Raw genomic sequence first — 113492 nt, forward strand, 5'->3', positions numbered from 1 at the left:
CCCCGCCAGCAGCAGGGAGCCGAACACGAAGGTGGGGCCGCTGCCGATGGCATCGGCCAGCCTGCCGTAGAAGATGCAACCCAGGGTGAGCGCGACTATGGCCAGGGAGTTGGCAGTCAGGGCATCGGCGGGGCTGATGCCATGCACTTTTTGCAGGTAGGTCGGGGTCATCAGGATCACCACGACTATGCCGGCGGAGAGCAGCCAGGTCAGCAGCATGGAGATGACGACGCTGCCCTTGTGCTCACGCAGCACCGTCTTGAGCGGCAGCTCCTCGGCCAGGGCCTTGTTGGCCTGCATCTCGGCGAAGACCGGGGTCTCGTGCAACCAGCGGCGCAGGTACATGGCGACGATGCCGAACACCCCGCCGAGCACGAAGGCCAGACGCCAGCCCCATTCGCTCACCTCGACCGGGCTCATGCCGCGGTTGATGGCGGTGGCCACCAGGGAGCCGAGCAGTATGCCGGCGGTCAACCCTGCCGTGAGGGTGCCGCAGGCGATGCCAATCCGTTTGGCGGGCACGTGCTCGGCCACGAACACCCAGGCACCGGGGACCTCACCACCGATGGCCGCCCCTTGCATGATGCGCAGCAGCAACAGCAACAACGGTGCGGCTATGCCGAGGGCCGCATAGGTGGGCAACAGGCCGATCAGCAGGGTTGGCAGCGCCATCAGGATGATGCTCAGGGTGAACATGCGCTTGCGGCCGATGAGATCGCCGAAGTGGGCCATGATGATGCCGCCGAGGGGGCGGGCCAGGTAGCCGGCGGCGAAGATGCCGAAGGTCTGGAACTGGCGCAGCCACTCGGGAATATCGGCCGGGAAGAACAGCTCGCCTATCACCACGGCGAAGAAGACGAAGATGATGAAGTCGTAGAATTCGAGGGCGCCGCCGAGGGCCGCCAGGCTCAGGGTCTTGTAATCCTGTCGGTTGAGGGGGCGATTATGGTCATGCGTGGTGCGGACTGTAGTCATATCCTTATGTTTCCCATGATTTTTTAGTTATTGTTCCCCATCCTTGTGCGGGGACACGCTCACTCACGAGGGTATGCTTTTGTGTCCCGAGATGTAAATCGCACAATTCGCAACACAGTCTTGCAACACTGAAGCCACAAACGGGCCTGATGGCGACCGGTCGCGGATCCGCGGCAGAGGCGCTGGCTGTGGGGCTCCCTATACAAGAGTTGGATAGATGATGACAAAGACCAAGGTGCTGCTCTCCTGGAGCAGCGGCAAGGACAGTGCCTGGGCACTGCATCGGCTGCGCCAGGACCCGGCCATCGAGGTGGTGGGACTGTTCACCACCCTCAATCAGGCGTTCGAGCGGGTCGCCATGCACGGGGTGCGCAAGCAGTTGCTGGTGCAGCAGGCCGAGTGCGTGGGGCTGCCACTGCTGACCATCGATCTGCCCTGGCCCTGCAGCAACGAGGATTACGGCCGCATCATGACCGGCTTCATTGCCGAGGTGGTGGCCAAGGGTATCCGGCACATGGCGTTCGGAGATCTCTTCCTCGAGGACGTGCGCGCCTATCGGGAGCGCCAGCTCGAGGGTACCGGGATCACGGCGCTGTTCCCGCTCTGGGGCAGCGACACCCGGCTGTTGGCGCGGGAGATGATGGCGGCGGGGCTCAAGGCGCGGATCAGCACCCTCGACCCCAAGAAGCTGGAGATGAGCCTCGGCGGCCATGACTTCGATGAGGCGCTGCTGGCGGCCCTGCCGGAGGGGGTGGACCCTTGCGGCGAGAACGGCGAGTTCCACACCCTGGCCTATGACGGCCCCATGTTTATGCGGCCGTTGGCCATAAAAACAGGGGAAACTGTGGTGAGAGACGGCTTCGTCTTTACTGATCTGCTACCGGTCGACGTCGTGGATGAGATGAGCGACAAGTCCTGAGCCGGCAACACCGCCAGCCCACAGCAAAGAGCCGACCCAAGGGTCGGCTCTTTAGTTGCTGCATGCTTTCCTAGCGGGCGGCGAAGGTGTCACAGCTGGCGGGTTTGCCACTGTCGAAGCCCTTCTTGAACCAGGCGAGGCGCTGGGCCGAGCTGCCGTGGGTGAAGCTGTCCGGCACCACCCGGCCCTGGCCCTGTTGCTGCAGCCGGTCGTCCCCTATGGCCTGGGCGGCGTTGAGGGCCTCCTCCAGATCGCCGTGCTCCAGCACCTGCTCCCGCTCCATGTAGTGGCCCCAGACCCCGGCGAAGCAGTCGGCCTGCAGCTCGAGTTTGACCGACAGCTTGTTCTGGGCGGCCTGGCTCAGCCCCTGTTGCTGCTGGCGCACCTTGGTGGAGATGCCGAGCAGGTTCTGCACGTGGTGGCCCACCTCGTGGGCGACCACGTAGCCCTGGGCGAAGTCGCCGTCGGCCCCGAGCTTGTCGCGCATGTCCTGATAGAAGGAGAGATCGATGTAGACGGAGCGATCTGCCGGGCAGTAGAAGGGGCCCATCACCGACTGACCCTGACCGCAACCGGTGCGGGTGGCGCCGCGATAGAGCACCAGCTTGGGGGGCTGATACTGGCTGCCGCTGGCCTTGAAGATCTCCCCCCAGGCATCCTCGGTGGAGGCGAGCATCACTGAGGTGAATTTGGCCAAGGGATCATTGGCTGGCTGAGACACATTCTGGCGCGGCGCCTGGGTTTGCGGGGCCGGATCGTTGAGCAATGGGCTCAGATCCACGCCGTAGTAACCCGCCACCATCACCACCACTATCAGGATGAGGCGTCCCTTGCCACCGATGGGCAGGCCGCCACCCCCGCTGCCACCGCCTTCCTGGCGCCTGTCTTCCACGTTGTTGCTCTCACGGCGATCTTGCCAGCGCATGTCTGTCTACTCCCGTCATTGGCTGTGGCAGTAATGATAACGGCTGGCCGCCCGCCTTGCCCGATGAGGAGCCTTATTCGGCCCAGGGCATCTCGGGCAGGCTGTCGAGGAATTCGGCGTAGCGGGTCAGGTTGAAGGGGCCCTGCTCGGCTTCCATCGCCATCAACTCGGCGCCGAGGGCGCAGGCGATGTATTGCAGCGCCTCTTCCCGCGGGGTGCCTTTCATCACCAGCCGCATCAGGGTGGCCTTGACCTGCAGGGGGTGGCCGTCGGCGAGCTGGTTATCAACCATCTCCAGCAGGGTCTGTCCGTCGAAAAATTCGGTGGATTCAGTCATGGTCTCTGTCCTGATTGTGTCATTGAAGATGGGAATGGGGTCGCAGTATAGCCGCAACAGGCCCGCGGCTCGCGCCGAAATAGGGCCCGGGTGGGCGAGGATGGCCGGCCTTCGGCGTCATGGCCGGCACTTTTGCCGCCGACTCCGTCACTTCTGCCCGCCAGATCTTGCCAAGGGGCCGCGACGGGGGCAGTCTTGATGCCCTGTTGTTTCTATCAAAAGAGTCCTTGCCATGATCCTCTCCGAGCGCCTCGTCCTGCGCGAATTAACCACGGCTGACGCCCCCTTTATCCTCGAGCTGCTCAACGACGGCGACTTTCATCGCTACATCGGCGATCGCGGCCTGCGCACCCTGAGCGATGCCGAAGACTACATCCAGCAGGGCCCGGCGGTCAGCTATGCCCAGCACGGGCACGGTCTCTATCTGGTGATGCGGCGCGACGATGAGGCCAAGATCGGCATCTGTGGCCTGATCAAGCGCGACACTCTGCCGTGCGAGGACATCGGCTACGCCTTCCTGCCTGCTTATCGCGGCCAGGGTTATGGGGTCGAGGCGGCGCTGGCGGCGCTGCAAGACGGTCGGGAGCGGCTGGGGATAGAGCGAGTGATCGCCATCGTCACGCCGGGCAACGAGCGCTCGGTCGGGCTGCTGGCCAAGCTGGGGCTGAGTCAGGGTCGGTTGGTCAGGCTGGGTGACAGCGAAGAAGAGTGCCTGCTGCTGGAAGATCCAGGCAGGGAAAGCGTGCCGGTCTGAGTCGGCAAACGGCAACAGAGCAAAGGGGCCGCCGTGAGTTGCGGCCTGTTTGTGTCGTGGCTGTCGGTGTGCTGGATCAGTTGAGGTCTTCGATGGAGAACTCGCCAGGGATGCCATCACAGGAGATGGCGAAGCCACCGCTGAAACGGGTACTGAACTGGATCAGGAAGGCATCGGTATCCTGCTCTTGGGGAGGCAGGTTGACGGGTTTGCTACGACGCAGGGGTTTGTGTGTTTGTACGGCTTTCATCATGGTATTTCTCTATATAAATTAAGTGTTTGCTCCTTGTTTTTGCAAATTTCAGGTTAATGGACGTGGTCAGATCCACGCAGGAATACCCAGCCCCTTGGGGGCGTCTGCACTTTTCAAGGAATGCGCCAAGGAACATGCAGATGCATGGTGCTACTTGGAAGTGGGCAGATCGGGTCTGCACCGTGAGAGCCGGGCAACGCAGGCAGACAGCCTGACGGTTCTCAAGGCGAGTAAATCAGAGGGAGGTTATGTGTGTACTGGCAGGATTCATCTAACGTTGAAGCATTGCGAACATAAACAGGGCTGATTAACTAGCCGGGGCGCATTCTCTCCGCAAAATGAATGAAAAGCAAACAGATATTTCGCCGGTGCGTAAAAAAGCCACAGAGTTCGCCAGTGGCCGCTCGGCAAAAGGGCTCCCGTGGGGAGCCCTTTTCATTGGCGATATGCCACACAGGCAGCGGCTTGGTAGCTGCCGCTGGCCTTCCTGGCTGTCGTGATCCATGTGATGTGATGGTCATGCCCATTGTTGGCCGCAGCGGATAGAAAAAGGGCTCCCGTCGGGAGCCCTTTTCATTGGTGATATGCCATTCAGGCGGCGGCTTAGTAGCTGCCGCTGGCCTTCTTGGCCGCCGTGATCATCGGCGTGATGGTCATGCCTTGCACCACGATGGAGAACATCACCACCGAGTAGGTCATCACCAGGATCACCTCCCGCAGATCGACACCGTGCTCCGGCAGCAGCATGACGCCGGAGGGCAGTGCCAGCGCCATGGCCATGGCCAGGCCACCACGCAGGCCACCCCAGGTCAGGATGCGGATGGAGAAGGTGTTGTAGCTGCGGAAGCGGCGGAAGGCCACGTAGGGCAGCGACACGCTGATGAAGCGCGCGGCCAGACAGAGCGGCACCGCGATGAGCAGCAGGATCCAGTCACGCCAAGCGAGATCCAGCAACACCAGCGCCAGACCGATCAGCAGGAACAGCAGGGCGTTGAGGAACTGATCCATCAACTCCCAGAAGTGATCCAGGTGGTGGCGGCTCTGCTCGGAGAAGCCGGAGTGACGAGTCCAGTTGCCGATCATGATGCCGGTGACCACCATGGCCAGGGCGCCGGAGACGCCGATCATGTTGGCGAAGGCGAAGCCGGCGGTCGGGATGCACAGGGTCAGCAACAGCTCCAGGGAGCCGTCGTCGGTGGCGCTGATCATCACGTGGGCGATGAGCCCCAGCACGGCGCCGAACAGGATGCCGCCGAGGGCCTCGTGCAGGAACAGGCCGGCCACGCTGGTGAAGGTGGGTTCCACCCCGCCGAAGGCAACCGCGAACACGGTGGCGAAGATCACCAGGCCGACCCCGTCATTGAACAGGGATTCCCCCTCGATCTGGATGGCGATCTGGGGCGGCGCCTTCATCTTCTTGACGATGGCCAGCACGGCGATGGGGTCTGTGGGGGAGATCAGTGCACCGAACAGCATGCAGTAGACCAGCGGCAGCTCCCAGCCCAGCAGCTTGGCGATGAACCAGAAGCCGTAGCCGATGAGGAAAGTGGAGATCAGGGTCGCCACTATGGAGAGGATGGTGATCTCCCACTTCTGACTGCGCAGGGCCTTCAGATTGATGCCGAGTCCACCGGCAAACAGCAGGAAACCCAGGATCCCCTTCAGCAGGAAGTTCTGGAAGTCGATGCTCTCCATGGTCTCGACGGCCAGTGGCTCCAGATTGAACCAACCCAACTTACCAAACAGCACCAGCAACGCGGAGATCAGCATGGATCCGGCCGTGATGGCGATGGTGGTCTGGATCTTCACCACATACTGGTTGGCAAAGGCGATGAATATCGCCAGGGCTGCCAAGAAGCAGAGTGTGTAGTAGACGCTCATAGTTATTTTTCTCTTTAGTAAACAGCAAGCACGTATCCCCATTGAGGACGGGCATAGGGTACTCTCGGCTCAGGGGGTACTCATTACCTATTTATGGTTATATTTAATCAAGTTTACGGACAGATAGACGGCTAGATTTCCATGCCATTCGTTTGCTGTTAGGATGAGGTTAACTCAGTGGCATGGATGTAAGAGGAACGAGCGGTGTCTAACGAAAAGCTGAATAAGAATCACAGGTTGGAAGCGAGCCTGAAGGAAAGGATCCTGATCATCGACGGCGCCATGGGCACCATGATCCAGGGCTACAGGCTGGGTGAGGCCGATTATCGCGGCGAACGTTTCGCTGACTGGCACACCGACATCAAGGGCAACAACGACCTGCTGGTGCTGACCAAACCGGCGGTGATCCGCGAGATCCACGATCAGTATTGCGCCGCCGGTGCCGACATCCTCGAGACCAACACCTTCAACGCCACCCGTATCGCCATGGCCGATTACGAGATGGAAGAATTCTCCGCCGAGATCAACCGCGAGGCCGCCAGGCTGGCCCGCGCCGTCGCCGACGAGTGGACGGCGAGAGAGCCCCACAAGCCGCGCTTCGTGGCCGGTGTGCTGGGCCCGACCAACCGCACTTGCTCCATCTCGCCGGACGTGAACGATCCCGGCAAGCGCAACGTCACCTATGACCAGCTGGTGGCCGCCTACACCGAATCTACCCATGCCCTGATCGAGGGTGGCGCCGACATCATCCTCATCGAGACCATCTTCGATACCCTCAACGCCAAGGCCGCCGCCTTCGCGGTGGATCTGGTGTTCGAGGAGCTAGGTTATGCCCTGCCAGTGATGATCTCCGGCACCATCACGGACGCCTCCGGTCGTACCCTCTCCGGCCAGACCACGGAAGCCTTCTATCATTCGCTTCGCCACGTCAAACCCATCTCCTTCGGCCTCAACTGCGCGCTTGGCCCGGACGAGCTGCGCCAGTACGTGGAAGAGCTGTCGCGCATCAGCGAGACCCATGTCAGCGCCCATCCCAACGCCGGCCTGCCCAACGCGTTCGGTGAATACGATCTGGACGCGGGGGAGATGGCGGAACACATCCGCGAGTGGGCTTCGAGCGGCTTCCTCAACCTGGTGGGGGGCTGCTGCGGCACCACCCCGACCCACATCCGCGCCATGAGCGATGCTGTGGCGGGCATTCGCCCCCGCGCCTTGCCAACCCTGCCGGTCGCCTGCCGCCTGTCGGGCCTGGAGCCCCTCATCATCACGGCGGAATCCATGTTCGTGAACGTGGGGGAGCGTACCAATGTCACCGGCTCGGCCAAGTTCAAGCGGCTGATCAAGGAGGGGCTCTACGACGAGGCCCTGGACGTCGCCAAGCAGCAGGTGGAGAGCGGCGCCCAGATCATCGACATCAACATGGATGAGGGGATGCTGGACGCCGAGGCGGCCATGGTGCGCTTCCTGAACCTGATCGCCGGCGAGCCGGACATCGCCCGGGTACCGGTGATGATCGACTCCTCCAAGTGGGAGGTGCTCGAAGCCGGCCTCAAGTGCGTGCAGGGCAAGCCGGTGGTCAACTCCATCTCCATGAAGGAGGGGGAGGAGAAATTCATCCAGCAGGCCAAGCTGCTGCGTCGTTACGGCGCCGCCGTCATCGTCATGGCGTTCGACGAGGTGGGCCAGGCGGACACCCGCGCCCGCAAATTCGAGATCTGTCAGCGCGCCTACCGGATCCTGGTGGATCAAGTAGGCTTCCCGCCGGAAGACATCATCTTCGACCCCAACATCTTCGCGGTGGCGACTGGCATCGACGAGCACAACAACTACGCGGTGGACTTCATCGAAGCGGTGAAGGACATCAAGCAGAACCTGCCCCACGCCATGATCTCCGGCGGCGTCTCCAACGTCTCCTTCTCCTTCCGCGGCAACGAGCCGGTGCGCGAAGCCATCCACGCCGTTTTCCTCTACCACGCCATCCAGAACGGCATGGACATGGGCATAGTCAACGCCGGTCAGCTCGCCATCTATGAAGACATACCGGCGGAGCTGAAAGAGAAGGTCGAGGCCGTGGTGCTCAACCTGAACAACGATGCCACCGAGGCGCTGCTGGCCATCGCCGAGAAGTATCGCGGCGCCGGTGCCCAGGCGGAGGATCCGCGGGATCAGGAGTGGCGCAGCTGGCCTGTGGGCAAGCGGCTCGAACACGCCCTGGTCAAGGGGCTCACCGACTTCATCGAGGAGGATACCGAGGAGGCGCGGGCCGGGGCCGAGAAGCCGCTGCACGTCATCGAAGGGCCGCTGATGGATGGCATGAACGTGGTCGGCGACCTGTTCGGCGCGGGCAAGATGTTCCTGCCCCAGGTGGTGAAGTCGGCGCGGGTGATGAAGCGGGCTGTGGCCTATCTGCAGCCCTACATAGAGGCGGAGAAGCAGGGCGGCTACAGCAACGGCAAGATAGTGCTCGCCACCGTGAAGGGGGACGTGCACGACATCGGCAAGAACATCGTCGGCGTGGTGTTGCAGTGCAACAACTACGAGATAGTGGACCTCGGGGTCATGGTCTCCTGCGAGACGATCCTCAAGACCGCCCGCGAGGTGAACGCCGATATCATAGGGCTGTCGGGCCTGATCACCCCCTCTCTGGACGAGATGGTACACGTGGCCAAAGAGATGGAGCGTCAGGGCTTCAAGCTGCCGCTGCTGATCGGCGGCGCTACCACCTCCAAGGCGCACACCGCGGTCAAGATAGAGCAGAACTACTCAGAACCCGTGGTCTATGTGTCGAACGCGTCACGCGCGGTCGGGGTGGCCCAGAGCCTGCTGAGTAGCGAACTCAAGCCCGCCTTCGTGGCCCGCATCGACAAGGAGTACGAAATCGCCCGGGAGCAGCACGCCCGCAAGCAGCCGCGCTCCAAGCCGGTCAGCCTGGCCCACGCCCGAGCGAACAAACATCAGCTGGACTGGGTCGGCTATCAGCCGCCCGCCCCGTGCGAACCCGGCGTGCAAAAGTTCGAAAATATCGCCATCTCAGTGCTGCGCCCCTACATCGACTGGACGCCGTTTTTCCTGAGCTGGGAGCTGGCGGGCAAGTATCCGCGCATCCTGGAAGACGAAATCATCGGCGAGGAGGCGACCAAGCTGTTTGCCGATGCCAACGCCATGCTGGATAAACTCGAGCGAGATCAAAGCGTGCGCTGCGCCGGTATCATAGGCTTGTTCCCCGCCAACGCCGTGGGAGACAGCATCGAGGTCTACACCGACGAATCCCGCACCCAGGTGCGTAAAGTGCTGCATCACCTGCGCCAGCAGAGCGAGAAGCAGGGCTTCCCGAACTACTGCCTGGCGGACTATGTGGCGCCGAAAGAGAGCGGCAAGCCGGACTGGATAGGTGCCTTCGCGGTGACCGGCGGCATCGGCGAGGAGGTCATAGCGCAAGCCTACAAGGCCGAGCACGACGACTACAACGCCATCCTCATCCAGGCGGTGTGCGATCGTCTGGCGGAGGCCTTCGCCGAGTACCTGCACGAGCAGGTGCGTAAAGTGCACTGGGGATACGCCCAGGACGAGGCCCTCTCCAACGAGGAGCTCATTCGCGAGAACTACCGCGGCATACGCCCGGCACCGGGCTATCCCGCCTGCCCCGAGCACACCGAGAAGGGCAGCATCTGGGAGCTGCTGAAGGTCGAGCAGGGCATCGGCATGAAACTTACCGAGTCCTACGCCATGTGGCCGGGGGCGGCGGTATCCGGCTGGTACTTCTCCCACCCCGACAGCAAGTACTTCGCGGTGGCCCAGATCCAGCAGGATCAGGTGGAAGACTACGCCGTGCGCAAGGGCATGACCCTGGTGGAAGCCGAACGCTGGCTGGGGCCTAACCTGCATTGATCGGGTCGACTGCCGTGGCAGAACCTGAATTGAGGTCGTTATGAAGATTGGATTTGTCGGCCTGGGAGCCGTGGTGCAGACGGCCTATCTGCCTGCGCTCATTGCACTGGCAGAAGATGCTGAAATTTGGGGCTTTGACCCGGTGCTGACGCTGCCGGGAGTGACTCAGGCCTCGAGTCTGGAGGCCCTGCTGGCCTTGCCGCTGGACCGGCTGGTCATTGCGACGCCCTCCCTGCTGCACTTGCCGGTGCTGGAGCAGGCGCTGGCGAGCCAGATCCCCCTCATCCTGGTGGAGAAGCCCGTGGTGGCCAGCCTGGCCCAGCACGACCGCTTGCGGGCCCTGTTGGCGGATCCCGCAGTGGCGGGCCGGGTACTGGCGCTGGATCACTGGATGGCGCGCATTGCCGTCCAGCAACTGCTCCGTGGTGAGCTGGATGCGAGCTGGCAGCCCCTGACGGGCGAGGCCCGGGTTCGGCCCGCGACCATTCTGGACGTGGCCGAGGTGGAGGGCTTCCTGCTGGAGCCCTGCGGCATCGATGCAGAGGGTCACCCCTTCGCCCTCAACTTCGCCACCGGCGAGCCGGATCAACGGACCTTCCACCACCCGGACGGGGTCATCCTCGACATCGGCACCCATGTGCTGGCGATGATCCGCGAGCTGCTGGTGGCCCTCGGCGGGGACGACAGCCTGCATCTGGTCGCCGAGGGCGTCTGCGATCGGCTGGGCCAGCCCATTGAACAGGGGGATCTGCGCACCGCCGAGGGACGTGCCTGCCTGCTGGGTGAGGCGGCCGGGGTGCCGCTGACCCTCTGGCTCGACAAGTACGCCGGCCCCGGGGTGGAGAAGAAGGGGCTCAGCCTCCTGCTGAAAGACGGGCGACGGCTGGAGCTGCTGCGCAGCGGCAATCAGGCCTGGCTGCACCATCATGAGAACGGCTTGGTGCAGCGCTGGCAACTGGAGGGGCCCCTCTATCGCCACTGCATCGCCCAGACCCTGCTGGCGCCGACCCCGGTCACAGGGTGGCATGGCGCGACGGCCCGCCGCCTGCGGGAGGTGGGGTTGCTGCTGGAGCTGCAGCAGCAACTGCGAGGGCCTCATTGACTCTGTTTTAGATTGTCTTGCAGAAAGACGAATGGTGAGGGGAAAGGATTAGCGTTGCCAGCAGTCCGTGGCACCTTATACTCTCCAGTCCGATTATCAGGTCTGCCATTTCCATGAATATTGCCATTTTATCCCGTGAGCCCAACAACTACTCCACCCGCCGTCTGGTCGAGGTGGCTCGGGCCCGTGGGCATCAGGTCGAGGTGCTCGACACCCTGCGTTGCTATATGAACATCGCCTCCCACAACCCCTCGATCCACTACGAGGGGCGGGAGCTGGGGAACTATGACGCCGTGATCCCGCGCATCGGCGCCAGCATCACCTTCTACGGCACCGCCGTGCTGCGTCAGTTCGAGATGATGAATACCATGGCGCTGAACAGCTCGGTCGCCATCTCCCGCTCCCGGGACAAGCTGCGCGCCATGCAGTTGCTGTCGCGCCACGGCATAGGCCTGCCCATCACCGGCTATGCCCACAGTACCCACGACGTGCCGGATCTCATCACCATGGTGGGCGGCGCCCCCCTGGTGGTGAAGCTGCTGGAAGGGACCCAGGGGATTGGGGTGGTGTTGTGCGAGACCCAGAAGGCCGCCGAGAGCGTGATCGAAGCCTTCATCCAGACCAACAATAACATCCTGGTGCAGGAGTATATCCGCGAGGCCAACGGTGCCGACATCCGCTGCCTGGTGGTCAACGGCAAGGTGGTGGCGGCCATGCGCCGGCAGGCCCAGCCGGGGGAGTTTCGCTCCAACCTGCATCGCGGCGGCACCGCCGAGGCGATCAAGATAAGCCCGGAAGAGCGGGCGACCGCGGTGCAGGCCGCCAAGATCATGGGGCTGGACGTGGCCGGGGTGGACATACTGCGCAGCGCCCGCGGCCCCCTGGTGCTGGAGGTGAACTCCTCCCCCGGTCTGCAAGGGGTGGAGGCCGCCTCCGGCAAGGATGTGGCGGGCAAGATCATCGATTTTCTGGAACTCAAGGCGAGCCGCAAGCACAAGCCGGCAGAGTGACCTCGGTAATCGGGATGGTTGGAACAGACAAGGCGCCCTCGGGCGCCTTGTTGTTTCTGTTGATTTCGTTGAGAAGTTATCCCCTCACCCTAGCCCTCTTCCAGAGGGAGAGGGGACCTACCGAGTGTTGGCCAGATAGCTGGGTTGGCGGTGACCAGGGGGAAGAAATACGGATGAACTCCATTGCCTGGCTGATGGGCGTGTTTGCTCCCTTCTCCCGCTTTTTTCGAAGGAACGGGATGAGGGGTCTGCTACAAGCCTCAGCCCTTATCGGCGGGTGATGAGTCCTCGCCAATCACAACGCCCTGACCCATCACCAGCCTGGCGCTGAACACCCCTTCTTCCAGCTGGGTCTCAATCTGCCAGTCCAGCTTCTCGCAGATGCGCTGGATGATGGTCAGGCCGCAGCCGTAGCCGAGGATCTGATCCGGCGCCGCCGCCGTGGGGTTGCTGATGGTGAGGGTCTGCGCCGTCAGGCTGATCTCGATATGGCCATCGGCGTAGCTCAAAGCATTCTTGAACAGGTTGCCCAGCGCGATGGCGAGCAGGGAGAGGGGAGCCTGCACCTCGCTCTGCTCGTCCAGATTGAGCCGGATCTCCAGGCTTTCGCGCTGCAACAGGGGGGCGAGGCGGGCCAGCTCCTGGTGGATCAGCGGGGCCACCCGCTGGGGTGGCCGCTCCACGGCCTCTTTGCGGCCCAGCAGCAGGAAGGTCTCGGTGAGCAGCGCCATCTCGTCGCTGGCGGCGCGGATGCGGCCAGCCGCGCGGGCGGCGGGGGCGGGCAAGTCCGTCACCTTGCCGAGCAGGGCCGCCGAGCCCTGGATCACCATGTTGGGGGTGCGCAGCTCGTGGCTCGCGAAGCGGCTGAACTCCTGCTCCCTGGCGAACACGGCGGCGACCTCGTGTTTGCCCGCCAGCAGCGCCAGCTCGATCTCCCGCAGCTCCTGCCAGGGGGCGTCCGGTACGAAATCCGCCTGATCCGGGGTGAGGTGGGTGACCCGCTGGCGCAGCCGCTCGAGGGGGCCGGTGATGTGGCGCACCAGCCAGATGCCGAACCCTATGCAAGCGATCAGCAGGGCCAGCCCGATCAGCCGGGTGGTCAGGTGCAGTTTGTCTTCGTAAGGATCCAGGTAGTCGTCGGCGTCGTCGTTGAACACGAGGTAGAGCAGCCCCTGGCCGGAGGGGTGGGGCCGCACCAGGAAGTGCTTGTCCTCCTTGCCGAGCTGGTGCTCGTAGAAACCGGGGCTGGCGTAGGGCTTGAGCCAGGCGGGTAGCCGACCGGCCTGGGTCCAGTAGCTGGAGAACTGGCGCGGGCTGGGGGCAGGTGCCTCCTGGCCGAGCCGCAGCCAGTCATCGTTGTAGCGGGTGACTTCGGCCTCCAGCCAGTGGCGCAGGCTCAGCTCCTCCATCTTGTCTTCGGCCACCACCATCAGCAGGCTGAGGATGACGAGCAGCAAGAGCCCGGCGCTCCCCAGCGCCAGGATCAGCCGGCGGCGCAGGCTGGGCAGCGTCATTGCCCCCACCTGGTACAAGCCGGCAAGGGGAGCAGGCCAGGATCAGCCGGTGAGGGGTGAGGCAAGCTCAGCGGCATCATGGGGTTACCAGCCGGTAGCCCTGGCCGTGCAGGGTCTCCAGCATGGGGGTCTCGAAGGGCTTGTCGAGGGCGTTGCGCAGGGCATAGATGTGGCTGCGCAGGGCATCGGAGTCGGGCTCCTCATCCCCCCAGACGGTGTCCAGCACCTCCTGGCGCGTCACCAGCTGCGGCGCGCGCTTCACCAGCAGGCTGAGGATCTGGAACGGGATCTTGCCGAGCTTGAGCTCCACCCCGGCGCGCTGGGCACGGCCGCTGGCGGGATCCACCGTCAGCTCGCCGAAACTGAGGACGCCCATGTCGGCACGGGGCCCGCGCAGGGCCAAGGCCTGCAACCTGACCTCCAGCTCCTCCATGGCGAACGGCTTGACCAGGTAGTCGTCACCGCCGGCGCGAAAGCCCGCCAGCTTGTCGTCCAGGCTGTCCCGGGCGGTGAGAAACAGCACCGGTGTCGCTATGCCATCGGCTCGCAACTGCGCCACGGTGCGCAGGCCGTCGAGGCGTGGCATCATCACGTCCATGATGATGACGTCGAAACGCTGCTCCGCCAGCAGTTGCAGGGCTGCCTGGCCATGATAGGCACAGTCCAGCCGGTGTCCCGCCAGCTCCAGGTAGTCCATGATGGTTTCCGCCACCTGGGGATTGTCTTCCACCACCAGTATTTTCATGTTTCGATCTCCTGGTTTCGGCCGGCATTTCACGGCCATTTCACACCGGATGAAGCATCCTGTGTGCCAGTGTAACCCCGAGGATCCCCGATGAAGAAGTCTCTCTGCGCCCTCTGGCTATTGATTTTATTGCCCTTTGGTCTGGCGCAGGCGGCCGAGTTCAAGCTGACCGGCCGTACCAGCTGGCAGCTGGGCCAGTTGATGGTCAACGGCATTCCCTTTGTCATCGATGGACAGACCCGCTTCAAGGATGGTCTGAGTGAGGACGATCTCGGCGGCACCTGGGTCGATCTGGAAGGGGTGGTGCAGGGAGAGCAGCGGCTGATCCGCGAGGTGGAGGCGCTGGAAGAGGAGGGGGAGATGGAGCTGGAGGGGCCGGTGGAGCGGGGGCGGATCTGGGGCTATGTCACCTCGGACGAGAGCCTGGCCCCCTTCGAGGGCCGCTGGCTGGAGCTGGAATGCAAGTTTGACGGCATGCGGCTGAGCCAATGCCGGGGGGATGATTAGGTCAGGGCCACACCCGCCTGGAAAATTGCCCATAGTTAAACCTCGAGTCCCGCGACACTGAGGTCCTCCATCATGACCAAAGCCACCCTTATCCTGCTGCTGCTGCCCCTCGGCGCCCTGGCCGTGGAGTCCGAACTCTGGCTGGTGGAGCTGGAGCACAACGATGGCATCCGCCTGCAGTTTCAGGGGGCAGAGCTGGAACTCGGCACCGCCGATCTGGTCGGCGTGGAACAGGTCGATGAGCTCAGGCCTGGCATGCGGCTCGCCATTCAGAGCCGCTACGGCGTTGCCGAGCAGATCCGGGTGGTCAGCTCGACCCCGACGCTGGCCCAGAGCAGCCAATGGCGGCGGGCGGAAGACAGGCTGCTCGCGGTGGCCGGACAAGCCTTGCTGCTGCAGGAGCTGGGGGTTCTGGTGTTCGATGCCGAGACCCGCTGGCTGAATGGCAGCCTTGCGGATCTGCAACCGGGCCGCAAGCTGGTACTGAGCCGCGATGAGGACGGACGCTTGACCGAGGTGCTGATCCCCAATCCGGAAGAGGATCCCGAATAAATCGCCTGTATATAAAGTAATCCTGTGGCGGATATTTACTCTGGCGGGAATCGCTGCGGGTCACACTCAATAATTAAAAACTTTAACACCACGAAAATTATAAATTAAATAATAAAGCAATGACTCTGATATTTGTTTTGTCATTAATTAATAACCTGCCTATTAATTGTGTTCATGTCATCTATGAATAATTAAAATGTGGATTCGATCGCATTCGTAGCTTTTTGTGACTGATATTGTCCCCCTGGCATGCAGCAAGATAAATAGTATTCGCATGCCTATACTTACAATATTGGGGGAGCTATGGATAAACTAAAAATAACGGGTTTGGCGTTGACCATTTCGACGCTGTTGATGAGCCAGGCCCATGGGGCCGAGCCTGTCTATCCTGATCAGCTGCGTCTCTTCTCGCTCGGGAAAGAGGTGTGTGGGGCCAACTATCGTCCGATTAATCGGGAAGAGGCGCAGAGTGTCCGCAATAATATTGTGGGCATGATGGGTCAATGGCAAATAAGTGGATTGGCCAATAATTGGGTGATCATGGGGTCGGGCTATAACGGTGAAATAAAACCCGGTTCGGCCTCGGATACCTGGTGTTATCCGACCAATCCGGTCACCAGTGAAATACCCGTATTGCCTGCGCTGAATATTCCAGACGGGGATGAAGTGGACGTGCAATGGCGGCTGGTGCATGACAGCGCCAATTTCATCAAGCCGGCCAGCTACCTCGCCCATTATCTCGGCTATGCCTGGGTCGGTGGCGACCACAGCCCCTACGTGGGTGAGGACATGGACGTGACTCAGGACGGCGACAGCTGGCTGATCCGCGGCAATAACGGCGGCGGCTGCGACGGCTATCGCTGCGGCGAGAAGAGCAGCATCCGGGTCAGCAACTTCGCCTACACCCTGGATCCCGAGAGCTTCAGCCACGGCGAGGTGACCCAGTCCGATCGCACCCTGATCAAGACGGTGGTGGGTTGGGCCGTCAACGACAGCGACACGCCCCAGTCCGGCTATGACGTGACCCTGCGCTACGACACGGCTACCAACTGGTCCAAGACCAACACCTATGGCCTGAGCGAGAAGGTCTCCACCAAGAACAAGTTCAAGTGGCCGCTGGTGGGTGAGACCGAACTCTCCATCGAGATCGCTGCGAACCAGTCCTGGTCCTCCCAGAACGGGGGCACCACCACCACCTCGCTCTCCCAGTCGGCGCGCCCGACCGTGCCCGCCCGCTCGAAGATCCCGGTGAAGATCGAGCTCTACAAGGCGAACATCTCCTACCCCTACGAGTTCAAGGCGGATGTGAGCTATGACCTTGCCCTTAACGGTTTCCTGCGCTGGGGCGGCAACGCCTGGCACACCCATCCGGACAACCGGCCGACCTGGAACCACAGCTTCGTCATCGGTCCGTTCAAGGACAAGGCGAGCAGCATCCGCTACCAGTGGGACAAGCGTTACATCCCGGGTGAGGTGAAGTGGTGGGACTGGAACTGGACCATACAGCAGAACGGTGCCGACACCATGAAGAATGCCCTGGCCAGGGTGCTGCGCCCGGTGCGCGCCAGCATCACGGGGGACTTCCATGCCGAGAGCCAGTTCGCCGGCAACATCGAGATAGGTGCGCCCGTGCCCATCGGCGGCGACAGCAAGGTGCGTCGTGCCCGCAGCGTCGATGGCCAGGCAACCGGCCTGCGCCTGGAGATCCCGCTGGATGCCAACGAGCTCTCCGCACTGGGCTTCGACAACGTCCAGATCGAGCTGCAACCCGCTACCGACAAGTGATCTGGTGGCAGTTAAACTGGAATGTAAAATCGGGCTTTTGCCCGGTTTTTATTTGTAGAATATCTCGTTTTTAGTGATTTTCGCTGCCTTTGGCGCGCTTGTCTGGCCGCGTCCTGAGTGTGTTACCGATCCTGGCCGCGACTCTGCCGCCCCGTCCGCTGCGATGAAACGGAGCTGGCGTATTCAAACTTCTTCTTCGCCGGTCAGCACGGCATCATGGCCAGAGCACCCCACTGGTCAGCTGTGTTAATGCCTTGTACTTTCAAATTCCCCACTTATACTGGCGCCATCTTGTCGGAGTGCCGACCGTCGAACGACGCGAGGCTGAGACCGTTAATTCGGGATCCGTGGAACCTGATCAGGCTAGAACCTGCGAAGGGAAACAAGGGTAACCAGAGGGTTGCCGCGCCGGGGGAGGGACAAGCCTCCCCAGCTGCCAGAGGGTCCATCCCGAGGCAAGCCAGGGCGCACAAGAGGGAGTCTGTCCCGTGCATCGCCTTAGCAGGCGGCCGCACAGCCCACCTGAAAGGGGGCTTGGGACAGCAGAGCAGGGAAGACAACATCCCGAGCTCGTTCCCTCTTGCAGCACAACTCGCCCCCTGGTTCATCACTTCTCCTCGAACTCCAGACAAGCAAACACCCATAACTTCAACCAGTTAATGTGAGTTTTGCTATGTCTACCCCAATCCAGTCCGCACCAGAAGTCCAGTCCGTTCCCGACAACGCCAAGGCCGTTCCTGCCGGTCGCCGCGAGCAGCGCGCCAGCGCCCAGCGCTTTATCGACAACCTCAAGGGCATGGCCCATCCCAACTCCCGCCGCATCTTCATTCAGGGCTCCCGCCCGGACATCCGGGTGGGGCTGCGGGAGATCGTCCTGGCCGACACCTTCGTCGGCGGCAGCAAGGAGGAACCGAAGTTCGAGCCCAACGAATCTGTGCCGGTCTACGACACCTCGGGTGCCTATGGCGACGAGAACGCCACCATAGACGTGCGCCTCGGACTGCCGCGACTGCGGGAGGCCTGGGTGCTGGAGCGGGGGGACACAGAGCCGCTGCCGGGCCTGAGCTCCACCTTCACCCAGGAGCGCCTCGCCGACGAGGGGCTGGATCACCTGCGCTTCGAGCAGCTGCCTAAACCGCGCCGCGCCAAATCGGGCAAATGGGTGACCCAGCTGCACTACGCCCGCCAGGGGATAGTCACCCCAGAGATGGAATTTATCGCCATTCGCGAGAACATGGGCCGCGAGCGGGTGCGCTCCGAGCTGCTGCTGCGCCAGCATCCTGGCCAGGGCTTCGGCGCTCGCCTGCCGGAGAACATCACCCCCGAGTTCGTGCGTGCCGAGGTGGCCGCCGGCCGCGCCATCATCCCCAGCAACATCAACCACCCGGAAGCCGAGCCCATGATCATCGGCCGCAATTTCCTGGTGAAGATCAACGCCAATATCGGCAACTCGGCGGTGACCTCCAGCATCGAGGAGGAAGTGGAGAAGCTGGTCTGGTCCACCCGTTGGGGCGCCGACACCGTCATGGATCTCTCCACCGGCCGCTACATCCACGAGACCCGCGAGTGGATCCTGCGCAACAGCCCGGTGCCCATCGGCACTGTGCCCATCTATCAGGCCCTGGAGAAGACCAACGGCATCGCCGAGGATCTCACCTGGGAGCTGTTCCGCGACACCCTGCTGGAGCAGGCCGAGCAGGGGGTGGACTACTTCACCATCCACGCCGGCGTCTTGCTGCGCTACGTGCCCATGACCGCCAAACGCCTCACCGGCATCGTTTCCCGTGGTGGCAGCATCATGGCCAAGTGGTGCCTGTCCCATCACAAGGAAAACTTCCTCTACCAGCATTTTCGCGAGATCTGCGAGATCTGTGCCGCCTACGACGTGGCACTTTCCCTCGGGGATGGCCTGCGCCCGGGCTCCGTCTATGACGCCAACGACGAGGCGCAGTTTGCCGAGCTGCACACCCTGGGTGAGCTCACCAAGATCGCCTGGGAATACGATGTCCAGGTGATGATCGAGGGGCCGGGCCACGTGCCCATGCACATGATCGAGCGCAACATGACCGAGCAGTTGGAGCACTGCCACGAGGCGCCCTTCTACACGCTCGGCCCGCTCACCACAGATATCGCCCCCGGTTACGATCACTTCACCTCCGGTATAGGCGCCGCCATGATCGGCTGGTATGGCTGCGCCATGCTCTGCTACGTCACCCCCAAGGAGCACCTGGGTCTGCCGAACAAGGAGGACGTGAAGCAGGGGCTCATCACCTACAAGATCGCCGCTCACGCCGCCGACTTGGCCAAGGGTCACCCTGGCGCCCAGATCCGCGACAACGCCATGTCCAAGGCGCGCTTCGAGTTCCGCTGGGAGGATCAGTTCAACCTGGCGCTGGATCCCGAGACAGCTCGCGCCTACCACGACGAGACCCTGCCCCAGGAGTCCGGCAAGGTGGCGCACTTCTGCTCCATGTGTGGCCCCAAGTTCTGCTCCATGAAGATCACCCAGGACGTGCGTGACTACGCCGCCAAACTCGATGCCGCCAAGCTGGAAACCATAGAGGTCAAGCTGGTAGGAATGGATGGCCAGCAGGAGCGGGTGCAGGCCGAGGTTGAAACTGGCATGGCCCAGATGTCGGAAGTCTTCAAGGAGAAGGGGGGTGAGCTCTATCATCAGGCCGCCGCTCTGAAGCAGGAGCGGGAAGAGGCATGAGCACCAAACCCATCGTCTGGACCATAGCGGGTTCGGACTCCGGGGGCGGCGCCGGCATCCAGGCCGATCTGCATACGATGCACGCCCTCGGGGTGCACGGCTGCTCGGTGATCTCCGCCATCACGGCCCAGAACTCGGTGGCGGTGAAGATGGTGGATCCCGTGCTGATGCAGAGCTTCTGCGCCCAGATCGACGCCCTCGGCGTCGATCTGCCTCCTGCCGCCATCAAGATAGGCCTGCTGCCGACCCGGCTGCACGTGGAGGTGCTGGCCCGCCGGCTCGATACCCTGAGCGCCCCCTTCGTTGTCTATGACCCGGTTGCCATCGCGAGCACAGGCACCCCCATGGCGGAGCCGAACATGCTGGCGGCGGTGCGTGAGCACCTGCTGCCGCGCCTGTCGCTCATCACCCCCAATGGCCCGGAGCTGGAGGCCTTGACCGGCATTCCGGCGACCAGCCCGGCGCTGGTGCGAGCGGGTGCTGCACGGTTGCGGGAACTCGGCGCCAGGGCGGTGCTGGTGAAGGGCGGCCACCTCGGTTGGAGCGGGGATCACTGCCTCGACTACTACCAGGACGAGAGCCGCGAGTTCTGGCTGGCGGCACCTCGTCTGGCGACCCGTCACGGCCACGGCACCGGCTGCTGTTACGCCAGCGCCATCGCCGCCGTGTGGGCGCTGGACTACCCCATCGAAGACGCCATCACCCTGGCCCGCGCGTATTTGCAGCAAGGGCTGGCGGGCGCCCAGGGGGTGGGGGCTGGCCCTGGCCCCATCGCCCACCTCGGCTGGCCGGGGGATCTCGCCCGGTTCCCCCGCGCCGTGCTGGCGGGATCCGATCTGGATCGCCGCTTCGGCCTTTGTCCTGCCTGCGAGGCTCGCTTGCCGCAAGGCCCCTTCGCCCCGACCGAACATCGCCTCGGCCTCTATCCCGTGGTGGATTCGGTGCAGTGGCTGGAGCGGTTGCTGAAGGAAGGGGTCAAGACAATACAGCTGCGGATAAAAGATCTGCCGGCCGCTGCGGTGGCCCCGGCCATCCGCACGGCGGTAGCGCTTGGCCGCCAGCATCGGGCCCGGCTCTTTATCAACGATTACTGGCAGCAAGCCATCGAGGTTGGCGCCTATGGCGTGCACCTGGGCCAGGAGGACATGGAAACGGCGGATCTCGCCGCCATCCAGGCTGCCGGCCTGCGCCTTGGCATCTCCACCCACGGCTACTTCGAGCTGATGCGGGCGCGGGAACTCGCGCCGTCCTATATCGCGCTCGGCCACATCTTCCCCACCAACACCAAGCAGATGCCGTCCCGCCCCCAGGGGCTGGTGCGCCTGCACCACTACCGCGCCCTGATGGCGGACTGGCCCACGGTCGCCATCGGCGGAATCGGTGAGTCGCGCATAGCCCAGGTGCAGGAGAGCGGGGTCGGCAGCATCGCCCTGGTCTCCGCCATCACGGGGAGCAACGACTGGCAAAGTGCCACGGCCCGCCTGCTGGCCGCCGTGGGGGCCGGGGATCCGGCGCTCTCCGCCATCCCGGCAAAGGAGGTGGAACATGCTCTCTGACGAGGAATACTTGCGCTACGGCAGGCAACTGATGCTGGCCGAGATCGGTGAGGCGGGGCAGGCACGGCTCAAAGAGAAGTCGGTGCTCATTGTCGGCCTCGGCGGCCTCGGCTCGCCGCTCGCGCTCTATCTCGCCGGGGCCGGGGTGGGGACGCTGTGGCTCGCCGACGGCGACGTGGTGGATTCCAGCAACTTGCCGCGCCAGTTTCTCTACACCGGGGAGGATCTGCGCCGCTCCAAGGCCGAGCTGACCCGGGAACGGTTGGCGGCCCACAACCCGCTGGTGGAGCTGATCGCCATCAATCAGAGGCTCGATGCGCAGAGCCTGCCGGCGTTCGTGGCCGAGGTGGATCTGGTTGTCGACTGCTGCGACAACCTCCCGACCCGCCACGCCATCAACGCAGCCTGCGTCGCCTTGGGCAAACCCTGGATCTCCGCTGCCGCCGTCGGCTGGCAGGGGCAGCTGATGGTGCGAAGCGCCCCCGAGCACGCCTGCTACGCCTGCCTCTACTCGGCGGATACCGAAATCAAAGAGAGCTGCCAGAGCGGCGGCGTCACCGGCCCCCTGGTGGGCGTGATGGGCTCCTTGCAGGCGCTGGAGGCCATCAAGCTGCTGCTCGGGCGTGAGAGCCCGGTTGCGGGCACCCTGCGCCGCTTCGATGCCTTGAACCACGAGTGGCAGACTCTGCGCCTGCCAGCGGATCCCGCCTGCCCCGTTTGTAGCAATGGCAACGGCAGCGCCAACAAGGATGACCAATGAATATTCGACTGAACGACAAGGCGCTGGCCCTGACGGCGGAAGAGAGCGTCAGCGTGGCCGCCCTGCTGGCGGCGCAAGCCGTCGCCCCTCAGGGGGTGGCGGTGGCCCTCAACGGCGCCGTGTTGCCCCGCAGCCGCTGGCCCGAGACTCCCCTCAATGACGGGGATGAACTTCATCTCTTCACTGCCATCGCCGGAGGCTAACGCATGAAGTTTGCTCTCTCACTCTTGATTGGTCTGCCTCGCGGCGGATCGCCATCTCTTCTTACCCCTATGGCCGGAGGCTAAGATGCTACGTATTGCCGATCACAATTTCTCATCCCGCCTCTTCACTGGCACCGGCAAGTTCGCCCGCCCGGAATTAATGGCTGCCGCCATCGAGGCGAGCGGCTCCCAACTCGTCACCATGGCCATCAAGCGTCTGGAGCCCGGCAAGCGCCACGACGATATCCTGAGCCCCTTGCTCAAGCTCGGGGTCAAGCTGCTGCCGAACACCTCGGGGGCCAAGACCGCCGCCGAGGCGGTGTTTGCCGCCCATTTGGCCCGTGAGGCGCTGGGAACCAACTGGCTCAAACTCGAGATCCACCCCGATCCCAAATACCTGCTGCCGGATCCCATAGAGACGCTGAAAGCGGCGGAGCAGTTGGTGAAGGAGGGCTTCGTGGTGCTGCCCTACTGCGGCGCCGATCCCGTGCTCTGCAAACGGCTCGAGGAGGTGGGTTGCGCCGCCGTCATGCCGCTCGGCGCCCCCATCGGCTCCAATCAGGGGCTGGTGACCCGGGAGTTCCTCTCCATCATCGTCGAGCAGGCCAGGGTACCCGTGGTGGTGGATGCGGGCATAGGCGCCCCCAGCCACGCGGCGGCGGCGTTTGAGCTCGGCGCCGATGCCGTGCTGGTCAACACGGCGATAGCCGTGAGCGGTGATCCGGTCGCCATGGGCCACGCCTTCGCGCTGGCCAGCGAGGCGGGCCGCAGCGCCTACGAGGCTGGCCTAGGTATTCGCGGCTTCCAGGCCAGCGCGTCGAGCCCCCTCACCGATTTTCTGGAGGCCCTATGAGTCAGAGCATGGGCAGGGGGCAAGACTCGGTGGTCATGGCCTCTTTCACTCCTCTTCCCGAGATGGATGGGATCCGCCCCCCTCTCCCTCTGGGAGAGGGGCCGGGGGTGAGGGCCGCGGCCGAGACAAAGGCAGCGAGCTTTGCCGACCGCTGGCAGGAGCTCGACTGGGACGACGTGGGCATGCAGATCCGCGCCAAGACGACCCGGGATGTGGAGCTGGCGCTGGATAAGCCCCGCCGCAGCCTGCAGGATTTTATGGCGCTGATCTCCCCGGCGGCAGAGGCTTATCTGCCTCAGCTGGCCCAGCTGGCAGAGAGTCTCACCCGCCAGCGCTTCGGCAACACGGTCGGCTTCTATGTGCCGCTCTATCTGTCGAACCTCTGCGCCAATGACTGCAGCTACTGCGGCTTCTCCATGAGCAACCGCCTCAAGCGCAAGACCCTGAATGCAGAGGAGATAGAGCGCGAGTGCCTGGCCATCAAGGCGCGCGGCTTCGACAGCGTGCTGCTGGTGACCGGCGAGCATGAGACCAAGGTCGGCATGGCCTATTTTCGCGAGATGATGCCCATCATCCGCCGCCACTTCAGCACGGTCGGGATGGAGGTGCAGCCCCTGTCCGAGGCCGAATACGCCGAGCTGAAGACCCTGGGGCTGGACGCCGTCATGGTCTATCAGGAGACCTACCACGCTCCCGCCTACGCCCGCCATCACCTGCGCGGCAACAAGCAGGACATCGCGTGGCGTCTCGCCACCCCGGACAGGCTCGGCCGCGCCGGGGTGGACAAGATAGGGCTGGGGGCACTCATCGGTCTCTCATCGGACTGGCGCGCCGACAGCTACTTCGTGGCCGAACATCTGGCCTGGATGGAGCGCCACCATTGGCAGAGCCGCTATTCCCTCTCCTTCCCGCGCCTGCGCCCCTGCACCGGCGGCCTGGAGCCCGAAGTGACCATGACGGACCGACAACTGGTGCAGCTTATCTGCGCCTGGCGCTTGTTCTCGCCGACCCTGGACTTGTCCCTCTCTACCCGGGAATCCCCGGCGTTTCGCAACGGCGCCCTGCGCCTCGGCATCACCCAGATGTCGGCGGAGTCGCGCACCCAGCCCGGCGGCTACGCCGACGGCGGCCAGGAGGAGCTGGAGCAGTTCGCCATCCATGACGACAGGTCTCTCGGTGCGGTGGCCGCCGCCGTCAGGCAGGCGGGGTTGCAGCCGGTATTTAAAGATTGGGAGGCGTTTTTGGGCCGATAGGGGCGGAGTTCGGCCAAACTCCGTGCCTGTGGCGAGCAGGCACGGCTTTGCCGTGCAGGACGTGAGGCCGCCGGCCTCGAAGGGGTTTCGCCTGCCCTTTGGGCCGGGGCGAGTGACTTTGGAAAGACCCAAAGTCACCAAAGGTCTTCTCCCCCGCCAATCCGACCGCTACGCGGTTACCCTCGGGTCAGGGGCAAGGTCGGGCGGACCGCCGCAGACGGCACATCCCTGTGCCGGCTGCGTCTGCGCCATCATCCCTGATGGCGCTCCTGACCTTGCCCCTTCCCCTCGGCGGATTGGAGGGGGATCCAATACCGTGCCCGCCATAACCTCGGGAGAATCGTAGGGTGCAATAAGCGAAGCGCATTGCACCGCCAACAAACTTGCCATGGTAAACGGTGCAATTCACGTTGTTCATTGCACCCCACATTTTGCGCCATTTGAGCCAAATTTATCTCCATGGCTGATGGTGGGTGCGATGGGAATGGCAGATTACAGACGGGCATGGCAACCAGGGGGAACCTGGTTTTTTACGGTAGTTTTGGCCGAGCGTCAGCATAACCATCTGTTGACCGAACGGATCGATTTGCTGAGGCAGGTTGTCAGAGAGGTTCAAGGTCGGCACCCATTTTTGATCCATGGTTGGGTGGTCTTACCCGAGCATCTGTACGCCTTGTTGGAATTGCCGCAAGGGGATACGGATTTTCCCCTGCGCTGGCGACAAATAAAGAGCAAATTCTCACGATCCATCCCCAACACAGAGGGGCGTTCTGAATCACGCTGGAATCGTGGTGAGCGGGGTATTTGGCAACGACGCTATTGGGAACATTTGATCCGTGATCAAGAAGATTTCAATCGTCACCTCGATTACATACACATCAATCCGGTCAAACATGGATTGGTGATGGCCCCAAGGGATTGGCCCTATTCCACTTTCCTGCGCTGGGTTAAACAGGGCAGATATTCCTTGTCATGGGGAGCGAGCGCAGGGTTAGAAAGTGAAGCTATACGCAGCGAGAAATAAAAGGCAGATAGAAACGTAGGGTGCAATAAGCGGAGCGCATTGCACCGCTTTTGGCATCTTGTGGTTGGTAATATTGAGGTGCAATTCACTTCGTTCATTACACCCTACGCCACTATGGTGTTGTCGTCGAAACGGTCACGGATCCGCTTGGCAGGTTGCCACCGACGATGTGTAGTCGGGCACGTCGCCGGTGACGACTTAGCGGGCGGTGATGATGACGCCGATTCCAACATTTTCTGCCCACCTGTTTCTCGGTACTGAAGCGTATGAGCGGATGACTTTAGTAACTCATCGCATCATCTTCCTCAGAAAATAACTGACATGCCCCGGCGGCATATCCGGCAGCTCACCAAAGACGGAATAGCCCTGTTTCTGGTAGAAGGGCAGGGCCTGGAAGCTGGTGGTTTCGAGGTGAAAGTTGGTGATGCCTTTGCTCTGGGCATACTGCTCCATGGTGCCGAGAAGACGGCCGCCCCAGCCATCCTTGCGGATGCTTTCGTCAATCCAGAGCCAGTCGACGTGCAGCCAGCCCCACTTGATGTCGGCGATGATGCCGCCGTGGACCTTGCCCTGTTCATCCTTGATAAAGCTGGCGATTCGTTCGCGCAGATGGGTGCCTGCGTGACCCAGGTTGTAGCCTGAGAGGCCAATTCGCAGCGCTTCGATCTCATCGTCCTGAGGCGGTTGGGGTGTGGTCAATTGCATAGTGCTTCCTGCTTGAGGGTTGTTTCTATCGGGTTGCCGCTTCCAGCGCGGCTATCTCCCCGCCAGCAATCAATTTCACATTCCGGCTGATCTGCTCCGCTGGCCAGTTCCACCAGGCGAGGGCGCCCAGGCGGGCTATGGTGTCGTCGTCGAAGCGGTAGCGGATCACCTTGGCGGGGTTGCCGCCGACGATGGCGTAGTCGGGGACGTCACTGGTGACGACGGAGCGGGCGGCGATGATGGCGCCGTTGCCGACCTTGACGCCGGGCATGATCAGGGCCTCATAGCCTATCCAGACATCGTTGCCGATGAGGGTGTCTCCCTTGTAAGGAAGGGTGCCTGGTGCCGGGGCTGCGCTCTCCCAGCCGTTGCCGAAGATGAAGAAGGGGTAGGTGGAGAGGCCTGAGGTCTGGTGGTTGGCGCCGTTCATGATGAACTTGACCCCGCGGGCGATGGCGCAGAACTTGCCGATGATGAGTTTGTCGCCGATGAAGGGGAAGTGGTAGAGGACGTTGCGCTCAAAGCCGGCGGAGTCTTCCGGGTCATCGTAGTAGCTGTAGTCGCCCACCTCGATATTGGGCCCCTTGATGGTGTTCTTGATAAAGCACACCTGGGGGAAGCCGTTCATGGGATGGGGATTGGCGGGGTCGGGTCCGTGCAAGGTACTCTCCTTTCGAATCTGTTGGCACCTTACCCTAAGGGAATCTGATGACCCTTTGCCACCCTTTTTCGGTTGTTTATCACTGGCTGGATGCCCGTTGGCCAGTCCTTGTCGCCCCCTGTGTGTTGGCGCATCGATCTTGGACGGTTTTTTCTCTAGCATGGGCAGATGCGGGGCGCGGCTCCGTCACACGGAATTTTGGCGGAGAGAAGATATGAAGATGCGTTCCTTGTTGGTGTTGGGTGCCCTGGTGCTGGGCGGTTGTGCGGTCAATCCCTATGGCGGCACTCAGGCGCCGGTCTCCGAGCCCAAGCCGCCGGTGAGCCAGCCGGACAAGCCGGTAACCAAGCCCGAGGCCGAGAAGCCCGCCCCCAAACCCGTGGCACCGACCGGCCTTGCGATCGCCATGGCGGATGCCTTCCTGAAGGCCCCGGAGGTGAAGGCGCTGGCGGGCAGCAATCCTGTGCTGCTGTTGATGCCACCCCAGAACGGCACGGGCGAGCCGTTCAATACCCAGCCCATGGCGGTGGCCATGAGCCAGCGCATTCAGCAGCACGGCGGCTTCAGCTTCGCCGATCCCGGCCAGGTCTCGGCCATCACCAGTCAGCTCGAGTATCAGCAGGGGGGCATGAACCCGGCCTCCCTGGTGCGTCTCGGCCGCCAGACCGGGGCCGGTTACATGCTCTACGGGGATCTCGTCTCCGAGGGGAGTCACTATCGGCTCGCCATGAGCCTGATGGACCTGAAAAGCGGCGAGCTGCTGTGGAACGGGAGCCGCACCGCCAGCCGCTGATCCCATGGTGTTGATCCCCAACAAAGCCATCGAGCCCGCCTCGATGGCTTTGTTGTTTTCAGCCCCGGCCTTCTGATGCCGAGCGGGCGTTTTTGCAGCGCAATATCCTGCCTTTCTCGCCACAGTCCCATCTCACGCCACGTTTTAAGTACATAACGCTATCAAGAAGCGGGTTTATTGATATTAATCACTGCTTGGTGGTGATGGATTGACATAAAGTCGATACCGAACGGAACTGACCCGCCATAAGTCACTGCCTCACCCGCCGTGTCGCTCTCCACCCCTTGTCTCGGCGGAGAGGGAGAGGGCGGCAAGGTGTCGGCAAGCTTTCCCTCTTTCCCTGTCGCTCGCCCTGATATCGGTGGCCTGTCGAACGCAGGCCACCGTCATACGAGCGGCGGGACCGTGTGCGATACTTAACGGGTCGTGTATAACAATCAACAAAGGGTGGTTCGCCCAAGGCTCGGAAGGAACACAGATGGCTCTCTCAGTGGCACAGCTCTACGAAGTGATGACCCAACTGCCGGATCCCGTCTTTATCCTCAGTGAGGATGGCTATTACGTGGAATACATAGGCGGGGTGGAGCAGCAATCCTATCAGGACGGCAACCCGCTGATCGGCAAACAGTTGCTCGACATCCTGCCCGACGACAAGGCGCGCTGGGTGATGGAGCAGGTGGCGCACGCCCTGGCCACCGGCGAGGTACAGGTGGTGGAATACGATCTCTCGCCCGCCGAGGTGGAGGGGATCAACGCCGATGCGGGCCCCCAGGGGATGCAGCGCTTCGAGGGCAAAATAGCGCCGCTGCCATCCCTCTACGACGGCAAGCGGGCGGTGGCCTGGATGACCCGCAACATCACCCGTCAACACGAGTTGCAGCGCAGGCTCAAGCGACTCGGCGAGACGGATCAGCTCACCGGTCTCTACAATCGCCACTTCTTCTTCGAGCACTATCACCACAGGGTGCAGGGCCAGCAGAGTACCGGTCTCATCATGCTGGATCTCGATCACTTCAAGCGGATCAACGATCGTTTCGGTCATCAGACGGGGGATAGGGTGCTGTGCAGCTTCAGCGAATGCGTGGCCGCCCAGCTGAGGGCCGAGGACATGTTCGTGCGCAGCGGGGGCGAGGAGTTTCTGATCCTGCTGCCGGAGATAGACGAGGAGATATTGTGCAAGGTGGCGGAGCGCATCCGCGCCGCCGTGGCCGCCATGGCGCCGGATCCGGCCCCCATCACGGTGAGCCTGGGCACCACCCTGATCCGGCCGGGGGAGGAGGTCAGTGCCGTGCTGGCCCGGGCCGACGAGTGGCTCTATCGCGCCAAGCGGGGCGGGCGCAACCGGGTAGCCCACGACTCGGATCCCTGAGCGGCAAGCGACCATCACGAACAAGGGCGACCCAGTGGTCGCCCTTGTCGTTTCTCCCGACTGCCTTAGCTGAACAGGGTCGAGACGTTCTGGCCCGCCATCAGCAGGCCTATGCCTAGCACGCTGAACCAGACCAGGGTGGCGCTCACCAGGGCGTAGCCACCGGCGACGAAGAGGCCGTCCCGCTGCAGCATGCCGATGGCCAGCAGCAGTATGGCCCAGGCGGGCATGGCATTGGTGAAGGGGATGGCGCCAAGCGGCAGCATCAGCAACAGGGCCGCCAGCATGATCAGCAGGCCGTTGCAGCGATTGATGAGGGTGCTGCCGGTCAACGGCAACAGGCGCGGGCGGATGAAGCGATCGATGCGGGCCAGCAGATCGGCGCCCTTGTGCAGGGTGGGCTTGAGCTGGTCGGCGGCGAAGCGGCGCTCCATCAGGATGGTGGGCAGCCAGGGCACCCGGTTGAGGGTGATGCCGACCCCGATAAACAGGATCAGCAGGCCGAACGGGGTGCTGACGCCGGGAATGGAGACCGGCAGCAGGAAGGGCACGGTGAGCAGCACGCAAAACAGCAGCATGCCCTGTTCACCCACCAGGCTGAGCATGTCCCGCAGGCTGATGTGGCTCTCCTCGATGGCATGAGCGGTGGCCCGCAGGGTGTCGGAAAGCTTGTTCTGTGGGTCGTTGAGTTGCGCGGCAACCATTCCTGAAATCCTCATGCTGTTGACGCCACCTCTGTGGCGCCGCCAGCTTACGGGGTCGAGGTTAATCCCAGATGAATGGCGCCCCGGTGGGAGCGGACAACGCCGAAACAGAGCCTGCCTTAATGGGCCGATACAGCCCCTATTTAGGATCGGATGCAGAAGGCTCTGATATGCTTTTGGCACGAGCAATGCACACACATAAGCAGATCAGGGAGAAGGCCGTGATGCGAGCGGGAATGATGGTGATGGGGTTGTTGTTGCCACTGGGCCAGGGCTGGGCGGCTCAACCCGATGAGCTGGGCTGGCAGCTGACACCTTTCGCGGGCTACAGCTCGTCGATCGACTTCGAGGCGATGGACGATCCCGTCCCCACGCCGGTGGCGACCGACATCGACTCGTTGCAGGGGGAGGGCTCGGGCAGCTGGGGCTTCTTCATCAGCAAGGAGGTGGATGACCCTGGCATGATAGAGCTGCTCTACAGCCACCAGTCGACCCGGATATCACCGGATCAGCCGGACAAGTTGACGGTGGACACCCTGCACTTCGCCGGTGCTTTGACCCTCTCCGACAACGTCATGGCGCCCTACATAGGGGCCGGGATCGGCGTGACGCGTTTCGATGCCTACGACAGCGAGGTGGCGCCTTCCATGTCCCTGGCGCTCGGGGTGCAGCCGCGCCTGACCAAGCAGCTGGCACTGCGCGCCGAGGTGCGCGGCTATGGCTCCCTGGTCAACGACGACAGCCAGTTCCTCTGCAACCCCGAGATCTGCGCCTTCCGGGTGCGGGGGGAGCTCATCACCCAGTGGCAGGCCAATATCGGGCTGACGCTGCGATTTTGAGCCCTAGCCCAAGAGCGGACAAGTTAACCCTCAGGCGGACCAGCGCATCACCCACTCGGTGCAGCCGGTGTGGGGATCCTGCTGCTCGCCCTCAATCTGGAAGCCCTGAGAGAGGTAGAAGTCGCAGCTGGCCCGGTTCTGTTGGTACACCTGCAGCCTAAGCGTTGGTCGCTGTTGCTTGGCGTGGGAGAGTAAGGCCTTGCCATGGCCGCGCCCCTGCTGCCCTGGCATGACGAAGATGGCGGCCAGGTTCTCTTCATACAGGGAGTAAAAGCCCAGCACGGCGCCATCCTGGCAGAGTACATGGTTGTCGGCGGCGGGCAGATAGATCTCCCGCATCGCGTCCAGGTTGGCGCGCCAGTACATAGGATCGATGAAGTGGTGGGCCTGCAGGGAAGCATCCAGCCAGATGGCGAGGACGGCGTCCATATCGGTCGAGGTGAAGGGGCGGATCAGCATGGAGTGTCTCATCTGGATTTATCACAGAGGGGCATGGTAACAACCAGAGCCTCGTCGTCACCCAATAGGTGGTCAAACTGTCGTCCCCATAACAAAAAGGCGCTCCGCAGATCGCCTTTTCAGAGGAGGGCGCTGCCGATGGCCAGGTCAGCGGGCGCGCAGCAGCCAGCGACTGGCCGGGGTGCAGTCCAGCAACCGGTAGGCGAGCAGCGTGCAAGCGAGCAGCGCCGGCACCTTCAGCAGTTCCCACCAGACGAGCTTGCTTTGGGGGCCGAACACCATCAGCCAGACCACCAGCATCATGTGCAGGCAGTAGAGCCCGAGCACCTTGGGGGCCTGACGTTCCAGCCAGCTGCCCTTTCCCCAGTCGGGATTGGCCAGCAGCAGGCCGAACAGGCCCAGGGTCCAGGGAATGGAACCCAGCAGGAAGTCGTGGCGGTTGAGGGGCACCTCGGCAAAGTGCAGTAAACCAATTGCTTCCAGTGCGTAGAGCGTCAGACCCGCCGCCATCAGCAGGACACTGCGCCTGGCATCCGGTCGCCATCTGCGGGCACGCAGGTAGGCGCCAAGCGCCACGAACAGCAGTGAGAAGAAGGGGCCGTTGCGGGTCAGCAGGGCCCACTCGCCCCCCAGCAGCGGCTTACCATAGGAGCCGCCGAGCAGGGCCAGCAGATAGAGCGGTACGCCGATCACCAGGGCCAGCTGGGGCAGCCCGCCCCGCTGGCACAGCGCCAGGATCAGCACCGCCAGGATCAGAGCGGGCAGGAACCAGAGGTGGATCATGCCCCCCACCCACCAGACGTTGAGCAGATCCCCCACCTGCATCTGCCACTGACCCGCCATGGCCGGCAGATAACCCTGCTGCACCGCGGCCACCGGGTTGAAGGGCACCAGCAGATAGATGAGGCTCCACCCCAGCCAGAGCAGCAGCAGGGGGCGACAGTAGCGCAGCGCGACCTCCATGGGGTTGTCTGTGGCCAGCCTGGGTTGCAGGAAGTAACCGGCGCACAGGAAGAACAGCGGCACCGCGAAGCGGCTCAGCTGGTTGATGGTGCCCCCCAGCCAGAGATAGAGGGGGTCACCCCAGAGGGTGGGATCGAAGGGGTTGCTGAAGGGGGAGATGTGAATGGTCATCACGGCCAGGATGGCCAATACCCGCCCGCACTCGATGCTGGAGATGCGCATGATTCCTCTTGGCGTCTGGAGTTCAGGCCGCACCCTAACAGCCGTGGCTGACCCCTGCCAGCCGCGAAGGCCACAACTGTGACCCCCACCGGCGGCCGGTTACCCTTTGTTACCTCCCTCAAAAAAGACGTTACCCCCTGTGAGAGCGGGATCCCGCTTTGGTGTAGGTAACGGGCCTGTGCCTAGAGGAGGGCGATCAGCAGGGTGGCGAGGGCGCCACCAAGTAGCAAGGCGATGCCGCGTCGGGGGGGGCCGTGCAGCTTGTTCCACATCAGCAGGCTGGTGAGGGCGAGCAGCAGCAGCGCCAGGGCGGCGAGGTCGCCAAACAGCTGCCAGGGGAGGCCGGTGCCCATGCCGCGATGCAGCCGGTTGAGGCTGGCGGCGAAGTTGGCCTGTTGGCGCTCGATACGCACCTCAAGAGTGCCGGCTACATAGCTGGCGGCGAGACTCTGGCTCAAGGTGACACCCTTGAGCTCCCAGCGCGCGGGCAGGATGAGGGGGCCGCTCGGGGTGGGCAGAGTCTGGGGTGGGGTGACTGTGGTGCGGGCCTCTTCCAGCCCCTCGGGTTCCTGTTGTTGCAGCAGGGTGGTGAGCGCGGCGGGATCCGTCAGCGGTTCTGCCAGCGTCAACACCTCGCTCTGCTTGTCGGTATGGGGCCCGGGCAGGGGCAGCACGGCCCTGTGTTGCAGCCAGAGGCCGGTGAGGCCGTAGATCAGCAGCAGGGCCAGGGTGGCAAAGCCGGCCCAGGCGTGGATGCGGCGCACCCACTTGTTGTTATGCAGGGGGAGTTTCTTGGTTTTCATACATATCTGGCCGGCTTGCGCCGGCCAGTCTGGTCAGGAGGGGATCAGAAGCGGTAGGCCGCGGTCAGGTTCAGCTGACGGGGGCTGCCCGGCATGATCTGGGCCGCGCTGGTGGCGCTGACGTAGTACTCATGGTCGGTCAGGTTCTCCACGCTGAGCTGGGCATCCCAGTGTTGCCAGCGATAACCGGCGCGAGCGTCGTAGCGGGCGTAGCCCGGCAGCACAGTGGTGTTGGCATTATCGGCGAAGCGATCCCCCACCGCCGTCACCCCGGTCTCCCCATACCAGCCTTGCTGGCCGCTCTGGTAACCGGCGAACAGCTGGCCGTTCTCGCGCGAGACGTTGCTCGGCCGCTTGCCCTGCAGATCCGCATCCGCCTTGACCTGCTCCGCATCCTGAATGGCGACGCCGCCGTGCAGGTAGATCTCGTCGGTCAGCTGGGCGCGGGCGCTCAGCTCTATGCCGTCGGTACGCTGCAGGCCGGTGAGGATCACCTTGGTGGGATCCAGCGGATCCTTGCTGCGCTTGTTGTACATCTCCAACCGGTAGATGGAGAGGGTGGTGGCCAATCGGCCTCCCAGCCAGTCACTCTTCACCCCGCCCTCGTACAGTCGGGTATGCTGGGGATCCAGGTTGTTGTTCTTGTCCCCCGGGGTGATGCCGATCAGCTCTCCACCGACCGGGGTGAAGGTCTTGCTGTAGGCGGTGTAGAAGGCGTGCTCCTCGATGGGGTTCCACACCAGGCCCAGGCGCGGGCTCAGGCTGGTGACCGAGAGGGTCTCCTCCTTGTTGAGGTCGTTGCGGCGGCTGGTGACGGTGAACTCGTCCCGGCGCAGGCCGCCGAGCAGGTGCCAGTCACCCAGGCTGAGCTGATCCTGCACATAGAGGCCGTAGCCACGCACCTTGTGGTTGGCGTCGCTGGAGAGCTTCATGGCACCGTTGTAGCTGGGCAGGGAGCCTGGATCGTAGAGGTTGCCCGGCGGGATCGGGGTGGCGTTCTGGTACAGCTTGGGGGTGCGCTCCTGCCAGCTCTGCTCCAGTCCGACCAGCAGACGATGCTCGACGGGGCCTGTCTGCAGCTGGCCTTCGGCCTCGGTGTTGCTGGTCAGGCTCTTGGCCTTGAGATCCTGCTGCCAGCGGGCGCGGGTCACCTGATCGCCCTTGACGCTGGTGACATAGGTGTTGTCGAACTGGCTGTCGAGGGTGGTGTAGCCGAGCTGCTGGCGCAACTGCCACTGCTCGTTGATATCCCAGGTCAGCTGGGAGCGGGTGGACTGGGCGACGTCATCGATGAAGTCGCGGCTGGTGTCGCTGTAGACGCTCTCGATGGGTACATCGGCCGGGCGGCCGTTGACGCCGGGGATACCGCGATCCGGGGTGCGATCGCTGCCGTTGCGCTCGTACTGCACCAGCCAGTTCAGATTGTCGCTGATCTCCCAGTTGGCGGACGGCGCCAGCAGGGTGCGCTTGCTGGTCACCCCATCGCGGAAGCTCTCCTTGTCTTCCTGCGCCATGTTGAGCCGCAGTTGCACCTGCTCGCCGGCCTCGGCACTGAGATCGGCGGCGAGGCGCTGGCTGTCGAAGCTGCCGACCTGGGCGGTGACGCTGGAGGCCTGGCCCCGCTGGGGCTTCTTGCTGACCCGGTTGACGATGCCACCGGTGCTGCCACGGCCGTAGAGCACGGCGGCCGGGCCCTTGAGCACCTCGACCCGCTCTATGTTGCCGAGATCCCGGGTGTACTGCATGTCGTCGCGCATGCCGTCCAGGTAGAAGTCGTTGCTGGCGTTGAAGCCGCGGATGTTGATGCTGTCGAAGCGGGTGTCACCGCTGGCGTTGACCCCGGGGATGCCGCTCAGGGCCTCGCTCAGGGTGGGTTGACCGTAGGCGGTCAGCTCGCTGACCGGGACGCTCTCTATGGTCTGGGGCACCAGCTTGGCCGGGGTCGCGGTGCGGGTCGCGGTGGCGACCTCCTCGTGTTGGCTGCGTTTGCCGACGACCGTCATGGTTTCGTCAGCAGCCTGGGTGCCGGCGCTGAGGGCCAGCAAGGCGGCGCCCAGCAGGGCGCGCTCTGGGTTGGGGTTATGCATCTGCGTGTGACTCTTCTAATCGACCTGATGGCCTGAACTTATTGATTTATTTGTAATTATTTTTTAGCTCCCGAGGCGGGAGGGCGCTAATGATATTTATTTTCATTTGGCTGGCAAGGGAAAGGTGTAAAAAAATTACATCTATGGCGGTGGGCGCAGTCAGATGGCGCTGACTGACGGCATTGACCCGGCAGTTGAGTCTTGGTGGTGCTCTGGGGCTGGTTTACCATCTGAAGCCGGTGGCGCGGCCGCCACCTCAGACTCAGGCAAAGGGAAGGCGACAGATGGAAGAGATCATCAGGGCAGATTTGGATAACCGGCAGCATGGCGAGGCGCTGGTCTTCTTGCTCAACGAATACGCGAAAGACGAGATGGGGGGCGGCTGCGCCCTGTCTGACGAGGTGCAGGCCAATCTGGCCGGGGCGCTGGCGGCGAGAAGTGACGCCCATGTGTTGCTGGCCTGGGTGGACGGGCAACCGGCCGGGGTGGCCACCTGTTTCGAGGGCTTCTCGACCTTCGCCTGCCAGCCCCTGCTCAACATCCACGACATCGCCGTGCACCCGGATTTTCGCGGTCGCGGTCTCGGCAAGCGGCTGCTGGCGGAGGTGGAGCGCCTGGCCCGCGAGCTCGGTTGCTGCAAGCTGACCCTGGAGGTGCTGGAGGGCAACAAGGTGGCGCAGGCCGCCTATAGTGCCAGCGGGTTTGCGGGATACGAGCTCAGCCCCGAGGTGGGACGGGCCCTGTTCTGGCAGAAGAAACTGCCGTGAGCCGTCCGGCAAAATCGGGACAGTCTGCTTGTCATCGGGCCGACCAGCCCCTAGAGTAGCGTCCGATTTTCCCCATTCTCCCAACGGCCAGCCTTGGCCCGGTGATCGACATGACGCTTTATGCCTCGGATCAGCGAGTGACCCGAGTGAACTCCGTACAGATGCGCACGATGAAGCGTTGTCCGGAGCCTGTGGAGGCCTGAGCCTCCCACCCATTCATCGTACCCTTGCCGATCGGACCTCATGAGGCCCGAGCCGCGCTGGTACGAGCGAAACAAAGGCCATAGACGCGACCTCGTCTATGGCCTTTTTTGTTGGCCCGCATCCTGGATGCGGGCTCGAAACAGAGCAGAGGCCCACCCGGGTTCTCTGCTTTTTTTTTTGGCTTGTGGCCGCCAAGGTCAGGGTATGCTCAGGCATACCCGCTTTGCCGCCTGGCCAGTATGAGGAAATTTAAATGTCACAGAATATCTATGATAACCCAGGCTTTTTTGAAGGTTATGCCCAGTTGCCCCGCTCCCAGCAGGGGTTGGCGGGGGCGCCCGAATGGCCGGCGTTGCAGGCCATGTTGCCGCCCCTTGGCGGCAAGCGGGTGCTGGATCTGGGCTGCGGCTATGGCTGGTTCTGCCGGGTGGTCCGGGAGCAGGGGGCGGCCGAGGTGCTCGGCATCGATCTCTCCGCCAGGATGCTGGCCCGCGCCGCCGAGCTGACCCGGGACGAGGGGATCCGCTATCGGCAGGGGGATCTGGACGGACTCGAGCTGCCGGCCGAGTCGTTCGATCTCGTCTACAGCTCCCTGGCACTGCACTACCTGCCCACACTGGCACCGCTGTTCGAGACGGTTTACCACTCGCTGGCGGCGGGGGGCAGCCTGGTGTTCTCGGTGGAGCATCCCATCTTCACCTGTCCGCAGCCCCAAGGTTGGCTGGTGGATGAGGAGGGGCGCCGCTCCTGGCCCGTCAACGGCTATCAGGCCGAGGGCAAGCGGGTCAGCAACTGGCTGGCGGAGGGGGTGATCAAGTATCACCGCACCCTGGGCACCCATCTCAATGCGCTGATCGCGGCGGGATTCGCGATCCGTCACGTGGAGGACTGGGGGCCGACTGCCGAGCAGATAGCCGCCAATCCCGCGCTGGCGGAGGAGGCCGAGCGCCCCATGCTGCTGTTGGTGGCGGTGCAAAAGCCGCTGGGCTGAGAACCTGTTCATGATCTTACTGCGAGGCCGTGATCAAGGCTCATGCGCTGCTCGCTTATGTGTGGTAAAGAGGCTCATGTATTCACATACACTCCGGTTCCTGCGCAGCTCTTTACCTTGCTGACGACCTCTCGCGACAGGTCGTGAACATCTTCTGAGGGCAGGGATGAAATAAAAACGGCGCGCAGAGTCCTCTGCGCGCCGTTTTGTATGGGGTTCAGCTTGGGGCCGGACTTAGAAGTCGTAGCGAGCCGCCAGCTGGAAGTCATCCTTGGTGTTCAGCTTGCCGCTGTCCTGGCTGTCCAGGTTATTGATGCGGTACTCGCCGATGACGCGCAGGTTCTTGTTGAACTTGTACTGGGCACCCAGGGTGTAGTAGTCGATGGAGTCGTAGTCGGACTTGCCGTCCTGCTCCACCGTCTGCTTGTTCCACAGGGCCATCAGGCCGAAACCGCTCTCGAAGTTGTAGCCCAGCGCTGCTTCCCAACCGGCGTGATCCTTGCCGGTGGCCAGGAAGTCGGTGCCGTCGGCGTAGCTCAGGGCGGCGTAGACGGCCTTGTTGTCATACTTGGCGGAGAGCAGCCACAGCTTGGCGTCTTCCTCGTTGCTCTTGTCGCGGATACCCACGTTGTAGGCGGTGCCCAGCGCCAGGTTGAACGGGAAGGTATAGGAAACGGCGGCACCGTAGGCGGCATCGCTGTCCTTGCTGGTGGTCTCTTCGGTGTCACCGCCGTCGAACTTGTAGCTGGTATCGACCTGGAAGCCGTTGAACAGGCCGGAGTATTTCAGCACGGAGCCGGCGCGGTTGGTGGCGAAGGTGTCGGTCTTGGCGCCGAGGGCGTCGTTGCCGTAGCCGTCGGAGAGGGAGACGTCAGTCCAGTTGGCCAGCATGCCGGGGGCGCCTTGCTGACGGCCGAAGGTGACGTTACCCCAGTTGGCACCGACCCCGGCGAAGGCCAGACGGGTGCGCAGGTTGTCGGAGTTCTCGCTGACGGTCTTCTCGCTGTCGTTGATATAGAGCTGCAGCTCGTACTGGGCCAGGGCCTTGAGACCCGGGTTGATTTCGCTCTCAACCTTGGCGCCCAGACGAACAAACTGGTTGGCACCCTGTTTGTCGCTATATTCGTTCTTGATGTCGCCGTTGGCATCCAGCTCCTTCTTCTCACCGAAGAATTGACCGGCATAGATGCGGCCGTAGAGATCCAGCAGGGTGCTGTCGTTTTTGTATACTTCGACGGCTTGAGCCTGGAAGGCCGCGGTGAGTGCCAATGCTACTACTGTCAGCTTTTTCATCTTAATCCCTTGTGTTACAAGCTTTGTTTTAAAAGACGGGGCCATGCTAGGCAGGGCAGATGACAGTGGGGTGACCGTGGCGTGAACAACCGATGGCGGTTTGGTGTCAGTTGGGTGACGGCGCGATTTATATGGTGATCCACCACTTTTGCGCGCAAAGGTTTGCCCTTGTGGTAGAATGCCGCCCGTTTTCGAGCACCTAAGGTTGGATATGCGATGAGACGTGAACTGGCAATCGAGTTTTCCCGAGTGACGGAAGCGGCGGCACTGGCTGGCTACAAGTGGCTCGGACGTGGTGACAAGAATATCGCCGATGGTGCGGCCGTTGCGGCCATGCGCCACATTCTCAATCAGATCCAGATCGATGGTGAGATTGTGATCGGCGAAGGCGAAATTGATGAAGCCCCCATGCTCTACATCGGTGAGAAGGTGGGGACGGGTCTGGGGGATGCGGTGGATATCGCGGTCGATCCCATAGAGGGAACCCGCATGACTGCCATGGGGCAGTCCAATGCCCTGGCCGTGCTGGCCGTCGGCGACAAGGGCTCCTTCCTCAAGGCCCCCGACATGTACATGGAAAAGCTCATCGTCGGTCCCAAGGCCAAGGGTGCCATCGACCTGACCCAGGCTCTGGAGCTGAACCTCAAGGCCGTGGCCAAGGCGCTCGGCAAGCCGCTCTCCCGTCTGACCGTGATCACTCTGGCCAAACCGCGCCACGACAAGGCGATCAAGGAGATGCAGGGACTGGGCGTGCGAGTGTTCGCCATTCCCGACGGTGATGTGGCGGCGTCCATCCTCACCTGCCTGCCGGACAGCGAAGTCGACATGCTGTATGGCATCGGCGGCGCACCGGAAGGGGTGATCTCGGCGGCGGTGATCCGCGCGCTGGATGGCGACATGCAGGCACGACTGGTGCCCCGTCACCAGGTCAAGGGCGACAGCCCGGAAGTCCGCGCCCTGGGTGAGCAGGAAATTGCTCGCTGCAAGGAGCTGGGCATCGATCTCTCCAAGGTGCTCAAGCTGGAAGACCTGGCCAAGAATGACAACGTCATCTTCTCGGCCACCGGCATCACCAAGGGTGACCTGCTGGACGGCATCACCAGCGACGGCGTCATGGCGACCACCGAGACCCTGCTGATCCGTGGCAAGTCTCGCACCATCCGTCGCATCAAGTCGATCCACTTCTTGAACCGCAAGGACACCGTAGTACGGGACATCATCCTGTGATGTGTTGACCCGTTGTTGGTGTTGAAAAAGCCCGACTCTCGTCGGGCTTTTTGTTGCCTGCTCGGCAGAGCGAGCTTTATTTCAGGGATGCCGGGGGATAAGGCTAAGGGGAATCGGGGCTCTTTGATAGACTGCTTCGCCCTGCACAGGAAAGCATCATATGGAGTGTCGTCAAGGCTGTGGTGCCTGCTGCATCGCCCCCAGCATCAGCAGTGCCATCCCCGGCATGCCGGCGGGTAAACCGGCCGGTGTCCCCTGTGTGCAGCTCGATGCCCAGCTGGGCTGCAAGATCTTCGGTCAGCCCGAGCGCCCGGCGGTGTGCGGTGGTTTCAGTCCCATGGCGGATGTCTGCGGATCCCACCGGCAGGAGGCCATCTGGCTGATCGGTGAGCTGGAGCGGCTGACCGCCTGAATCTTTGACCCTCTCCCTCAGAGAGAGGGCTCGCTTGTTGCCCCTCATCCCCAGCCCTGCTCCCGCGAGGGGAGAAGGGAGAAAAACCATCAGGATCAATACAAAAAAAGAGGCCGCAATTGCGGCCTCTTTTACATGGCAAAATTGGGCTTAGATCCCGGCAAGCTCCAGGGCCTGACGATAGTATTCGTTGGCCTTGTTGGTGAGCCGGCGCTTGTCCATCAGTTGACCGAGGGCGTGGCAGAGGGCAGGGCTGGGGGCGCGCTGCACCTCCTGCTCCAGCAGACGTTGGGCCTCGTCCAGCTGGCCGGCCAGCAGATAGACCTGGGCCAGTGCCGCTTCGGCGCCCGGCTGATCCTGCATCTTCTTGAGCAGGGTCAGCATGGGCTGATAGTCATCCAGCTTGAGCTTGGGCAGCAGGCTGAACAGCTCGGGGGCAGGGTGTTTTCGCAGTGCCTCCAGCCAGAGCTCGGCCGCCTCGCTGTCGGCACCGAGCTGGCGCAGCCGATCGCCGTAGCTGGCGAGCAGGGCAGGGTCCTGGCGCAGCTTGCGTGGCAGCTCCTGCCAGACCGGGCGCAGGGTCTCGAGCGCGCCGCTGGCGGCCTCGAGGCGAGCACGCCAGGCCTGATGCAGCAGATCTTCTTCCTGCTGGGGCGTCAGCTTGCCCACCTTGCGCAGGGCGGGGGCGATCTCGATCAGCGCCGCCCAGTCTTCCCGTGCCAGATAAACCTGACGCAGCTGATCCAGCACCATGGGGTGGCGTGGATTGAGGGCGTAAACGGATTCGAGCCGGCCTAGGGCACTGTCGTACTGGCCCTGCTCTATCTGCAACTGGGTCTGGATCAGGGTCAGCGCCAGCTCGGCCTTGGGGTTCTCCTCCTGCGCCTTTTGCAGGTATTGATCCCGGCGAGCGTCATCGCCGCGCGCCTGGGCCACCCGGGCGGCACTGAGGTAGTTCAGCAGCGGGGTGTCGCTGTTGTCGGCGCCCTTGAGCAGCAGCTTCTCGGCCTGGCTGTAATGCCCCTCGGCCATGGCCAGGGTCGCGTTCACCGTCTGCAGGTTCGCCTTGCGGCGGCGGCGCGTGCCAAACCAGCCCTGGGTCTTGCGGCGCAGGCCGAATACCCGGCCGAGCAGCCACTCCAGGATGAGCAGGGCACCGTAGAACAGCACCGCCAGGATCACGGCGCTGGTGACCGAGGACTCCACCGTGTAGTTGCCAAGGGAGATGAGCACATAGCCCTTGTTGCCGGACGCTTCGGGGCCGAACATCAGGCCGGCCACCATCACGGCGACCACTAGGATCAGACGAATCATGGTCTCCTCCTCAACTGCCGGCCAGGATGCGTTGCAGGCGCTCGGTCAGCACCTGTTCCAGCATGGCCTGGGTCTTGAACTGATCCGGGTAGTCGAACTGGATCTGCTCGCCTTTGAGCTTGTCGAGCTCGGTTTGCATGTATTGGGTGGCGCTGTTGTCGACGTCGAAGTACTGGGTCAGCCAGCGTTGGGCCTTGTCCAGGCTGTCGGTGTAGAGCGTCTGCTGCTCGCGATAAACGGCGAGCTGGGCCTGCAGCAGCTTGGTCTTGAGGTTTTCGCGCAGGAAGATCTCCTGCTGCGGGGAGAGCAGGGCCTCCACGGCGCCGTCACGACGGCGGATGGTGATGAAGTTCTCGGTGAACTTGACCCAGTTCTTCTTCAGGTTGCTTTCCCACTCGTCCGGGTTGGTGCTGACAGCCTGATCCGGCTCGGCCTTGGCATCAGGCATGCTGACGGTGGAGAGCGGCAGCAGCTCTATCTGATCGGACAGGGCGGCCAGCTTCAGGGTCAGCCCCTCGCGATCGACCCGCGGCATGGCCTTGAGTTTGGTGATGTCTTCCGCCAGCGCCTTGCGAATGGGCATCAGGCTGGGATCGTTGAGGGCCTTGATCCGCTCGTCGGCGTTGCCGAGCAGGGTGATGGCGGAGATGAGGTCGTGCTCGAGCCACAGCTTGCGGCCCGCCATGCGCACCAGGTATTCGGATTCCGCCAGCATCCAGTCGTTGGGACGCTTGTCATCGAGATCCAGCACCTTGTGCTGCAGGGCATCGAGCGCGTCCTGCAACTGCTGCTGGCTCTTGCCGAGGGTGGCCAGCTGCTCGGCATCCTTGCTGTTGCTCTGGTCCAGCTTGCCCATGACCTCGGCGAGCTGCTGCTTGAGGGCGCCGATCTCCGCCTGCTGGGTGACGGCATTCTTGTGGCCGTGCAGGTAGAGACCACCGGTCAGCCCCAGGGCCAGCAGTATGGCTATCCCGCCGAGAACGGCGCCGGAGCGGCCTTTCTTGTTATCGGCCCGAGCGTTGTCATTCACCGGGGCCGCAGCGCTCGGCTGGACTTCTTGCTGTTCAGTCATTCCATCTTCCTCAGTTCCAGGGCGGCCACCAGAGCCTGGTTGGATGCACCTTGGGCAATCACGATACGGGTAAAGCCAGCCGCCTCGGCCAGTTCGGCCACCCGGGGACTGGGCACCACCAGCAGGCGGTCATAAAGCCAAGGCTGCTGCTGGCTTGGCACCAGTTCCAGCAGCCGCTGCAGCAGTTCACCACTGGTGATGAGCAGGCTGTCGAGGCCGGCCCTCTGCCAATGGCGAGTCAATGCGTCTCCGTCGAGCGCGGGGTAGTGGCGCTCATAGGTGGCACAATAGTGCACCAGTGCGCCGCGTGAGGCCAGTGTCCGGGCGATGAGATCCCGGCCGCCATTGCCGCGCAGGATCAGTACCCGCTTGCCGGCCATCTGTTGCAGCGTCGGCAACAGCAGCAAGCCTTCGCTGCGGGGATCCTCTGGGCTCTGGGCCCGGATCCCCACCTCGGCGAAGGCATCCGCACTCGCCTGACCGACCGCAAAGTAGTCAATATGTGGCCAGGTCTGACCAGTTTGCAACAGAAAATGATGAGCAAATTTAACGGCATGGGCGCTGACGGCAATGACGACGTCAGCCGTCGTCAGCAATGGGGGCAGGCTGGGAAGCTCATCCCCCGGCCGGGTTTCCAGCAGCGGGCAGCAGAGCGGCTGGTGGCCGCATTGGCGCAGCAACTGCACCAGCTCCTCGGCCTGCTGCGCCGGGCGCACCACCAGCGGGATCATGGGATCCGGCTCGCCGGGCGCGACTGTAGCCGGGCCGGGCCCGCACTCATGCGCGGTAGACCTCGGCCAGTATGACGTCGGCACCATCGGCCAGCAGACGCTGGGCCAGTGCATGGCCGAGGGCCTCGCCGTCGGCCAGGGGGCCGCGGATCTCGTCACGGATCATCTGGGTGCCGTCCGGGCTGCCCACCAGGCCACGCAACCAGATCTCCTCTCCCTGCACCAGGGCGTAGGCTCCGATAGGTACCTGACAGCCCCCTTGCAGGGCGCGGTTCATGGCGCGCTCGGTCAATACCCGCAGCCGGGTCTCGGCGTGCTCGAGCGGTGCCAGCAGTGTGTGCAGCTCGTGATCGTCGATACGGCATTCTATGCCGACGGCGCCCTGACCATTGGCGGGCAGGCTCTGCTCCGGCTCGATGAAGGCGGTGATGCGGTGAGCCATCTCCAACCGTTTCAGGCCGGCGGCGGCGAGTATGATGGCGTCGTAGTCACCGGCATCCAGCTTGGCGAGGCGGGTGTTGACGTTGCCGCGCAGGTCGCGGATCACCAGATCCGGACGTGCGGCGCGCAGCTGGCACTGGCGGCGCAGGCTGGAGGTGCCGACCACGGCGCCCTGAGGCAACTCGTCGATCTGCTCGAAGCGATTGGAGACGAAGGCATCGCGCGGGTCTTCCCGCTCGCAGATGGTGTGCAGGCCGAGCCCCTCGGGGAAGTCCACCGGCACGTCTTTCATGGAGTGGACGGCGATGTCGGCACGGCCCTCCAGCATGGCAGTCTCCAACTCCTTGACGAACAAGCCCTTGCCGCCGACCTTGGCGAGGGGCGTATCCAGGATCTTGTCACCCTGAGTGCTCATGGGCACCAGTTCGACCTGCAGATCGGGGTAGAGGGCTTCCAGCCGATCTTTGACAAAATTGGCCTGCCACAGGGCCAGTGGGCTCTTGCGAGTGGCGATTTTCAGGGTTCGGGCTGCCATATCAATCAGTTGTTTCATCTTTAGTGAGGAAAACGATCTTACCACCCTTTGCAGGGGCTTTCATGGCGTAGCCGGCAAAAGCGGGGGCAGGCTCAAAAAAGCGGGTTGAAAATGATTTTCATCCAGTCTTAAATTAAATGTAATTAGTTGAATTTATTTATATTTATTGCTTTCCAATGATACCGTCATCCCACTGCTCAGAAATAATCCGATGATTCCGTACGGGCTTGTTTACCACGGCAGTTTGCATTGTTAACATGATCACACTTTTTTGACGTCTCCCCGTTTTGGTGCGTCATTTCTCTTCCCCATAGGTAGGGCATTGCTGGTAAAACTCGACACGCTGGTGGCGCGCTACGACGAACTCAATCGTCTCAAGACGCAACGGGCGCTGGATCTCATGAGTCGCTATGGGCAGCAGGTCTTCCAGTTGCTGCCTGTCATGCTGCACTTCAATCATCCCCTCTTGCCTGGCTATGTGGCAGGGGACGTGCCTCATGGTATCTGGAGTTTTGTCGCCAACGAGGCCCAGCAGGCCTTCATCGAAGATCTGTGCCAGAACGCCAACTGTCAGGGCGGCCTCAGCACCCACGACAAGTCGATCCAGGGCCTCTACTCCATGGGCAGCACCTCGTCCATCGGTCAGTGCTGCCACTCGGATCTCGACATCTGGGTCTGCCATGCCGCTGGTCTGTCGGTGGAGCGGCTCGCCCTGCTGGATCAGAAATGCCAGCTGCTCTCCAAGTGGGCCGAGCAGCGCGGGGTCGATCTCAACTTCTTCCTGATCCCCGAAGACAAATTCCGCCAGCGCAACGACGCCCAGATGCAGGGAGAGAACTGCGGCAGCGCCCAGCACCTGCTGCTGCTCGACGAGTTCTACCGCAGCGCCATGCACATCGCCGGCAAGCGCCTGCTCTGGTATCTGGTGCCCGCCGAATATGACGATCACTACGACGACTATGTGAGCGGCCTCTTTGCCCACGGCAAGCTGAGCCAGGATGACTGGCTCGATCTCGGTGGCTTCAACCGCATTCCGGCCGAGGAGTACTTCGGCTCCGCCCTGTGGCAGCTCTACAAGGGCATCGACTCCCCTTATAAAGCCGTGCTCAAGTCGGTGTTGATGGAGGCTTACTCCCACGAGTATCCCAGCACTCGCCTGCTGTCGGTGACCAGCCGTGACTGGTTCCAGCACAACGAGGGCATGCACTACCGGCTCGACAACTACTGCCTGATGCTGGACAAGGTGACCAACTACCTCAAGTCCATCGGCGACATGCAGCGACTCGATCTGGTGCGCCGCTGCTTCTATCTCAAGGTGTGTGACGGCCTGAGCCATCCGAAGGAAGAGCACAGCCCGGACTGGCGCCGCGAGCAGATGGCGCAGCTGGTGGCCTACTGGGGCTGGAGTCAGGAGCGACTGCACCACCTGGATCATCGCCAGGAGTGGAAGGTCGAGGACGTCAAGGTGGCCTACGCCGAGTTGCTCGAAGCCCTGATGCAGAGCTATCGCAACCTCATCCAGTTCGCCCGGCGCAACAACATCAGCGAGTCCATCAACCCGGAAGACATCGGCATCTTGTCGCGCAAGCTCTATGCCGCCTTCGAGAGCCTGCCGGGCAAGGTGCAGCGCATCAACCTCAAGATAGCGCCGGACTTGAGCGAGCCGGATCTCAGCTTCGTGCAGGTGCCCCACGGCCGCCTCAACCGCGCCGGCTGGTATCTCTACAAGCACTCGCTGGAGCCGGTGAACATCATAGGGCGGGCGCCGCTCGAATATAACGGCTACATCAGCAAGCTGATCGCCTGGGCCTATTTCAACGGCCTGATGACGCCCCAATCCCAGGTGCACCTGTTCAACCAGGGCTCGGATCTGCACACCGACAACCTGCACCAGTTCTGCCGCGACCTGTCCGGCACCTTCCCGGTCAAGTACCCGAGGGCCACCAACCTGGCCCTGAGCCGCCCCTGCGAGATCCATCAGCTCTCCATCTTCCTGAACCTGGAGACGGATCCGTCCAGCCACTGGGTGGGGCAGGTGATCGAGTTCGACGCCAACGCCGCCGACGTCTTCTCGTTCGGTCGCAATCAGGAGTGTCTGGTGGGCTCGGTGGATCTGGTCTATCGCAACTCTTGGAGCGAGATCCGCACCCTGCATTTCCAGGGGGAAGAGGCGGTGGTGGATGCCCTCACCACCATACTCGGCAAGATGCACCAGGACGCGGCCGCCCCCGAGATGATCGAGGTGTTTTGCTACAGCCAGCACTTCCGCTCCCTGGTGCGCTCCCGCTTCCAGCAACTGCTGGCCGAGTGCATCGAGCTGCGCCTCGCCCGCGACAAGCAGCAGCTGGTCAAGACGCTGGCCCTCGGCAAAGAGAAATACGGCATCTTCTTCGAGCGGCGCGGGGTCTCGGTCAAGAAGCTGGAAAACGCCATCGACTTCTACCGCCACATCTCCCACAACAAGCTGGATCACCTGCCGCTACGGCTCGACAAGACCCACAGCCAGCACCTGCCCGGCATCGTCGATGCCTATGCCAGCGAGGGGCTGGTGCAGTTCTTCTTCGACACCCGCAATGCGGGCACCAACATCTATATCCTGGACGAGGCGAACCGGGTGGAGATCTACCAGCACTTCGCCGGCAACAAGGATGAGTTGGTGCAGGGGGTGAACCGCTTCTACACCTCGGGCCACGAGCGCTTCAGCAATGCGGGACAGTTCAGCAACTTCAACCTGCCCCAGTACTACGAAATAGTGCAGCAGGGCGAAGTGCTGGCGGTGATCCCCTACCGCAGCCAGAGTCCGCAGCGAGACAATCCGGGCCCGGCGCGGGAAGTAGGATGATGTGCTGCTGACGCTCCACGGATCGCTCAAATGAAAACGGCCTGCATAGCAGGCCGTTGTCGTATCTGTGATCCGGTGTCAGGCGTCGAGGCGGGTCAGCAGCCAGCCGCGGATGTCGGCGAGCTGGGGCCGGCAGATCTCGTGGCGCATGGGGTACTCGTGCCACTCGGGGCTGAGGCCAGCCGCTTCCAGCCGGTTCTTCGCCTCCCAGCCCATGGAGAGCGCCACCACATCGTCATAGATGCCGTGCATGTAGCAGATGGGCAGGGCACGGGCGGCCTCGCTCATCTCCCCGAGCAGGACATCCGGCGCCGCCAGGTAGGTGGACATGCAGAGCAGGCCCGCCAGGGTCTGAGGGGCGCGCAGGGCGGTGAAGGAGGCGATGACGCCCCCCTGGGAGAAGCCGGCCAAGATGATGCGCTCGGGGGCGAAGCCCTCGGCGATCAGGCGCTCCAGCAGGCCCTGGATGCTGGCGGCAGATTCCCGCACATGGGATTCTACGGCGCGATCTGCCGGGTGCTCGAAGCTCCGGATGTCGTACCAGCCGCGCATCTTGTGGCCCATGTTGATGGTGATGGGCCGCTCGGGGGCGTCCGGCAGCAGGTGGCGCACCGGTAGAGAGGCGGGCAAGTCCAGCGCGTCCACCAGGGGAGCGAGGCCGGCACCGGAATCTCCCAGCCCGTGCAGCCAGATCACCGCGTGGCGGGCACCGTCGGGATGCAGATCTATCATGGGAAGACCACTGGCTCGCCGGCCTGGGTGGTGCAGGCGCGGGTCAGCAGGGCCTTGAGCTCCTCGCCGAAGCGGTTGTCGATCCAGCTTTCACCGCGCAGTTCGAAGTGGAAGCCGTTCTCCCGGGTAGCGACCCAGACCTGGTGCAGGGGCTCCTGCTTGTTGATGATGACCTTGGTCTTGTTCTCGAAACTCAAGGTCAGCACACCGCCGGCCCGTTCACAGTCGATATCCGGATACCCCTCGTCGATGACGTCTTCCACATACTGGAAAAAGGTGTCTGTCAGGGCGTGATACTCGTGATCCTTCATCGGTTTATCCTGTTGCTTTTAACAATGTGAGTGCGATTATAGAGGGCCAAAAATTTTTTCGCAGCGAACCATTATGACCAGCCAGTTCACCAAGTGCCTGTTGGCCGCATTTCTGTCCCTCGGGTTGGGCGCCTGTGGTCTGACGGGGCCGCTTTACATGCCGCCGCCGGAGCAACCGGCTCCCGCCGAGCAGCCAAAACCAGCGTCGCCCAAGACAGAGAGTACACCGCAAGCCACCTCGCCTGCGACCGCCAAACCGGCCTCCGAGGCCGCGCCGCAATAATCTAGGAAGGAACCGCCCCCTTGGATCACTTTAACTACGACGCCGACGGCCAACTGCAGGCCGAGCAGCTTCCCCTGCAACAGCTCGCCGAACAATACGGCACTCCGCTCTATGTCTACTCCCGCGCCACCCTGGAGCGTCACTGGCACGCCTTCGATCAGGCGGCCGGCGACATTCCCCATCTGATCTGCTATGCGGTCAAGGCCAACTCCAACCTGGCGCTGCTGAACCTGCTGGCCCGTCTGGGGTCCGGGTTTGACATCGTCTCCGGCGGGGAGCTGTCCAGGGTACTGGCGGCGGGGGGAGATCCGGCCAAGGTGGTCTTCTCCGGCGTGGCCAAGAGCGAGGCCGAGATGCGCCTCGCGCTGGAGAAAGAGATCCTTTGCTTCAACCTGGAGTCCGAAGCCGAGCTGGAGCGCCTGAACCGGGTGGCCGGCAGCATGGGCAAGGTGGCGCGGGTCTCGGTGCGGGTCAACCCGGACATAGACGCCGGCACCCATCCCTACATCTCTACCGGCCTCAAGCAGAACAAGTTCGGCATCCCCATCGAGCAGGCCCCCGCCATCTATCGCAAGGCGGCGGCCATGGCCCACATCGAGATCAAGGGGGTGGATTGCCATATCGGTTCTCAACTCACTGAATTGAATCCCTTTATGGAGGCGGCGGACAAGCTGCTGCGGCTCATCGACGAGCTGGCGGCCGAAGGCATTCACATCCATCACCTGGACGTGGGCGGTGGTCTGGGGGTCAACTATGGCGCCGAGCAGCCGCCGCACCCCACCGAATATGCCGAAGCGCTCAAGCAGAAGCTGGTGGGCCGCAAGCTGACCCTGCTGTTCGAGCCGGGCCGTGCCATCGTCGCCAACGCCGGCGTGCTGCTGACCCGGGTCGAGTTCCTCAAACCCGGCGAGACCCGCAACTTCGCGCTGATCGATGCCGGCATGAACGATCTGCTGCGCCCCTCCCTCTACGGCGCCTGGATGAACATCATCGAGGTGGACAGCCGCACGGCCCACAAGCCTGCGCTGTACGACGTGGTGGGCCCGGTGTGCGAGACCGGCGACTTCCTCGGCAAGGAGCGCACCCTGGCCATAGGTGAGGGTTCCCTGCTGGCGGTCCGCTCCGCCGGTGCCTACGGCTTCACCATGTCCTCCAACTACAACACCCGTCCCCGTGCGGCCGAGGTGCTGGTGGACGGTGACCAGGCCCATCTCATTCGGGAGCGCGAGCAGCTGGCCGATCTCTGGCGCGGTGAGCATTTGCTACCCTAGAAACCCTCGTCATGAGATGGTAGCGACAACCCCTCTCTCCCCTTGCTCCGAGGGAGGTTGGCAGGGCTGGCAGACTCTCGGGCGCTCCACTGTGCGAGCGCCTGAACAACGGTACAGGAATGCAGGATGTTGATAGATTTTTCCAAGATGCATGGCCTGGGTAACGACTTCATGGTGGTGGACGGCGTCACCCAGAAGGTGTTCTTCAGTAACGACATCATCAAGAAGCTGGCGGATCGCCACTTCGGCATCGGCTTCGATCAGCTGCTGCTGGTGGAGCCGCCCTATGATCCCGAGCTCGACTTTCACTACCGGATCTTCAATGCCGATGGCAGCGAGGTGGAGCAGTGCGGCAACGGTGCCCGCTGCTTCGCCCGTTTCGTGCGCCTGAAGGGGCTGATCAACCGGGACAGGATCGGCGTCAGCACCGCCCGTGGTCGCATCACCCTGCAACTCGAGGGTGAAAACCAGGTCACGGTCAACATGGGGGTCCCCCAGTTTGAACCGGGCAAGGTGCCTTTTCGCGCCCAGAAGGCGGAAAAGACCTACCTGCTGCGGGCCCAGGAACACACAGTGATGTGTGGCGTGGTCTCCATGGGCAACCCCCATTGCGTCATCGAGGTGCCCTCGGTGGCGGATGCGCCCGTCTCGACCCTGGGCCCGATCATGGAGCGGCACGAACGCTTCCCCGAGCGGGTCAACGTCGGCTTCATGGAGATGGTCAACGCCACCGAGATCAAGCTGCGGGTGTTCGAGCGCGGGGTAGGGGAGACCCTTGCCTGCGGCACCGGCGCCTGCGCAGCCGCGGTGATCGGCATCAGCCAGGGCAAGCTCAAGGAGCGGGTCACCGTCAGCCTGCCGGGAGGCAAGCTGACCATCGCCTGGAAGGGGCCTGGTCAGCCGGTCTACATGACAGGGCCGGCCGAGCACGTATTTGACGGCCAGATAGAGCTGTAACCCTCTCCCGCAGGAGGGCAAGATAAAGGGGGCGCAAGCCCCCTCTGCACAACGATAATGTCAGGGCCCAGTGCCCTTTTTCTATGATGGACCAACCAAGTTATGAGCGAACTCAAACGGCAGGAATCACTGATGGACGAAGCCACAGTGCTGGAGTACCTGGCCCGTTATCCCGAGTTTTTCCAGCGCCACGCGGCCATGCTGGACCGGATCCGCATTCCCCATGAGCAAAAAGGCACCGTCTCCCTGGTGGAGCGCCAGATGGACAGGCAGCGCGAGCGCATCGAGCAGTTGGAGCAGGAGATCACCGAACTGATGGGGATCGCCAGCGAGAACGAGCGGATCTTCCGGGTCTATGCGGACCTCTATGGCGAGCTCTATGGCTGCCGGACCCTGTTCGAGGCGAGCGTGCTCCTGGGCAAGGCCTTCGTGCAGCGGCTGCGCCTGACCGGTTTGCGACTCTGGCTCAACCCGAAAAAATTCCAGCTCAGCGGCCCTGAGCAGCGCTTCCTGGCGGAGGGCAAGCAGCTCGATCAGCTGCTGGGTCAGCGCCTGCCGGGGACGGACTACTACTTCGGCCGGCTCAACCAGAGCGAGAAACAGACGCTGTTTGGCAACGACGTGCTGGTCAACTCGGTGGCCCTGATGCGGCTCGGCGAGTTCGGCGTGCTGGCGTTTGCCAGCTCGGATCCCAGCCACTTCGCCCCCCACAATGACACCCTGCTGCTGGGCCAGCTTGGCCGCCTGCTGCAGCAGCGCCTGCCCGAGCTGACCCGTGGCTAAGCTGCCGCCCGCCGCCGAGCCTCTGCCAGCCACGCTAGCCGATGAGCTGGCGGCCTTTATCGAATACTTGCGGGTCGAGCGTCAGCTCAGCCCGCACACCCGCAGCAACTACGAGGCACACCTGCAGGCCATGGCGGCGGAGCTGGTGCGCCTCGGCCTAGATGACTGGAGCCGGCTCGAAGCGAGCCAGGTGCGCAGCCTGGTGAGCCGGATGCACAAGGGGGGGCTGGCGCCCCGCTCCCTCGCCACCAAGGTCTCGGCCCTGCGCAGCTTCTGCGACTGGCAGGTGCGTCAGGGGCGGCTTGTCGCCAACCCGGCCCGGGGCATAGTGACCCCCAAGCAGGGACGGCCGCTGCCGAAGAACCTCGACGTGGACGAGATGTACCAACTGCTCAACATCACCGACGAGCAGGATCCGCTGGCGGTGCGGGATCGCGCCATCATGGAGCTGATGTACTCCTCGGGCCTGCGCCTCGCCGAGCTGGTGGGGCTCAATCTGGTGGACATCAAACTCGATGAACGCCAGCTCAGGGTGACCGGCAAGGGCTCCCGGGAGCGAGTGCTGCCCATGGGGCGGATGGCGGTGGAGTGGCTGCAGAAGTGGCTAAAAGTGAGGCCATTGCTGGCGGGGGACGAGGCCGAGGCGCTGTTCGTCTCCCAGCGCAAGCGGCGGCTGTCGGCGCGCTCGGTACAGGAGCGGCTCGATGGCTGGGGCAACAAGCAGGCGCTCAACGCCCACGTGCATCCCCACAAGCTGCGCCACAGCTTCGCCACCCACATGCTGGAATCCTCCGGTGATCTGCGGGCGGTGCAGGAGCTGCTGGGCCACGCGGATCTCTCCACCACCCAGATCTACACCCACCTCGATTTCCAGCACCTGGCCAAGGTGTATGACAGCGCCCATCCTCGGGCCAAGCGGGATGCCGCGACCCCGGATGATGAGTGACCTTGTATGGCGGTGACCTGCCATCCCGAGGGAATGACAGCGTCCAACTCGCCAGGGCCAAGCGGGATGCCGCAACCCCGGATGATGAGTAGAAGGTGCAGTGCTCGAATGGCTCGTTGCCCTGTTTCCCCTCGCCCTCTCCCAAAGGGAGAGGGAACCGCTCGAGGTTGTATTCATACCGAAGGCGGCCATCGGCCACGTATTTTTTGGCAGCCGGTTAACCACAAGCTATCCGTAATCGCCGATCTGCTCCCTTCTCCCCTTGCGGGAGAAGGGCTGGGGATGAGGGGGCTCGTCCGTGGATCTGCGGGAACCTGGTTCCACCAAGAGGAGTAAGCATGCAGTTTTATCGTCGCTGGCAGCCGGTGGCCGCCATCTCGTTCGATCTCGACGACACCCTCTATGACAACGGCCCCGCCATAGTGCGGGCCGAGCAGTGGATGCTGGCGCACCTGCGCAGTGAATACCTGGCCACCGCCATGCTGGACAAGCAAGGCTGGCTGGCGCTCAAGCGCGAGCTGCTGCTCGCCCATCCCGAACTGTGTCAGGACGTGAGCTTGGCGCGCCAGCATTGCATCCGTGAGGCCCTGACGCGGGGTGGCATGCCCCTCGAATTGGCCGAGCGGGAGGCTAGCCGGGTGTTTGCCGGCTTCCTCGCCGAGCGCTCGAAGATAGAAGTGAGCGCGGCAACCCACGGATTGCTTGGGCGGCTGGCGGAGCGCTACCCGCTGGTGGTGATCACCAACGGCAATCTGGATCTGAAGCAGGCCGGTTTGAGCGACTACTTCACCCTGATCTGCAAGGCGGGGGAGGGCGCCCGGATGAAACCGGCGCCGGACATGTTCCTGCAGGCGCAGGCGGCCCTCAAGCTGCCCCCCGACCAGATACTGCACCTGGGGGACGATCCCGAGACCGATGTGCTGGGGGCCCGTCTGCACGGTTTTCGGGCCGCCTGGCTCAATGAGCGCAATCAGTCCCGCCAACGGTTGCAACAGCTGCCGGATGTGGAGCTCAGTGCCCTCGGCGAGCTGGCGACGCTGCTGCTCTGAGGATTATTTGCGGCAGATAAGGCCGCTGGGGCCCCAGTCCGTCTGATTGACCCGGCAATAGGTGATGCCCGAGGGCAGCGGCTGTTGCAGGCTGATGGCGCTGTCCTGATAGTGGCAGACCAGATAGAGAGGGCGAGCCCCGTCTCCCGTCAGGCTCCAGTAGTGAGTCTCGGCGCTGTCGCCGTTGTCCGGCTTCAACTGCGCCAATTCCCCCGGCTCACCGTCGAACAGGGCCAGCGCCTCCAATCGGTGGCGCAGCGTCTGGTTCGGCTTTCCCTCCCAGTCCCGAGTCACTCCCTGCCAACCTGTGGTAGGGGAGAGCAGTTGCTGGCGGCTTTCTATCTGGGGTGGACAATCGACTTGCAGGCTGGCGCTCAAGGCCAGGGCCATCAGTAACATGAGGGGATCCCGGTGGTGGCTGATGCGCACCATGCTAGCGCATGGCGTCGGTGTCACGCCATCGCCCGTTTAGCATACCGGGGTGACTGACTAAGAGAGGTAAGCGATCAGTCGGAGGCGTGCTGGCCTGCGTCCTATGGGGGCGCAGGCCATAAGGATCAGGTGACTAGCCGGCCTGTTGTCTGCGCTCGCGGCAGGCGGCCCCGAAGGCCTCGAACAGCTTGATGGAGTGAGGATTCTCGCTCGCCTTCCACTCAGGGTGCCACTGCACCGCCAAGGTGAACTGGGGCAAGGCGGGGGCATAGATGGCCTCGATCAAGCCATCCTCGGCGTAGGCCAGGGGGGCCAGTCCCTTGGCCAGCGTCCGGATCCCCTGGCCGTGCAGGGAGTTGACCGGGATCTGCTCCTCCCCCATCAGCTCGGCGAACCAGCTGCCTGGCACCAGGCTGACCTGATGGCTGTGACCATATTGATCCTCCACCGGATCCTCCGCGTCCTCCCGGTGATCCGCATAGCCGGGCTCGTTATAGACCTTCTGATGAATGTCCCCGCCGAGGGCCACGTTGATCTCCTGCATGCCGCGACAGATGCCGAGCAGCGGCAAGCCTCTGTCGATGGCGGCGCGCACCAGCGGAATATCGAACAAATCCCTGTCCCTGTCCTGGGGTTTCTCCGGGGTCAGGTTCTCCTGGCCGTAGAGGGCGGGATCTATGTTGGAGCCGGCGCCGCTCAGGTAGACGCCGTCCGCCAGATCCAGATATTGCTCCAGATCCTCGGCGCCACAGCAGGTCGGCACCAGCAGGGGCACGCAGCCGCTGATCTCCACCAGGGGCGTGATGTATTTGTGGGTCATGACCTGATAGGGGTGACCGTTACGGGGCTGGGCGCCCATGGTCATCAGCACGACGGGTTTACGATCGGTACGGGGGGCGGGGTTGGGCATAGGTCACCTTGGCTATCCTTGGCTGTGGTGTCTCATCCTGCGCCTTGGGAAGGCCCTTGCGACCGCTAAGCAGCAAGGGCATGCCTCAAGGCATGGTCATGGGATCCGGGTCGCGCCGCAGTGCCAGAATCGTCGGTCAGCCTGGGCAATGACAGCCTGGATCCTGATCCCAGTCTGCCAAGGCCGTTCAATATGTCAAACGAAATGATGCGTTAATGTTAAATTTTGTGGCGACTGAGCTAGGTTGAGTCCCAGTATCAGGGGGCTGTACGTGTAGAGGAGGGGGAAGAGCAGGCAATCGTGGTGGATATATTAAACATGCAGATTCTGTGGTGAAACATGCGGGGCACCCTGGGGTGCCCCGGCGGGGATCAGGCATTGAGCACGAATTGCTCTATCACCCTGGCCACCCCTTCTTCATCGTTGCGACTGGTGATGTGCTGCGCCAGTTCCTTGATCTCGTCGGTGGCATTGCCCATGGCAACCCCGAGTCCGGCGTATTCGATCATGTGGCGGTCATTGCCCGCATCCCCCACAGCTATCACCTCAGCCGCTGTGATGCCCAGATGCTCGGCCAGGGCGGCGACGCCGGTGCCCTTGTTGCTCTGCTTGTTCATGAACTCGAGGAAGTAGGGTGAGCTGCGCACCACTGTGTAGCGCTGGTAGAGCTCGGCGGGCAGCTGGGCGATGGCGCGGGAGAGCTGGGGCTCCGGGTCTATCATCATCACCTTCATGATCTGCTCGTCGGCGGGCAGGGTGGCGAAGTCCACCAGGTTGATGGGCATGTCCACCAGTCGGGACTCGTGCTCGGTGTAGGTGCTGACCCTGGGGCTGATGAGGCCCTGGCGCACGGAGAAGCCGTGGATGTTCACCCCCAGCTCATCGGCCAGGTGGGCGATGGCGCTGGCATCGCTGCCGGTCAGCAGCTGGCTGCGGATGATGCGCTGGTCTGCCACCTTCTGCACCAGGGCGCCGTTGTAGCAGATGACGTAGTCATCCGGCCCGGTGAGACCGAGCTCGGCCAGATAGGCCGTCATGCCTTCCAGCGGGCGGCCCGAGGTCAGCACCACGGTGACGCCCTTGGCGCGCGCGGCCGCGATGGCGGCGTGGGTGCGGGGGGTGATCTGGCCTGCTGGGGTCAACAGGGTGCCATCCATATCCAATGCGATCAGCTTGTACATCTTCTCACTACCTGATTCTGGCCGGCCCGCCCGATGGGGCCTGGGGGAGGCCGAGTGTAGCGAAAATCGCCGCCGGGATCACGCCATGCAGTCATCCCGCCAAGGCGAGGGAGTGAGCGGCCCTCAGCGGTGGCCCTGATAGGGGGTCAGTTGCAGCTGATCTTCCCGGATGGCGAAGTGGATGGGGCCGTGCTCTATGTCGACCCTGTTGTGATAATGGGCCATCTCCACCTCGACACCGGGGAACAGCCGCTGGGTGGCAATGATGTCCATGTTGGCCATCAGCGCCTGCAGCTCGGCCTGGACGGTGGTCAGCTGCTCGTCCAGCGACTTGCTCTCCCCGAGCTGCTGGCTGCGCAGCGTCTTGATCTTCTGCAGGGTCTCGGGATTGCGCTTCTCTTGAGGCAGTTGTAGCAACCGCAGTATGAGATCCTGCAGCTTGTCGATCTGCTCCCGGCACCCCTGCTTGCGCTGGCGCAGGGCCTGCTCCTGCTCCTTGTGGCTGAAGTAGCCGCCGAGGATCTGCAGCCGGGTCCGGTTGTGTGCCGAGGCGCCGAGCACCGGGGCCATGATCAGCCGGTTGGCGATGTTGACGCCCCCTATCAGGTGACCCTTGCGCATGGCGCTGTCCCCGACCTTGAGGTCCTGGCCGCTGCGGCAGTAGCTGTGGCTGAGCTGGCTCAGGATATGGATGTCGCCGTCGGCCTCCAGCCTGGCGTACTGGGCATAGCTGGCGTGGATCTCACCCCCTGCGTTCAGGTGGCACAGGTATTCATCCTCCTCCTGCTTGCGGCCTATGATGCCGTTGCGCACCGTGATGGTGCCGCCCGATTCGATATAACCCCCCTCGACGAAGCCACCGATCACTACGTCGCCGCTGGTCTTGATCCGCATGCCGGGCATGACGTCTCCGGTGACCAGCAAGGAGCCTTCGAAGATGACGTGGCCGTGGCGAATGTCGACCTGCTTGACGCTCAGCACCTCATCGACCCTCATGCCGGCCCGCTCCTGGCAGGGCAGGCCGGGGCGGGTCGCCAGCAGCAGGTCCGGGTCTTCGGGGGCGAGGCAGGCCCCTTCCCCCGCCGTCATGGCGCTCTCCTTGCCGGGCCTGGCCGGCAGCGTCTGGCCCGTCACGGTGAAACCGTCGGTCCCCTGGGTCGGGGGGTGGCGCCGCATCAGCGCCGTGCCCGCCTTGACGGTGAGCAGGGTGCCGAGATCGCGCATGTCCACCTTGCCGTGGTCCAGTTCCTGCGGCTTGAGGATCCGCTCGGCCGGGGTCTCCACCAGCCGCTCTAACCGGGTATCCAGCCCGTGCTCGACCGCTCTGCCCAAGGCGATGACGGGCCTGAGCCGGGTGCCGGGGGCGGCCTCTTTCGCGGTCTGGACTAGGCTGGCGAGCCGGGATTCGTCGAGCCCCAGCCTTATCTCGCTGGCCGCGACTGCGGCCTGCAACTGGCTCAGGGTCAGGGGCTCGCCGCCCCAGTCTGCGGTGATCTGGGCGCTGGCACTCATCTTGTCCTGCTCGACCTGGATCAGCAGCCGGGCATCCTGGCGCTGGGCGATGGGCACCGGGGCATGGGAGGGAACGTCCGTATTGGTCAGCAGGGCGACCGCCTGGCGGATCCCCTCGGTCAGGGGCTGGTAGCGTCGGCAGTTGGAGGCTAGCAGCAGGGTCAGGACCTCGGCCTCGGTAACAGGGGCGAGGAGGCCGGGGGCGATGCGCAGGCAGACATAGGTCATGTCCGCCGACAGCTGAAACCACTCTTTGCTTAACACCGGGATCCTCCCTCGTTACCCAAGTCCGGCTTGCCAGAGGCCGATGCCATCGTGGCGGCCGGAACCGCAGTATTCTGGCATTTCTCTTTCCGGGTCAACGAGCTGAGTCCAAATGAGTGAGCTGTACTGAGGAAATTGTTCGTGACGGAGGGTATGCTGGCGATAGCCATATCCTTTGTGTCCATCCCTATCTGTGAGGCCGTCGGCGAAATGCGATGACGGCCTGTGCGAGGAACCCCATGTCGCGTCCCCCTCTATTGCGGATCCTGCTGCCCCTCTCCCTGCCGTTGGTGGTTAGCCTGCTCACCGCCTGCCAGCCCGATAACCGGGGGATGGCGCTGGGTACCCTGGAGCGGGATCGGGTGCTGCTGACCGCCACCGCCAACGAGATAGTCCGGGCCTTGCCGGTGGCGGAGGGAAGCCGGGTAGAGGAGGGCAGCCTGCTGGTGCAGCTGGACGATCGCCGCCAGCAAGCGGTGCTGGCCCGGGCCCGGGCCAAGGAGGCCAGCGCCAGGGCCGCCCTGGCCCGCATGACCAATGGCGAGCGGCCGGAGGACATCGCCGCCGCCCGCGCCAGCCTCGACAAGGCGCAGGCCAACCTCAGGGAGGCGGAACGCAGCTTCCAGCGTACCGAGCGGCTGGTGATGCAGAAGCTGCAGAGCCCCTCCGAGCTCGACAAGGCGCGCGCCGAGCGGGACGGCGCCCTGGCCGAGCGTGACGGGGCCCATCAGCAGTTCGACAAGCTGAGCCGGGGCGTGCGGATTGAGGACATCGACGAGGCCAGCGCCAAGCTGGCGGCCGCCATGGCCGATGTGGCCCTGGCCGAGCGGGAGCTGGCGGATCTCACCATCATTGCGACCCGCAGCGGTCGGCTCGACAGCCTGCCTTACAACCTGGGGGAACGCGTCGCGGTCGGTGCCGTGCTGGCGGCCATCCAGGCGGATCAGGCGCCCTACGCCCGGGTCTATGTGCCGGAGACCGCGCTGGCCAGCTACCAGATTGGCCAGGCCATCCGGGTGCGGGTGGACGGCGTGCCCGAGCCCCTGACCGGGCGGCTGCGCTGGATCTCCCGGGAGCCCGCCTTCACCCCCTACTATGCCCTCAACGAGCAGGACAGGGCTCGGCTGGTCTATCTGGCGGAGATAGACCTGCCCACGGCGCAAGCGCTGCCAAGCGGCCTGCCCCTGCAAGCGGAACCCGGCGATGAATGAGTTCGCGATTCGGGCCCAGGGCGTCAGCCGCCGCTTCGGCGATTTTCTCGCGGTGGACGGGCTGGATCTGGAGGTGCCCAAGGGGCAGATCCAGGGCTTTCTCGGCCCCAACGGCTGCGGCAAGTCCACCACCTTGCGGATGCTGACCGGCCTGCTCACTCCTTCCAGTGGAGAGATAGAGGTACTGGGGCTCGCCATCCCGAAGCAGGCCGAGGCGCTGCGCCGCCGGATGGGCTACATGACCCAGAAGTTCTCCCTCTACGACGAGCTGACCGGCTGGGAGAACCTGGAGTTTATGGGGCGCATCCACGGCATGAGCGGCGGGGCCCTGACCACCAGGCTGCACGAGCTGCTCGCCACCTATGAACTGACGGCGCTGGCGACGCGCCGGGCCGGAGCCATGAGCGGCGGCCAGAAGCAGCGGCTGGCGCTGGCGGCGGCGGTGATCCACCACCCCGACCTGCTGCTGCTGGACGAGCCCACCTCGGCGGTGGATCCCCAGAACAGGCGCGACTTCTGGGAGAAGCTGTTCGACTTGAGCGAAGGGGGCACCACCATTTTGGTCACCACCCACTACATGGACGAGGCGGAGCGCTGCCACGGGCTCGCCATCATGGAGGCGGGCAAGGTGCGGGCCCAGGGCTCGCCCCAGGCCCTGATGGAAGCCATGAATACCCGGGTGGTGGAGGTGCAGGCGGAGGATCTGCGCCTGCTCAAGCAGCAGCTGCTGCAACTGGCGCCGGTGCGCTCCGCCGCCCAGCTCGGTCAGCGGCTGCGGGTGCTGGTGGACAAGTCGCTGGCGGATCCCGTGCCCTGGCTGCAGCAGGCTTGTCCGGCGCTGACCGGTGCCGCCATGGCCCTGGTCAGGCCGAGCCTGGAAGACGTCTTCGTCAGCTGCACCGGTCAGGAGCCAAGGGCATGAACAGGGTGCAGCTCTCATTTAGTGCTGTTGAACCGCTTTCCCCCTCCTCCCCGGCCCGTCTCCCGGAAGGGGAGAAGGGGGCGGATCGAGGTATACGGCAAAACCTTGAGCCAGCTGCTCGCCAGCGAAAAAAAGTGAGTGACCGTCAAACACCGGCGGCAATTCACACGCGATCGGTTCCCTCTCCCGTCGGGAGAGGGTTAGGGTGAGGGGAGTCAGAGTATCGACAGCATGGGGGAGCAGCACGATGAATAGTCTGCGAAAGAGATTCTCTTGATGAACAGCCTGCGACGGCTCTGGGCCATCACCCAGAAAGAACTAAGGCAACTGGCGCGGGACAGGCTCACGTTTGGGATGGTGGTGATGATCCCGCTGATCCAGCTGCTGCTGTTTGGCTACGCCATCAATAGCGACGTGCGCCAGATCCCGGCCGGGCTGGTGGACATGAGCCAGAGCGTGCCGGGACGGCTGCTGGCGGAGGCGGTGGAGGCGAGCCAGGTGGTGAGCATCAAGCAGCGCTACGTCGGCATCCAGCAGGCGGAAGCCGCCCTGACCCGGGGAGAGGTGCGGGCCGTGCTGGTGTTGCCCACCGACCTGACCCGTCGCCTCAGCGCCGGCGAGACCGCGGGCCAGTGGCTGGTGGATGGCTCGGACACCATGATAGCGGGGGCCCTGCTTGGCTTGCGCACCATGCCGCTGACCGCACTCAAGCCCGATCTCAAGCCTGCTCCCCCCACCTTCGAGACGGTGCTCTACTTCAACCCGGCGCGCCGCTCGGCGGTCAACATAGTGCCCGGCCTGCTCGGGGTGATCCTCACCATGACCATGATCATGTTCACCTCGGCGGCCATAGTGCGGGAACGGGAGCGCGGCAATCTGGAGCTGCTCATCACCACCCCGGTCGGATCGATGGAGCTGATGATCGGCAAGATCCTGCCCTATATCGGGGTGGGGCTGATCCAGGTGGTCATCATCCTCGGCCTCGGTCACTTCATCTTCGCGGTGCCCATCAACGGTGCCCTGAGCCAGGTGCTGCTGGCGACCCTGCTGTTTATCGCCGCCAGCCTGACCCTGGGGCTGCTCATCTCCACCCTGGCCCAGACCCAGTTGCAGGCGATGCAGATGACGGTGTTTATCCTGCTGCCGTCCATCCTGTTGTCGGGCTTCATGTTCCCCTACGAGGGGATGCCGGCCCCGGCCCAGTGGATCGCCGAGCTGCTGCCCGCCACCCATTTCATGCGGCTCATCAGAGGGATCGTATTGAGGGGCGGTGACATGGGGGATCTGCTGCCGGACGTGCTCTGGCTGCTGGGCTTCACCCTGCTGATGCTGACCCTGGCCGCCCACCGCTTCAAGAAGAGCCTGGACTGACTCTCAGGCCGCCGACACCCCTGTCTGGCGGTGAATTTGGTGCTGTATGAGTCGTAATGGACCCGTGACATGGGCATTTTGTGGAATAAATGACTGTAGAAGTGAGATTTTAGCAACATTCGTCTTGCTCATTACGGTGAGAGGGATTCTAATCTGCCGCCCGGTCTCGCCGGGCCCGCACCGCACCCGTCCATCTCTTGCTTCATCGAACCCATCCATGACCGCCCAAGGCCACCTGCTGTTTTCCGTTACCTGCACCCTGCTCGCTCACCAACTGCAGCTCACCCCGGCCCTGGCCGATGCCAGCCTCTGGCAGCTGGTGCCCGTCGCTCTGGCCAGCGCCCTGCTGCCGGATCTCGACCACCCCAACTCCCTGCTCGGCCGGCGCCTGCCCTGGATCTCGGGGCCGCTCTCCCGCCTGTTCGGCCACCGTGGCTTCACCCACAGCCTGCTGGCGGTCGGCATCGCGGTCTGGGGGCTGGGGCAGTTCCAGGCTCCCGGCACGCTGTCGGCGGTGGTGAAAGATGCGCTCATCATCGGCTACCTGAGCCATCTGCTCGGGGACTGGCTCACTCCGGCGGGCATCCCCCTGTTCTGGCCGCTGCGCCAGCGCTATCGCCTGCCCTGGTTACCGCTCAAGAGCGGCAGTGGCTACGAGACGGCGTTCTGTCTGCTGACCCTGGCGCTGGCCGGTTACTGGGTGCATGGTGGGGCGGCCTTCAGTGCGCTCGCCCGCCTGACGGCACTCTAGATCGCGGGGATATCCCGCCTATGGGGTCTCGGTGAATGGGTCTGGCGTTGCAGCGCTCGGTCCAGGCCGAGCGCTGTACCCCTCGTGAGAGAGGGAAGGACAGGGGATGAGGGGACTTAGCCGTGGCGCTGCGTGGTTCTGGGCAGGGTGAGGTAGTCGGCGATCACCGGCAGCCCCAGCAGGTGGCGGCGCAGCATGTCGAGGGCGGCGAAGGCGAGGATCTTGCGGCCGCTCTCGGGATCCGGGTGGCTGAGCTTGAGGGTCTGGCCGATACGTTGCCCGTCGGCGCACAGCAGCAGCGGCACCCCGTCCGCCCCCGCACTGCCTATGGTCAGGCTCAGCCCCGCGTCCGTACCGGTTAGCTGCGCCAGCTCATGCGGGAGTCGCCCATCGAAGTGCGCCTGCAGATGGGGGTGTTCGTGGCAAAAACCGAGCAGGGCCCCCCGACTCTCTCCCTCCAGCAGAGTCAGCTTGCGATCCCCCAGCAGGGCCAGGATCTGGCGCGTCGGCTCCTCCTCTCCCCGTCCCACCAGCCAGGGGGCAATCTCGCTTAGCAGTCGACTTTCGGCGGTATCCATGTCGGCCGCACTCGCCCCGTGGCCGATGAGTTTCAGCTCGATCAGCGGCATGGAGGAGCGGTAGCCGAGCTCGATGCCGCTCGGCCAGGGGCTGGCGTCCAGCTTGTCGGAGAGGGCCGACTCCGAGATGCCGAAGCTGTAGAAGCGGCGCAGCTCGGTGTCGGTCTGATCCCCGGCCAGCCGTTTCAGGCGCGGCAGTATCTGCTCGCGCACCATCTGCTTGAATTCGAACGGCACGCCTGGGGTGAAGAACAGTTGGCTCGGGCCGTGGCTGGCCTGATGCCGGACCAGGAAGCCGCAGGCGGTGCCGACCGAGTTGTCCAGCACTTCGCAGCCCAGCGGCAGCCAGGCCTGCTTGGCATTGCTCTGGGGCATGGGGCGGCCCCGGCTGGCGTAGCGGGCTGCTATGGTGGCGAGCCAGTCCGGGTACAGGGTCAGTGGCTGGGCAAATGCCTCGGCTGCGGCCTGGGCGGTGAGATCGTCGGCGGTGGGGCCGAGCCCGCCACACACCAGCACCACCTCGGCGCGGCTGGCGCTCTCCTGCAACGCGGCCTTCAGATCCGCGAGGTTGTCCCCGACTGTGAGCCGGCGGCGCACCTGCCAGCCCTGCTCCAGCAAGAGGGCGCTGAGCCAGGCGGCGTTGGTGTCCACCACCAGGCCGGTCACTATCTCATCGCCGGTGCTGATGATCTCGATACGCATGCTGGCTTCCTCGGGTTGAGCGGAGTGGTGAAATGACGGGATGGGTTGCAATAGTACCAAGATCCCGCGGCCGCTGGCGAGCCCGTCATTAACCAGGACGTAACAAGGGTGAACCCTGGCTGAAGCGCTGGTGAGTTTCCCCCCGGCAACAGGCCGATTCCCGGACGGGGTGGGGTAAAATGCACATCTATTGTTCAATGAGAAGGTCATGACCATGAAACACGCAGCCTTGTTGCTGGCCCTGCTGGTAGGCTCGCCCGCCTGGGCCGGCTTGCAGATCAACTCCAACGACGTGCGCGTCAATGTAGATCGCGATGATGTCGACGAGTGGAAAGATAAATACGAAGACAATTGTTCGACGGTCGAGATCGGCAACCTCAAGGTGAGCAATGAGGAGTGCGACGGCAAAGGCAAGAACAAGAACAAAGAAAACAGCAGCGTGCACGGGGACAACAACCCCGGCAAAGGCCACAACAAGAACAAAAACAAGTGACAACAAGGGCGCCAACAGGCGCCCTTGTTGTCATTGCGGCCGAAGCGGAGGAATACACAGGTATCTGATGACAGACTGGAAGCTTTATTATAGGCTTCTAGATGTCCAGACATATTTACCGATGCAGTACAGGGAGTAAGCATGCCGATCAAGATCCCGGACCAGTTACCCGCCGCCGAAGTGCTGGGGCAGGAGAACATCTTCGTGATGACGGAATCCCGGGCCGTCACCCAGAACATCCGCCCGCTGCGGGTGCTCATCCTCAACCTGATGCCCAAGAAGATCGAGACCGAGATCCAGCTGATGCGGATGCTCTCCAACTCGCCGCTGCAGGTGGACGTGGATCTGCTGCGCATCGACGATCGGGAGTCCAAGAACACGCCCCAGGCGCATCTGGAGAACTTCTACCACGACTTCGAGCAGGTGCGGGGCAACAACTACGACGGCATGATCATCACGGGGGCGCCGCTCGGGCTGGTGGAGTTCGAGGAGGTGGTCTACTGGCCGCGCATCGTCGAGATCATCGAGTGGTCCCATCAGCACGTGACCTCGACCCTGTTCCTGTGCTGGGCCGTGCAGGCGGCGCTCAAGGCCTTGTACGGCATGGAGAAACAGACCCACGGCGAGAAGCTGTCCGGGGTCTATCGCCACCATCGCCTCGATGAGCACGAGGCGCTGCTGCGCGGTTTCGACGACGAGTTCGTCGCCCCCCACTCCCGTTATGCGGCCTTTGATGGGGATCTTATCCGCGCCCACACCGACCTGCAGATCCTGGCGGAATCCGAGGAAGCCGGGGTCTATCTGGCGGCGACCAAGGACTGCCGCCAGGTGTTCGTCACCGGCCATCCGGAATACGACGCCCTGACCCTGGACGGGGAATATCAGCGGGATCTGGCGGCCGGGCTCACCCCCGTCATCCCGGTCAACTACTACCCGAACAACGATCCCGGCCAGACGCCGCGAGCCAGCTGGCGCAGTCACGGCCACCTGCTGTTCTCCAACTGGCTCAACTATTACGTCTACCAACTCACCAGCTACCGGCTGGAGGACATCGGCAAGGTGTTCACCTACGAGCAGCCCAAGGCATAAGTATCATTGGGCCGGCTCAGTGGCAGTGGGTTGGAGTGTATCGGCAGGGTGTTCGTTTTGCGGCAATCCTGGGCATAAGTCACCCTCTCAGCCGGCTTGCAATCAGTCGGCCTACAGCCGCGCCGCCTGGCTATCGAGCCAGTGGCGGTGGCAGGCCAGGGTGAAGGCGTTGGGCCTGCGGGCCCGGATGGCGGCCATGGCCTCCCGCTGTGGCTGACCCAGGGTCATCAGCAGGAGGGCGGCGACCAGCCCGGTGCGACCGCTTCCCCCACGGCAGTGAATGGCCAGCTGCTTGCCGTCCCGCAGCAGGGCGATGAGCGACGGCAGCGCCTGCTGCCAGGCCAGCTCGAAATCGGCATCGGGGGCCTCGTCGTCCAGAATGGGCAGATGGAACCAGCCCATGCCCCTGGCCTCTACCTGCTGGCCAAGCTGCGCCAGATCCCGTGCGGCCAGCTCGTCACCCGTCATCAGGGTGATCAGGGCGTGGGCACCGGCCAGTTGCAACTGGGAAAGGGCTTGGGGCATGGGCACTTGCTGGGTGCCGGGGCAGGGGGTGAGCAGCAACTGCCCGTCGAGGCGGGGGACCTCCAGGCTCCAGAAGGGATGGGAAGGGTGCATGGGGATCCTTGTGGGGGTCGATTTGGTGTCAAATGAACTCATTGGCGCCGTGCCTGAGCGGGGCAGAGCATAGGGGCCCGGCTCAGGATGTCAATCTGCGTTGTGTTCGGCCCGGTTTACGGGCAGAGTCTAAAAAAATTGAGCGAGCAAGGAGTAGAGATGAGAAACCTGGATCAACTGGACTTGGACATCCTGGCCCATCTGTTTCGCGATGCGGGCATGACCAACAAGGATCTGGCGGCCCTGGTCGGGGTGGCGCCGTCCACCTGCCTGGAGCGGGTACGCAAGCTGCAACAGGACGGGGTGCTCAAGGGGGCGCACTGCGAGGTGGATTATCAGGCGCTGGGCGGCCACATCCAGGCCATGGTCTCCCTGCAGCTGGCACGCCACAGCCGACAAATTATCGATGCGTTCCGCGACGCCATCCTGGCCCTACCCGAGGTGATCAGCCTGTTCCACATGGGTGGCAAGGACGATTTCCTGGTGCACCTCTGCGTTGCCGACACCGAACACCTGCGCAACTTCGTGTTCGATCACTTCACCTCGCGGGAAGAGGTGGTGCACCTCGAGACCTCCCTGGTGTTCGAGCACAGATTCAGCCGCTCCTTGCCCTGCTTCACTCAGCCTTGAGCTGCAGAGAAAATAAAAAAACCGCCATTCGGCGGTTTTTTTGTCTGTGGAATTGAATCAGTTCAGCACGAGTCGACTGTCAGGCGCCGTCTGGTAGAGCCCCTGCTGGTAGGCGAGGCTGCCCCAGAGCACCAGTCCCAGCGCCATCTCCTTTATCTCGTCCGGCTGGGGGGCCGGGAGCAATTGCTGGCGGACGGCATCGTAGACATAACCCTCAGCTGGCCGCTCCGGCTGCAGTATCACCACGTCCTTGCCCCGCATCAGGGCGAAGTTCTTGTCGTACTGCATGATGGCGCGCCCCGGCCAGTCGTCCGGCATCCGGGTCAGATCCTTGCCGAGCATGGGGTAGTCGGCGCTTATCCCCATCAGGGAGAGCAGGGTCGGCGCCATGTCGATCTGGCTCACGACGCGCTCGTCCTGGCGGGGCTTGATCCCCTCGCCGACGATGACGCCGGGGATGTGGAAGCGGGGAATGGGCACCAGGCTGGCGCCGCCGACCCGGCTGTCGTGATCGGCGATGACCAGGAACAGGGTGTCTTTCCAGTAGTCGGATTGGCGGGCCTTCTTGAAGAACTCACCGACGGCGTAATCCGCATACTTGGCGGCGTTGTTGCGGGTCTGCTTGGGCTGCTCGTAGAGGGCGATGCGATTGTCCGGGAATTCGAACGGATCGTGATTGCTGGAGCTGAACACCAGGCTGAAGAAGGGCTTGCCCTCCTTGCTCAGGGCCCGGAAGGTCTCGTCCGCCTTGGCCATCAGATCCTCGTCAGAGGCGCCCCAGGAGCCTTCGAACACCGGGTTCTCGAAGTCCTTCTGCTCGACGATGTGGCTGAAGCCGTTGCCGAGGAAGAAGCTGCGCATGTTGTCGAAGTGGCTCTCGCCGCCGTAGATGAAGCTGGTGCTGTAGCCCCGTTGCTTCAGCAGGTCCGCGATGGTGAAGAAGTTGGTCTGGCTCTTGCCGAGCTTGACCACGGCCTGGGCCGGGGTCGGGGTGAAGCCGGTCAGCACGGCCTCGATGCCGCGCACCGAGCGGGTGCCGGTGGCATAGAGCTGGTTGAAGGTCCAACCCTCCTTCGACAGGGCATCTATGTTGGGGGTGAGTGGCAGGCCGCCGAGGGAGCCGACGAACTGGGCGCCCAGGCTCTCCTGCAACAGGATCACCAGGTTCTTCGGCTTGCCACCGTAGCTGGCCTCGTTGAAGGTCTGGCTCGGCAGGGCCTCCGAGCTGAAGTCCTGATCCGGGCGGCCGCTCTCCTGGCGCACCAGCTCCAGGATCCGCTCCCTTGGCAGCTCACCATAGAACTCCCCGGCGTGCTCCTCGGCCCCCATCTGCTTGATGGCGAAGAACAGGGAGTAGGAGGAGTTGACCACCAGGGCATTGATCAGGGGATCGCTGGCAAAGGCCACCATGGCGGGGTTGAGGGCTCTGTGCCCCAGGCTGGAGCGGGCGCCGAGGAAGCCGATGGCCAGGATCAGCAGGGCGAAGGCGGGCCTCAGGTACCAGCGGGGGAAGCTGAGTCCGCGCATCAAACGGCCGCTGAGCCACCAGCCGCCGCCCAGCACCGCAGTGCTGAACACCAGGGCCAGCAGCAGCTCCCCCTTGCGACCGGCCCACAGCATGGCGAGCACCTCTTTCGGGTAGATGAGGTACTCGACGTAGAGGCGGTTGGGGCGTACCCCGTATTCGGTGACGAAGGAGGGGGTGGAGATCTCGAGGAACAGCATCAGCCAGAGCCCCAGAGTCAGCCAGACCCGGATCAGCGTGAGCCAGGCCCGGCCGAGGGCGTGAGGGCCGGCCAGCAGCAGGGTGAAGACCGCGGGGACACCCCACAGCCAGCAGAGGGTGGCGAAGTCGACGCGCAATCCCTGCAGCAGCATCTGTGACCAGCCGGCGACGGCGTCGACGCGCTCCTGTTGCCAGAGTCCAAGGGCTGCCCGGCTGGCGGTGAGGCTGAGCAGCGCGATCACCGAAAAGATGGCAATGGGCCAAAACGGACCCAGCCAATTCCTTATTTTTGTCATTGTTTTTCCTGATAAAAGCCTGATTTTTTATGCCCGTCCTCGGGCATTTTTTTATGTTGCAGGGATATGACCATGGGACCTGGAAAAGGTTGCGTACGGGACAGGAAAAAGACACGGACACCACAGCTGCAATGGCCTCATTGTGACGGAGTCCTCTGACCAGTACGAGATAAACGGCTGGAAGAAGTGTGATCCCCACTGCAAAGCAGGGAAGGGGGCGTGCCTATAATGGCGCGGGAGTCTCTCAATCGGAGCCGCTATCATGCCGGTCTTTCTCGATGTCGAGTATTTGCAGGGGTGGTGCCTGTTCGTGGTGCTCTCGGATGGCACCACGGGGGCGCTGGATCTGGCCCCCTGGCGGGATCAACCGCTGTTTGCCGCCATCGACTCGGAGCGTCGCTTCGCCCGGGTCTTCATCAATCGTCGCCATCAGCTGGAGTGGCCGGGAGGCTGCATGCTGGCCGCCCAGGAGGTCTATCACCTGATCAAGGCCGTCGACGAGCGCAGCGCCTTCAACGAGCGCAATCCGCACTGAGAATGGCTGGCTAACTCACTGAGCCAGATAACGTTTTCAGTCACAGACCCGTTTTTGCCCGCTGGTTATCATGACCCCAGTAAGGCGCACCCTGCGCCTGTACCTCCACAGCGGGAAGATAACAATGAAACAGGGAACGTTGCGCTACGGTGGCCTGCTCGGGGCTGCCTTGTTCTTGTCGGCCTGCGGCAGCGGGGGCGGTGGATCCAGCACCGAGCCCCAGCCCCCCGTGGTCAATCCGCCGATCACTCAGCCACCGGTGACGACGGCCAGTCGTGCCTGTTATGGTGCCGATCAGCCCGCCTGCAACCTGCGAACCTATCAGCTGATGGTGGAGTCCTTCGTCGACGGGGATGGCGCCGCCAACTACGGGGTCGGCTACGGTCCTTCCCAGCACAACGGCGATCTGCAGGGGATCATCGACAGCCTGGACCACATCAAGAGCCTCAACGTCAACGCCATCTGGCTGACCCCGGTGTTCGACTCCTGCGCCGGCCAGGCGGGGGACGACAGGCTGGACGCCACCGGCTACTTCGCCTGCGACTTCTTCAATGTCGACCCCAACTTCGGCAGCAACGCCAAACTCAAGACCTTGGTGGATGAGGCGCACAAACGCGGTCTCTACGTCTTCCTCGACGGTGTGTTCGGCCACGTCAACAAGGTGGGGGTGAGCAAGCCGTCGCCCGAGGGACGGCTGCCCGCCCTCAAGAGCGGCGGCGCCGGCTACCCGGGCCAGCTGGTGGACTACGGCAAGCCGGAGAGCCTGGCCTACTTCAAGGAGGTGGCCCGCTACTGGGTCGAACAGTACGGCATCGACGGCTGGCGGCTGGATCAGGCCTATCAACTCGGGCTGGACGAGTGGCGCGCCATTCGCACCGAGGTGGAGCAGGCGAGCGCGGCGCGCAAGGCCGCCGGTCAGCAGTGGGGCACCCTCGGCTACATGGTAGGTGAGGTGTGGAAGGGGGCGGACGACATCCGCAACGAGGCCTATGGCCCGAGCGACAACCCGGCGCTGCCCTCGGCGTTCGACTTCCCGCTGCGCTACGGCCTGATGCAGGCGCTGGCGGTGGAAGAGTCCGGCAAGGGCGGGCAGGGGGCCAGCGTGCTCGATGCCAGCTGGAACAAGGTGGAAAACTACCCCAACCACGCCATGCCGAACCTGATGCTGGGCAACCACGATCTGGTGCGCTTCGGCGATTTGGTCCAGCGCGGCAACTTCAACCCGGCGGATTACTGGCAGCGTCACAAGGCGGCCTTCAGCTTCCTAGCGGCCCGCTCCGGTCCCATCACCCTCTATTACGGTGAGGAGTTCGGGGACGAGGTGCCTGGCTTCGCCAAGCAGGTGACCGACAACTGTGCGGCCCAGGGATTGTGCGACGATCACGTGGCCCGCAGCGACGGCAAGGTGCCCGGTGTCACCGGCTTCGTGGCGAGCGGCGAGCAGGCGGAGCTCAAGCAGTGGCTGAGCACCTTGCTGGGCCTGCGGGCCAAGCACCCGGCGCTCTATCAGGGGGAGCGGGTCAAGCTGGTGGCCGACGGCAGCATCTATGGGGACATCAAGCAGACGAAAGGGGAGCAGATCGTCTACCTGCTCAACGTCTCCACCACGCCCCAGAGCTACAGCCTGCCGGTTGGCAAGCTGCGCAGCGGCAGCGCCTTGCTGGATCTGCAGAGTGGCGAGAGCCTGGCCATAGGGGGCAGCACGGTGACGGTGGACTTGCCATCCCTCACCGGCCGCTTCCTGCTGTTGCAGTGACAGGCTGACGGGACACAAAAAAGGGCTCCATAGCGGAGCCCTTTTTCATGGTCAGACGCGAGCCATCATTTCTCGATGCCGCTGCCCAGCTCATCTCGATGGGCGTTGGTGGTGCTGCCGTTGCGCCAGTGCTCCAGCCGGTTGTGCACGCCGCGGCGCAGGCTCTTGAAGCTGGTCTCCAGGTAATCCACCCCCACCAGGATGGCCAGGGTGACGCCGGTGAGCAGCAGCGCCTGATGCAGCATGCCCATGCCGATCAGGGCGCCGAGGGCCGCCAGCATCCAGATGGTGGCTGCCGAGGTGACCCCCAGCACGTGACCATCCCGGGTCATCATGACCCCGGCGCCGAGAAAACCGACCCCGGTGATGAGCTGGCCAAGCACCCGCGCCTGATCCGCGCTCTGGGGGCTGACCACGGACCCGAGGGCGAGGAAGCAGTAAGTCCCGAGGATGATGAGGGAGGAGGTGCGAATGCCGACCGGCTTGCCGCGCAGTTGCCGCTCCAGCCCCACCAGGGTGCCACACACCAGACAGACCAGGATGTTCTCCCAGCCAAGGGGCGCTATGTCCCACCACTGCGTTGTCATCATAACCACCTCTGCAATCGCTGCTTGTTATCCTGCCGCGCCCTGCCCCCGGTTCTCCAGCCGCTGCCGGAAGGCCCTGGCCAGGCGCTCGTAGAGGTCCTTTGCCTCCCTGTCTTCAATATCGCCACGTATCCAGGGATTGTCGATGATTTCCAGCAGCACGCAGCCCTGCCCCTGCTGGCGCAAGTCTACCCCGAACAGGCCATTGCCGAGCTGATGGACGGCGCGGCGGGCGGTCTGCAACACCCGCTCCGGCACCTCGTTCAGGGGCAGCGCCTCTATCCGGCTCATGTCGAGGGGGTGCTTGCGGCGGCGAATGCGGTTGCCGGGCTCGGGCCGGAAGCGGCGGCAGGCAAACAGCGGCGAGCCGTCGAGAAAACCGATGCGCCAGTCGAATTCGGCGGGGATCCGGCTCTGCACCAGCAGCAGGGCGGAGCGGCCAAGGCCCTCATCCAGCAGGCGGGCGAGCTGCTGCTCGTCGCCGGCCATGGCGAGATCCCGGCCCTGGGCGCCGTCGGGGACCTTCACCATCAGCGGCAGGCCGAGCCGCTGCACCAGCTCGCCGGTGTGGTGGCGGCCGCGGCGGGTCACCACCATGGTCGGCGGCATGGGCACGCCACTGCGCACCATCAGCTCGTAGAGATAGAGCTTGTTGCTGCAGGCGAGGATGGCGCGGGAGCTGTCGATGACCGGCATCTTGAGCTGTTCGGCACGGCGGGCGAACTCGAAGGTGTAGTGACCGACCGACGTCTCGGCGCGCAGCCAGAGGCTGTCGAACTCCGGCAGCCGCTCGATGGCGGAGGGTGCCAGGATCTCGGCCCGGATCCCCTGGGCGGCGGCGGCCTCGATGAAGCGTGACAGGGCAAGGGCATCGCTGCTGGCACGGCCGTCATCGGGATCCACCAGGATGGCGAGCTGATAGAGGGGGGCGGCCTGCTCCTCATCCCCCGCGCCGACCAGCGCCTGGGCGTGTTGCAGCATCAGCTCCCGCTCGCGCGGGCTCAGATCCTGCGGGGAGAGGCTCTGCTGCCGGCGCACCGACCAGCCGTGGCGGCCACGCTTGAGGGTCAACTCTTGCAGCGGCAACTGGCTCAGGCCGTAGTAGTAGCGGGCCAGCCCCGCAAGCTCGCTCTGCTCGCACTGACCGAAGATGGCGCGTACCCGGATCCTGTCTTCGCTCTGGCGGGCCAGCCAGCCCTGCAGCTTGCGCCACAGCTTGGCCGGCGGCTGCTGGGGTTGCAACACGCTGATGGCCTGCAAGCCGGGCAGACAGTGGTGGCTGCGGGCCTGGGCCAGCAGGGAGCAGTAATAACCGGCGCTCAGGTGTTCCAGCGAGCGGCACAGGTTGATGATGCGGGGGCGGCCCCCGGTGGTGGGCAGGCCGTGCTGCAGGTAGGTGCGGGCGGTCAGCAGATAATCGGCATGGCAGGGCCAGTCGCCCGGCTCCTCGACGATGACATAGGTACTCATTTTTTTGGCTCCACAGAAAGGACTGCCTTGAATGGCAGGATCCCCAGTGGGCTTCGATGCACCGACAAGCACGACAATGGCGCGAGGGGAAACAAGAGGTTACAGTGCCTAATATTCTGCCTTGGTAACCTGTGATACAAGTCGCATTGTTGGTGCTGAGGATAAATAACCGAACGAGGACACCCTGTGTTGACCGTGCGCACGGCCCGAGCCGATGATGTGGGCGCCATCGTCAGGCTTGAGCGCTACTGTTTTCCCCCCGAGGTCGCCTTCGGCCGCAGCCGCTGGCACTATCTGCTCAATCAGGCCAAGGGCCGCACCCTGCTGCTGCAAGACGACAAGGAACAGCTGCTGGGCTATCTCAGCGTGTTGGAGCACAGGGGCTGGGATCGACTGGTGATCCAGACCCTCGCCATCCGCTGGACGGTGCGCCGTCAGGGCTGGGCCCGTCGCCTGCTGGAGCAGGTCATCGCGGAGGGCAGGGCGGCTGGCTGGGGCGCCATCCGGCTCGAGGTGGCCGATGCCAACGCCGAGGCCCTCGCGCTCTATCAGGGACTGGGCTTTCGTGCCCGGCTCAAATTGCCCGACTACTACGGGCCGGGCCAACATGCGCACCGGCTGGTGCTGCCACTGGCCGCCGGCGACGAGGGCGCGGGATCATGAGTGAAGGCATTTCGTTTCAACAAGACAGATAACAACAGTGATTCAGATAATGGAGGTTCAGATGATAGCAATGGTAACGGGCGCCTCGTCCGGCTTCGGTGAGGCCATCAGCCGCCTGCTGGTGGGCGCGGGCTACAGGGTGATAGGCACCGGTCGGCGCGCCGAGCGGCTGGCCGCCCTGGCCGAGGAGCTGGGCGCCGGCTTCCTGCCGCTGGTATTCGACGTGCAGGACAAGGCCGCCACCAAGGCCGCCATCGCTGGCCTGCCCGCTGCGTGGCAGGAGGTGGATCTGCTGGTCAACAACGCCGGCCTGGCGCTCGGGCTCGAGCCTGCCCACAAGGCGGATCTGGAGGACTGGGAGCAGATGATCGCCACCAACGTCAGCGGTCTGACCCTGCTCACCCGCCTGCTGCTGCCGGGCATGGTCGAACGCAATCGCGGCCACGTGATCAACATCGGTTCCATCGCCGGCACCTACCCCTACCCGGGCGGCAACGTCTACGGCGCCACCAAGGCGTTCGTGAAGCAGTTCAGCCTGAACCTGCGCGCCGATCTGGCGGGCAGCGCGGTGCGCGTCACCAACGTGGAGCCCGGCCTGTGCGGCGGCACCGAGTTCTCCAACGTGCGCTTCCACGGGGACGATGCCAAGGCGGCCACCGTCTATCAGGGGGTGCAGGCGATCCAGCCGGAAGACATCGCCAACACAGTGCTCTGGGTCAGCCAGCAGCCCGCCCACGTCAACATCAACAGCATCGAGATCATGCCGGTGGCCCAGACCTTCGGCCCGCTCAACATCAGCCGTCGCTGAGTTCGGCGCCCTGCTGAAACGAGAAGAGGCACCCCAAGGTGCCTCTTTTGTTTTGGTGAGCCCTAGAGGCTCATGATCTTCTTGAACTCCTCCTCCGAGTATTTCTTCTCGGTGCTCTTGGTGAGATCCGTCATCAGCTTGTAGCGCAGCTCTTTCGCCAGCTGGTAGTTCTGCTCCAGCTGACCGTAGGAGTAGTCGGCCGCCAGTTGCAGCGCCGTGGCCTTGTCGCTGGCGTAGGTCTGCTTGAGGGTCTTGTCCAGCACCGCCACCTCCTTGTAAAACTTCTCGCTCTGCTTGCCCCAGACCCCGCGCAGCAGCGGCAGGTACTTGTCCGGATTGGTGTTGGCGAGCGCGGTCAGGCTGCGGAACTGCCAGTAGGCGGAGTCGTCGGAATAGGTGTCGCTGCCGCTGCGATAGGGCAGGGGGTAGGTTTCCAGGCTGTGGTAGAGCGGCACCATCACCGACTCGGCCAGCACGCCGTAGCTCTGCCAGATGAGGCCCTGCAACTCCTTGGGCATCTCCTTGCGTAGCTGGATGATGTGGGACTCGAGCTGTCTGTCGATGCGGATCGGCCGCTCCGCCTTGTCCGCCAGCGCCGTGCCTTCATAGGTGGCGCTGAGCAGTTTGGTCACGTCCGGCACCGTGATGGGGGCATCCGGCTTCATGAACAGCGGGTACTGCGCCTGGCGGGTGGGCTGCTTGTGGGAGGCGCTCAGCAGTTGCTGGCCGAGCCACTCCCTGTCCACGTTGTAGGGATCGGCGATCACCCCGAACGCCTTGGCGAAGTTGAAGTCCTTGGGATCGGCGTTATCCAGCAGTTTGTGCTCGCGCACGAACTCCAGCAGTTTGGGGGAGTGCAGCACAGCGGCGTCGTCCAGGTTCACCCCGTGGATGCGCAGGCCATTGGCGACCATGGCGTAGCTGTCGTCCGGCACCCGCACCGCTATCCAGTGGTGACCAGAGCCTATCTCCATCAGCCAGGCCTCGTTCACATCCGCCAGATAGAGGCTGTTGCCCTCCCCGGCGCCATGGGTCTCCACATAGTGGCCGAGCAGCTCGACCCCCTCCTTCGCGCTCTTGGCCTGGGGCAGGATCAGGGTCGGGATGATGGCCTCGATGATCCCTTTTTCGATCAGCGGATCCGCTTTCTGGGCCTTGTCGTTGACCTCGGCACTGGTGGTGGCGGAGAGGGCGACGTTGTATTCGTTGATGCCGCGCTCCTCGTAATACTTGCCGGCGGGATCGCTGGTGGCGGCATCCCAGTCACGGATGGAGGAGTAGGCGAGGAAGGCCTTGGGCATGGGCACCTCCAGGCCATTGCCCAGTTTCCAGAGTTTGCCCTCGTTCTGCCGGGCCGGGTGGAAGGCGAGGTACTTGTTCCAGTTGTTGATGCCGAAGTCTTCGTTTCTGGCGATCATGATGCTGCCATCGGCGCTGGCGCCCTTGCCGACGATGAGGCCGGTGCAGGCGTCGGCACTGGTGCCAAGCAGGCTGAGCAGGGTGGCGGAGAGGAGACTCAAGGTGTGTTTTTTCATTATTGTGCCTGAAGCTGTGAGGTGAGTGTGAGTCAGGGGAGGGGATGAGAGGCGGATCGCCGCAGGCCGGGTGCGGCACTGGATTGATGCCGATGAATGGCTCTGCATGTTATTGATATTTCAAACATATCATCCACAATGCTGCGTCCTGACCAGATTGTGCGCTGGTATGGTATGCCTCCGTGGTTGTTTATTTTGTGATCTACCGTTCATTCCTGTGTTTAGTTCTGTAAAAGAAAAGATGGTTGGTGGCATCTGTGGTTGCGGGGTGCAGGGGCAGAATAATGATGGGGAGGTCGGCGGGAGTGTGCTGACAAGTTGGCCTGCTACTTGCTGAGTCCTGGCCATGGCGGGGAGTCTGTCCCCGATTTCCGGCGCGGCCGGCAGCTTGGAGTCCCCATGGATATCAAACCCTACACCCAGCAACTCGCCCAGAGTGCATCCTACAGCCGCGCCCTGGCCACCCTCAGCGGCGACGATAGCCAGCAGGGCGGCGGCTGGGATCAGCAGGTCAGCCTCTCCAGCCAGGTGCTGACCGGCAAGGCGCAGCAGGTGCTGACTTACGAACATCTGGCCAAGAGCGGCAAGAGCGCGAGCCAGAGTGGCGGCGCCAATAATGCGCTGGTGCAGCAGCTGGTGGACAAGGCGCTCGGCTTCGATCGCAAGAAATTTGACGATCTCGAGAGTCAGATCAAGGGCGTGGCCGACAACAAACAGTTGTCGAGCGAGGAGCGGGAGCAGCAGACCAAGGCCCTGACCGAGCAGCGCGACGCCATGCTCAAGGCGGCCATGGACAAACTCACCGGCAAGAAGTCGGAAGAGAAAGTCGCCTAGCGCCGCGAGTCAGGCCCAAACGGCAATCTGAATGTCATGGAGGCAAGGGATTGCCCCTGGGGTTGGCGAGAGAGTGGCAAGGCTGGGTGACGAAACAGGGAGGGCTGGCCCTCCCTGTGGATGTTGAAGGGCGAGGGCCTTATTTCTGTTCCGGCACTATTCCGATGCCGATGGCGGTGGTCTGGACCGCCTTGATCTGATCCCCCTTGGCGATCAGGGCGAACTGCGCCGGATCCTTCACCTTGAGGGTGAGGGTCTTGTCCACGCCCTTGACCCTGATGCTCTGCTGCGCCTTGTCGACGTCGATGACGTCCGCATAGATGGTCACCTGCATGCCGGCTCCGGCACCCGGTTTATCCCCTGCGGGGGCCTTGCTCCCCTCGACTTCCACTACCCGTTTCCTCACCCCGGCGGTGCCCTTGAGCAGCTCCAGATCCAGCAGTTGCAGGTAGCGCAGCGCCACCACATCCCCCACCTTGAGGTTCTGCAGATTGGTCACCTCGTCGCCGGCGACGATATCGAAGACCTGGTCTTCGGCATTCTTCAGGCTGACCTTGCGGGTCGTGGTGTCGATGGCGGTGATGGTCGCCCTGGCCGTCACTTCTTCTGCCAGGCTGGCCTGACCGGGGGCGATCGCCACATTGGTGGCAACCTCGGCGGCGTACACCAGGGCGGTGGGGGAGAGGCTGAGCAGACCGGCGATCCATGCGTGTTTCAGTTTCATAATTGAGACCCTGTGGCTGGAGATGGCACCTCGTCAAGAGGCGCTCCGATGGCGAAACGGCGGTGGCGCCATGATGATGGGAAGGGATTGCGTCACCCCTTCCCAGTGACACCATAGCAAAGTCGCCCCCGTGTGCCTCATACGGAATGACTGACCACCCCATTTTGGTAGCTTGCTCCCGTTTTTTGACCTCCCGCGAGTGCGGGCGCACAATCCTTCTGCATGCATTCAACCGAGGGCTCTGTCGTGTACAACTTCCAATATGCCAATCCTACCCGCATCTGTTTCGGGGAGGGCCAGATAGCCAGCCTGCCCGAGCTCATTCCGGCGGGCAGCCGCCTGCTGGTGCTCTACGGCGGTGGCAGCATCAAGACAAACGGGGTCTATCAGCAGTTGTGTGACGCCTTGACTGGCCTGGATTGGCAGGAGTTCCCCGGCATCGGTGCCAACCCCCAATACGATCAGCTGATGGAGGCGGTCGCCCTGGTGAAGCGCGAGCGCATCGACTTCCTGCTGGCGGTCGGCGGTGGCTCAGTGGTGGATGGCACCAAGTTCGTGGCCGCCGCGGCCTGTTTCGAGGGGGAGGATCCCTGGGATCTGCTGCTGCACAAGACGCCGGTCACTCGGGCACTGCCGCTCGGCTGCGTGCTGACCCTGCCCGCCACCGGCTCGGAGAGCAATCCCGCCGCCGTGGTGAGCCGGGGGGATGCCAAGCTCTCCTTCATGAGCCCCCAGGTGTTGCCGCAGTTTGCGGTGCTGGATCCCACCACCACCTACAGCCTGCCGACGCGTCAGATCGGCAACGGGGTGGTGGATGCCTTCGTCCACATCACAGAGCAGTACCTCACCTTCCCGGTCGGCGGCGAGGTGCAGGATCGACTGGCGGAAGGCTTGTTGCAGGTGCTGGTGGACAACGGCCCCAAGGCGCTGAAGGAGCCCACCAACTATCAGGTGCGCGCCAACCTGATGTGGGCCGCCAGCCTGGCGCTCAACGGCCTCATCGGCCGTGGTGTGCCCCAGGACTGGTCCACCCACGCCATCGGCCATCAGCTGACCGCCCTCTACGGGCTGGATCATGCCCAGAGCCTGGCGGTGGTGCTGCCCTCCTTGCTGCGGGAGCAGGCGGCCCAGAAGCAGGAGAAGCTGGCCCAGTTTGCCGAGCGGGTCTGGCATTCCAACCGGGAGGACAGGGCGTTGCGCATCGAGGAGGCGATCATCCGCACCGAGCAGTTCTTCCAGCAGATGGGGGTGGGTACCCGCCTCGTCGACTATGGCCTGACGGAGAGCAGCATCCCGGCGATCTGTTCCAACCTCAAGCGCTTCGGCCTGACCGCGCTCGGGGAGCAGCAGGACATAGATCCGGACAAGGTTGCCAGGATCCTCTCTCACGCGCTGTGATCTTTCGGATCTGACCCGAGCCTCAAAGAAAACGCCCCGAATTCGGGGCGTTTTGCATTCCAGGGTTCGGGCAGTCGATCAGGCGCTCTGATCCAGCTCGCGCTCCAGTGCGGCCGCCTTCTGGCGGGCCGGATGCGTGTTGAGCCGCTGCCAGTAGGCCTGCAGGTGCGGGAACTGGGCCAGCTGGCCGCTCTGGGCCAGCAGATCCACCAGGAAGGAGTTCATGATATCGGCGCCGGAGAGGCGCTCCCCCACCAGATAGTGGCGAGTGCTCAAGACCGTATTTAGATAGCCGAGCACCTTGGCACACTCCGCCTTGGCATAGCCCGGCAGGAAGCGCATGGGGCTGCCGTCCTTGCGCACGAACATGTCCAGCAGCAGCGGCAAGATGCCGGAGCTCTCGGCGAAGTGCAGCCACTGCAGGTAGGCGGCGTAGTCGGGATCGTCCTGGGCCGGGGCCAGCCTGTCGGCACCGTGGTGGGCGATCAGGTACTCGGTGATGGCGCCGGACTCCGCCAGCACGCGCCCGTCGTATTCGATGACGGGGGACTTGCCGAGGGGATGGATGGCCTTGAGCTCGGGGGGCGCCAGAAAAGTCGTGGCGTCGCGCTGGTAGGCCTGGATCCGGTAGGGCAGCCCCAGCTCTTCGAGCAGCCAGATGATGCGTTGGGAGCGGGACTTGTTCAGGTGGTGCAGGATTATCATGGGAACCTCGAGGGGATGACTGGAGGCGATGATACGCGCCGGCGCGGCCAGGGGTTCATCGACCCGGAAAAAAAGAGAGCGGGCAGATGCCCGCTCTTCTATTTTCTGACTCAGGCCTCCAGCGCCTGATCCAGATCCGCCAGTATGTCCTCGATGGCTTCGATCCCCACCGACAACCGGATCATCTCGGGTTTGACTCCGGCCTTGGCCTGCTCCTCCTCGCTCAGCTGGCGATGGGTGGTGGAGGCGGGGTGGCAGGCCAGCGACTTGGCATCGCCTATGTTGACCAGCCGCTTGAAGATCTTCAGGGCGTCGTAGAAGCGCACCCCGGCCTCATAGCCTTCCTTGAGCCCGAACGAGAGGATGGCAGAGGGGCGACCGCCCATGTATTGCTCCGCCAGCGGATAGTGGGGATGGCCGGGCAGACCGGCGTAGCTGACCCATTCCACCTTGGGGTGCTGCTTGAGGTGACGGGCGACCCGCAGGGCGTTGTCCACGTGGCGCTCCATGCGTAGGCTCAGGGTCTCCAGCCCCTGCAGCAGCAGGAAGGCGTTCATGGGGGCCAGCGCCGCACCGGTATTGCGCAGGGGCACAGTGCGCACCCGGCCGATAAAGGCCGCGGCGCCGAAGGCCTCGGTGTAGACCACCCCGTGGTAGGAGGGCTCCGGGCTGGTGAGCTGGGGAAAGCGCGCGGGGTGATCCGCCCATGGGAACTTGCCCGAGTCGACGATGACGCCGCCGAGCGAGTTGCCGTGGCCCCCCACGTACTTGGTGAGGCTGTGCACGACTATGTCGGCGCCGTGCTCTATGGGTTTGCACAGCACAGGGGTGGCGACCGTGTTGTCGACGATGAGGGGCACGCCACGGGCGTGAGCCACTTTGGCGAAGGCGGCCAGATCGACGATGTTGCCCGCCGGATTGCCGATGCTCTCGCAGTAGACCGCCTTGGTCTTGTCGTCGATGAGGGCGGCGATGGCCTCGGCGCTGTCATCCTTGGCGAAGCGCACCTCGACCCCGAAGCTCGGCAGCATGTGGGCGAACAGGGTGTAGGTGCCGCCATAGAGCTGGGGGGTGGAGACGATGTTGTCACCGGCGGCGGTCAGCGCCTGGATGGCATAGGTGATGGCGGCGGAGCCCGCCGACACCACCAGTCCGGCGATGCCCCCTTCCAGCGCGGCGAGCCGTTGCTCCAGCACGTCGTTGGTGGGGTTCATGATGCGGGTGTAGATGTTGCCGGGCACCGCCAGGTTGAACAGATCCGCCCCGTGCTGGGCGCTGTCGAACTCGTAGGCCACCGTCTGGTAGATGGGCACGGCCACCGCCTTGGTGGTGGGGTCGCTGGAAAAGCCGTGGTGCAGGGCCAGGGTCGCATCTTTCATCACACTCTCCTTGTTGGATGTCGTTCGTTGCCGTTGTTATAGATGGATAGACGTCCAATCTATCAGGCCCTCGCCCGTTGTAAACAGCCAGATCCGGCAAAGCAATCTCAATTGCCCCCGCGTCTCTGGGGAGTGCGTCGCGCCGGCCGCCGTCAGAGGCGGCGACGATACTCCTTGTCGTCGATCTGGTTCATGTCCCACTGCATCAGGCGGTTGAGCTGGCTCATGGGATCCTCGATCGGGGGCAGCGGACGGGGCAGGATCCGCTGGAAGTAACGACGCAGGGTTTGCTGGATCCGGATCGGTTTGGGGGAGGTTGTGTGGCTCATGATGGTGCTCCTGTGAGGTTGTGCTCATGTTCGGCAACAGTATTGAGCTAAAATGAGGAAGTAAAAACTGACGACTTCTCTACCAAGGATTTCCTCTTTTATGCCGACCGGTCGCCTCCATCAGCAATTTCAACGACTCGCCCAGCAGCTGGGTGCCGACGAGCGGGAGCTCAGCCTCGCCGAGGTGGCCGAGCTGCTGTGCTGCACCCCGCGCAACGCCCGTCTGCTGCTGCGCCGGATGCAGGATCAGGGCTGGCTCAGCTGGTCTGCCGAGGCGGGGCGGGGGCGCCGCTCCCGGCTGACTCTGCTCGATAACCAGGAGAACCTGACCCGACGCCGGCTGCGGGATCTGCTGCAACAGGGGCTGCTCACCCAGGCGGTGCGGGTGGCGGAGGACAGGCTGGATCTGCTGACCCCGCTGCTCATCGAGCAGCTCGGCCAGGCTACCCGGGAGGGGCGCCAGATCCTGCGGGTGCCCTATTACCGCCCGTTGCCCCGGCTGCTGCCCACCGACCCCCTGCGCCGCTCCGAGGTGCACCTGAGCCGCCAGATCTTCAACGGCCTGACCCGGCGAAATGAGGAAAATGGGGAAATCGAGGGGGATCTCGCCCACCACTGGGAACGGCTCGGCCCCTGTCACTGGCGCTTCTATCTGCGGCCAGCGGTGCGCTTCCACCACGGCCGCGAACTGGCGGTAGAGGACGTGATGGAGAGCCTGCTGGCCCTGCGGGAGCGGCCGCTGTTCGCCCACCTCGTCCGGCTGGAGAGCCCCTGGCCACGGACCCTGGACCTGCATCTCGACAGCCCGGATCCCTGGCTGCTCCACCTGCTGGCGGAACCGGTGGCGGCCGTGCTGCCGCGGGAGCTGAAGGGGGAGCCGGGCTTTGCCCTGCAGCCCGTGGGCACCGGCCCCTACCGGGTGACCACCAATGATCCCCTGCACCTGTGCCTGAGCGCGTTCGACGACTACTTCGGCCTGCGCGCCCTGCTCGACGAGATCGACATCTGGATGTTGCCGGAGCTGGCGGAGCGGCTGGAGAGCCACTTGCAGCTCGGCCACGACAACCCCGAGCTTGGCACCATGCGCGGCGAGTCCGAGCTCGAGTCCGGCTGCTACTTCCTGCTGCAGGACGACAGATCCCCCGCCCTGCAGGATCCGGCCCTGCGCCAGTGGCTGGCGACCCTGCTCAACCCCATCGCCCTGATGGCGCGGGTCGCCCCCGAGCTGCAACGGGGCTGGACCAGCGCCCTTGGCCTGCTACCCCACTGGCGCGAACCCCTGCCGGCCCCGCAACCGAGCCCCGTGCAGTTGCCGGAGCGACTGGTGCTTGCCTGCTTCAACCAGCATCTGGAGTTCAACGAATGTGCCGGTGCCATGGCCAGCCTGCTGGCCGAGCAGGGCATCGCGTTGGAGGTGCGCTCCCTGGATTACGGCCACTGGGTGAGCGGGGCCGATGAGGACGTGGATCTCTGGCTCGGCACCCTCAACCTCGAGCACGAGCAGGCCTTCGCCCCCTACGCCTGGCTGCTGGGCACCCCTCTGTTGCAGCGGGTCTGGGGCCGTCAGCCGGCCCTGTGGCAGGGATTGACGCAGTGGCGCGCCAGCGGCGCCGAGCCGGGACCGCGTGCCTTGCTGGCCGAGGTGCAGCGTCAGCACTGGTTTGTGCCGCTGTTTCACCACTGGCTGGAGCTGGAGAGCCGGGTCGGGGTGCACGGGGTGCGCATGACGGCCCTCGGCTGGTTCGATTTTCGCAGCGCCTGGCTAAAACCCGAGCAGGGGATCCAAGCGCCGGAAAGCGGAGCTCGCTCTCACCCGGACGCCGGGACGCTTGAGTCGTAGCGGTTGGCGCGCTAGCCTGTGCGCGGTCCCACGACAAGGAGTCGATTGCCATGCTGGAAATGCAGATCCAACCCCGTTTTCAAGAGACAGATGCCCTCGGCCACATCAACAACACAGTGCCGGCGGTCTGGTTCGAATCGGCCCGGGATCCCCTGTTTCGCCTCTTCTCGCCCGAGCTGGATGTGCATGACTGGCGCCTGATCATCGCGGGCTATGGGGTGCAGTTCAAACGGGAGCTGTTCTATGGCCAGCCGGTGACCATCAAGACGGGGGTGCGCCGCATCGGCTCCAGCTCCTTCACCCTCTGGCAGGAGGCCTGGCAGGGCGGCGAGCTGGCCGTCACCGCCGAGACGACCCTGATCCATTTCAACTATCAGACTCGCCAGTCCCGACCCCTCGACGAGCACCACAGGGAGGGATTGAAGGTGTGGCTGATAGAGAGTTGATAGAAAGTTAACCCTGGCCTCCGGGCCCACCACAGGACAACTATGCGCAATACCCTGATCGCTCTGACGCTGGGACTCTGCTCCCTGCCTTCCCTGGCCGCCTCCCTGGCCGAGCAATTCACCCTGATGGAGAAGGGGGCCGAGGGGGCCCTCGACACCCGGCTGTTCAGCCACGACGGGGTGGACATCAAGGCCTGGATCGACGGCAAGCCCGTCATCATAGCCGTGCCCATCATGAACGAGCAGGGCAAGCTGGAGGGAGAGAGCCGCTACTACTTCAAGGGTGGCCAGCTGTTCGGGGTGAAGGAGCCTGCGGCCCAGTTCGCCTTCGACGACAAGGGCAGCCTGACCCAGTGGCTGGACGACAAGGGCCAGCCGGCCGAGTTTGTCAGCAAGATGAGCATGCAGCAGCGCCAGGAGTGGCTCACCAAGCGGGCCGCCGAGCTGAGCCAGCTGTTCGTGCCGAGCCAGGCGGAGCAGAAGGCCGCCAAGGGCGTCAAGTTGAAGGGGGCCGAGCTGACCCAGTGGCTGTGCAGCGGCAAGCTGATGACCCTGGCCAAGGGCGACAAGGTGCAGGTCGAGCCACCGAAGATCAAGGTGAGCGAGCAGGGGCTGGAGGGGGAAGTTTCCCTGCGCCAGGACCAAGGCTGGCAGGATCTCTGCCTCAAGTGTGAGGTGCAGGGCACCCAGGTGACCCGCCTCACCTGGCAGCCGCTGCCGGGTGCCAACAAGCCGCAATGAGTCGGCACGAGATGAAAAAAGGGGCCAATCTGGCCCCTTTTTTATGGGATGTCACCGAGTTTTAGGCGGGTCAGGGCCTCGACCCTTCGCCATTGCTCTGGTTGGAACCAGTGCGCTAGAATTTCCTGCTGCTGCAGGGCCCTGTCATCGACGGAAAGCGGGGTCAGCTCCCCTAGATAACCCGCCAGCTGCCGGTCGAACGCCTGCCGGCTCTGATCCAGCTGGTGCAGGCGATCCACCGCTTCCTGCCCCACTTTCTCCTGCAGCACGGCATCCCGCTCGGCCGGTGCCAGCCGGTCCAGGGCCTGCAACTCCCCCAGCAGCTGGCTGTTGGTTTCGGCCTCCCTGAACCATTGAGGTTGCTCCGCCAGCCAGAGTTCGAGCTCGGTGGCCAGCCCCTGTTTGTCGGCCTCGCTCGCCTCGGCCAGCGCCTTGCGGCGCAGGGTCCACTGCTCCATCAGCCTGTCCTCGGCAAACAGCTGCTCCTGCTCGGCCGGGGTGAAACGCTGCTGGCGCAACTGTTCACGCTCATCGAACAGCTGTTGCAGGCTGGCGAGGCCGGGATCCGTCGGCACCCTCAGGCCGCCCTCGGCCTTGAGAAAGCGCTGGTAGCGGGCCATCAGCTCGTCGCCTTCCCCTGTCTCTCCTTGCTCGATGCGCTGGGCCAGCTGGTGGCCCAGCGCGCCCTGCTCGGGGGCGGCCTCCAGGGAGGACTCGGATGTGGGCCAGAGCGCGAAAGCCCCCAGCAGCAGAGGCGGGCACAGCAGCGCCAGTATCAGCAAGCCCCTCTTCATAACCCCAGCCCCTGCAGGCGGTTGGCGTGCTGGCGGTAGAGGGTCAGGGGATCGGTGTCAAACAGATGGTGGATGCCGAAGGACTGGTTCACCTCGTCCAGGTGGTTCATCCGGTAGCCGGTGCCTATCACCTTGCCGAGGTGGCTGCTGCACACCCCCACCAGGCCGTCGTTGGGCTCCTTGAAGAAGGTGCCGGTGAGGGCCAGCGCCGGATCCACCGGATCCAGGATGTTGGTCATGTTGCCGCGTCCGCTCCAGGAAAAGTAATAGACGCCGTTGGCGGCCTGCAGCGGCCCCTCGCCGCAGTAGCGGCTTGGCAGCCCTTCCGGGTAGTGCTGGTTGAAACGCTGGGCGCCGGCGCTGGTCAGGACATCGAGGGCAGCGAGAGGATCCTGCGGCAGCTTGCCGCCGCCCGAGAGTAGTGAAATGACGCCGGACAGCGCCGAGGCCGCCGCCACCGCGAGCCGCTCGGTCACAGAGCCGGGCTTGACGTTGGCGCGCACCAGATCCGCTATCTCGGAGCCCTGGTTGACCCCGCCCACGCTGGTGGCGGAGGCGACCAGTTCGGGAGCGACCGAGGCCACGTAACGAATGGTGGGGCCGCCGTGGGAGTGGCCGATGAGGTTCACCTTCTCGGCCCCCGTGATGGCGAGCACCTGCTGCACCTGCTTGAGCAGCTGTTCACCGCGCAGCTCGGAACTCTGGGTGGCGGAGACCTGGGCCACGTAGACGCGGGCGCCGTCCCGGGTCAGGGCCTGGGGGATGCCGTAGAAGTAATCGACCCCGAGCAACTTGTCGAAGCCAAAGAGCCCGTGCACCAGCACTATGGGGTAACGGGTCTGGGTATAGCCTGCCGCCTGAGTCAGCATGGGCAGGGCGCACAACAGCATCAACAGCCATCTCTTCATTGTCATCATCCTTGTGTCCAAGGCTGCCGACGGGCAGCCACCGGCGTCATGCCAGTCCCATCAGCATGGTATCCGAACTCGAATGTATCTGTGGCTGCGATCACTAAACCGGCCATCCCGATAAAACACTGCCCATATGGGCAGAGGCCCGGAATTGAACTATCCCTTGTGTTCGTCACCCAGATAAGTTAAATAATAATTATTATCATTTGGGTGTTAAAGCCATGACAGCAAGCTGGGTGAAAGGGTGGGTCGGTGCCACCGAGACGGACAACAGCATGGTGCACTGGAAGCAGCAGACCCTCTGCGGCAACCGTCACTTCGATGCCGGCGAATATGCCAAGGCCCTCGACTGTTACCAGCAGGCGCTCTGGCTGGCCCGCCAGCAGTTCTCCTTCTGGCAGGATGCGGACGAGGCGGTGGCGGCGCTGGTGGTGGCGCACCACAACCTGGCGGATCTGCTGGTGGCCATGACGCTGCCGGACAGGGCCGCCGACATACTGTGCCACGTGCACGACTGCCTGCTCGCCACCAGCCAGTCCCCCGTCTGCTCCGACTCGCTGCGCGCCTCCGCCTCGCGCCATAGCCACAACACCCGGACCGAGCTGCTCGCCTTCGTGCGCAAGCACGGCACCCATGACGGCATTCAACGCTGCCTCGGCCAATGCCTGTGCCAGGCCGAGCCCGCCTCCCGACTGCACTGATCACAACAAGAGAGACGAACATGAGCCATACCCTGCCTGCCCTCGCCTATGCCTACGACGCACTGGAACCCCACATCGATGCGCTGACCATGGAGATCCATCACAGCCGTCACCATCAGACCTATGTCACCAACCTCAACGTCGCGCTGGAGGGGGCCCCCGAGTTTTCGGCCCTGCCGGTGGATGAGCTGCTGCTGAGCTTCGACAGCCTGCCGGCCAAGGTGCAGGGGGCGGTGCGCAACCACGGTGGCGGCCACGCCAACCACAGCCTGTTCTGGCAGGTGATGAGCCCGCAGGGCGGCGGTGAGCCGACCGGTGAGCTGGCGGCGGCGATCGCCCGGGAGCTGGGGGGGCTGGATGCCTTCAAGCAGGCCTTCACCCAGGCGGCCCTGAGCCGTTTCGGTAGCGGCTGGGCCTGGTTGACGGTGAACAAGGAGGGCAAGTTGCAGGTGGAGAGCAGCGCCAACCAGGACAGCCCGCTGATGCAGGGTAATGTGCCCATCCTGGGGCTGGACGTGTGGGAGCACGCCTACTATCTCAAGTATCAGAACAAGCGCCCGGACTACATCGCCGCCTTCTACAACGTCATCGACTGGCCGGAGGTAGCGCGTCGTTACCAACAGGCGCTGGCGTAAGCCAGGCACTCGACTGGCCGGAGGTGGCGCGTCGCTACCAGCAGGCGCTGGCATAAGCCCGGCACTGGCCGTTACCGCTGAAAAAAGAGACCCGCCAGTTGGCGGGTCTCTTTTTGGTGTTTCGTCGCTGAGATCAGTCGGTCGCCTTGTCTGCCTCTGTCGCGACGGCAGCACTGGTCGCCTCGGCGCCACTCGCTGTGGCCGAGGCACTGCTGGTTGCGGTGGCTAACGCGGCACTGGTCGCCGTTGCTGAACTTGTGGCGGTCGCCGCGCTGGGCACGGCTTGCGACGGCTTCGGGGGCGTGGCCGGGGCCTTGGCGGCCGGGATGGGCAGGCAGGGCTGGCTCGTCCCTATGGTGCTCAGGGCCTGGCAGGGAACGGGGCCGCCGATGACGATGGGCTCGCCGAGGAACTTGGGCCCCTTGTCCAGCACGTAGAGATCGAGCAACCCCATCAGCCGGGCGAACACCTCGCGCACCCGGGTGCGGATGCCCTGATAGGCGCTGGGATCCAGCGCGTTGAAGCCGACCGCGTCTATGCCGAAGTGGCGGGCGATGAAGATGGCGCGCTCGTTGTGGAAGGCCTGGGAGACCACGGTGAAGTGAGCCTGACCGAACACCTCCTTGGCCCGCACTATGGAGTCAAGGGTGCGAAAGCCCGCGTAGTCGCTGTAGATGGCGCTGGCCGGGATGCCGGCCTGGATCAGGGCGCGCCGCATCTGGCGCGGCTCGTTGTACTGTACGGTCGCGTTGTCGCCGGAGACCAGGATGTAGTCCACCTTGCCGTTGTTGTAGAGCTCGGCGGCGGCCTTGATCCTGTATTTGAAGTAGTGATTCGGACTGCCGCCGATCAGATATTTGGAGGTGCCGAGCACCACGGCGACCCTGTTGTAGGGCACCGCATTGACGTCGTCATAGGTGTAGTGACGGGCGTCCGAGACGGTCCACTCGCTGTAGCCGAGCAGTGCGATGGCGGAGGCCAGCAGCAGGCAGAGGCAGGCGAGCAGGATCTTGGCAAACTTCTTCATGCGCGATGCGGTTCGGGTCTGAAATAGGGAATGACAGGGAGCCATTCTATTACAACTTGGGGCCTGACGTCAGGCTTGATGACCGCGAGGGGCGTCACTCGGGCAGAGACTGTCGCTGGGGGGCTGTGTTTCGAATGAGGGGCGGCCCTGGCCGCCCCTCTGCTAGTGTCGGTTTCTCTGTGGGGGGAGCCATCGTGCTTGCAGGCTCCGGCCCCTCCTACACCTCTGCGCCTCAGTGGGCGGAGTCGTTGCCCCTGCAGGCATCCGAGTCCTTGTTGGCTTCCCACCAGGGCAGCAATTCACCCGCCAGCCACTGCTGGTAGGCCTCGCTGTCGTCGGCGATCAGCTGATCCAGCTCGGCCTCGAAGGCGCTCATCGCCTGCCCCTGATCCGGGTTGCGCAGGGCCTGGGCCATGGCGAGCCAGCTGCCGCCGCGACCTGTCTCGTTCAGGAAGCGATGCACCGTATAGGACCAGGAGTAGACCATCTCGCCCCCCTTGTCGTAGTCCAGGTGCAGTATGTCGGCGAGGCTGGGACGCTCCCCCGCCGGGCGTGCGGAGACGTTGTCCAGGCCACGGGCGAAGCACTGGCCGTGGGCGACAAATTCTGCCAGCCCCTCCGACCACCAGGTGGTGCGGTTGAGGGGGTAGTGGCCGAAGCTGCCGTACTGGTTGAAGCGCCCGTCCAGGTAATGGACGTACTCGTGGCGCAGGTTCCACACCTGGAAGGCGGGACGCTTCCATTCCGCCTCATAGGCGAAGAAGCGGGCCTGGTTACCGGGACGAGCCGGATCCCCCTCGATGTAGATGCCGCCGTTGTCGGTGGAGACGCCGCCAAACAGGGCGCTGCCGTAGCGGCCCCAGTCGGCGGAAGAGTCGAAGATCACCAGCTCAAGGGCCTCGTTGTGATCGTCGGCCACTGGCTGACCGCCGGTCTCCAGCTGTTGGTGGAACTGCTGCTCCTCGGCGCCGAGCTCGCGGCAGATCCCCTCGGCCTGACTCATGGTCAGTTCCTGGGCCCGCAGGCGCAGGGTCGGTGAGCAGGTGTGTTCGAACGGCAGCACGTCCTCCATCCGGATCGGGGTGCAGAGGCCGGCGAAGTCACCGCTGATGCAGGCCTCGCTGGTGCGATCCGTGTAGGTCAGGTAATAGGTGGAGAGGGTCAGGGAGACCTCTTCTAGCAAATTGGCCGGGTGCTGGCCACCCGGCACCAGGCCCTGGTGTTTCATGATGGCGATGACATCCTGATCCAGTTGCTGGCGATAGGCGCTGGCCTCATCCGGCTGCTGATGGCGCATCGTCTGGTAGAGGCGGCTCTGGGCATCGAGGATGTTGTTGAAGATGAACAGATCCCGGCTCCCGTCGCGCTGGTGCCACAGGGCCAGTTCACTCATGCCGAGTTGGCGCAGTCCCTGGCGCAGGGCGGCCTCCTGCTGCAGGAATGCCGGGGCGAAGTCCGCCTGCTGGCCGTAGGCTGCACTCTGATCGATGAGGTTGAGCAGCTCGAACAGGCCGTCGGCCCAGGGCTTGTGGCCATTGAGCACGGCCGCATGCTGCGCCCCGTAGGCGAGGGCCTGGCTGATCTGTGCCAGCATGGGGGCGGCGCTCTGCCGGAAGGCGGGTTGGGCGAGCTGGCCCTGGGCTGCCACGCTCCAGGCTTCCAGCACGGTACCGGCCTGATCTTGAGGTTCGTCACCGAGCAGCAGAGGGTGATTGAGCAGATCTATCATCACCTCCGCCAGGGCTCGACCGACCGGATCGCTCTCCTGCCGGATGCCGCCGTGGTAGTTGTGGGCCCGCACGTAGTAGAGCAGCTTGTCCATGGCCGGGTGAGTCGGCTGATTGGCGGCGAGCAGGGCGCGCATCCCGCGCACGGCCGCCATCAGCTTGGCATCGTCATGACCGTAGTCTGCCTGCCAGGCGGGGCTGTTCTGGCCGCTGACATCCGCCACCAGCTTGGCCGCGGCGGCGTCCAGCAGTTCGGTATCGGGCAGATCGGGCTCGGAGCAGGCACGCCCATCGGCGCGGCGGCAGTCGAGCTGCTCCTCCACGCTGGCCAGTACTATGGGGCGGTTGAGCACCCGGCTCTCCTGCCACTCGGCCGTCTCCGGCAGGGCCTGCCACTCGCTGCCACCCACAGGGTATTGATAGCCGCTGTCTTTGAGCACCACCTGCACCTCGCTGCCAGCGGGCAGGGTCTGACGGCAAACTCGGTAGCTGATGGTCTTGTCCCCCTCCTGGCGGGTCTGGGGCTGGTCACACTCCTGCCGGGTCTTTGCCTCGTCCAGCAGCCAGCTGTACTGACGCCAGACGTGCAGCTCGCGCACCTGGCTGGCGGCCTGGCTGCCCGCTACCGGTTGCAGGCGGAAGAAGATCTGCTCGAGGCGACCGTCCCGCTCGTTGGGGGTCTCCTCCAACACGCTCAGCTGTTGCCAGTCCTGCGGCCGATACTGCCAGCTCAGCTCGGCGCAGCGACCCTCGGCATTGAGTTCACAGCGATCCAGCTCCTGCTCGCTGTGACCGAGCACCAGACGCTCGGGCAGCGGCAGGGCATCCTGGCGCGGGGCGGTCGGGGTGCCCGCCAGCGGCTCCCAACGCCCCTGCTTCAGGCCGTAGCCGAAGTCATAGCTACTGGCTGGTACCGCCTTGCCCACCGGCACCACCTGCTCGCAACTGCGATAGCGGATCTGCCAGCCCTGCTCGACCCTGAGCTGCGGCTCCCCGCATTGCTGCTCGGCCAGGGTGTCCAGCTGGGTTGCCTGCCAGTCGAAACGGCGATAGACCCTCAGTTGTTGATAGGGGGCGCCGGCGTCGCTTGCGCTCAGCTCATAGGTGACTTCGGTGAGGCGATCCCCCAGCTGGCGGCTGGATTCGCCGTTCAGCCGGTAGTGCTGCCAGTCGGGGGAGTAGTTGGCCAGCGCCGAGGTGGCGAGCAGGCCGGGGGCTGCCAATAACAGCAGCCTGGTACCCAGGTGATTCATGGTGATCCCTTTGGTGGATGGATGGGCGTGGGGGACCAGACAAGGTATTGGGTTCCAAAAGAACATCAACCAGCCAGATGGGGCAGGGGAATCATTCCCCTCCGATGCAACATCACAAGAACAGCCCCATTAGGGGCTGTGTCGATAGCAAGGGCTCAGTCCCATATGGGGGTCAGCATCAAACGGGGGGAGCATTGCTCGGGCGGCGGATGCCGGCGTGGGGACTCAGGCCGAGGCGGCCAGGGTGGCGAGCTGGGTGCGGGAGGGTTTGAGGTTGCCACCGAGATCCGGCCAGGGCAGCCAGCGATCCGGCACCATGTAACCGGGCAGGGTGGTGCGGATCCAGGTAGTCAGTTCGGCATGGGAGACGGGCTCGCCGTGCCAGTCGATAAAGGCGGCGGGGCGCTGGCCCCACTCGTCGCTGGGGATGGGCACCACCAGTGCCTGGGCCACGGCGGGGTGATCCACCAGTCGTTGCTCTATGGTCTCCGGCTGGATGTTCTCGCCGCCGGAGATGAAGAGGTTGTCGAGCCGCCCCTCTACTACCAGCTCGCCGTTTTCGGTGAAGTATCCCTTGTCCCGGGTGTGGAACCAGCCCTCTTCATCGAGCGGGCGCTCCAGCCGTCCGGCCTTGAAGTAGCCGGCGAACAGGGTAGCGCCGCGCACGCAGATCTCCCCCTGGCGGATACAGGCTTCTCGCCCCGGCAGCGGTTTGCCGACCACGCCGGCCCCGGTCGGCTGTCCGGTGCAGACCTGGCTGCCCATCTCCGACAGCCCATAGCTCACCTTGGGGGTGAGTCCCATGGCCCTGAGGCGACTCACCAGTGGTTGTGGGATGGCGGCGCCGCCGAGCAACAGCTCCCGCAGCCGGGTGCGGGCGGGATCGAAGCCCTGCGCCAGCAGGCGCCAGAGCTGGGTTGGCACCAGCGAGAGGTGAGTGACGGGTTGGCTTTCGAGGCGCGCCTTGAGGGGCTGGCCGCGATCGTCCAGCACCAGGCTGGCCCCCGCCAGAAACACCCGGAACAGGATGGCGTAGCCGCCGACGTGAAACAGCGGCAGGGAGAGCAACCAGCCGCAGTCGCCGTCCAGCGGGATCAGGCTGGCGGAGCCCCGGGCCGAGGCCAGATGGTTGGCGAGGCGGTGCACCACCGCCTTCGGCGTGCCGCTCGATCCCGAGGTGAGGATCATGTTGTTGAGTTGCGCGGGATCCAGCGGCCAGGGCTCCTCCTCAGCGGCCAGCTCGGCCTCGCACTCCAGCCGCAGGGGCTGCCAGGGGCCGTCCGGGATCTCCCCGGCCGACCAGAAGGCGGCAACCGCCAGCTGGGTGGCCAGCTCGGCTTGTCTGCTCAAGGGGAAGGCGGGATTGAGGGGGCAGAAGACGATGCCACTGCGCACGCAGGCCCAGGCAATCAATACATCTGCCTGCGCGCCTCGTACCACGGCGGCAAACCTGTCGCCCGTGCTAAAGCCAGCAGATTCAAGCTGTCGGCACAGGGCGTTGAGCCGTGCGTCCAGTTGTCGGTAGCTCAGCGGCGCGTCGCCGTGGATGGCGATCCGCTCCGGTGCCAGCCTGGCCCAGTGGCGTACCGGGCAAGGCTCGCTGGCCTGCTCGATCAGGGGAGACTCGGCCTCAATCACGGTGGAACAGGGGTTCGAGCAGGCTCAGGTCGGGTTGGCCCTGTTTATCCAGCAGATCACCGGTCATCCAGCGGCGGGTATCCAGGCCGGGGGCCTGCTCCGGCGCCCATTCCCCTGCGAGGCGGGCGAGCTGGCCGAGGCCGACGCCGGACTCGAAGCAAGAGGAGACGATCACCTTCAGCCGCAGCTCGCGGGCGCGGGCCACCAGCGCCTCGCTGTTGGCGAGGGCGCCGAGCAGGGTGGGTTTGAGCACCAACGCCTTGAGCTGGGGTATGGGTTGCCAGGGTTTGCCCTGAGCCAGCAGCTCGTCCAGCGCCATCGGCATGCCGGTGCGGGCCGCCACGAAGGCGATGTCATCGAAGTTGGCGCAGACGTCTTCCAGATATTCGATCCGGTTCGGATCCAGGTGGCCGCAGAAGGCCCAGGCCTCCTCGCGGGTCCAGCCCTGGTTCGCATCCAGCACCAGCTTGAGGGTCGGGCGGCGGTCGAGCAGCAGCCGGATCAACGCCAGCTCGTCGCGCATGGGATAGCGGGCGACCTTGAGCTTGGCCTTGAGGGGCGTCTCGTGCAGCCAGATCTTCCAGTTCTTGAGCAGCTCCTGGGGGGAGCCCTGAATGAGGGGATAGGGCTCGGGCAGGGTGGCCGTCTGTGCGGGCCAGTGGCGGCGGGCACAGTCGAGGCCAAATTGCACCGAGGGCAGCGCGGGGGCGATGGCTTGCCCCCGTGCCAGTTGCGCCAGACAGGCGAGTGTCTCGGCCTGCGCCTCGGCCAGCGTCTCCCTGGAGAAGCCGGGCAGGGGGGCTATTTCCCCCCAGCCATCGTCGATGCGCACCAGCAGGCCCTCTCGCGCCACCTCCACCTTGCCGTGAAAGGTCAGAGGCTGGGTAAAGGGCAGATGATAGCGATAGAGGGCGAGTGTCATCAGGGATTCCGCTTGTATTTGGAGAAGTCGGGACGGCGTTTCTCGTTGAACGCGTTACGCCCTTCCTGACCCTCTTCGGTCATGTAGAACAGCATGGTGGCATTGCCCGCCAACTCCTGCAAGCCGGCCTGGCCGTCGCAGTCGGCGTTCAGGGCCGCCTTCAGGCAGCGCAGCGCCATCGGGCTGTTCTGCAGCATCTCGCGGCACCAGCGCACGGTTTCGCGCTCCAGCTCGGCCAAAGGCACTACTGTGTTGACCAGTCCCATGTCGAGAGCCTGCTGGGCGTCGTACATGCGGCACAGGAACCAGATCTCGCGGGCCTTCTTCTGGCCGACGATGCGGGCCATGTAGGAGGCGCCCCAGCCGCCGTCGAAGGAGCCGACTTTCGGGCCTGTCTGGCCGAACTGGGCGTTGTCCGCCGCTATGGTCAGGTCACACATCATGTGCAGCACGTGGCCGCCGCCGACCGCGTAACCGGCCACCATGGCCACCACGGGCTTGGGGCAGGTACGGATGTCGCGCTGGAAGTCCAGCACGTTGAGGTGGTGAGTGCCTTCGTCATCCTGGTATCCACCGTAGTCGCCGCGGATCTTCTGGTCGCCGCCGGCGCAGAACGCCTTCTCGCCGAAACCGGTGAGGATGATGGTGCCGATATGATCGTCGTAGCGGGCATCGGCCAGGGCCTGCAGCATCTCTTTGACGGTGCGGGGACGGAAGGCGTTGCGTACCTGGGGACGGTTGATGGTGATCTTGGCAATGCCATCCTGGGACTTGTGATAGAGGATGTCCTCGTAACCGGCGGAGCAATCCTGCCACGCGATGGGTGCATACAGTTCCGCTTCTGTCATTGCTTCAATCATGTTCACTCTCTTGTTATGGGTGATAAGCCTGCAGGCGCAGGCCGGGGCAAAGGATGTCCGGACGAAGTCAGACCGGATCGGCGTCGCTTGCCAGCCACTCCCGCAGGCAGGTGGCGAAGCGCTCTGGCTGGTTGGCGTGCAGATTGTGGCCGCCATCCAGCGTCAAGTGATTGATATTGCAGCCCTGCTCGACCAGCTGGCAAGCCAGGGCATGGAATTTTTGATCGTTCTTGCCGGAGATCCAGTTCAGCGGCAAGGAGGTGGACGCAAGCCAGGGGGCGAGATCCGGCTGCTTGCCAAGGGAGGTGGCGCGCAGCATGGCGGCCACCGCCCGGCCCTCATTGCCAAGGCGTCTGGCTATCTGGCGGGCCCGTCCGGTCGCGTCGAGATCCGCAAACACCGGCTGCCGATACCAGTCCGTCAGCACCTCGGCCAAGGGCTCGCCCTCGAAACGCTTGGCCCAGCCCTCGTCGTGGGCGATGCGGGCAGGGCGCTCGGCGGCGGGCAGGCCGGGATGGCAGTTTTCCAGCAGCAGGGCCTGCAGCCCCGCTGGGGATTGGCTCGCGTGATAGAGCGCCAGCCGCCCGCCGAGGGAATAGCCTGCCAGCCGGTAGCGCACTATGCCGCGGGTCTCAAGCTCGCCGCAGAGCCACTGATGGGCCTCTTCGAAACCGCTCACCCGCAGAGGCTGATTGTGGCCGTGGCCCGGCAGATCCAGCGCATGGCATGGGAGCTCGGGCAGGGCATCTATTACTTGCTGCCAGTCGCGGCCGTCGCCGAGCAGGCCGTGCAGCAGTACCAGTGTCGACTCGTTTGATGCTTGCCTAATGGCCACGGATCGCGCTTCCCAATGCCTTCAGATCCTCGGCCACTTCTTGGCTCGGCACCTTGATTTCAATCAGGGTTACGCCCTTTTCCAGGGCCTCGGCATAGGCCTGTTCAAACTCGGCCAGGGTGGTCGGCGCCCGATACTGGAGGCCGAACATGGCGGCGGCGTGCTCGAAGTGCAGGCCGTGGGGCAGGCAATAGTAGGTCTCCAGCAATTGATCGCCGGTGGGCACCGGCAACATGCGGAAGATGCTGCCGCCGTCGTTGTTGAGCAGGATCACCACCAGCGGGCGGCTGGTCTTGCCGAGCAGAGCCAGGCTGTTGAGATCGTGCAGGGCGCTGAGGTCCCCGAGCAGCAGGGTGGTCGGCTCATCGCTGCTCTGCTCGACCGATTGCGCGAAGCCATAGGCCGTGGCGATCAGGCCGTCGATGCCGGAGGCGCCGCGGTTGGTCATCACCCGGCTCGGCCCCTTGCCGGGCTCGCCGAGCATGTCCATCAGCCGGGCTGGCATGCTATTGCCGACGAACAGCTGGCCTTCGATCAGCGCATTCAGGCGGTGGCAGACCCCGAGCTCGGAGAAGCGATCGCAGGCGGCGCGGATCTGGAGGGTCGCCCGTTGCTGGCGCTCCACCAGCTTGTGCCAGGGGGGCTGTTGAGTGGCGAGCGGATGGCTGGCGGCGAAGGCGCTGGGCTCGCACAGCAGGCGGCGGCGCAGCCGGTAGTCCGGATCCAGCCTGGCCGGCTGCGGGTCCACCAGCCAGTAGTCCTGCCAGGGGTGCTGCTTGATGAACTGGCCGAGGCGCTTGGAGATGAGGCGGGCACCGAACTGCAGCAGCACCTCGGCGCGGGCCAGCTCGGCGACGAAGCAGCCGTCTTGCAGCGCGAGATCCACGTGGATGAGGTTGCGGCTGTCGAAGCGGATCTGGCTCTGCAGATCCGCCAGCAGCGGCCAACCGAGGCGCTCCGCCAGTGCGGCCACCGCCTGTCCCTCGGCGGGATCCTGGATGCGGCCCGCGACTATGACGCCGCGCTTGCCCTGCAACTCGGCCCAGTCGGGTTGAACGGGGCAGCTCTGTTCGCTCGCGAGCCAGGGGCTCCAGGGCGCGCCCGAGCGCAGCCAGTCGCCGAGCGGGGCCAGGTAGTCGCTGAAATCCAGATAGTGGTCGCCGGGGTAGAGCGGCTCGGGGTACATGCAGTTGAAGTGCACCGGCCCCGGAGTGCGTGCCTGCTGGGCCAGCGCCTGATCCACCGAGCTCAGCACGAAGGCGGCCGGTATGGCTGGGGTCGGGCTCGGTAGATTCTGCTGATAGACGGGGTAGCGGCCGAAGATCCCCTGCTGATCGATGGCCTGATTGGCGCCGTTGTCGATGAGCTCCGGCGGCCGGTCGGCGGAGAGGATGATGAGCGGCACCCCGGTCAGCTGCGCCTCGGCCATCGCGGGCCAGAGATTCGCCACCGCGGTGCCCGAGGTCATGATCACCGCCACCGGTCGGCCGCTGCCCTTGGCGAGACCGAGCGCCATGAAGCCGAGGCCCCGCTCGTCAAAATGCAGGTGACGACGAAAGCCGGGGTGCGCGGCGGCGGCCATGGTGAGCGGCGCCGAGCGGGAGCCGGAGGCCAGCGCTATGTCCCGCACGCCGAGGCGATGGAGCTCCTCCAGCAGGAGGGAAGACCAGACGTGGTTGAAGGTGGCATGTTGACTGGCAAACGCTTGGTGCACAGACACTGGGCTGGCGGGCATAGGGCTCTCGCAGTGAGGAAACAATGGAAAACGCTATCCCAGCAGGGAGAGCACATTGGCTATCTTGTTGTCGAGTTCGGCCCACTCGGCGGCGGGCTCGGAGCCCGCCACTATGCCGGCCCCGGCGAACAGGTGGATGGCCTGCTCGCTGACGAGGGCGCTGCGGATGGCGACGGAGAACTCCGAGGTCTCCCGGCTCAGCATGCCACAGGCGCCGGCGTACCAGCCGCGATCATGGGGCTCGTGCTCGCGGATGAAGGCCAGCGCCGCCTCGCGCGGGGCGCCGCCCACCGCCGGGGTGGGGTGCAGGGCGTCCAGCAACTGCCAGTCGCAGACCCCGGGGCTGAGTTCGGCCTCGATGTCGCACTTGAGGTGTTGCAGCAGCCGCAGCTTGAGGATGCGTGGCTCGGTCAGGCTGGTACCGGTGGTGAGCGGCGCCAGCCGGCTGAGGATGTCGGCGTGGACCAGCCGGTTCTCCAGCCGGTTCTTGCTGTCGGCCAGCAACTCGGCGGCGAGGGCGGCATCGGTCGCCTCGTCACCTGAGCGGCGAATGGTACCCGCCAGCGCCTCGGTAAACAGATGGGGGCCTTCCCGGCGATAGAGTCGCTCGGGGGAGCAGGCGATGAAGCTCTGCTCGGGGGAGAATTGGAAGCCGAAGTGGAAGCACTCCTGGGCGTGTTGTGCCCACTGGGCCAGCAGGGACCAGGGGGAGGGAACAGGTATCACCTCCTCGTCTGTGCTGTCGCCAGGGGTGAGGCGGCTCTCCCGCGACAGCACCACCTTGGGGGTGTGCGCCTGAAACGCGGGGGCCGTGACCCGGGTCACCAGCTGCTGCCACTGGGCGCGGGAGGGGCAATCTTCTCGCTGCCAGTCGTGCTTGTGCAGCGGTGGCAGGGGCGCTTCCGGCAGCAGGGCATCCAGCGCGGCTTCGGCGGCCTGCAGCTCGGCCTCGAACTCGGCCACCCGTTCCCGCTTGGGCAACCAGAGGTTCAGGCAGAGGCTGACGCACTCGCCCCGGCGCACCAACTCGATGCGGGGCAGCACGAAGCGGCAGGGACCAAAATCCGGCCAGCCGGGCTGGGTCGGATCGAACGCCAGCCCGCCGTAGTAACGGGGGCTGTCTTCGCTGCTGGCGGCCGTGTTGTCACAGACCCGGCGAACATCCTGCGGCTGGTTCAGTTCATGGATGCGACCGAGGGCGACATATTCGGGGCTCTGTGGGCCGCGTGCCTGCCAGTAGATGCGGGGATAGAGGGTCTGCGCCGTCAGCCAGCCCAGGAAGGAGTGCACCTCGACCGCCACGCGCAACCGCACGAAGCCACTGACATTGTTGTGACGCAGGGCGTCCAGTTGTTGCTTGATATGGGTCTGAGCCAACATGGATGTCTTGTCTGAGCCGGATAGTCGCAATCGCTCTGGGGGAGGATGGCGCAGGTTGATGCCAAAGGGCGATGATTTCCTATATATTATCTGCCCATTCTTCCATGTAAATTGCCCGAGGGAGCCTCAGCCCCCACGGAGCCAAGTATACCTAAATCCGGTTCGATAACCCTTAACACGATCAATATCTGATTGTTTGGCCAACACAATATGACAAATACCTTCTCTGTGTGGTTGCTGGCGGCGCGTTTGCGAACACTGCCCCTTGCCTGTTCTTCGATTTTGTTGGGCGCCGGACTGGCTGCCAGCCGGGGTGCCTTCGACGGTGCCATCATGGGCCTCTCCCTGCTGACCGCCATCCTGTTGCAGATCCTCTCCAACCTGGCCAACGACTACGGCGATGCGGTGTCCGGCGCCGACAACGGCGAGCGGATCGGCCCCCAGCGCGCCGTGGTCTCAGGTCTCATCACCCGCCAGCAGATGTGCGTGGCCATGGGGCTGACCGCCCTGGCGGCGGTGGTGAGCGGGCTGGCCCTGCTGATCTGCGCCTTCGGTGAGGAGTGGCAGCAGATCCTGACCTTCGTCCTGCTGGGCGGCGCCGCCATCGTTGCGGCCATCACCTACACGGTGGGCAAGACTCCTTACGGTTATCGCGGCTTCGGCGACATCTCGGTGTTTCTGTTCTTCGGCCTGCTGGGGGTGCTCGGCTCTTATTACCTGTTCACCCACAGCCTGCAGTGGGATCTGCTGTTGCCCGCCACCGCCTGTGGCCTGCTGGCGACGGCGGTGCTCAACATTAACAACGTGCGCGACATAGAGACGGATACCGCCAGCGGCAAGATCACCCTGGCGGTGCGGCTCGGTCGCAACCGTGCCATCGCCTACCACTGGGCCCTGCTGGGGGCGGCGCTGCTGGCCACCATCGCCTTCCTGCTGATCCAGCCTGCCAGTTTCTGGCCCTGGATCTTCCTACCCGCCATGAAGCCCCTCGCCGATGCCGCCCTCACCCTGCGTACGAGCTTCGATGGTGAGGTGCTGACGGGGGCCCTCAAGAAGACAGCCATCAGCGCCTTCCTGTTCAGCCTGCTGCTCTCCATCGGGCTGGCGCTTTCCTGAGTTTCTTCACAATAAAAACGGCCCCTTCGGGGCCTTTTTTATTGGTGCCATTCGCGGAATTTTCCAATCAATTCAGGGCTGTTTTCACGGGCTGTACGCCAAATAGCCGTGATCCGGTCGGCAATATTGATAAATTTTCCGGGCGGCTCGCCGACTTGTGACGGCCCCCGATTGTGGCACCTGGGGGATTGCTATAGAGATGTAACTGTACCTGGACGTATATGTAAAAACGATGAAGGGAGACTTATGGACAAGTTAGGGAAACACCTTGGATGGATGCTGATGGCGCTGGTCGGTGCCAGCTCACTCGGCTATATCGCCCTCAATCGGGGCGAACAGATCAACGCACTCTGGATAGTGGTCGCGGCGGTGTGCGTCTATCTGATCGCCTATCGCTACTACGGCCTGTTTATCGCCAAGCACGTGCTGGCGGTGGACGGCACTCGCATGACGCCGGCGGTGCGCCACAACGACGGTCTGGACTATGTGCCGACCGACAAGAAGGTGCTGTTCGGCCACCACTTTGCCGCCATCGCCGGCGCCGGCCCCCTGGTCGGCCCGGTGCTCGCGGCCCAGATGGGCTACCTGCCCGGCATGCTCTGGCTGCTGGCCGGGGTGGTGCTGGCGGGGGCGGTGCAGGACTTCATGGTGCTGTTCGTCTCCACCCGCCGCGATGGCCGCTCCCTCGGTGAGCTGGTCAAGGCGGAGATGGGGCCGACGGCTGGCGTCATCGCCCTCATCGCCACCTTCATGATCATGGTGATCATCCTGGCGGTGCTGGCGATGATAGTGGTCAAGGCGCTGGCCCACAGCCCCTGGGGCACCTACACCGTGGCCTTCACCATACCGCTCGCCATCTTCATGGGGATCTACACCCGCTACCTGAGGCCAGGGCGCATCGGTGAGGTCTCCATCATAGGCCTGGTGTGCCTGATCTTCGCCATCGTCTCCGGTGGCTGGGTGGCCGAGAGCGAGACCTGGGCGCCCTATTTTGACTTCGACGGGGTGCAGCTGACCTGGATGCTGGTGGGCTACGGCTTCGTCGCCTCTGTGCTGCCGGTCTGGCTGCTGCTGGCGCCGCGGGATTATCTCTCCACCTTCCTCAAGATCGGCACCATAGTGGGTCTGGCCATCGGCATACTGGTGACCCAGCCAACCCTGCAGATGCCGGCGCTGACCCAGTTCATCGACGGCACAGGTCCGGTCTGGGCCGGGGATCTGTTCCCCTTCCTGTTCATCACCATCGCCTGTGGCGCCGTCTCCGGCTTCCACGCGCTGATCGCCTCCGGCACCACCCCCAAGATGCTGGCCAACGAGAACCAGGCCTGCTTCATCGGTTACGGTGGCATGCTGATGGAATCTTTCGTCGCCATCATGGCGCTGGTGGCGGCCTGCGTCATCGATCCGGGCGTCTACTTCGCCATGAACAGCCCCATGGCGGTGCTGGCACCGGCGGGCACCGCAGACGTGGTGGTCTCCGCCGCCGCCGTGGTGAGCAGCTGGGGCTTCCAGATCACCCCGGACACCTTGACCCGTATCGCCAGCGAAGTGGGTGAGCAGAGCATCATCTCCCGCGCCGGTGGCGCCCCGACCCTGGCGGTCGGCATGGCCTACATACTGCACGGTGCCCTCGGCGGCTTGATGAACGTCGCCTTCTGGTATCACTTCGCCATTCTGTTCGAGGCGTTGTTCATCCTCACCGCGGTGGACGCCGGTACCCGGGCTGCCCGCTTCATGCTGCAGGATCTGATGGGGGTCATCTCTCCCTCCCTCAAGCGCACCGACTCCCTGCCGGCCAACCTGCTCGCCACCGCCCTGTGCGTGCTGGCCTGGGGTTACTTCTTGCATCAGGGGGTGGTGGATCCGCTCGGTGGCATCAATACCCTGTGGCCGCTGTTTGGTATCGCGAACCAGATGCTGGCGGGTATGGCACTGATGCTCTGTGCCGTGGTGCTGTTCAAGATGAAGCGTCAGGCCTATGCCTGGGTGGCGCTGCTGCCCACCAGCTGGCTGCTGATCTGTACCCTGACCGCCGGTTGGGAGAAGACCTTCAGCGACAATCCCAAGCTCGGCTTCCTGGCCATCGCCAACAAGTTCCAGGGGATGATCGACAGCGGCACCATCCCGGCTCAGTACACCGAATCCCAACTGGCCCAGCTGGTATTCAACAACCGGCTGGATGCGGGCTTGACGATGTTCTTCATGCTGGTGGTGGTGGTGCTCGCCGCCTTCTCGGTCAAGACGGCTCTCAAGGCGCTGCAAAACCCGCAGCCGACCGCCAACGAGACCCCCTATCAGCCGATGCCGGCGGGCAAGGGGACGGCTCAGCCCAAGTCTGATGACGACGGCGATCTGGCCCCGAGCCTCAAGTAAACGAGTCACCAGGCCGGCACCCCGGGGTGCCGGCCTCATTGATAGCCCCAAGGAGCTAGCATGTTCGATACCCTGGCCAAGGCGGGCAAGTATCTGGGCCAGACCGCCAGACTGATGGTGGGCGTGCCCGATTACGACAACTACGTGCAGCACATGCGGCTGACTCACCCCGAGCAGACCCCCATGAGCCACGACGAGTTCTTTCGCGAACGCCAGGATGCCCGCTACGGCGGCAAGAATGGCGGGCGCTGCTGCTAATACTCTGCCATCACAGGACTCCCATCATGACGCAAGCTGTAGCGGTCACCTTGCTGACCGGTTTTCTCGGCGCCGGCAAGACCACCCTGCTCAACCACTTCCTGCGCCACCAGGCCAACGCCTCCGTGGCCATCCTCGAGAACGAGTTCGGCGCCGCCAATATCGACGGCGACCTGCTGCAAAGGGGGGATGGGATCAGCGTGGTGGAGCTCAGCAACGGCTGCGTCTGTTGCAGCGTGCGCGGTGAGTTTCGCGCCGCCCTGGCCGATCTGCTGGCCCGCCGGGCCGCGGGGGAATTGCAGTTCGAGCGGCTGATCGTCGAGACCACGGGGCTCGCCGACCCGGCTCCCATCATCCAGACCTTCTTCGTCGAAGAAGAGTTACGGGATGCCCTGCGTCTGGATGCGGTCGTGACCCTGGCCGATTGCGAGCACATAGCCCGCCAGCTGGACGTGCATCCGGTGGCGGCGGCCCAGCTCGGCTTTGCGGATCGCATCCTGCTCACCAAGACCGACAGGGTGGACGAGGGGATGCGGGCGGCCGCCATCGCCCGCGTACACAGGATCAACCCCAGGGCGCAGATCCTCGACATAGTGCAGGGGGAGTGCCCGGCCGCACTCTGGCTGGACCTCGATGCCTTCACCCTCAGCGACGAGCTGAACCTGATCCCGGGCCTAAACATAGTGCGGGCCGGACGCCAGGGCTTCGAGGCCTTCTCGCCGCTCTCGGCCCAGCCCCGCTCCTGGCACGACGCCATCTCGGCCCAGCTGTTCGAGGGGGGCGAGCTGGATCTGAAGCGGATCGGCGCCTTTATGGAGCAGTGCATCGATCAACATGGCAACGACATGCTGCGCTACAAGGGGGTGCTGGCCATCGCCGGGGAGCCGCGCCGGCTGATAGTGCAGGGGGTGCACAAGGTAGCGGGGTTCGACTACGGCTCCCCCTGGGGGGAGGAAGTACCGCAGTCCAGGCTGGTGATCATCGGTCGCTACCTGCCCGTCGCCGAGTTGCGCGCAGGCTTTGCCGCGGCGCAAGGATGAGGAGCCACCGCCGATGCGCGCATCACTGAGAGAGAAGATGATCCGGGTCTGCCACCAGAAAATCGCCCAGAAGGGGGAGGGGGTGGGTGTCTCCTTCTATGCGTTTTTTGCCAACAAGAATGAGGATCCTGCACTCTTGATGGAGGCCGCCACCTGGTGGATCCAGACTCATGAGCTAGACCATTTCGAGAAGGCCAGCAAGATCATCAGGTTGGTGGAGGCCACCGCCTAGGACAAGATCAATCAAGAAGGGCTCCTTATGGGAGCCCTTCTTGCATTAGTAGAACTGATGGCCAAGGCCGCCGTGGAGGCCTGATGGCTCAACTGCTCTGCGCCGCTTCGGTTTCCCGGCGGGAGAAGATCAGCGTGTCCAGCAGCCAGATGACGATCATGGAGGCGCCGACCAGCGGGAATGCGATCCCGAGCAGTACCAGCACGGCGATGGCACCACGCATCGGCGGCAGCTTGGCGGGCAGGGGCGGGGCGGCGAGCCGGCCTTGCGGGCGGCGGCTCCACCAGATCCAGAGCCCGCTCACCGCGCTCAGCAATACCATCAGGCAGATGATCAGCATGACGAGCTGGTGGGGCCAGCCGTAGAGCTTGCCGGTGTGCAGCATGACGCCGGTTTCCACCGTCTTGGCAACCGGGCCGTAATCCTGCCAGCGCACGTCGGCCAGCACCTTGCCGCTGTACTGATCGATGTGCAGAGTGGCGTCGTTGCGCGGATCGTCGGCGAACAGGGCTATGGTGTAGACGCCGCTCTCGCCGGCGGGCGGGGTGATGCTGTAACCCGGGGTGACCTTGCGCTCGCTGGCGAGCTCCACCACCTGCTGCAGCGGGATGCGATGGCTCGGCATCACCATGCCCTCATGCCCGGCACCGTGGTTCATGGCGCTGTGATCGTGGCCCTCGGCGGCTGGCTGCGAGCTCGGCATGGGCATGGTCTCAGCCCCCCAGGGGACGGTCTGCGCATGAGCCTGGTTGAGGCTGCGGGTGAGGGGGGCGGATTTCGGTACCTCGTTCCACATGGCCGCCGGGAAACGATTCCAGACGCTGGCGAACTGATCGCCCCAGAAACCGGTCCAGGTCATGCCGCTGAGCAGCAGCAACAGCAGGAAGCCCGCCCCCCAGAAGCCGACCACGGCGTGCAGATCCCGCCACCAGAGGCGTCCACGCTGGCTCATTCTGGGCCAGAGGATGCCGCCGACACCGGGGCCCTTGCGCGGCCACCACAGGTAGAGGCCGCTGATGAGCAGCACTATGCCCCAGCCGGCGGCCAGCTCTATCAGGCGATCCCCCGTGGGGCCGATCAGCAGCTCGGCGTGCAGGGCGCGCGCCACCGCTTGCAGGTTCCACTTGTTGTCCATGGTGCCGAGCAGGGCGCCGCTGGCGGGATCCATGAACAGGGTCAGCTCGTTGCCCTGCTGGCGGACGATGAACTGGGCGCTCTGATCCGGGGTCGCGGGAGGCAGGTACTTGCTGAGGCTGGCATCCGGCATGGCGATCATCGCCTTGGCCAGCAACTGATCGGCGCTCAGGGTTTGGCTAGCGGGGACCACCTTCATCAACTCGGGATACATGATGTTGTCGAGCTGGGGTTTGAACAGATACACCATGCCGGTGAGGGAGAGCAGGATCAGGAAGGGCGCGACGAAGAGACCGGCGTAGAAGTGCCAGCGCCAGATCCTCTGGTAATGATTCGCATCGTGAGTTTTCATCTCTGATCCTTGCGGCGGTGAGAAAGGTTGCTGCAGGTGGAACCTTTGGTGGCGCGGATGATAGCAGCAACGTTTTATTAACTGCAATAAAACATAGCATGCCACTCCATGGCCGGATGCCGAGCCAGGCGGCGGTTGGCAGAGTGCGGCAGAGCCCGGGTTAGCCGGGGCTCGTCTGGAAAGGAGCCTCGTTATTGACCGCCAGGAGGGGCGGCCTTGTCGATGCAGTCGGGTTCACCCATCTCGAACTCGCGGTAGATGAGGGGCGCACCTCATGGAGGCGGCACATCAGATGATGGGTGATCCATTAGGGGGTTAGTTCAGCGTGATAAACCACTTGTCCCGCTCGTCGATGCAGTCGGGTTCACCCATCTCGAACTCACGGCAGATTAAAGGGCGTACCTCGTAGATGCGGCACATCATGGTGTTGCGATCCAGCGCCGCACACCAGCCATCTTCCAGCCGGTGCATCACGGGCACCTGTCCCTCTATCTCGTCCACGTAGCGATCCGGCACGCCGGTATCGGTAAATAGCATCACTTCGAGGCGGCAGCAGCAGGCTTCGCAGTTCTGGCAGCTGACCTCGGCTTGGGGTTGTTTGTTCATCTCTGTTGTCCGTGCTATGGGGTGGCACATTCCTGATAAAAAACAGGCGCCTGCAAGAGGCGCCCGTGCTGTGGTCAGTGAGAAGTCGGGCAGCTACGCCGCCCGGCGCCTTCTTTAACCCAGTTTGCGGGCGCGGTAGGTGCGCCCCTTGATCTTGCCTTCCTGCAACCGCTTGAGGGCGGCGCTCGCTACCTGACGCTTGACCGCCACGTAGGAGTATTGCTCGGAGATCTGGATCTTGCCGACGTCGCTGCCAGCAATGCCGCCTTCGCCGGTCAGGGCGCCCAGGATGTCGCCGGCCCGTACCTTGCTCTTGCGACCCGCGTCGATGGAGAGAGTCGCCATCAGCGGTGCTATCGGTTTGATCTCGCGGCCAATTTCGCTCAGATCCCCTTGCGGGATGGGAGCCTGCTGGTACTCCTCGATCAGGTTGACGCGCTGGGCTTCGTTCGGCTGATAGAGGCTCAGGGCCAGGCCTTGCTGGCCGGCACGACCGGTACGACCGATGCGGTGCACGTGCACCTCGGGGTCATAGGTCAGCTCGTAGTTGATGACGGCGCCGAGCTCCTTGATGTCGAGGCCGCGGGCGGCCACATCGGTGGCCACCAGTATGGTGGCGCTACCGTTGGCGAAGCGTACCAGTACCTGATCCCGCTCGCGCTGCTCCAGATCGCCGTTCAGCGCCAGCGCCGAGAAGCCCTTGGCGGCCAGGTGATCGGCCACGTCGTTGCAGGCGCGCTTGGTGTTGCAGAACACCACGCAGGAGCTCGGCTGATGGTGGCTCAGCAGCCAGGTGAGGGCGTCGAGTCGCTGACCGGCGGGCACTTCATACAGCTTCTGCTCGATGGCGCTGCCTTCGTGCAGGGACTCCACGCTTACCTCGACCGGGTTGCGCTGCACACCGCGGCTCATCTGGGCGATCCCTTCCGGGTAGGTGGCGGAGAACAGCAGGGTCTGGCGGCGCTCGGGGGCATAGCTGATGACGCGGTTGATGTCTTCACCAAAACCCATGTCCAGCATGCGATCCGCCTCGTCCAGCACCAGCGTCTCCAGGCTGGACAGCTCCAGGGTACCCTGCTCCAGATGCTTGAGGATGCGGCCCGGGGTACCGACGGCGATGTGGGCACCGAAGCCCAGGGTCGCTGATTGCGGTGCGGTGGGGGTGCCGCCGCACAGGGTCACCAGCTTGACGTTCGGCAGGGCGCGGGCCAGGCGACGGATCTCCTGGGCGACCTGATCCGCCAGTTCGCGGGTCGGGCAAAGCACCAGCGCCTGCACGTCGACGCGGTTGACGTTGAGCCGGGAGAGCAGGCCGAGGGCGAAGGCGGCAGTCTTGCCGCTGCCGGTTTTTGCCTTGGCGATCAGATCTTTGCCGTCGAGCACCAGGGGCAGGCTCTGGGCCTGGATCGGGGTCATCTGCAGATAACCCAGGCTGGCGAGGTTCTCCAGCAGGGCGGGAGAGAGGTTGAGGCTGCTAAATTCGCTGTTGTTCACAAGAGGACTCTATTTCGGGAAAACGGGCTGCGCTGTGCGCAAGGGCGCGCATTATACCAGAGAGTGCCGTCGCATGGGATGGATTGTGGCGGATTTTTGAACGCCTGCACCTGCCATGGGGGCAGGCGCCGCTGCGGAGGGATCGAAAGTGCGGGTGAAAATGCCGCAGGCCCGGCATCGCAGGCCATATTATCGCCAGCGACTAATTATGCGCAAAATAGATAAACGTTTTTCACCCTTTTTGATTAAATATAATGATGCAGAGCCTGCCATTGCGGGCATGGCAGTGAACAGAGTCACAGTGCAATTTATGGGGATATATAGTCTGAAATTGATTAACTAAAATACAACTGTATGTTTTGTATATAGTATTTATAGTTATTCCGGCTGATAGGTGACCACGCATGATGATTAATTAATTTAAAAACGTTTGTATTATTTCGCGTGCATATTTTTACCGCAGATTGTGATGGCTATCTGATTTTTAAATACGCAAATCACTATGATGGCGCCGGTCAAAAAATTACAACTCACTCAGGTGCTACTGGTATGGAATACGTTCACTTTGTGCTCGGACTCGTGATGGTCCTCGCTCTGGCGTTGCTGGCGAACCGCCACAACTGGAAACAGATCAAGCTGCGCTATATCGGTCAGCTGCTGGTGGTGGAACTGGCGCTGGCCTGGTTCATGCTGAACTCCGAAGTGGGTCTGGCGGTGGTGGGTGGCTTCGCTGCCGGCTTCACCAAGCTGATGGAATTTGCCAAACAGGGTACCGACTTCGTGTTCGGTGGCCTGGTTAACGAGGGGGCCTTCTCCTTCTTCCTGATGGTACTGATGCCCATCGTCTTCATCTCAGTGCTGATCGGGATCCTGCAGTACATTCGCCTGCTGCCCATCGTCATTCGTGGCATCGGCACCGTACTGGCCAAGATCAACGGCATGGGCAAGCTGGAGTCCTTCAACGCCATCAGCTCCATGATCGTCGGTCAGTCCGAGAACTTCATCGCGCTCAAGAACACCTTGCCGCACCTGAACGAGAAGCAGATGTACACCCTGGCGGCGACCGCCATGTCCACGGTGTCTATGTCCATCGTCGGTGCCTACATGCAGCTGATCGAGCCGCGCTACGTCGTGGCCGCCCTGGTGCTCAACATGTTCAGCACCTTCATCGTGTTGTCGCTGATCAACCCCTACGAGCCGGATAACTCGGTCACCGACATCAAGGCCCTCGCCGAAGGCGACGAGCACCACAGCCCGAAGAAAGAGAACTTCTTCGAGATGCTGGGCGAATACATCATGGCCGGTTTCTCCGTCGCCGTGATCGTGGCTGCCATGCTGGTGGGTTTCATCGCCCTGATCGCGCTCATCAACTACCTGTTCGAGGCGGCGTTTGGCGTCAACTTCCAGTACGTCATGGGCTACATCTTCTACCCCATCGCCTGGATCCTGGGTATCCCGAGTGGTGAGGCGCTGCAAGCCGGCTCCATCATGGCGACCAAGCTGGTGACCAACGAGTTCGTGGCCATGATGGATCTGGGCAAGATTGCTGCCGAACTGTCCCCGCGCACCGTAGGTATCCTCTCTATCTTCATGGTGTCGTTCGCCAACTTCAGCTCTATCGGCATCATCGCCGGTGCGGTGAAGGCGCTGAACGAAGAGAAGGGCAACATGGTCTCCCGCTTCGGTCTGAAGCTGGTGTACGGCTCGACTCTGGTGAGCCTGCTCTCCGCCGTGATCGCCGGCATCATGATCTGATTCATCTCATCATCATGCTGATAAACCCCTGCCCAGGCAGGGGTTTATTTTTTCCAGGCTCGGAACTTTTCTATTTTATCCTGCTCTGAACGACTGAATAAAAATAACCCAGACGAAGGAGAGCAGGATGAGATGGTGGATATGGGGGCTCGTTGCCCTGCTGGCCGGCTGCGCCGCCAAGGGGGACACGCCGGAAGAGAAGCGCGGTTACGTGCAGGGCATGCGGGAACAGGTGCTGACCGAACTCTATCAGGAGAAGGCGAGCATCCGCGAGGAGGTGCAGCAGGCCAAGGGCTACGCGGTCTTCTCCAGCGTCAACAACAGCCTGATCTTCGTCAGTGCCGGCAGCGGCTTTGGCATGGTGAGAGACAACCAGAGTGGCAAAGACACCTACATGAGCATGGCCAATGCCGGTGTGGGACTGGGTCTTGGCATCAAGGACTTCAGGGCCCTGATCCTGTTCAACGACGCCGATGCGCTGAAACACTTCATCGAGGTGGGCTGGGAGGCCGGCGCCCAGGCCGATGCGGCGGCGCGCTCCGGCGACAAGGGCAGCGAGCTGTTCAATACCACGGGCAGCACCAATGCTAAGAAGGTGACCGTCTATCAGCTGACCCAGAGCGGTCTGGTGTTGCAGGCCACCCTGCAGGGCTACAAATACTGGGCCGATGACGAACTCAACGAGCCCGGCCCGGCAACGGTGCAGGCAGTGCAGTGACTCTCGTGTGTGCCAGATTGCTAAACCCGGTTGACCGCACCAGAGAGATAAAATGAAAGGGCCGCCAGAATTGGCGGCCCTTTTGCTTATGTAGATTGGCTGGCTATGCCAGATTTACAAGCTCAAGGTGTTACTGGTTACTCCATTTAGTTCAGCCGTGAAGTGGCTGTTACCGTTAAGCAGGAACACATAGGTATTACCCAGTCCCAGAGTGAGCAAGCCACCATTTATTTTCCAGATCACACTGTTGGTGATGTTTTGCGTACTGCCATCAGAGTAGTGGCCTATTGCGGTGAAGGTAATGGTACTTAGCAGCGGAGATAAGTTCAGTCCGCTCTGGCTGATGACGATGCTGGTCAGCACCGCATTACTGACGACTACGGGGTGGCTGGCAGGTGTACCTTGCACGTTGACACTGACGTTGGCACTCCCCGGTACCACCCCGGTGGCAAGCCCGGTCGAGGTGACCGTGAATACGCTAGGATCGCTGCTCTGCCAGTTGGCTTGTGCAGTGACATCCAGCGTCGTCAGGTTGCTGAGGGTGGCTGTGGCCTTGAGCTGTGCAGTGGTTCCCGCAGCCAAGGGGTTGATGGGATCAATGCTCACGCTGACTACCACCGCGTTGGACACGGTTACCTGCACAGTTGTGCTTTGGCCATCCAGCGTTGCTGTGATGGTCGCTGTGCCTGGCAGTACGCTGGTAACCAACCCGGTGTTGAGGCCGACGGCGGCAACAAGGGGGTTATTACTGGTCCAATTGACATTGGTCGTGACATCCACACTCGCGCCATTGCTGTAAATACCGTTGGCGGCGAGTTGACCGGTCAGGCCCGCGGCCAGGTTCAGCGGTGGTACCGTGATGGTGAGTCCACCCAGGTTGAGGACCGCGCTGGTGACGGTGACCGACACAGTTGCACTCTGACCGCTCAAGGTACCGGTGACGGTAGCTGTTCCCGGTTGCACGGCAGTGACCAGCCCCGAGTTAAGGCCTACGGTGGCAGCAAGGATATTGCTACTGGTCCAACTGACATTGGCGGTCACATCCCGGCTGCTGCCATCGCTGAAGCTGCCTGTGGCACTGAGCTGACCGGTCAAGCCAGCTGCCAGCGACAAGGGCGGGACACTGATGGTCAGGCTACCCGGGTTGAGGGTGGCATTGGTGACGGTGACTGACAGGGCTGCGCTCTGTCCATCCAGACTACCGGTAATGTTTGCGGTACCGGGAGCGACGGCGGTAACCAGGCCGGTATGGAGACCAACGGTTGCCACCGAGGGGTTATCGCTGATCCAGCTGACGTCGGTGGTGACGTCTCTGGTGCTGCCATCGCTATAGCTGCCATTGGCGGCCAGCTGACCGGTCAGACCGGCTGCCAGCGTCAGGGGCGGTGTCGCGATGGTGAGTCCACCCGTATTGATAGTGGCATTGGTGACGGTGACCGACAGGGTGGCGCTCTGTCCATCCAGACTACCGGTAATGTTGGCGGTACCGGGAGCGACGGTGGTGACCAGGCCGGTATGGAGGCCGACGGTTGCCACCGAGGGATTATCGCTGATCCAGCTGACGTCGGTGGTGACGTCTCTGGTGCTGCCATCGCTATAGCCGCCATTGGCGGCCAGCTGACCGGTCAGACCGGCTGCCAGCGTCAGGGGCGGTGTCGAGATTGTGAGTCCACCCGTATTGATAGTGGCGTTGTTGACGGTGACCGACAGGGTGGCGTTTTGCCCATCCAGACTACCGGTAATGTTTGCGGTACCGGGAGCGACGGCGGTAACCAGGCCGGTATGGAGACCAACGGTTGCCACCGAGGGGTTATCGCTAATCCAGCTGGCGTCGGTGGTGACGTTCCTGGTGCTGCCATCGCTATAGCTGCCATTGGCGGCCAGCTGACCAGTCAGACCCGCTGCCAGCGTCATGGGTGGCGTCGTGATGGTGAGTCCGCCTGCATTGATTGTGGCATTGGTGACGGTGACCGACAGGGTAGCGTTTTGGCCATCCAGGCTACCGGTAATGGTCGCAGTACCAGGGGCAACGGCAGTGACCAGACCCGTTTGACTGACGGTTGCTATGGCAGGATCACTGCTGCTCCAATGGACGTTGGCGGTGACATCGGCACTTGACCCATCGCTGTAGGTACCGCTCGCGGTCAGCTGGCTGCTCAGACCGTTAGCCAGTGTCAGTGGCGGTGTCGTGATGGTGAGCCCACCAGCATTGAGGGTGGCATTGGTGACTGTAGCTGACAGGGTCGCAGTCTGACCATCCAGAGTGCCAGTAATAGTCGCGGTACCTGGGGTAACAGCAGTGACCAGGCCGGTCAGGCTGATGGTTGCAACAGCGGGATCGCTGCTACTCCAGTGAACATCTGCCGTGACATTCTTGTTGGAGCCATCGTTATAACTGCCAGTGGCGGAGAGCTGTTTGGTCTGGCCCGCAGCCAGAGTCAGAGGCGGCACAGTGATGGAGAGCCCGCCAGTTGTGAGGGTGATGTTGGTTACCTCCAGTCTGACGGTGTTGCCGGTCACGTTCTGGAACTTGGCCGAGATGATGGTATCCCCTTCACTCACGGCGGTGGCTTCACCCTTCAAATCAATGGTGGCGACTCCGATGACGGAGCTGTCCCAATCCACCTGATCGGTCACATCCTGTGATGAGCTGTCGCTGAAGGTGGCGATGGCCTGGAACTGTTGTTTTGTCCCTTTGGGGAGTGAGCTGGTGGCTGGGGTGATCTGGATGGCAGTGGTGATGGCATTGGTGATGGTGAGGGTCGCACTGCGGCTGATGGAACCCAAGGTTGCAGTGATAGAGATCTGACCTGTGGATTTTCCAGTCACCAGCCCCAGGCTACTGACGCTTGCGACTGAGGCGTCGCTGCTGCTCCATTGCACCTGATCCGAGACATTCTGGCTGGAGTTGTCAGTGAAGGTAGCGATAGCCCGCAACTGAGTTTTGGTGCCGAGGGCGATCGAACTGACTGCGGGAATGACCTGCAGAGTCTTGAGACTGGCGTTGGTGATCTTGACGCTGGTGCTGGCCGTGACCCCAAGCAGGTTGGCGGAGAGCGTGGTAGAGCCCGTGGCGACGCCGGTCACCAGCCCTGTGTTGTCCACGGTCGCGACAGCGGTGCTGCTACTCAACCAAGCCACTTGAGAGGAGACATCCTGCACGCTCTTGTCGTTAAACGTGGCCACGGCAGTCAAGTGGGCCTTGGTGCCTTTGGCGAGTTGGAGCTTGGCGGGGGTGATCTGGATCTTGCTGATGGTCAGATTGACCGATGAGACGTTGGTATGGCCTGTGATGCCTTGTACGGTCGCGCTGACGATGGCATCGCCGAGGGCAAGAGCCGTCAGTTTCCCCTTGGCATCGACTTTCAAGACGGTCGGTTTGTTGCTCTGCCAAGTGGCTTGGGTGGACACATCCTTGGTGCTGTCATCGGAAAAGGTGGCGATGGCCTGTAATTGCAGTGACAAGCCTTTGGCTAATTTCGCGATAGGCGGGATGACGGTGATCTTGGTGGCAATGGCATCGACGATGGTCAGCTCTGACTTGTTGCTGGTGACCCCCTGATAACTTGCCGTAATCTCCGTTGCACTGACTTTGAGCGTTTTGACCAGTCCTTTCTTATCGACGGTAGCAACATTGCTATCCGAGCTGCTCCAGGTGGCCAGGTCAGTGATGTCGGCTGTAGTGCTGTCGCTGTAGGTTGCGATGGCCAGATATTGGGTGCTTAAACCGAGTGGTGTGCTGGGGTTGACTTCGGCGCGCGCCTTGGTGCCTGCAGTGTCTGCAGAGATGTCGATCCTGGTCAGCGTCTTGGCTGCGGGATCTGTGGGCGTGGTCGGTTTGCTCCCGCCTCCTCCGCCCCCACCGCAGCCGAATAAGAGGAGAGTCAGAAACAGTGAGAGAAATATATTCATTGTTCTATTCATGGGTATTCCCCTTGGATATCCGTGCTCATTGAGGATGACGTTTACATGTATTTTGCTGAGGGGCAGGCTGCACAAGAACAACATCTCTCTGCGAAGCCAGATATGGGTTAATCCATAAGGTATTGAATAATTACTAATTAAGTTATTTTTTAACCTGATTTAAAAACCACAAAGCATATGTGTCCTTTAAGCTGCTGTTGGTGGGAAAACATAGAGTGATATTTTTATCATTTGCGTTTGTTAATATGTCTAGGCGAGGTTTCGAGGTATTTCAATTTCTATTGATATAATTAAAAGTATGTTTTTTGACATTTCAGCCACAAGGCGGCCCCCATGAGGTCAGCGAAGGGATGAGAGATGG

At 63.5% G+C, this 113492-nt stretch carries 103 protein-coding genes and 1 riboswitch; of the genes, 54 read left to right on the forward strand and 49 right to left on the reverse strand.

The window, feature by feature from the left end; translation table 11 throughout:
- A partial coding sequence (locus BN1124_RS13815; protein ID WP_042643357.1) for an MFS transporter occupies positions 1-975 on the reverse strand: 975 nt, incomplete at its 3' end.
- A gap of 220 nt (positions 976-1195) precedes the next feature.
- On the opposite strand from BN1124_RS13815, the gene BN1124_RS13820 reads away from it, so the two are divergent.
- Complete coding sequence (locus tag BN1124_RS13820; RefSeq protein ID WP_042643358.1) at positions 1196-1894, forward strand: Dph6-related ATP pyrophosphatase; 699 nt, start codon at positions 1196-1198, stop codon at positions 1892-1894.
- Between the two features lie 70 nt (positions 1895-1964).
- Here BN1124_RS13820 and ypfJ read toward each other — a convergent pair whose 3' ends face one another.
- Positions 1965-2819: a KPN_02809 family neutral zinc metallopeptidase gene (gene ypfJ, locus BN1124_RS13825; protein WP_042642851.1), complete on the reverse strand. Its 855-nt coding sequence runs from the start codon at positions 2817-2819 to the stop codon at positions 1965-1967.
- A 73-nt stretch (positions 2820-2892) separates the two neighbouring features.
- Positions 2893-3156: a hypothetical protein gene (locus BN1124_RS13830; protein ID WP_042642853.1), complete on the reverse strand. Its 264-nt coding sequence runs from the start codon at positions 3154-3156 to the stop codon at positions 2893-2895.
- A 232-nt stretch (positions 3157-3388) separates the two neighbouring features.
- Between BN1124_RS13830 and BN1124_RS13835 the strand changes: the two genes are divergently transcribed.
- A complete protein-coding gene (locus BN1124_RS13835) occupies positions 3389-3910 on the forward strand; it encodes a GNAT family N-acetyltransferase (RefSeq protein WP_042642855.1) in 522 nt (173 codons plus the stop codon).
- A gap of 76 nt (positions 3911-3986) precedes the next feature.
- Here BN1124_RS13835 and BN1124_RS21360 read toward each other — a convergent pair whose 3' ends face one another.
- Entirely contained in the window at positions 3987-4163 is a 177-nt protein-coding gene (locus BN1124_RS21360) for a hypothetical protein (protein WP_156128375.1), read from the reverse strand.
- 603 nt (positions 4164-4766) lie between these two features.
- Positions 4767-6044 (reverse strand): cation:proton antiporter, encoded by a 1278-nt coding sequence (locus BN1124_RS13840; protein ID WP_042642858.1) that lies wholly within the window; start codon positions 6042-6044, stop codon positions 4767-4769.
- A gap of 204 nt (positions 6045-6248) precedes the next feature.
- On the opposite strand from BN1124_RS13840, the gene metH reads away from it, so the two are divergent.
- From metH to rimK, 3 genes are all read left to right on the forward strand, one after another.
- On the forward strand, positions 6249-9932 hold the full coding sequence (metH, locus tag BN1124_RS13845; protein ID WP_042642860.1) for a methionine synthase: 3684 nt from the start codon (positions 6249-6251) through the stop codon (positions 9930-9932).
- 40 nt (positions 9933-9972) lie between these two features.
- Entirely contained in the window at positions 9973-11034 is a 1062-nt protein-coding gene (locus BN1124_RS13850; protein WP_042642862.1) for a Gfo/Idh/MocA family oxidoreductase, read from the forward strand.
- A gap of 113 nt (positions 11035-11147) precedes the next feature.
- Entirely contained in the window at positions 11148-12044 is an 897-nt protein-coding gene (rimK, locus tag BN1124_RS13855) for a 30S ribosomal protein S6--L-glutamate ligase (RefSeq protein ID WP_042642864.1), read from the forward strand.
- A gap of 260 nt (positions 12045-12304) precedes the next feature.
- On the opposite strand, the gene BN1124_RS13865 is transcribed toward rimK, so the two are convergent.
- Positions 12305-13558: a sensor histidine kinase gene (locus BN1124_RS13865; protein WP_042642868.1), complete on the reverse strand. Its 1254-nt coding sequence runs from the start codon at positions 13556-13558 to the stop codon at positions 12305-12307.
- 76 nt (positions 13559-13634) lie between these two features.
- Positions 13635-14303, reverse strand: coding sequence for a response regulator transcription factor (locus tag BN1124_RS13870; RefSeq protein WP_042642870.1), 669 nt, complete (start codon positions 14301-14303; stop codon positions 13635-13637).
- A gap of 90 nt (positions 14304-14393) precedes the next feature.
- Between BN1124_RS13870 and BN1124_RS13875 the strand changes: the two genes are divergently transcribed.
- The 10 genes from BN1124_RS13875 to BN1124_RS20965 all read left to right on the forward strand — a co-directional run bounded on the left by BN1124_RS13875 (position 14394) and on the right by BN1124_RS20965 (position 25509).
- Positions 14394-14810 carry a hypothetical protein gene (locus BN1124_RS13875; protein ID WP_042642872.1) on the forward strand — a complete coding sequence of 139 codons (417 nt, stop codon included), beginning with the start codon at positions 14394-14396 and terminating at the stop codon, positions 14808-14810.
- 72 nt (positions 14811-14882) lie between these two features.
- A complete protein-coding gene (locus tag BN1124_RS13880) occupies positions 14883-15362 on the forward strand; it encodes a hypothetical protein (protein ID WP_042642873.1) in 480 nt (159 codons plus the stop codon).
- 303 nt (positions 15363-15665) lie between these two features.
- A complete protein-coding gene (locus BN1124_RS13885) occupies positions 15666-17147 on the forward strand; it encodes an aerolysin family beta-barrel pore-forming toxin (protein WP_042642875.1) in 1482 nt (493 codons plus the stop codon).
- A 285-nt stretch (positions 17148-17432) separates the two neighbouring features.
- Positions 17433-17546, forward strand: a riboswitch (TPP riboswitch).
- Between the two features lie 274 nt (positions 17547-17820).
- Positions 17821-19860: a phosphomethylpyrimidine synthase ThiC gene (gene thiC / locus BN1124_RS13895; RefSeq protein ID WP_042642877.1), complete on the forward strand. Its 2040-nt coding sequence runs from the start codon at positions 17821-17823 to the stop codon at positions 19858-19860.
- Positions 19857-21416, forward strand: coding sequence for a thiamine phosphate synthase (thiE, locus tag BN1124_RS13900; RefSeq protein ID WP_042642879.1), 1560 nt, complete (start codon positions 19857-19859; stop codon positions 21414-21416). The genes thiC and thiE overlap by 4 nt, the downstream gene beginning before the upstream one ends.
- Positions 21406-22176: a HesA/MoeB/ThiF family protein gene (locus tag BN1124_RS13905; RefSeq protein ID WP_042642881.1), complete on the forward strand. Its 771-nt coding sequence runs from the start codon at positions 21406-21408 to the stop codon at positions 22174-22176. The genes thiE and BN1124_RS13905 overlap by 11 nt, the downstream gene beginning before the upstream one ends.
- On the forward strand, positions 22173-22379 hold the full coding sequence (gene thiS / locus BN1124_RS13910; protein ID WP_042642883.1) for a sulfur carrier protein ThiS: 207 nt from the start codon (positions 22173-22175) through the stop codon (positions 22377-22379). The genes BN1124_RS13905 and thiS overlap by 4 nt, the downstream gene beginning before the upstream one ends.
- A gap of 85 nt (positions 22380-22464) precedes the next feature.
- Positions 22465-23232 carry a thiazole synthase gene (locus tag BN1124_RS13915; RefSeq protein WP_042642885.1) on the forward strand — a complete coding sequence of 256 codons (768 nt, stop codon included), beginning with the start codon at positions 22465-22467 and terminating at the stop codon, positions 23230-23232.
- A gap of 62 nt (positions 23233-23294) precedes the next feature.
- Complete coding sequence (thiH, locus tag BN1124_RS13920) at positions 23295-24485, forward strand: 2-iminoacetate synthase ThiH (RefSeq protein WP_378052060.1); 1191 nt, start codon at positions 23295-23297, stop codon at positions 24483-24485.
- A 484-nt stretch (positions 24486-24969) separates the two neighbouring features.
- Positions 24970-25509: an REP-associated tyrosine transposase gene (locus BN1124_RS20965; RefSeq protein WP_082041654.1), complete on the forward strand. Its 540-nt coding sequence runs from the start codon at positions 24970-24972 to the stop codon at positions 25507-25509.
- A gap of 288 nt (positions 25510-25797) precedes the next feature.
- On the opposite strand, the gene BN1124_RS13925 is transcribed toward BN1124_RS20965, so the two are convergent.
- Both BN1124_RS13925 and BN1124_RS13930 read right to left on the reverse strand, forming a co-directional pair.
- Positions 25798-26214 carry a GNAT family N-acetyltransferase gene (locus BN1124_RS13925; RefSeq protein ID WP_042642886.1) on the reverse strand — a complete coding sequence of 139 codons (417 nt, stop codon included), beginning with the start codon at positions 26212-26214 and terminating at the stop codon, positions 25798-25800.
- Between the two features lie 25 nt (positions 26215-26239).
- Complete coding sequence (locus BN1124_RS13930) at positions 26240-26875, reverse strand: Vat family streptogramin A O-acetyltransferase (RefSeq protein WP_042642887.1); 636 nt, start codon at positions 26873-26875, stop codon at positions 26240-26242.
- A gap of 214 nt (positions 26876-27089) precedes the next feature.
- On the opposite strand from BN1124_RS13930, the gene BN1124_RS13935 reads away from it, so the two are divergent.
- A complete protein-coding gene (locus tag BN1124_RS13935; protein ID WP_042642889.1) occupies positions 27090-27668 on the forward strand; it encodes a hypothetical protein in 579 nt (192 codons plus the stop codon).
- Between the two features lie 478 nt (positions 27669-28146).
- Entirely contained in the window at positions 28147-29037 is an 891-nt protein-coding gene (locus tag BN1124_RS13940; protein WP_042642891.1) for a sensor domain-containing diguanylate cyclase, read from the forward strand.
- A gap of 65 nt (positions 29038-29102) precedes the next feature.
- Here BN1124_RS13940 and BN1124_RS13945 read toward each other — a convergent pair whose 3' ends face one another.
- Entirely contained in the window at positions 29103-29741 is a 639-nt protein-coding gene (locus BN1124_RS13945; protein WP_042642893.1) for an exopolysaccharide biosynthesis protein, read from the reverse strand.
- 239 nt (positions 29742-29980) lie between these two features.
- Between BN1124_RS13945 and BN1124_RS13950 the strand changes: the two genes are divergently transcribed.
- Entirely contained in the window at positions 29981-30580 is a 600-nt protein-coding gene (locus tag BN1124_RS13950) for an outer membrane beta-barrel protein (RefSeq protein WP_197066223.1), read from the forward strand.
- 30 nt (positions 30581-30610) lie between these two features.
- Here the strand turns inward: BN1124_RS13950 and BN1124_RS13955 are convergent, their stop codons facing one another.
- The 4 genes from BN1124_RS13955 to BN1124_RS13970 form a co-directional block, all read right to left on the reverse strand.
- Positions 30611-31039, reverse strand: coding sequence for an N-acetyltransferase (locus BN1124_RS13955; protein WP_042642895.1), 429 nt, complete (start codon positions 31037-31039; stop codon positions 30611-30613).
- A gap of 147 nt (positions 31040-31186) precedes the next feature.
- Complete coding sequence (locus tag BN1124_RS13960) at positions 31187-32224, reverse strand: acyltransferase (protein ID WP_042642897.1); 1038 nt, start codon at positions 32222-32224, stop codon at positions 31187-31189.
- Positions 32225-32406: 182 nt separating this feature from the next.
- Positions 32407-33027, reverse strand: a complete 621-nt coding sequence (locus tag BN1124_RS13965) for a PepSY-associated TM helix domain-containing protein (RefSeq protein ID WP_042642899.1) — start codon at positions 33025-33027, stop codon at positions 32407-32409.
- A gap of 44 nt (positions 33028-33071) precedes the next feature.
- Positions 33072-35114, reverse strand: coding sequence for a TonB-dependent receptor (locus tag BN1124_RS13970; protein WP_042642901.1), 2043 nt, complete (start codon positions 35112-35114; stop codon positions 33072-33074).
- A gap of 284 nt (positions 35115-35398) precedes the next feature.
- Here BN1124_RS13970 and BN1124_RS13975 point away from each other — a divergent pair, with 284 nt between their 5' ends.
- Both BN1124_RS13975 and BN1124_RS13980 read left to right on the forward strand, forming a co-directional pair.
- Positions 35399-35881 (forward strand): GNAT family N-acetyltransferase, encoded by a 483-nt coding sequence (locus BN1124_RS13975; protein WP_042642903.1) that lies wholly within the window; start codon positions 35399-35401, stop codon positions 35879-35881.
- Positions 35882-36338: 457 nt separating this feature from the next.
- Positions 36339-37076: a class I SAM-dependent methyltransferase gene (locus BN1124_RS13980; RefSeq protein WP_042642905.1), complete on the forward strand. Its 738-nt coding sequence runs from the start codon at positions 36339-36341 to the stop codon at positions 37074-37076.
- Between the two features lie 234 nt (positions 37077-37310).
- Here the strand turns inward: BN1124_RS13980 and BN1124_RS13985 are convergent, their stop codons facing one another.
- Positions 37311-38369: a porin gene (locus tag BN1124_RS13985; RefSeq protein ID WP_042642907.1), complete on the reverse strand. Its 1059-nt coding sequence runs from the start codon at positions 38367-38369 to the stop codon at positions 37311-37313.
- A gap of 216 nt (positions 38370-38585) precedes the next feature.
- Here BN1124_RS13985 and glpX point away from each other — a divergent pair, with 216 nt between their 5' ends.
- Positions 38586-39596 carry a class II fructose-bisphosphatase gene (gene glpX, locus BN1124_RS13990; RefSeq protein WP_042642909.1) on the forward strand — a complete coding sequence of 337 codons (1011 nt, stop codon included), beginning with the start codon at positions 38586-38588 and terminating at the stop codon, positions 39594-39596.
- Between the two features lie 160 nt (positions 39597-39756).
- Positions 39757-40008, forward strand: a complete 252-nt coding sequence (locus BN1124_RS13995) for a zinc/iron-chelating domain-containing protein (protein ID WP_033131493.1) — start codon at positions 39757-39759, stop codon at positions 40006-40008.
- 150 nt (positions 40009-40158) lie between these two features.
- Here BN1124_RS13995 and BN1124_RS14000 read toward each other — a convergent pair whose 3' ends face one another.
- Genes BN1124_RS14000 through hemC form a run of 4 tightly spaced genes read right to left on the reverse strand, consistent with a single transcriptional unit; the run spans position 40159 to position 44101 of the window.
- Positions 40159-41322, reverse strand: a complete 1164-nt coding sequence (locus tag BN1124_RS14000) for a heme biosynthesis HemY N-terminal domain-containing protein (protein WP_042642912.1) — start codon at positions 41320-41322, stop codon at positions 40159-40161.
- Positions 41323-41332: 10 nt separating this feature from the next.
- Positions 41333-42394 carry a uroporphyrinogen-III C-methyltransferase gene (locus BN1124_RS14005; protein ID WP_042642913.1) on the reverse strand — a complete coding sequence of 354 codons (1062 nt, stop codon included), beginning with the start codon at positions 42392-42394 and terminating at the stop codon, positions 41333-41335.
- The gene (locus BN1124_RS14010; protein ID WP_042642915.1) at positions 42391-43125 is read right to left on the reverse strand and encodes a uroporphyrinogen-III synthase; all 735 of its coding nucleotides are present in this window, start codon (positions 43123-43125) and stop codon (positions 42391-42393) included. Before BN1124_RS14010 ends, BN1124_RS14005 begins: the two co-directional genes overlap by 4 nt.
- 46 nt (positions 43126-43171) lie before the next feature.
- Positions 43172-44101, reverse strand: a complete 930-nt coding sequence (hemC, locus tag BN1124_RS14015) for a hydroxymethylbilane synthase (RefSeq protein WP_156128376.1) — start codon at positions 44099-44101, stop codon at positions 43172-43174.
- A 322-nt stretch (positions 44102-44423) separates the two neighbouring features.
- Between hemC and BN1124_RS14020 the strand changes: the two genes are divergently transcribed.
- Complete coding sequence (locus BN1124_RS14020; RefSeq protein WP_042642919.1) at positions 44424-46943, forward strand: class I adenylate cyclase; 2520 nt, start codon at positions 44424-44426, stop codon at positions 46941-46943.
- A 78-nt stretch (positions 46944-47021) separates the two neighbouring features.
- Here BN1124_RS14020 and BN1124_RS14025 read toward each other — a convergent pair whose 3' ends face one another.
- Both BN1124_RS14025 and cyaY read right to left on the reverse strand, forming a co-directional pair.
- Positions 47022-47675 (reverse strand): alpha/beta hydrolase, encoded by a 654-nt coding sequence (locus BN1124_RS14025; protein ID WP_042642921.1) that lies wholly within the window; start codon positions 47673-47675, stop codon positions 47022-47024.
- On the reverse strand, positions 47672-47986 hold the full coding sequence (gene cyaY / locus BN1124_RS14030) for an iron donor protein CyaY (protein WP_033131486.1): 315 nt from the start codon (positions 47984-47986) through the stop codon (positions 47672-47674). The genes BN1124_RS14025 and cyaY overlap by 4 nt, the downstream gene beginning before the upstream one ends.
- Before the next feature lie 73 nt (positions 47987-48059).
- On the opposite strand from cyaY, the gene lptM reads away from it, so the two are divergent.
- The 6 genes from lptM to BN1124_RS14055 all read left to right on the forward strand — a co-directional run bounded on the left by lptM (position 48060) and on the right by BN1124_RS14055 (position 53275).
- Positions 48060-48269, forward strand: coding sequence for an LPS translocon maturation chaperone LptM (gene lptM, locus BN1124_RS20970; RefSeq protein ID WP_082041637.1), 210 nt, complete (start codon positions 48060-48062; stop codon positions 48267-48269).
- A 20-nt stretch (positions 48270-48289) separates the two neighbouring features.
- Positions 48290-49540 carry a diaminopimelate decarboxylase gene (lysA, locus tag BN1124_RS14035; RefSeq protein ID WP_042642924.1) on the forward strand — a complete coding sequence of 417 codons (1251 nt, stop codon included), beginning with the start codon at positions 48290-48292 and terminating at the stop codon, positions 49538-49540.
- Between the two features lie 126 nt (positions 49541-49666).
- On the forward strand, positions 49667-50497 hold the full coding sequence (gene dapF, locus BN1124_RS14040) for a diaminopimelate epimerase (RefSeq protein WP_042642926.1): 831 nt from the start codon (positions 49667-49669) through the stop codon (positions 50495-50497).
- 102 nt (positions 50498-50599) lie between these two features.
- Positions 50600-51280: a DUF484 family protein gene (locus BN1124_RS14045; protein WP_042642927.1), complete on the forward strand. Its 681-nt coding sequence runs from the start codon at positions 50600-50602 to the stop codon at positions 51278-51280.
- The gene (gene xerC, locus BN1124_RS14050; protein ID WP_042642928.1) at positions 51273-52226 is read left to right on the forward strand and encodes a tyrosine recombinase XerC; all 954 of its coding nucleotides are present in this window, start codon (positions 51273-51275) and stop codon (positions 52224-52226) included. Before BN1124_RS14045 ends, xerC begins: the two co-directional genes overlap by 8 nt.
- 338 nt (positions 52227-52564) lie before the next feature.
- Positions 52565-53275 (forward strand): HAD-IA family hydrolase, encoded by a 711-nt coding sequence (locus BN1124_RS14055; protein ID WP_042642930.1) that lies wholly within the window; start codon positions 52565-52567, stop codon positions 53273-53275.
- Between the two features lie 3 nt (positions 53276-53278).
- On the opposite strand, the gene BN1124_RS14060 is transcribed toward BN1124_RS14055, so the two are convergent.
- From BN1124_RS14060 to BN1124_RS14075, 4 genes are all read right to left on the reverse strand, one after another.
- The gene (locus BN1124_RS14060; protein WP_042643362.1) at positions 53279-53674 is read right to left on the reverse strand and encodes an STY0301 family protein; all 396 of its coding nucleotides are present in this window, start codon (positions 53672-53674) and stop codon (positions 53279-53281) included.
- A 166-nt stretch (positions 53675-53840) separates the two neighbouring features.
- Entirely contained in the window at positions 53841-54617 is a 777-nt protein-coding gene (locus BN1124_RS14065; RefSeq protein WP_042642931.1) for a gamma-glutamyl-gamma-aminobutyrate hydrolase family protein, read from the reverse strand.
- A gap of 371 nt (positions 54618-54988) precedes the next feature.
- A complete protein-coding gene (gene yidA, locus BN1124_RS14070) occupies positions 54989-55798 on the reverse strand; it encodes a sugar-phosphatase (RefSeq protein WP_042642934.1) in 810 nt (269 codons plus the stop codon).
- 123 nt (positions 55799-55921) lie between these two features.
- Positions 55922-57574: a DUF342 domain-containing protein gene (locus tag BN1124_RS14075; protein WP_042642936.1), complete on the reverse strand. Its 1653-nt coding sequence runs from the start codon at positions 57572-57574 to the stop codon at positions 55922-55924.
- A 239-nt stretch (positions 57575-57813) separates the two neighbouring features.
- Here BN1124_RS14075 and BN1124_RS14080 point away from each other — a divergent pair, with 239 nt between their 5' ends.
- The 4 genes from BN1124_RS14080 to BN1124_RS14095 all read left to right on the forward strand — a co-directional run bounded on the left by BN1124_RS14080 (position 57814) and on the right by BN1124_RS14095 (position 61829).
- Entirely contained in the window at positions 57814-58785 is a 972-nt protein-coding gene (locus tag BN1124_RS14080; protein WP_042642938.1) for an HlyD family secretion protein, read from the forward strand.
- Positions 58778-59707: an ABC transporter ATP-binding protein gene (locus tag BN1124_RS14085; RefSeq protein WP_042642940.1), complete on the forward strand. Its 930-nt coding sequence runs from the start codon at positions 58778-58780 to the stop codon at positions 59705-59707. Before BN1124_RS14080 ends, BN1124_RS14085 begins: the two co-directional genes overlap by 8 nt.
- A gap of 276 nt (positions 59708-59983) precedes the next feature.
- Positions 59984-61078: an ABC transporter permease gene (locus BN1124_RS14090; RefSeq protein ID WP_042642942.1), complete on the forward strand. Its 1095-nt coding sequence runs from the start codon at positions 59984-59986 to the stop codon at positions 61076-61078.
- A 217-nt stretch (positions 61079-61295) separates the two neighbouring features.
- Positions 61296-61829 (forward strand): metal-dependent hydrolase, encoded by a 534-nt coding sequence (locus BN1124_RS14095; RefSeq protein ID WP_042642944.1) that lies wholly within the window; start codon positions 61296-61298, stop codon positions 61827-61829.
- A gap of 116 nt (positions 61830-61945) precedes the next feature.
- Here BN1124_RS14095 and BN1124_RS14100 read toward each other — a convergent pair whose 3' ends face one another.
- Positions 61946-63109 carry a competence/damage-inducible protein A gene (locus BN1124_RS14100; protein WP_042642946.1) on the reverse strand — a complete coding sequence of 388 codons (1164 nt, stop codon included), beginning with the start codon at positions 63107-63109 and terminating at the stop codon, positions 61946-61948.
- Positions 63110-63317: 208 nt separating this feature from the next.
- Here BN1124_RS14100 and BN1124_RS14105 point away from each other — a divergent pair, with 208 nt between their 5' ends.
- On the forward strand, positions 63318-63602 hold the full coding sequence (locus tag BN1124_RS14105; protein WP_048822961.1) for a hypothetical protein: 285 nt from the start codon (positions 63318-63320) through the stop codon (positions 63600-63602).
- 141 nt (positions 63603-63743) lie between these two features.
- Entirely contained in the window at positions 63744-64691 is a 948-nt protein-coding gene (metA, locus tag BN1124_RS14110) for a homoserine O-acetyltransferase MetA (RefSeq protein ID WP_042642948.1), read from the forward strand.
- Between the two features lie 111 nt (positions 64692-64802).
- On the opposite strand, the gene BN1124_RS14115 is transcribed toward metA, so the two are convergent.
- Positions 64803-65309 (reverse strand): phosphatase domain-containing protein, encoded by a 507-nt coding sequence (locus BN1124_RS14115; RefSeq protein WP_042642950.1) that lies wholly within the window; start codon positions 65307-65309, stop codon positions 64803-64805.
- A 159-nt stretch (positions 65310-65468) separates the two neighbouring features.
- Here BN1124_RS14115 and BN1124_RS14120 point away from each other — a divergent pair, with 159 nt between their 5' ends.
- On the forward strand, positions 65469-65939 hold the full coding sequence (locus tag BN1124_RS14120; RefSeq protein WP_033131470.1) for an Lrp/AsnC family transcriptional regulator: 471 nt from the start codon (positions 65469-65471) through the stop codon (positions 65937-65939).
- A gap of 57 nt (positions 65940-65996) precedes the next feature.
- Here BN1124_RS14120 and BN1124_RS14125 read toward each other — a convergent pair whose 3' ends face one another.
- Positions 65997-67961, reverse strand: coding sequence for an LTA synthase family protein (locus BN1124_RS14125; protein ID WP_042642952.1), 1965 nt, complete (start codon positions 67959-67961; stop codon positions 65997-65999).
- Positions 67962-68223: 262 nt separating this feature from the next.
- On the opposite strand from BN1124_RS14125, the gene BN1124_RS14130 reads away from it, so the two are divergent.
- Both BN1124_RS14130 and BN1124_RS14135 read left to right on the forward strand, forming a co-directional pair.
- Positions 68224-68496 (forward strand): DUF2442 domain-containing protein, encoded by a 273-nt coding sequence (locus BN1124_RS14130; RefSeq protein WP_033131468.1) that lies wholly within the window; start codon positions 68224-68226, stop codon positions 68494-68496.
- A gap of 124 nt (positions 68497-68620) precedes the next feature.
- The gene (locus tag BN1124_RS14135; protein ID WP_042642955.1) at positions 68621-70252 is read left to right on the forward strand and encodes an alpha-amylase family protein; all 1632 of its coding nucleotides are present in this window, start codon (positions 68621-68623) and stop codon (positions 70250-70252) included.
- Positions 70253-70317: 65 nt separating this feature from the next.
- On the opposite strand, the gene BN1124_RS14140 is transcribed toward BN1124_RS14135, so the two are convergent.
- Positions 70318-70842 (reverse strand): MgtC/SapB family protein, encoded by a 525-nt coding sequence (locus BN1124_RS14140; RefSeq protein ID WP_042642957.1) that lies wholly within the window; start codon positions 70840-70842, stop codon positions 70318-70320.
- 24 nt (positions 70843-70866) lie between these two features.
- Positions 70867-72309, reverse strand: a complete 1443-nt coding sequence (locus BN1124_RS14145; RefSeq protein ID WP_042642959.1) for a RimK family protein — start codon at positions 72307-72309, stop codon at positions 70867-70869.
- Between the two features lie 186 nt (positions 72310-72495).
- Between BN1124_RS14145 and BN1124_RS14150 the strand changes: the two genes are divergently transcribed.
- Together BN1124_RS14150 and BN1124_RS14155 are read left to right on the forward strand one after the other, a co-directional pair.
- On the forward strand, positions 72496-72972 hold the full coding sequence (locus BN1124_RS14150) for a GNAT family N-acetyltransferase (RefSeq protein ID WP_042642961.1): 477 nt from the start codon (positions 72496-72498) through the stop codon (positions 72970-72972).
- Positions 72973-73033: 61 nt separating this feature from the next.
- Positions 73034-73780 carry an SDR family oxidoreductase gene (locus BN1124_RS14155; RefSeq protein ID WP_042642963.1) on the forward strand — a complete coding sequence of 249 codons (747 nt, stop codon included), beginning with the start codon at positions 73034-73036 and terminating at the stop codon, positions 73778-73780.
- A gap of 62 nt (positions 73781-73842) precedes the next feature.
- On the opposite strand, the gene BN1124_RS14160 is transcribed toward BN1124_RS14155, so the two are convergent.
- Positions 73843-75315, reverse strand: a complete 1473-nt coding sequence (locus BN1124_RS14160) for a C69 family dipeptidase (protein WP_042642965.1) — start codon at positions 75313-75315, stop codon at positions 73843-73845.
- A gap of 399 nt (positions 75316-75714) precedes the next feature.
- On the opposite strand from BN1124_RS14160, the gene BN1124_RS14165 reads away from it, so the two are divergent.
- Positions 75715-76149, forward strand: a complete 435-nt coding sequence (locus BN1124_RS14165; RefSeq protein ID WP_042642967.1) for a hypothetical protein — start codon at positions 75715-75717, stop codon at positions 76147-76149.
- A 139-nt stretch (positions 76150-76288) separates the two neighbouring features.
- Here BN1124_RS14165 and BN1124_RS14170 read toward each other — a convergent pair whose 3' ends face one another.
- Positions 76289-76873 (reverse strand): hypothetical protein, encoded by a 585-nt coding sequence (locus tag BN1124_RS14170; RefSeq protein WP_042642969.1) that lies wholly within the window; start codon positions 76871-76873, stop codon positions 76289-76291.
- A 222-nt stretch (positions 76874-77095) separates the two neighbouring features.
- Between BN1124_RS14170 and BN1124_RS14175 the strand changes: the two genes are divergently transcribed.
- Complete coding sequence (locus BN1124_RS14175) at positions 77096-78271, forward strand: iron-containing alcohol dehydrogenase (protein ID WP_042642971.1); 1176 nt, start codon at positions 77096-77098, stop codon at positions 78269-78271.
- Between the two features lie 78 nt (positions 78272-78349).
- Here BN1124_RS14175 and BN1124_RS14180 read toward each other — a convergent pair whose 3' ends face one another.
- The 3 genes from BN1124_RS14180 to BN1124_RS21365 all read right to left on the reverse strand — a co-directional run bounded on the left by BN1124_RS14180 (position 78350) and on the right by BN1124_RS21365 (position 80684).
- Entirely contained in the window at positions 78350-78976 is a 627-nt protein-coding gene (locus BN1124_RS14180; protein WP_042642973.1) for a glutathione S-transferase family protein, read from the reverse strand.
- 110 nt (positions 78977-79086) lie between these two features.
- Positions 79087-80355, reverse strand: a complete 1269-nt coding sequence (locus BN1124_RS14185) for an O-acetylhomoserine aminocarboxypropyltransferase/cysteine synthase family protein (protein ID WP_042642975.1) — start codon at positions 80353-80355, stop codon at positions 79087-79089.
- Positions 80356-80507: 152 nt separating this feature from the next.
- The gene (locus BN1124_RS21365) at positions 80508-80684 is read right to left on the reverse strand and encodes a hypothetical protein (RefSeq protein WP_156128381.1); all 177 of its coding nucleotides are present in this window, start codon (positions 80682-80684) and stop codon (positions 80508-80510) included.
- 100 nt (positions 80685-80784) lie between these two features.
- On the opposite strand from BN1124_RS21365, the gene sgrR reads away from it, so the two are divergent.
- From sgrR to BN1124_RS14200, 3 genes are read left to right on the forward strand one after another with little or no spacing between them, the layout of a single operon-like run.
- A complete protein-coding gene (gene sgrR / locus BN1124_RS14190) occupies positions 80785-82524 on the forward strand; it encodes an HTH-type transcriptional regulator SgrR (protein ID WP_042642976.1) in 1740 nt (579 codons plus the stop codon).
- Between the two features lie 50 nt (positions 82525-82574).
- The gene (locus BN1124_RS14195) at positions 82575-82970 is read left to right on the forward strand and encodes an acyl-CoA thioesterase (protein ID WP_042642977.1); all 396 of its coding nucleotides are present in this window, start codon (positions 82575-82577) and stop codon (positions 82968-82970) included.
- A 42-nt stretch (positions 82971-83012) separates the two neighbouring features.
- On the forward strand, positions 83013-83711 hold the full coding sequence (locus BN1124_RS14200; protein ID WP_042642979.1) for a hypothetical protein: 699 nt from the start codon (positions 83013-83015) through the stop codon (positions 83709-83711).
- A gap of 41 nt (positions 83712-83752) precedes the next feature.
- On the opposite strand, the gene BN1124_RS14205 is transcribed toward BN1124_RS14200, so the two are convergent.
- Together BN1124_RS14205 and BN1124_RS14210 are read right to left on the reverse strand one after the other, a co-directional pair.
- The gene (locus BN1124_RS14205; RefSeq protein ID WP_042642980.1) at positions 83753-84505 is read right to left on the reverse strand and encodes a lipase secretion chaperone; all 753 of its coding nucleotides are present in this window, start codon (positions 84503-84505) and stop codon (positions 83753-83755) included.
- Complete coding sequence (locus BN1124_RS14210; protein WP_042642982.1) at positions 84502-85413, reverse strand: lipase family alpha/beta hydrolase; 912 nt, start codon at positions 85411-85413, stop codon at positions 84502-84504. The genes BN1124_RS14205 and BN1124_RS14210 overlap by 4 nt, the downstream gene beginning before the upstream one ends.
- A gap of 278 nt (positions 85414-85691) precedes the next feature.
- Here BN1124_RS14210 and BN1124_RS14215 point away from each other — a divergent pair, with 278 nt between their 5' ends.
- Together BN1124_RS14215 and BN1124_RS14220 are read left to right on the forward strand one after the other, a co-directional pair.
- On the forward strand, positions 85692-86117 hold the full coding sequence (locus BN1124_RS14215; RefSeq protein ID WP_042643364.1) for a tetratricopeptide repeat protein: 426 nt from the start codon (positions 85692-85694) through the stop codon (positions 86115-86117).
- A 20-nt stretch (positions 86118-86137) separates the two neighbouring features.
- Positions 86138-86752, forward strand: coding sequence for a superoxide dismutase (locus BN1124_RS14220; protein ID WP_042642983.1), 615 nt, complete (start codon positions 86138-86140; stop codon positions 86750-86752).
- Between the two features lie 133 nt (positions 86753-86885).
- Here BN1124_RS14220 and BN1124_RS14225 read toward each other — a convergent pair whose 3' ends face one another.
- The 8 genes from BN1124_RS14225 to BN1124_RS14260 form a co-directional block, all read right to left on the reverse strand.
- Positions 86886-87824, reverse strand: coding sequence for a SanA/YdcF family protein (locus BN1124_RS14225; RefSeq protein ID WP_082041641.1), 939 nt, complete (start codon positions 87822-87824; stop codon positions 86886-86888).
- 187 nt (positions 87825-88011) lie between these two features.
- Complete coding sequence (locus BN1124_RS14230) at positions 88012-90759, reverse strand: collagenase (protein WP_042642987.1); 2748 nt, start codon at positions 90757-90759, stop codon at positions 88012-88014.
- A gap of 225 nt (positions 90760-90984) precedes the next feature.
- Positions 90985-92397, reverse strand: a complete 1413-nt coding sequence (locus BN1124_RS14235; protein ID WP_231553650.1) for an AMP-binding protein — start codon at positions 92395-92397, stop codon at positions 90985-90987.
- A complete protein-coding gene (gene menC / locus BN1124_RS14240; protein ID WP_042642989.1) occupies positions 92390-93319 on the reverse strand; it encodes an o-succinylbenzoate synthase in 930 nt (309 codons plus the stop codon). The genes BN1124_RS14235 and menC overlap by 8 nt, the downstream gene beginning before the upstream one ends.
- Entirely contained in the window at positions 93319-94179 is an 861-nt protein-coding gene (gene menB, locus BN1124_RS14245; RefSeq protein WP_042642991.1) for a 1,4-dihydroxy-2-naphthoyl-CoA synthase, read from the reverse strand. Before menB ends, menC begins: the two co-directional genes overlap by 1 nt.
- A 67-nt stretch (positions 94180-94246) precedes the next feature.
- Positions 94247-95008, reverse strand: a complete 762-nt coding sequence (gene menH / locus BN1124_RS14250) for a 2-succinyl-6-hydroxy-2,4-cyclohexadiene-1-carboxylate synthase (protein WP_042643366.1) — start codon at positions 95006-95008, stop codon at positions 94247-94249.
- Positions 95004-96749 (reverse strand): 2-succinyl-5-enolpyruvyl-6-hydroxy-3-cyclohexene-1-carboxylic-acid synthase, encoded by a 1746-nt coding sequence (gene menD, locus BN1124_RS14255; protein ID WP_042642993.1) that lies wholly within the window; start codon positions 96747-96749, stop codon positions 95004-95006. The genes menH and menD overlap by 5 nt, the downstream gene beginning before the upstream one ends.
- 33 nt (positions 96750-96782) lie before the next feature.
- On the reverse strand, positions 96783-98129 hold the full coding sequence (locus tag BN1124_RS14260) for an isochorismate synthase (RefSeq protein WP_042642994.1): 1347 nt from the start codon (positions 98127-98129) through the stop codon (positions 96783-96785).
- A 210-nt stretch (positions 98130-98339) separates the two neighbouring features.
- Here BN1124_RS14260 and BN1124_RS14265 point away from each other — a divergent pair, with 210 nt between their 5' ends.
- From BN1124_RS14265 to BN1124_RS14285, 5 genes are all read left to right on the forward strand, one after another.
- Entirely contained in the window at positions 98340-99245 is a 906-nt protein-coding gene (locus tag BN1124_RS14265) for a 1,4-dihydroxy-2-naphthoate polyprenyltransferase (protein ID WP_042642996.1), read from the forward strand.
- A 246-nt stretch (positions 99246-99491) separates the two neighbouring features.
- Positions 99492-101618, forward strand: coding sequence for a pyruvate/proton symporter CstA (gene cstA, locus BN1124_RS14270; RefSeq protein ID WP_042642999.1), 2127 nt, complete (start codon positions 99492-99494; stop codon positions 101616-101618).
- 60 nt (positions 101619-101678) lie between these two features.
- Positions 101679-101876, forward strand: a complete 198-nt coding sequence (locus tag BN1124_RS14275) for a YbdD/YjiX family protein (protein ID WP_025325546.1) — start codon at positions 101679-101681, stop codon at positions 101874-101876.
- Between the two features lie 26 nt (positions 101877-101902).
- Positions 101903-102916, forward strand: coding sequence for a CobW family GTP-binding protein (locus tag BN1124_RS14280; RefSeq protein ID WP_042643001.1), 1014 nt, complete (start codon positions 101903-101905; stop codon positions 102914-102916).
- Between the two features lie 13 nt (positions 102917-102929).
- Complete coding sequence (locus BN1124_RS14285; protein ID WP_042643002.1) at positions 102930-103148, forward strand: DUF6500 family protein; 219 nt, start codon at positions 102930-102932, stop codon at positions 103146-103148.
- 88 nt (positions 103149-103236) lie between these two features.
- Here BN1124_RS14285 and BN1124_RS14290 read toward each other — a convergent pair whose 3' ends face one another.
- The 3 genes from BN1124_RS14290 to dbpA all read right to left on the reverse strand — a co-directional run bounded on the left by BN1124_RS14290 (position 103237) and on the right by dbpA (position 106734).
- Positions 103237-104634, reverse strand: a complete 1398-nt coding sequence (locus tag BN1124_RS14290) for a PepSY-associated TM helix domain-containing protein (protein WP_042643004.1) — start codon at positions 104632-104634, stop codon at positions 103237-103239.
- Positions 104635-104949: 315 nt separating this feature from the next.
- Complete coding sequence (locus BN1124_RS14295) at positions 104950-105240, reverse strand: YkgJ family cysteine cluster protein (RefSeq protein WP_033131438.1); 291 nt, start codon at positions 105238-105240, stop codon at positions 104950-104952.
- Between the two features lie 114 nt (positions 105241-105354).
- Positions 105355-106734: an ATP-dependent RNA helicase DbpA gene (gene dbpA, locus BN1124_RS14300; protein WP_042643005.1), complete on the reverse strand. Its 1380-nt coding sequence runs from the start codon at positions 106732-106734 to the stop codon at positions 105355-105357.
- A 549-nt stretch (positions 106735-107283) separates the two neighbouring features.
- Between dbpA and BN1124_RS14310 the strand changes: the two genes are divergently transcribed.
- Both BN1124_RS14310 and BN1124_RS14315 read left to right on the forward strand, forming a co-directional pair.
- Positions 107284-108489: a NupC/NupG family nucleoside CNT transporter gene (locus tag BN1124_RS14310; RefSeq protein WP_033131435.1), complete on the forward strand. Its 1206-nt coding sequence runs from the start codon at positions 107284-107286 to the stop codon at positions 108487-108489.
- A gap of 127 nt (positions 108490-108616) precedes the next feature.
- Positions 108617-109207, forward strand: coding sequence for a lipid-binding SYLF domain-containing protein (locus BN1124_RS14315; RefSeq protein ID WP_042643009.1), 591 nt, complete (start codon positions 108617-108619; stop codon positions 109205-109207).
- Between the two features lie 114 nt (positions 109208-109321).
- Here the strand turns inward: BN1124_RS14315 and BN1124_RS20505 are convergent, their stop codons facing one another.
- A complete protein-coding gene (locus BN1124_RS20505) occupies positions 109322-113119 on the reverse strand; it encodes a beta strand repeat-containing protein (RefSeq protein ID WP_048822962.1) in 3798 nt (1265 codons plus the stop codon).
- Positions 113120-113492 lie beyond the last annotated feature (373 nt).

This window comes from Aeromonas eucrenophila (assembly GCF_000819865.1).
GTDB lineage: Bacteria > Pseudomonadota > Gammaproteobacteria > Enterobacterales > Aeromonadaceae > Aeromonas > Aeromonas eucrenophila.

Coding starts and splice junctions, on each gene's coding strand:
- BN1124_RS13995 (WP_033131493.1), top strand. CDS start 39,757: ATGGAGTGTCGTCAAGGCTGTGGTGCCTGCTGCATCGCCCCCAGCATC.
- BN1124_RS14025 (WP_042642921.1), bottom strand. CDS start 47,675: ATGATAGATCTGCATCCCGACGGTGCCCGCCACGCGGTGATCTGGCTG.
- thiC (WP_042642877.1), top strand. CDS start 17,821: ATGTCTACCCCAATCCAGTCCGCACCAGAAGTCCAGTCCGTTCCCGAC.
- BN1124_RS13880 (WP_042642873.1), top strand. CDS start 14,883: ATGACCAAAGCCACCCTTATCCTGCTGCTGCTGCCCCTCGGCGCCCTG.
- BN1124_RS21365 (WP_156128381.1), bottom strand. CDS start 80,684: ATGAGCCACACAACCTCCCCCAAACCGATCCGGATCCAGCAAACCCTG.
- BN1124_RS14220 (WP_042642983.1), top strand. CDS start 86,138: ATGAGCCATACCCTGCCTGCCCTCGCCTATGCCTACGACGCACTGGAA.
- menB (WP_042642991.1), bottom strand. CDS start 94,179: ATGATTGAAGCAATGACAGAAGCGGAACTGTATGCACCCATCGCGTGG.
- menC (WP_042642989.1), bottom strand. CDS start 93,319: ATGACACTCGCCCTCTATCGCTATCATCTGCCCTTTACCCAGCCTCTG.
- thiE (WP_042642879.1), top strand. CDS start 19,857: ATGAGCACCAAACCCATCGTCTGGACCATAGCGGGTTCGGACTCCGGG.
- thiH (WP_378052060.1), top strand. CDS start 23,295: ATGGATGGGATCCGCCCCCCTCTCCCTCTGGGAGAGGGGCCGGGGGTG.
- BN1124_RS14230 (WP_042642987.1), bottom strand. CDS start 90,759: ATGAATCACCTGGGTACCAGGCTGCTGTTATTGGCAGCCCCCGGCCTG.
- ypfJ (WP_042642851.1), bottom strand. CDS start 2,819: ATGCGCTGGCAAGATCGCCGTGAGAGCAACAACGTGGAAGACAGGCGC.
- BN1124_RS14065 (WP_042642931.1), bottom strand. CDS start 54,617: ATGCCCAACCCCGCCCCCCGTACCGATCGTAAACCCGTCGTGCTGATG.
- BN1124_RS14010 (WP_042642915.1), bottom strand. CDS start 43,125: ATGATCCCGCTGGTGGTGCGCCCGGCGCAGCAGGCCGAGGAGCTGGTG.
- BN1124_RS13980 (WP_042642905.1), top strand. CDS start 36,339: ATGTCACAGAATATCTATGATAACCCAGGCTTTTTTGAAGGTTATGCC.
- BN1124_RS14140 (WP_042642957.1), bottom strand. CDS start 70,842: ATGATGACAACGCAGTGGTGGGACATAGCGCCCCTTGGCTGGGAGAAC.
- glpX (WP_042642909.1), top strand. CDS start 38,586: ATGAGACGTGAACTGGCAATCGAGTTTTCCCGAGTGACGGAAGCGGCG.
- yidA (WP_042642934.1), bottom strand. CDS start 55,798: ATGTACAAGCTGATCGCATTGGATATGGATGGCACCCTGTTGACCCCA.
- BN1124_RS14160 (WP_042642965.1), bottom strand. CDS start 75,315: ATGAAAAAACACACCTTGAGTCTCCTCTCCGCCACCCTGCTCAGCCTG.
- BN1124_RS13870 (WP_042642870.1), bottom strand. CDS start 14,303: ATGAAAATACTGGTGGTGGAAGACAATCCCCAGGTGGCGGAAACCATC.
- BN1124_RS14130 (WP_033131468.1), top strand. CDS start 68,224: ATGCCGGTCTTTCTCGATGTCGAGTATTTGCAGGGGTGGTGCCTGTTC.
- BN1124_RS14265 (WP_042642996.1), top strand. CDS start 98,340: ATGACAAATACCTTCTCTGTGTGGTTGCTGGCGGCGCGTTTGCGAACA.
- BN1124_RS14225 (WP_082041641.1), bottom strand. CDS start 87,824: ATGGCTCCCTGTCATTCCCTATTTCAGACCCGAACCGCATCGCGCATG.
- BN1124_RS13905 (WP_042642881.1), top strand. CDS start 21,406: ATGCTCTCTGACGAGGAATACTTGCGCTACGGCAGGCAACTGATGCTG.
- BN1124_RS13935 (WP_042642889.1), top strand. CDS start 27,090: ATGAAGATGCGTTCCTTGTTGGTGTTGGGTGCCCTGGTGCTGGGCGGT.
- BN1124_RS14180 (WP_042642973.1), bottom strand. CDS start 78,976: ATGATAATCCTGCACCACCTGAACAAGTCCCGCTCCCAACGCATCATC.
- BN1124_RS14280 (WP_042643001.1), top strand. CDS start 101,903: ATGACGCAAGCTGTAGCGGTCACCTTGCTGACCGGTTTTCTCGGCGCC.
- BN1124_RS14155 (WP_042642963.1), top strand. CDS start 73,034: ATGATAGCAATGGTAACGGGCGCCTCGTCCGGCTTCGGTGAGGCCATC.
- BN1124_RS14060 (WP_042643362.1), bottom strand. CDS start 53,674: ATGTTACTGATGGCCCTGGCCTTGAGCGCCAGCCTGCAAGTCGATTGT.
- BN1124_RS13955 (WP_042642895.1), bottom strand. CDS start 31,039: ATGCTGATCCGCCCCTTCACCTCGACCGATATGGACGCCGTCCTCGCC.
- sgrR (WP_042642976.1), top strand. CDS start 80,785: ATGCCGACCGGTCGCCTCCATCAGCAATTTCAACGACTCGCCCAGCAG.
- BN1124_RS14210 (WP_042642982.1), bottom strand. CDS start 85,413: ATGAAGAGATGGCTGTTGATGCTGTTGTGCGCCCTGCCCATGCTGACT.
- BN1124_RS14275 (WP_025325546.1), top strand. CDS start 101,679: ATGTTCGATACCCTGGCCAAGGCGGGCAAGTATCTGGGCCAGACCGCC.
- BN1124_RS14080 (WP_042642938.1), top strand. CDS start 57,814: ATGTCGCGTCCCCCTCTATTGCGGATCCTGCTGCCCCTCTCCCTGCCG.
- BN1124_RS13885 (WP_042642875.1), top strand. CDS start 15,666: ATGGATAAACTAAAAATAACGGGTTTGGCGTTGACCATTTCGACGCTG.
- BN1124_RS13960 (WP_042642897.1), bottom strand. CDS start 32,224: ATGCGCATCTCCAGCATCGAGTGCGGGCGGGTATTGGCCATCCTGGCC.
- BN1124_RS14310 (WP_033131435.1), top strand. CDS start 107,284: ATGGAATACGTTCACTTTGTGCTCGGACTCGTGATGGTCCTCGCTCTG.
- BN1124_RS14260 (WP_042642994.1), bottom strand. CDS start 98,129: ATGTTGGCTCAGACCCATATCAAGCAACAACTGGACGCCCTGCGTCAC.
- BN1124_RS14105 (WP_048822961.1), top strand. CDS start 63,318: ATGACCATGAAACACGCAGCCTTGTTGCTGGCCCTGCTGGTAGGCTCG.
- BN1124_RS14005 (WP_042642913.1), bottom strand. CDS start 42,394: ATGACTGAACAGCAAGAAGTCCAGCCGAGCGCTGCGGCCCCGGTGAAT.
- BN1124_RS14115 (WP_042642950.1), bottom strand. CDS start 65,309: ATGCACCCTTCCCATCCCTTCTGGAGCCTGGAGGTCCCCCGCCTCGAC.
- BN1124_RS14185 (WP_042642975.1), bottom strand. CDS start 80,355: ATGAAAGATGCGACCCTGGCCCTGCACCACGGCTTTTCCAGCGACCCC.
- lptM (WP_082041637.1), top strand. CDS start 48,060: ATGACCAGCCAGTTCACCAAGTGCCTGTTGGCCGCATTTCTGTCCCTC.
- BN1124_RS20505 (WP_048822962.1), bottom strand. CDS start 113,119: ATGAATATATTTCTCTCACTGTTTCTGACTCTCCTCTTATTCGGCTGC.
- BN1124_RS14090 (WP_042642942.1), top strand. CDS start 59,984: ATGAACAGCCTGCGACGGCTCTGGGCCATCACCCAGAAAGAACTAAGG.
- BN1124_RS14165 (WP_042642967.1), top strand. CDS start 75,715: ATGGATATCAAACCCTACACCCAGCAACTCGCCCAGAGTGCATCCTAC.
- BN1124_RS13830 (WP_042642853.1), bottom strand. CDS start 3,156: ATGACTGAATCCACCGAATTTTTCGACGGACAGACCCTGCTGGAGATG.
- BN1124_RS13950 (WP_197066223.1), top strand. CDS start 29,981: ATGGTGATGGGGTTGTTGTTGCCACTGGGCCAGGGCTGGGCGGCTCAA.
- BN1124_RS14100 (WP_042642946.1), bottom strand. CDS start 63,109: ATGCGTATCGAGATCATCAGCACCGGCGATGAGATAGTGACCGGCCTG.
- BN1124_RS13835 (WP_042642855.1), top strand. CDS start 3,389: ATGATCCTCTCCGAGCGCCTCGTCCTGCGCGAATTAACCACGGCTGAC.
- BN1124_RS14045 (WP_042642927.1), top strand. CDS start 50,600: ATGAGCGAACTCAAACGGCAGGAATCACTGATGGACGAAGCCACAGTG.
- BN1124_RS14125 (WP_042642952.1), bottom strand. CDS start 67,961: ATGACAAAAATAAGGAATTGGCTGGGTCCGTTTTGGCCCATTGCCATC.
- BN1124_RS13915 (WP_042642885.1), top strand. CDS start 22,465: ATGCTACGTATTGCCGATCACAATTTCTCATCCCGCCTCTTCACTGGC.
- dapF (WP_042642926.1), top strand. CDS start 49,667: ATGTTGATAGATTTTTCCAAGATGCATGGCCTGGGTAACGACTTCATG.
- BN1124_RS13925 (WP_042642886.1), bottom strand. CDS start 26,214: ATGCAATTGACCACACCCCAACCGCCTCAGGACGATGAGATCGAAGCG.
- BN1124_RS14120 (WP_033131470.1), top strand. CDS start 65,469: ATGAGAAACCTGGATCAACTGGACTTGGACATCCTGGCCCATCTGTTT.
- BN1124_RS14195 (WP_042642977.1), top strand. CDS start 82,575: ATGCTGGAAATGCAGATCCAACCCCGTTTTCAAGAGACAGATGCCCTC.
- cyaY (WP_033131486.1), bottom strand. CDS start 47,986: ATGAAGGATCACGAGTATCACGCCCTGACAGACACCTTTTTCCAGTAT.
- BN1124_RS14215 (WP_042643364.1), top strand. CDS start 85,692: ATGGTGCACTGGAAGCAGCAGACCCTCTGCGGCAACCGTCACTTCGAT.
- BN1124_RS14135 (WP_042642955.1), top strand. CDS start 68,621: ATGAAACAGGGAACGTTGCGCTACGGTGGCCTGCTCGGGGCTGCCTTG.
- rimK (WP_042642864.1), top strand. CDS start 11,148: ATGAATATTGCCATTTTATCCCGTGAGCCCAACAACTACTCCACCCGC.
- BN1124_RS13940 (WP_042642891.1), top strand. CDS start 28,147: ATGGCTCTCTCAGTGGCACAGCTCTACGAAGTGATGACCCAACTGCCG.
- BN1124_RS14095 (WP_042642944.1), top strand. CDS start 61,296: ATGACCGCCCAAGGCCACCTGCTGTTTTCCGTTACCTGCACCCTGCTC.
- BN1124_RS14000 (WP_042642912.1), bottom strand. CDS start 41,322: ATGATTCGTCTGATCCTAGTGGTCGCCGTGATGGTGGCCGGCCTGATG.
- BN1124_RS14085 (WP_042642940.1), top strand. CDS start 58,778: ATGAATGAGTTCGCGATTCGGGCCCAGGGCGTCAGCCGCCGCTTCGGC.
- BN1124_RS13975 (WP_042642903.1), top strand. CDS start 35,399: ATGGAAGAGATCATCAGGGCAGATTTGGATAACCGGCAGCATGGCGAG.
- BN1124_RS13965 (WP_042642899.1), bottom strand. CDS start 33,027: ATGAAAACCAAGAAACTCCCCCTGCATAACAACAAGTGGGTGCGCCGC.
- BN1124_RS13970 (WP_042642901.1), bottom strand. CDS start 35,114: ATGCATAACCCCAACCCAGAGCGCGCCCTGCTGGGCGCCGCCTTGCTG.
- cstA (WP_042642999.1), top strand. CDS start 99,492: ATGGACAAGTTAGGGAAACACCTTGGATGGATGCTGATGGCGCTGGTC.
- BN1124_RS14205 (WP_042642980.1), bottom strand. CDS start 84,505: ATGAAGAGGGGCTTGCTGATACTGGCGCTGCTGTGCCCGCCTCTGCTG.
- BN1124_RS14295 (WP_033131438.1), bottom strand. CDS start 105,240: ATGAACAAACAACCCCAAGCCGAGGTCAGCTGCCAGAACTGCGAAGCC.
- BN1124_RS20965 (WP_082041654.1), top strand. CDS start 24,970: ATGGCAGATTACAGACGGGCATGGCAACCAGGGGGAACCTGGTTTTTT.
- BN1124_RS13875 (WP_042642872.1), top strand. CDS start 14,394: ATGAAGAAGTCTCTCTGCGCCCTCTGGCTATTGATTTTATTGCCCTTT.
- BN1124_RS14175 (WP_042642971.1), top strand. CDS start 77,096: ATGCATTCAACCGAGGGCTCTGTCGTGTACAACTTCCAATATGCCAAT.
- BN1124_RS13820 (WP_042643358.1), top strand. CDS start 1,196: ATGACAAAGACCAAGGTGCTGCTCTCCTGGAGCAGCGGCAAGGACAGT.
- BN1124_RS14170 (WP_042642969.1), bottom strand. CDS start 76,873: ATGAAACTGAAACACGCATGGATCGCCGGTCTGCTCAGCCTCTCCCCC.
- BN1124_RS14285 (WP_042643002.1), top strand. CDS start 102,930: ATGCGCGCATCACTGAGAGAGAAGATGATCCGGGTCTGCCACCAGAAA.
- BN1124_RS21360 (WP_156128375.1), bottom strand. CDS start 4,163: ATGATGAAAGCCGTACAAACACACAAACCCCTGCGTCGTAGCAAACCC.
- hemC (WP_156128376.1), bottom strand. CDS start 44,101: ATGGCAGCCCGAACCCTGAAAATCGCCACTCGCAAGAGCCCACTGGCC.
- BN1124_RS13865 (WP_042642868.1), bottom strand. CDS start 13,558: ATGACGCTGCCCAGCCTGCGCCGCCGGCTGATCCTGGCGCTGGGGAGC.
- BN1124_RS14290 (WP_042643004.1), bottom strand. CDS start 104,634: ATGAAAACTCACGATGCGAATCATTACCAGAGGATCTGGCGCTGGCAC.
- BN1124_RS13850 (WP_042642862.1), top strand. CDS start 9,973: ATGAAGATTGGATTTGTCGGCCTGGGAGCCGTGGTGCAGACGGCCTAT.
- thiS (WP_042642883.1), top strand. CDS start 22,173: ATGAATATTCGACTGAACGACAAGGCGCTGGCCCTGACGGCGGAAGAG.
- metA (WP_042642948.1), top strand. CDS start 63,744: ATGCCGATCAAGATCCCGGACCAGTTACCCGCCGCCGAAGTGCTGGGG.
- BN1124_RS14315 (WP_042643009.1), top strand. CDS start 108,617: ATGAGATGGTGGATATGGGGGCTCGTTGCCCTGCTGGCCGGCTGCGCC.
- menD (WP_042642993.1), bottom strand. CDS start 96,749: ATGCCCGCCAGCCCAGTGTCTGTGCACCAAGCGTTTGCCAGTCAACAT.
- BN1124_RS14055 (WP_042642930.1), top strand. CDS start 52,565: ATGCAGTTTTATCGTCGCTGGCAGCCGGTGGCCGCCATCTCGTTCGAT.
- BN1124_RS14200 (WP_042642979.1), top strand. CDS start 83,013: ATGCGCAATACCCTGATCGCTCTGACGCTGGGACTCTGCTCCCTGCCT.
- BN1124_RS13985 (WP_042642907.1), bottom strand. CDS start 38,369: ATGAAAAAGCTGACAGTAGTAGCATTGGCACTCACCGCGGCCTTCCAG.
- BN1124_RS13840 (WP_042642858.1), bottom strand. CDS start 6,044: ATGAGCGTCTACTACACACTCTGCTTCTTGGCAGCCCTGGCGATATTC.
- BN1124_RS14145 (WP_042642959.1), bottom strand. CDS start 72,309: ATGAGTACCTATGTCATCGTCGAGGAGCCGGGCGACTGGCCCTGCCAT.
- BN1124_RS13945 (WP_042642893.1), bottom strand. CDS start 29,741: ATGGTTGCCGCGCAACTCAACGACCCACAGAACAAGCTTTCCGACACC.